General features: G+C 64.9%; 110 protein-coding genes and 1 tRNA gene (1 of these 111 only partly in view). 57 read left to right on the top strand and 54 right to left on the bottom strand.

Going from position 1 to position 111742, the window contains the following annotated elements; genetic code table 11:
* Positions 1-417: 417 nt before the first annotated feature.
* Both SIN08_RS09180 and SIN08_RS09175 read right to left on the bottom strand, forming a co-directional pair.
* Positions 418-1323 carry an AraC family transcriptional regulator gene (locus SIN08_RS09180; RefSeq protein ID WP_322451260.1) on the bottom strand — a complete coding sequence of 302 codons (906 nt, stop codon included), beginning with the start codon at positions 1321-1323 and terminating at the stop codon, positions 418-420.
* 431 nt (positions 1324-1754) lie between these two features.
* Positions 1755-2516 (bottom strand): IclR family transcriptional regulator, encoded by a 762-nt coding sequence (locus SIN08_RS09175; protein WP_322451259.1) that lies wholly within the window; start codon positions 2514-2516, stop codon positions 1755-1757.
* A gap of 146 nt (positions 2517-2662) precedes the next feature.
* On the opposite strand from SIN08_RS09175, the gene SIN08_RS09170 reads away from it, so the two are divergent.
* From SIN08_RS09170 to SIN08_RS09150, 5 genes are all read left to right on the top strand, one after another.
* Positions 2663-3418: an ABC transporter ATP-binding protein gene (locus tag SIN08_RS09170; RefSeq protein WP_322451258.1), complete on the top strand. Its 756-nt coding sequence runs from the start codon at positions 2663-2665 to the stop codon at positions 3416-3418.
* Complete coding sequence (locus SIN08_RS09165) at positions 3411-4157, top strand: ABC transporter ATP-binding protein (RefSeq protein ID WP_322451257.1); 747 nt, start codon at positions 3411-3413, stop codon at positions 4155-4157. Before SIN08_RS09170 ends, SIN08_RS09165 begins: the two co-directional genes overlap by 8 nt.
* Before the next feature lie 48 nt (positions 4158-4205).
* Positions 4206-5405 carry an ABC transporter substrate-binding protein gene (locus SIN08_RS09160; protein ID WP_322451256.1) on the top strand — a complete coding sequence of 400 codons (1200 nt, stop codon included), beginning with the start codon at positions 4206-4208 and terminating at the stop codon, positions 5403-5405.
* Between the two features lie 69 nt (positions 5406-5474).
* Positions 5475-6362 carry a branched-chain amino acid ABC transporter permease gene (locus tag SIN08_RS09155; protein WP_322451255.1) on the top strand — a complete coding sequence of 296 codons (888 nt, stop codon included), beginning with the start codon at positions 5475-5477 and terminating at the stop codon, positions 6360-6362.
* Positions 6362-7345: a branched-chain amino acid ABC transporter permease gene (locus SIN08_RS09150; protein WP_416208043.1), complete on the top strand. Its 984-nt coding sequence runs from the start codon at positions 6362-6364 to the stop codon at positions 7343-7345. The genes SIN08_RS09155 and SIN08_RS09150 overlap by 1 nt, the downstream gene beginning before the upstream one ends.
* 196 nt (positions 7346-7541) lie before the next feature.
* On the opposite strand, the gene SIN08_RS09145 is transcribed toward SIN08_RS09150, so the two are convergent.
* On the bottom strand, positions 7542-8063 hold the full coding sequence (locus SIN08_RS09145) for an Lrp/AsnC family transcriptional regulator (RefSeq protein WP_322451254.1): 522 nt from the start codon (positions 8061-8063) through the stop codon (positions 7542-7544).
* The gene (locus tag SIN08_RS09140; protein ID WP_322451253.1) at positions 8060-8914 is read right to left on the bottom strand and encodes a VOC family protein; all 855 of its coding nucleotides are present in this window, start codon (positions 8912-8914) and stop codon (positions 8060-8062) included. The genes SIN08_RS09145 and SIN08_RS09140 overlap by 4 nt, the downstream gene beginning before the upstream one ends.
* 420 nt (positions 8915-9334) lie before the next feature.
* Here SIN08_RS09140 and SIN08_RS09135 point away from each other — a divergent pair, with 420 nt between their 5' ends.
* The 8 genes from SIN08_RS09135 to holA all read left to right on the top strand — a co-directional run bounded on the left by SIN08_RS09135 (position 9335) and on the right by holA (position 18895).
* Positions 9335-10936: an ABC transporter substrate-binding protein gene (locus SIN08_RS09135; protein ID WP_322451252.1), complete on the top strand. Its 1602-nt coding sequence runs from the start codon at positions 9335-9337 to the stop codon at positions 10934-10936.
* Between the two features lie 82 nt (positions 10937-11018).
* Entirely contained in the window at positions 11019-11987 is a 969-nt protein-coding gene (locus SIN08_RS09130; protein WP_322451251.1) for an ABC transporter permease, read from the top strand.
* Entirely contained in the window at positions 11984-12862 is an 879-nt protein-coding gene (locus SIN08_RS09125; RefSeq protein ID WP_322451250.1) for an ABC transporter permease, read from the top strand. The genes SIN08_RS09130 and SIN08_RS09125 overlap by 4 nt, the downstream gene beginning before the upstream one ends.
* Entirely contained in the window at positions 12859-14511 is a 1653-nt protein-coding gene (locus tag SIN08_RS09120; RefSeq protein WP_322451249.1) for an ABC transporter ATP-binding protein, read from the top strand. Before SIN08_RS09125 ends, SIN08_RS09120 begins: the two co-directional genes overlap by 4 nt.
* A 95-nt stretch (positions 14512-14606) precedes the next feature.
* Positions 14607-15917 (top strand): FAD-dependent oxidoreductase, encoded by a 1311-nt coding sequence (locus SIN08_RS09115; protein WP_322451248.1) that lies wholly within the window; start codon positions 14607-14609, stop codon positions 15915-15917.
* Positions 15918-15939: 22 nt separating this feature from the next.
* Positions 15940-16416, top strand: coding sequence for an L-2-amino-thiazoline-4-carboxylic acid hydrolase (locus tag SIN08_RS09110; RefSeq protein ID WP_322451247.1), 477 nt, complete (start codon positions 15940-15942; stop codon positions 16414-16416).
* A 10-nt stretch (positions 16417-16426) separates the two neighbouring features.
* Positions 16427-17593: a M20 aminoacylase family protein gene (locus tag SIN08_RS09105; RefSeq protein WP_322451246.1), complete on the top strand. Its 1167-nt coding sequence runs from the start codon at positions 16427-16429 to the stop codon at positions 17591-17593.
* A gap of 264 nt (positions 17594-17857) precedes the next feature.
* Complete coding sequence (holA, locus tag SIN08_RS09100) at positions 17858-18895, top strand: DNA polymerase III subunit delta (RefSeq protein ID WP_322451245.1); 1038 nt, start codon at positions 17858-17860, stop codon at positions 18893-18895.
* A 191-nt stretch (positions 18896-19086) separates the two neighbouring features.
* On the opposite strand, the gene SIN08_RS09095 is transcribed toward holA, so the two are convergent.
* The 5 genes from SIN08_RS09095 to mnmE form a co-directional block, all read right to left on the bottom strand.
* A complete protein-coding gene (locus SIN08_RS09095; RefSeq protein ID WP_322451244.1) occupies positions 19087-19959 on the bottom strand; it encodes a ParB/RepB/Spo0J family partition protein in 873 nt (290 codons plus the stop codon).
* 36 nt (positions 19960-19995) lie between these two features.
* Positions 19996-20790, bottom strand: coding sequence for a ParA family protein (locus SIN08_RS09090; protein ID WP_322451243.1), 795 nt, complete (start codon positions 20788-20790; stop codon positions 19996-19998).
* Positions 20791-20832: 42 nt separating this feature from the next.
* Positions 20833-21471 (bottom strand): 16S rRNA (guanine(527)-N(7))-methyltransferase RsmG, encoded by a 639-nt coding sequence (gene rsmG / locus SIN08_RS09085; protein ID WP_322451242.1) that lies wholly within the window; start codon positions 21469-21471, stop codon positions 20833-20835.
* The gene (mnmG, locus tag SIN08_RS09080; protein WP_322451241.1) at positions 21468-23333 is read right to left on the bottom strand and encodes a tRNA uridine-5-carboxymethylaminomethyl(34) synthesis enzyme MnmG; all 1866 of its coding nucleotides are present in this window, start codon (positions 23331-23333) and stop codon (positions 21468-21470) included. The genes rsmG and mnmG overlap by 4 nt, the downstream gene beginning before the upstream one ends.
* Before the next feature lie 444 nt (positions 23334-23777).
* Positions 23778-25088: a tRNA uridine-5-carboxymethylaminomethyl(34) synthesis GTPase MnmE gene (gene mnmE, locus SIN08_RS09075; RefSeq protein WP_322451287.1), complete on the bottom strand. Its 1311-nt coding sequence runs from the start codon at positions 25086-25088 to the stop codon at positions 23778-23780.
* Between the two features lie 56 nt (positions 25089-25144).
* Here mnmE and SIN08_RS09070 point away from each other — a divergent pair, with 56 nt between their 5' ends.
* A complete protein-coding gene (locus tag SIN08_RS09070) occupies positions 25145-27166 on the top strand; it encodes a thioredoxin domain-containing protein (RefSeq protein WP_322451240.1) in 2022 nt (673 codons plus the stop codon).
* 115 nt (positions 27167-27281) lie between these two features.
* Here SIN08_RS09070 and rho read toward each other — a convergent pair whose 3' ends face one another.
* The 3 genes from rho to hemE all read right to left on the bottom strand — a co-directional run bounded on the left by rho (position 27282) and on the right by hemE (position 30319).
* Complete coding sequence (gene rho / locus SIN08_RS09065; protein ID WP_322451286.1) at positions 27282-28547, bottom strand: transcription termination factor Rho; 1266 nt, start codon at positions 28545-28547, stop codon at positions 27282-27284.
* Positions 28548-28754: 207 nt separating this feature from the next.
* Positions 28755-29288 (bottom strand): protoporphyrinogen oxidase HemJ, encoded by a 534-nt coding sequence (hemJ, locus tag SIN08_RS09060; protein WP_322451239.1) that lies wholly within the window; start codon positions 29286-29288, stop codon positions 28755-28757.
* The gene (gene hemE, locus SIN08_RS09055; RefSeq protein WP_322451238.1) at positions 29285-30319 is read right to left on the bottom strand and encodes a uroporphyrinogen decarboxylase; all 1035 of its coding nucleotides are present in this window, start codon (positions 30317-30319) and stop codon (positions 29285-29287) included. The genes hemJ and hemE overlap by 4 nt, the downstream gene beginning before the upstream one ends.
* 306 nt (positions 30320-30625) lie before the next feature.
* On the opposite strand from hemE, the gene SIN08_RS09050 reads away from it, so the two are divergent.
* The 5 genes from SIN08_RS09050 to dnaQ all read left to right on the top strand — a co-directional run bounded on the left by SIN08_RS09050 (position 30626) and on the right by dnaQ (position 34384).
* On the top strand, positions 30626-31543 hold the full coding sequence (locus SIN08_RS09050) for a pyruvate, water dikinase regulatory protein (RefSeq protein WP_416208038.1): 918 nt from the start codon (positions 30626-30628) through the stop codon (positions 31541-31543).
* A gap of 14 nt (positions 31544-31557) precedes the next feature.
* On the top strand, positions 31558-32166 hold the full coding sequence (locus SIN08_RS09045; RefSeq protein ID WP_322451236.1) for a Maf-like protein: 609 nt from the start codon (positions 31558-31560) through the stop codon (positions 32164-32166).
* Positions 32159-32995, top strand: a complete 837-nt coding sequence (locus SIN08_RS09040; RefSeq protein WP_322451235.1) for a shikimate dehydrogenase — start codon at positions 32159-32161, stop codon at positions 32993-32995. The genes SIN08_RS09045 and SIN08_RS09040 overlap by 8 nt, the downstream gene beginning before the upstream one ends.
* Positions 32992-33576 (top strand): dephospho-CoA kinase, encoded by a 585-nt coding sequence (gene coaE / locus SIN08_RS09035; protein ID WP_322451234.1) that lies wholly within the window; start codon positions 32992-32994, stop codon positions 33574-33576. The genes SIN08_RS09040 and coaE overlap by 4 nt, the downstream gene beginning before the upstream one ends.
* A 70-nt stretch (positions 33577-33646) precedes the next feature.
* Positions 33647-34384 carry a DNA polymerase III subunit epsilon gene (gene dnaQ, locus SIN08_RS09030; RefSeq protein WP_322451233.1) on the top strand — a complete coding sequence of 246 codons (738 nt, stop codon included), beginning with the start codon at positions 33647-33649 and terminating at the stop codon, positions 34382-34384.
* A gap of 137 nt (positions 34385-34521) precedes the next feature.
* Here dnaQ and secB read toward each other — a convergent pair whose 3' ends face one another.
* Together secB and SIN08_RS09020 are read right to left on the bottom strand one after the other, a co-directional pair.
* Positions 34522-35037, bottom strand: a complete 516-nt coding sequence (gene secB, locus SIN08_RS09025) for a protein-export chaperone SecB (RefSeq protein WP_322451232.1) — start codon at positions 35035-35037, stop codon at positions 34522-34524.
* 96 nt (positions 35038-35133) lie between these two features.
* The gene (locus SIN08_RS09020; RefSeq protein WP_322451231.1) at positions 35134-35625 is read right to left on the bottom strand and encodes an FxsA family protein; all 492 of its coding nucleotides are present in this window, start codon (positions 35623-35625) and stop codon (positions 35134-35136) included.
* Between the two features lie 190 nt (positions 35626-35815).
* Here SIN08_RS09020 and SIN08_RS09015 point away from each other — a divergent pair, with 190 nt between their 5' ends.
* The 4 genes from SIN08_RS09015 to SIN08_RS09000 are packed head-to-tail and all read left to right on the top strand — an operon-like array spanning position 35816 to position 38589.
* A complete protein-coding gene (locus SIN08_RS09015) occupies positions 35816-36526 on the top strand; it encodes a Tim44/TimA family putative adaptor protein (RefSeq protein ID WP_322451230.1) in 711 nt (236 codons plus the stop codon).
* Between the two features lie 40 nt (positions 36527-36566).
* Positions 36567-37676, top strand: coding sequence for a murein transglycosylase A (locus SIN08_RS09010; RefSeq protein ID WP_322451229.1), 1110 nt, complete (start codon positions 36567-36569; stop codon positions 37674-37676).
* Positions 37673-38212: a Smr/MutS family protein gene (locus tag SIN08_RS09005; RefSeq protein ID WP_322451228.1), complete on the top strand. Its 540-nt coding sequence runs from the start codon at positions 37673-37675 to the stop codon at positions 38210-38212. Before SIN08_RS09010 ends, SIN08_RS09005 begins: the two co-directional genes overlap by 4 nt.
* The gene (locus tag SIN08_RS09000; protein WP_322451227.1) at positions 38209-38589 is read left to right on the top strand and encodes a helix-turn-helix transcriptional regulator; all 381 of its coding nucleotides are present in this window, start codon (positions 38209-38211) and stop codon (positions 38587-38589) included. The genes SIN08_RS09005 and SIN08_RS09000 overlap by 4 nt, the downstream gene beginning before the upstream one ends.
* A 19-nt stretch (positions 38590-38608) precedes the next feature.
* Here SIN08_RS09000 and SIN08_RS08995 read toward each other — a convergent pair whose 3' ends face one another.
* The 4 genes from SIN08_RS08995 to hslV form a co-directional block, all read right to left on the bottom strand.
* The gene (locus tag SIN08_RS08995; RefSeq protein ID WP_322451226.1) at positions 38609-39577 is read right to left on the bottom strand and encodes a DUF1402 family protein; all 969 of its coding nucleotides are present in this window, start codon (positions 39575-39577) and stop codon (positions 38609-38611) included.
* 116 nt (positions 39578-39693) lie between these two features.
* Positions 39694-41004, bottom strand: coding sequence for an ATP-dependent protease ATPase subunit HslU (gene hslU, locus SIN08_RS08990; protein WP_322451225.1), 1311 nt, complete (start codon positions 41002-41004; stop codon positions 39694-39696).
* Positions 41001-41543: a GNAT family N-acetyltransferase gene (locus tag SIN08_RS08985; protein WP_322451224.1), complete on the bottom strand. Its 543-nt coding sequence runs from the start codon at positions 41541-41543 to the stop codon at positions 41001-41003. Before SIN08_RS08985 ends, hslU begins: the two co-directional genes overlap by 4 nt.
* Entirely contained in the window at positions 41533-42081 is a 549-nt protein-coding gene (hslV, locus tag SIN08_RS08980; protein WP_322451223.1) for an ATP-dependent protease subunit HslV, read from the bottom strand. Before hslV ends, SIN08_RS08985 begins: the two co-directional genes overlap by 11 nt.
* 168 nt (positions 42082-42249) lie before the next feature.
* On the opposite strand from hslV, the gene hisB reads away from it, so the two are divergent.
* Genes hisB through coaA form a run of 7 tightly spaced genes read left to right on the top strand, consistent with a single transcriptional unit; the run spans position 42250 to position 46845 of the window.
* A complete protein-coding gene (gene hisB, locus SIN08_RS08975; RefSeq protein WP_322451222.1) occupies positions 42250-42858 on the top strand; it encodes an imidazoleglycerol-phosphate dehydratase HisB in 609 nt (202 codons plus the stop codon).
* Positions 42859-42866: 8 nt separating this feature from the next.
* Positions 42867-43349 (top strand): DUF2628 domain-containing protein, encoded by a 483-nt coding sequence (locus SIN08_RS08970; RefSeq protein ID WP_322451221.1) that lies wholly within the window; start codon positions 42867-42869, stop codon positions 43347-43349.
* A 2-nt stretch (positions 43350-43351) separates the two neighbouring features.
* Positions 43352-44002 (top strand): imidazole glycerol phosphate synthase subunit HisH, encoded by a 651-nt coding sequence (hisH, locus tag SIN08_RS08965; protein ID WP_322451220.1) that lies wholly within the window; start codon positions 43352-43354, stop codon positions 44000-44002.
* Positions 43999-44733, top strand: coding sequence for a 1-(5-phosphoribosyl)-5-[(5-phosphoribosylamino)methylideneamino]imidazole-4-carboxamide isomerase (gene hisA / locus SIN08_RS08960; protein WP_322451219.1), 735 nt, complete (start codon positions 43999-44001; stop codon positions 44731-44733). Before hisH ends, hisA begins: the two co-directional genes overlap by 4 nt.
* On the top strand, positions 44730-45527 hold the full coding sequence (hisF, locus tag SIN08_RS08955) for an imidazole glycerol phosphate synthase subunit HisF (RefSeq protein WP_322451218.1): 798 nt from the start codon (positions 44730-44732) through the stop codon (positions 45525-45527). The genes hisA and hisF overlap by 4 nt, the downstream gene beginning before the upstream one ends.
* Complete coding sequence (locus tag SIN08_RS08950) at positions 45524-45862, top strand: phosphoribosyl-ATP diphosphatase (RefSeq protein WP_322451217.1); 339 nt, start codon at positions 45524-45526, stop codon at positions 45860-45862. The genes hisF and SIN08_RS08950 overlap by 4 nt, the downstream gene beginning before the upstream one ends.
* 23 nt (positions 45863-45885) lie before the next feature.
* Positions 45886-46845 (top strand): type I pantothenate kinase, encoded by a 960-nt coding sequence (gene coaA, locus SIN08_RS08945; protein ID WP_322451216.1) that lies wholly within the window; start codon positions 45886-45888, stop codon positions 46843-46845.
* Positions 46846-46938: 93 nt separating this feature from the next.
* On the opposite strand, the gene SIN08_RS08940 is transcribed toward coaA, so the two are convergent.
* The 3 genes from SIN08_RS08940 to SIN08_RS08930 all read right to left on the bottom strand — a co-directional run bounded on the left by SIN08_RS08940 (position 46939) and on the right by SIN08_RS08930 (position 49772).
* Positions 46939-47562, bottom strand: coding sequence for an alpha-ketoglutarate-dependent dioxygenase AlkB (locus SIN08_RS08940; protein ID WP_322451215.1), 624 nt, complete (start codon positions 47560-47562; stop codon positions 46939-46941).
* 97 nt (positions 47563-47659) lie between these two features.
* Entirely contained in the window at positions 47660-48094 is a 435-nt protein-coding gene (gene arfB / locus SIN08_RS08935; protein WP_322451214.1) for an alternative ribosome rescue aminoacyl-tRNA hydrolase ArfB, read from the bottom strand.
* A gap of 67 nt (positions 48095-48161) precedes the next feature.
* Entirely contained in the window at positions 48162-49772 is a 1611-nt protein-coding gene (locus SIN08_RS08930) for a phosphoenolpyruvate carboxykinase (protein WP_322451213.1), read from the bottom strand.
* Between the two features lie 341 nt (positions 49773-50113).
* Between SIN08_RS08930 and SIN08_RS08925 the strand changes: the two genes are divergently transcribed.
* The 11 genes from SIN08_RS08925 (at position 50114) to trxA (ending at position 67567) form a co-directional block, all read left to right on the top strand.
* Positions 50114-50815, top strand: a complete 702-nt coding sequence (locus tag SIN08_RS08925) for a response regulator transcription factor (RefSeq protein WP_322451212.1) — start codon at positions 50114-50116, stop codon at positions 50813-50815.
* A gap of 18 nt (positions 50816-50833) precedes the next feature.
* Positions 50834-52606, top strand: a complete 1773-nt coding sequence (locus tag SIN08_RS08920) for a stimulus-sensing domain-containing protein (RefSeq protein WP_416208042.1) — start codon at positions 50834-50836, stop codon at positions 52604-52606.
* A 5-nt stretch (positions 52607-52611) separates the two neighbouring features.
* On the top strand, positions 52612-53058 hold the full coding sequence (locus SIN08_RS08915; RefSeq protein WP_322451211.1) for an HPr kinase/phosphorylase: 447 nt from the start codon (positions 52612-52614) through the stop codon (positions 53056-53058).
* 252 nt (positions 53059-53310) lie between these two features.
* The gene (locus SIN08_RS08910; protein ID WP_322451210.1) at positions 53311-53712 is read left to right on the top strand and encodes a PTS sugar transporter subunit IIA; all 402 of its coding nucleotides are present in this window, start codon (positions 53311-53313) and stop codon (positions 53710-53712) included.
* Positions 53709-54014 (top strand): HPr family phosphocarrier protein, encoded by a 306-nt coding sequence (locus SIN08_RS08905; RefSeq protein ID WP_322451209.1) that lies wholly within the window; start codon positions 53709-53711, stop codon positions 54012-54014. The genes SIN08_RS08910 and SIN08_RS08905 overlap by 4 nt, the downstream gene beginning before the upstream one ends.
* Positions 54015-54159: 145 nt before the next feature.
* Positions 54160-55557: an adenosylhomocysteinase gene (ahcY, locus tag SIN08_RS08900; RefSeq protein ID WP_322451208.1), complete on the top strand. Its 1398-nt coding sequence runs from the start codon at positions 54160-54162 to the stop codon at positions 55555-55557.
* A 192-nt stretch (positions 55558-55749) separates the two neighbouring features.
* On the top strand, positions 55750-58281 hold the full coding sequence (locus SIN08_RS08895; protein WP_322451207.1) for an ATP-binding protein: 2532 nt from the start codon (positions 55750-55752) through the stop codon (positions 58279-58281).
* Positions 58282-58291: 10 nt separating this feature from the next.
* Positions 58292-60526: a tRNA (adenosine(37)-N6)-threonylcarbamoyltransferase complex ATPase subunit type 1 TsaE gene (gene tsaE / locus SIN08_RS08890; protein WP_322451206.1), complete on the top strand. Its 2235-nt coding sequence runs from the start codon at positions 58292-58294 to the stop codon at positions 60524-60526.
* Positions 60523-63651 (top strand): double-strand break repair protein AddB, encoded by a 3129-nt coding sequence (gene addB, locus SIN08_RS08885; protein ID WP_416208037.1) that lies wholly within the window; start codon positions 60523-60525, stop codon positions 63649-63651. The genes tsaE and addB overlap by 4 nt, the downstream gene beginning before the upstream one ends.
* Positions 63648-67169, top strand: a complete 3522-nt coding sequence (gene addA, locus SIN08_RS08880; protein ID WP_322451205.1) for a double-strand break repair helicase AddA — start codon at positions 63648-63650, stop codon at positions 67167-67169. Before addB ends, addA begins: the two co-directional genes overlap by 4 nt.
* A gap of 74 nt (positions 67170-67243) precedes the next feature.
* Positions 67244-67567: a thioredoxin gene (trxA, locus tag SIN08_RS08875; protein WP_322451204.1), complete on the top strand. Its 324-nt coding sequence runs from the start codon at positions 67244-67246 to the stop codon at positions 67565-67567.
* Positions 67568-67684: 117 nt separating this feature from the next.
* Here the strand turns inward: trxA and SIN08_RS08870 are convergent, their stop codons facing one another.
* The 9 genes from SIN08_RS08870 to SIN08_RS08830 form a co-directional block, all read right to left on the bottom strand.
* Positions 67685-69013 (bottom strand): folylpolyglutamate synthase/dihydrofolate synthase family protein, encoded by a 1329-nt coding sequence (locus SIN08_RS08870; protein WP_322451203.1) that lies wholly within the window; start codon positions 69011-69013, stop codon positions 67685-67687.
* A gap of 31 nt (positions 69014-69044) precedes the next feature.
* Complete coding sequence (gene accD / locus SIN08_RS08865; protein WP_322451202.1) at positions 69045-69983, bottom strand: acetyl-CoA carboxylase, carboxyltransferase subunit beta; 939 nt, start codon at positions 69981-69983, stop codon at positions 69045-69047.
* A 57-nt stretch (positions 69984-70040) separates the two neighbouring features.
* Positions 70041-70883 carry a tryptophan synthase subunit alpha gene (gene trpA / locus SIN08_RS08860; RefSeq protein ID WP_322451201.1) on the bottom strand — a complete coding sequence of 281 codons (843 nt, stop codon included), beginning with the start codon at positions 70881-70883 and terminating at the stop codon, positions 70041-70043.
* Positions 70880-71209 carry a divalent-cation tolerance protein CutA gene (gene cutA / locus SIN08_RS08855; RefSeq protein ID WP_322451200.1) on the bottom strand — a complete coding sequence of 110 codons (330 nt, stop codon included), beginning with the start codon at positions 71207-71209 and terminating at the stop codon, positions 70880-70882. The genes trpA and cutA overlap by 4 nt, the downstream gene beginning before the upstream one ends.
* A 2-nt stretch (positions 71210-71211) precedes the next feature.
* On the bottom strand, positions 71212-72432 hold the full coding sequence (gene trpB, locus SIN08_RS08850) for a tryptophan synthase subunit beta (RefSeq protein ID WP_322451199.1): 1221 nt from the start codon (positions 72430-72432) through the stop codon (positions 71212-71214).
* A 9-nt stretch (positions 72433-72441) separates the two neighbouring features.
* Positions 72442-73098, bottom strand: coding sequence for a phosphoribosylanthranilate isomerase (locus SIN08_RS08845; protein ID WP_322451283.1), 657 nt, complete (start codon positions 73096-73098; stop codon positions 72442-72444).
* 110 nt (positions 73099-73208) lie between these two features.
* The gene (locus SIN08_RS08840) at positions 73209-73967 is read right to left on the bottom strand and encodes a M48 family metallopeptidase (protein WP_322451198.1); all 759 of its coding nucleotides are present in this window, start codon (positions 73965-73967) and stop codon (positions 73209-73211) included.
* Between the two features lie 127 nt (positions 73968-74094).
* A complete protein-coding gene (locus SIN08_RS08835) occupies positions 74095-74508 on the bottom strand; it encodes a DUF2852 domain-containing protein (protein WP_322451197.1) in 414 nt (137 codons plus the stop codon).
* A gap of 115 nt (positions 74509-74623) precedes the next feature.
* Complete coding sequence (locus SIN08_RS08830) at positions 74624-75397, bottom strand: alpha/beta hydrolase (RefSeq protein WP_322451196.1); 774 nt, start codon at positions 75395-75397, stop codon at positions 74624-74626.
* 187 nt (positions 75398-75584) lie between these two features.
* Here SIN08_RS08830 and infC point away from each other — a divergent pair, with 187 nt between their 5' ends.
* The 10 genes from infC (at position 75585) to SIN08_RS08780 (ending at position 83957) form a co-directional block, all read left to right on the top strand.
* On the top strand, positions 75585-76121 hold the full coding sequence (infC, locus tag SIN08_RS08825) for a translation initiation factor IF-3 (RefSeq protein ID WP_322451282.1): 537 nt from the start codon (positions 75585-75587) through the stop codon (positions 76119-76121).
* 3 nt (positions 76122-76124) lie between these two features.
* On the top strand, positions 76125-76763 hold the full coding sequence (locus tag SIN08_RS08820) for an isoprenylcysteine carboxylmethyltransferase family protein (protein WP_322451195.1): 639 nt from the start codon (positions 76125-76127) through the stop codon (positions 76761-76763).
* A 143-nt stretch (positions 76764-76906) separates the two neighbouring features.
* On the top strand, positions 76907-77107 hold the full coding sequence (gene rpmI, locus SIN08_RS08815) for a 50S ribosomal protein L35 (protein ID WP_322451194.1): 201 nt from the start codon (positions 76907-76909) through the stop codon (positions 77105-77107).
* Between the two features lie 33 nt (positions 77108-77140).
* Positions 77141-77542 (top strand): 50S ribosomal protein L20, encoded by a 402-nt coding sequence (rplT, locus tag SIN08_RS08810; RefSeq protein WP_322451193.1) that lies wholly within the window; start codon positions 77141-77143, stop codon positions 77540-77542.
* 164 nt (positions 77543-77706) lie between these two features.
* On the top strand, positions 77707-78792 hold the full coding sequence (pheS, locus tag SIN08_RS08805; protein ID WP_322451192.1) for a phenylalanine--tRNA ligase subunit alpha: 1086 nt from the start codon (positions 77707-77709) through the stop codon (positions 78790-78792).
* Positions 78792-79187, top strand: coding sequence for a GFA family protein (locus tag SIN08_RS08800; RefSeq protein WP_322451191.1), 396 nt, complete (start codon positions 78792-78794; stop codon positions 79185-79187). Before pheS ends, SIN08_RS08800 begins: the two co-directional genes overlap by 1 nt.
* Positions 79188-79212: 25 nt before the next feature.
* Positions 79213-81618: a phenylalanine--tRNA ligase subunit beta gene (gene pheT / locus SIN08_RS08795; RefSeq protein WP_322451190.1), complete on the top strand. Its 2406-nt coding sequence runs from the start codon at positions 79213-79215 to the stop codon at positions 81616-81618.
* Positions 81619-81732: 114 nt separating this feature from the next.
* Positions 81733-82311 (top strand): cytochrome b, encoded by a 579-nt coding sequence (locus tag SIN08_RS08790; protein ID WP_322451189.1) that lies wholly within the window; start codon positions 81733-81735, stop codon positions 82309-82311.
* 52 nt (positions 82312-82363) lie between these two features.
* Positions 82364-82942, top strand: coding sequence for a YceI family protein (locus SIN08_RS08785; protein ID WP_322451188.1), 579 nt, complete (start codon positions 82364-82366; stop codon positions 82940-82942).
* A 28-nt stretch (positions 82943-82970) separates the two neighbouring features.
* Positions 82971-83957, top strand: a complete 987-nt coding sequence (locus tag SIN08_RS08780) for a Gfo/Idh/MocA family oxidoreductase (RefSeq protein WP_322451187.1) — start codon at positions 82971-82973, stop codon at positions 83955-83957.
* Positions 83958-83959: 2 nt separating this feature from the next.
* Here the strand turns inward: SIN08_RS08780 and SIN08_RS08775 are convergent, their stop codons facing one another.
* Positions 83960-84517: a cell wall hydrolase gene (locus SIN08_RS08775; protein WP_322451186.1), complete on the bottom strand. Its 558-nt coding sequence runs from the start codon at positions 84515-84517 to the stop codon at positions 83960-83962.
* A gap of 422 nt (positions 84518-84939) precedes the next feature.
* Here SIN08_RS08775 and dnaK point away from each other — a divergent pair, with 422 nt between their 5' ends.
* Positions 84940-86868 (top strand): molecular chaperone DnaK, encoded by a 1929-nt coding sequence (gene dnaK / locus SIN08_RS08770; protein WP_322451185.1) that lies wholly within the window; start codon positions 84940-84942, stop codon positions 86866-86868.
* An 86-nt stretch (positions 86869-86954) separates the two neighbouring features.
* On the opposite strand, the gene SIN08_RS08765 is transcribed toward dnaK, so the two are convergent.
* Positions 86955-87791 carry a universal stress protein gene (locus SIN08_RS08765; protein ID WP_322451184.1) on the bottom strand — a complete coding sequence of 279 codons (837 nt, stop codon included), beginning with the start codon at positions 87789-87791 and terminating at the stop codon, positions 86955-86957.
* A 101-nt stretch (positions 87792-87892) separates the two neighbouring features.
* Here SIN08_RS08765 and SIN08_RS08760 point away from each other — a divergent pair, with 101 nt between their 5' ends.
* On the top strand, positions 87893-88579 hold the full coding sequence (locus SIN08_RS08760; RefSeq protein ID WP_322451183.1) for a hypothetical protein: 687 nt from the start codon (positions 87893-87895) through the stop codon (positions 88577-88579).
* Positions 88580-88674: 95 nt separating this feature from the next.
* Here SIN08_RS08760 and SIN08_RS08755 read toward each other — a convergent pair whose 3' ends face one another.
* The 10 genes from SIN08_RS08755 to SIN08_RS08710 form a co-directional block, all read right to left on the bottom strand.
* Positions 88675-89289 carry a transglutaminase-like cysteine peptidase gene (locus SIN08_RS08755; RefSeq protein ID WP_416208036.1) on the bottom strand — a complete coding sequence of 205 codons (615 nt, stop codon included), beginning with the start codon at positions 89287-89289 and terminating at the stop codon, positions 88675-88677.
* A 260-nt stretch (positions 89290-89549) separates the two neighbouring features.
* A complete protein-coding gene (locus SIN08_RS08750) occupies positions 89550-90824 on the bottom strand; it encodes a polyhydroxyalkanoate depolymerase (RefSeq protein WP_322451182.1) in 1275 nt (424 codons plus the stop codon).
* A 152-nt stretch (positions 90825-90976) separates the two neighbouring features.
* On the bottom strand, positions 90977-91564 hold the full coding sequence (locus SIN08_RS08745; protein ID WP_322451181.1) for a GNAT family N-acetyltransferase: 588 nt from the start codon (positions 91562-91564) through the stop codon (positions 90977-90979).
* Positions 91565-91566: 2 nt separating this feature from the next.
* Positions 91567-91860 carry a DUF1330 domain-containing protein gene (locus SIN08_RS08740; protein WP_322451180.1) on the bottom strand — a complete coding sequence of 98 codons (294 nt, stop codon included), beginning with the start codon at positions 91858-91860 and terminating at the stop codon, positions 91567-91569.
* Positions 91861-91883: 23 nt separating this feature from the next.
* The gene (gene pyrF, locus SIN08_RS08735; RefSeq protein ID WP_416208035.1) at positions 91884-92582 is read right to left on the bottom strand and encodes an orotidine-5'-phosphate decarboxylase; all 699 of its coding nucleotides are present in this window, start codon (positions 92580-92582) and stop codon (positions 91884-91886) included.
* A gap of 5 nt (positions 92583-92587) precedes the next feature.
* Positions 92588-93181, bottom strand: coding sequence for an NAD(P)H-dependent oxidoreductase (locus tag SIN08_RS08730; protein WP_322451178.1), 594 nt, complete (start codon positions 93179-93181; stop codon positions 92588-92590).
* A gap of 54 nt (positions 93182-93235) precedes the next feature.
* Positions 93236-93844 carry a phospholipid N-methyltransferase PmtA gene (gene pmtA, locus SIN08_RS08725; RefSeq protein WP_322451177.1) on the bottom strand — a complete coding sequence of 203 codons (609 nt, stop codon included), beginning with the start codon at positions 93842-93844 and terminating at the stop codon, positions 93236-93238.
* 163 nt (positions 93845-94007) lie between these two features.
* Entirely contained in the window at positions 94008-95138 is a 1131-nt protein-coding gene (dnaJ, locus tag SIN08_RS08720; protein WP_322451176.1) for a molecular chaperone DnaJ, read from the bottom strand.
* A 151-nt stretch (positions 95139-95289) separates the two neighbouring features.
* The gene (locus SIN08_RS08715; protein ID WP_322451175.1) at positions 95290-95754 is read right to left on the bottom strand and encodes a hypothetical protein; all 465 of its coding nucleotides are present in this window, start codon (positions 95752-95754) and stop codon (positions 95290-95292) included.
* Positions 95755-95885: 131 nt separating this feature from the next.
* A complete protein-coding gene (locus SIN08_RS08710) occupies positions 95886-96716 on the bottom strand; it encodes a class I SAM-dependent methyltransferase (protein ID WP_322451174.1) in 831 nt (276 codons plus the stop codon).
* A gap of 184 nt (positions 96717-96900) precedes the next feature.
* On the opposite strand from SIN08_RS08710, the gene SIN08_RS08705 reads away from it, so the two are divergent.
* A complete protein-coding gene (locus SIN08_RS08705) occupies positions 96901-97629 on the top strand; it encodes a helix-turn-helix domain-containing protein (RefSeq protein WP_322451173.1) in 729 nt (242 codons plus the stop codon).
* 412 nt (positions 97630-98041) lie between these two features.
* Here SIN08_RS08705 and SIN08_RS08700 read toward each other — a convergent pair whose 3' ends face one another.
* Both SIN08_RS08700 and gshB read right to left on the bottom strand, forming a co-directional pair.
* Entirely contained in the window at positions 98042-99574 is a 1533-nt protein-coding gene (locus SIN08_RS08700) for a YifB family Mg chelatase-like AAA ATPase (RefSeq protein ID WP_322451172.1), read from the bottom strand.
* A gap of 113 nt (positions 99575-99687) precedes the next feature.
* Positions 99688-100638, bottom strand: a complete 951-nt coding sequence (gene gshB, locus SIN08_RS08695) for a glutathione synthase (RefSeq protein ID WP_322451171.1) — start codon at positions 100636-100638, stop codon at positions 99688-99690.
* 172 nt (positions 100639-100810) lie between these two features.
* On the opposite strand from gshB, the gene SIN08_RS08690 reads away from it, so the two are divergent.
* The 3 genes from SIN08_RS08690 to SIN08_RS08680 all read left to right on the top strand — a co-directional run bounded on the left by SIN08_RS08690 (position 100811) and on the right by SIN08_RS08680 (position 103970).
* Positions 100811-102154, top strand: a complete 1344-nt coding sequence (locus tag SIN08_RS08690; protein ID WP_322451170.1) for a putative bifunctional diguanylate cyclase/phosphodiesterase — start codon at positions 100811-100813, stop codon at positions 102152-102154.
* Between the two features lie 173 nt (positions 102155-102327).
* Positions 102328-103095: an SDR family oxidoreductase gene (locus SIN08_RS08685; protein ID WP_322451169.1), complete on the top strand. Its 768-nt coding sequence runs from the start codon at positions 102328-102330 to the stop codon at positions 103093-103095.
* On the top strand, positions 103092-103970 hold the full coding sequence (locus tag SIN08_RS08680) for an SMP-30/gluconolactonase/LRE family protein (RefSeq protein WP_322451168.1): 879 nt from the start codon (positions 103092-103094) through the stop codon (positions 103968-103970). Before SIN08_RS08685 ends, SIN08_RS08680 begins: the two co-directional genes overlap by 4 nt.
* Positions 103971-103973: 3 nt before the next feature.
* On the opposite strand, the gene SIN08_RS08675 is transcribed toward SIN08_RS08680, so the two are convergent.
* The 10 genes from SIN08_RS08675 to queG form a co-directional block, all read right to left on the bottom strand.
* Entirely contained in the window at positions 103974-104333 is a 360-nt protein-coding gene (locus SIN08_RS08675; protein ID WP_322451167.1) for a septal ring lytic transglycosylase RlpA family protein, read from the bottom strand.
* 116 nt (positions 104334-104449) lie between these two features.
* A tRNA-Leu gene (locus tag SIN08_RS08670) sits at positions 104450-104534 on the bottom strand.
* A 95-nt stretch (positions 104535-104629) separates the two neighbouring features.
* Positions 104630-105250, bottom strand: coding sequence for a 2,3-bisphosphoglycerate-dependent phosphoglycerate mutase (locus SIN08_RS08665; RefSeq protein WP_322451166.1), 621 nt, complete (start codon positions 105248-105250; stop codon positions 104630-104632).
* Between the two features lie 29 nt (positions 105251-105279).
* A complete protein-coding gene (gene dapB, locus SIN08_RS08660; protein WP_322451165.1) occupies positions 105280-106092 on the bottom strand; it encodes a 4-hydroxy-tetrahydrodipicolinate reductase in 813 nt (270 codons plus the stop codon).
* A complete protein-coding gene (locus SIN08_RS08655; RefSeq protein WP_322451164.1) occupies positions 106092-107948 on the bottom strand; it encodes an ABC transporter ATP-binding protein in 1857 nt (618 codons plus the stop codon). The genes dapB and SIN08_RS08655 overlap by 1 nt, the downstream gene beginning before the upstream one ends.
* 121 nt (positions 107949-108069) lie before the next feature.
* On the bottom strand, positions 108070-109098 hold the full coding sequence (locus tag SIN08_RS08650) for a glucokinase (RefSeq protein WP_322451163.1): 1029 nt from the start codon (positions 109096-109098) through the stop codon (positions 108070-108072).
* Between the two features lie 22 nt (positions 109099-109120).
* Positions 109121-109519 carry a methylglyoxal synthase gene (locus SIN08_RS08645; protein WP_322451162.1) on the bottom strand — a complete coding sequence of 133 codons (399 nt, stop codon included), beginning with the start codon at positions 109517-109519 and terminating at the stop codon, positions 109121-109123.
* Between the two features lie 87 nt (positions 109520-109606).
* Positions 109607-110629: a penicillin-insensitive murein endopeptidase gene (mepA, locus tag SIN08_RS08640; protein WP_322451161.1), complete on the bottom strand. Its 1023-nt coding sequence runs from the start codon at positions 110627-110629 to the stop codon at positions 109607-109609.
* 34 nt (positions 110630-110663) lie between these two features.
* Entirely contained in the window at positions 110664-111563 is a 900-nt protein-coding gene (locus SIN08_RS08635) for an SDR family oxidoreductase (protein WP_322451160.1), read from the bottom strand.
* Positions 111560-111742, bottom strand: the final stretch of a protein-coding gene (queG, locus tag SIN08_RS08630; RefSeq protein ID WP_322451159.1) for a tRNA epoxyqueuosine(34) reductase QueG. It continues 978 nt past the right edge of the window; 183 of the gene's 1161 nt are visible here — the last part of the coding sequence; its start codon lies beyond the right edge, outside the window; it ends in the stop codon at positions 111560-111562. Before queG ends, SIN08_RS08635 begins: the two co-directional genes overlap by 4 nt.

Here is a 111742-nt window from a genome sequence, read left to right as displayed (position 1 = left end):
AGGGCGAAGGCGCCGAGCCCCGCCGCAACGCATGTGAGCCGAGCACCGATACGGCCAAGGCTTGCACCGGCGCCGCGCACTGCTGCTGAAAGCAAAGGAAGATAGCGCATAAATGACCCCTCGCATGTGGATCGTCCGCTGGTGGGCGGCCTTGCGCTGACACTCGTCGCCCCGCCTCGGCGTCGCATTGGAATCCCCCTCGGATTCCGTATGCCGCATCAACGCCTCGGCAGGGTGCGCCCAACATCGGAGATCACCGACGGGTGCATTGTGCATAACAGTTCACGGATGTATTTCAGATCTACACAGAGATTTCATAGTCCTACGAACTGCACAAAAATAGCGACGTCACTGTTGCAGAACCGCCACAACGTAAATTCTACCTGAAGTGGAATAAAAATTGAGAGGATATAGGGTTTACTTGCTCTTGCGAACCTTCGCTGGAGTCATGCCCCTCAACCTGCTCAACGTGCTCGTCAGGTGACTCTGGCTCGAAAAACCGCTGAGAAAAGCCACCTCGCCGAAGGTGTAATCCGTTTCGACGAGCAGACGCTCGGCAAAATCGAGCCGCATGTTGGTGAGGAACTTGTAAGGCGGCTGTCCGAACGTCTTCGTAAATGCCTGGATGAAGTGATTGGGTGAATGGTTGCAGAGCGCCGCAAGTTCGCCGACGGACAGTTTGCGGGTAAAGTTTTCGGCCAGGTATTCCTGCACCCTTTTCGCTTCCCGCTGCGGGAGTCCGCCGCTGACGCTGGGCTCCTTCCTGACGCGGACGTAATTGCGCAGGAGGTGGACGGCCAGAAGGGTTACAACCGAATCCAGGTAAAGCTCGTTGAGCGGGCCGCCTTGCTTGAGTTCCAGCTTTATCCTTTCTGCAAGTTGCAACGCCCACGGGTCCACCACGGGAGCAGCCGGCGCGCGCAACTCCAGGTCGTCGGTGTCGAATTCATTCTCCGCAAGTTCCTGGAATGCATGCCGGTCGATTGACACCAGCGTTTTTTCGATGGTCGACGACCAACTCAACGTGCTTTCCCAGCCGATGGGGCGGACCACCGTTGTGCCGACGGGCGCGTCAAACTCCGGTGGCTCGTCGGCGCCGAACTTCGCTGCAAAGCCGCGGCAAGGTGCAAGAATGACGGCAACGAAATGACTACTGTCCAGATTAAACGTCTGCGAGCCTGGCGGCCGCAGGGAATAGACAACGCCTCCCATCACCAGTGCCGCCCTTGGCCCTGCCTCCTCGGGGACAATCTTCAATGCCTCGTTGTTTATCTGACGCCGCTGTTCCTCGAAACGGCGCAACGCGTCCGGCTTGTTCAGCATTCCGCTGCCCTGGCGCGGGCGCGGCAGAAATCCGCTCCGATAAAAAGGAACCTACATTGATGAAGCAGTTCGGTACTGCCGCCCCTCGACATGCGCCTGAACAGTCCCCCCAGTGCCCCACCTCCGACTTTCGCGAATATCTTGATAAACCGGCCAGATGTGATAACAATATACACAGAGTATGCTCCTGGTAAAGATTGCGTAATAAACGAGTTGCCGGCCCGGAAACCCTGATGCGCCCTCGTTGAGGGCCACCCCGCACAGGCCCAGCACCGAGCACCGGATGTGTCGAACGATGTCATCCGTCGGATGCAAGCGCAACTCACGAAAAAAGCAGCCGGAACTGCACCGCCGTTCCGATGACAGGCGCGTGCCCGGCGGGCCGGGCCGGGCCCCTGCAGTCGGCCGACTTGATTAGCCGGAAAAGCGCTCTACCCGGCTTGCACGAACGTGCCGCGCCCCATGATCCGCTGAATCCGCTCCCTGGCCGCACGCAGCATGGCGGCGATGTCGGCGCGCCTTCCCAAAAGGCGATAGAGCGGTCCGGCAACGGCAAGGCCGAAGCGCCTTTCCCCGTCGAAGATGGGTATGCCGAGGCCCATCACGTCCGGCGTGAACTCGGCATGATCCTCGCACCAGCCGCGCGCTATGGCCTCCTCGAGCCGCTGCTCCAGTTCCCGGGCGTTCCTTACGGTCGTTTCCTGGTGGGGGACATAGGTGAGCGCCGACAGGATGCGCTCCCGCTCCGCCGGCGGATAGGTGGTGAGAATGGCCTTGCCGCTGGAGGTCGTATAGATCGGGCGGCGGTCCCCCACCTTCGCGAAATAGCGGATGTGGGCCTGCGATTCCACGACATCCACATAGACGACGTCGGCATGGTCGCGCACGGCCAGGAGCGTGGTCTCGCCCGTCTCTTCGGCGAGCGCCTCCAATTCCCCGTGGATGCGCTGGAGGAGCGTGTCGCCTTCCGTCATGGCCCGGGCCAGATCGAGCAGGCGCCCCGTCGGATAGAAGCCGCCGCGCGGCCGCGTCTCGTACAGAAAGCCGCGCGCAAGCAGCGTCTCGATGAGGTTGAAGGTGCTGGACTTGGGTATGTCCAGCGCATTCGACAAGGCCGTCAGCGTCAGCGGCGTCTTCTGCCGCGCATAGACTTCCAGAAGATCGAGAAGGTTTTCGATTTGTCTTACCCGCATGCGCTCCTCCCTTGGTCGCATGCTTTGTTCATACATATGAACACTTTTACTCGCCAATGAAAAATATTGACTCCGCCGGAAAGGCCCTATAGCGTCTGAGGTCCAACCTGGACGCCAAGATCCGGGGAAGAGGAGATCGGGAGGAAATGGCTGGGGAGGTGATCCTTTCAGCGGCCGGCTTGACCAAGGAATTCAAAGGGTTCCTGGCGGTCAACGGCGTCGACCTTGAGGTCGCGCGCGGCACGATTCACGCGCTGATCGGGCCCAACGGCGCCGGCAAGACCACCTGCTTCAACCTGCTCACAAAGTTCCTGCAGCCGACCCGCGGAAAGATCGTCTATAACGGACGCGACATCACCCGCATGGCGCCGGCCGACATCGCGCGCCTCGGTCTCGTCCGCTCGTTCCAGATCTCCGCCGTCTTCCCGCATATGACGGCACTCGAAAATGTGCGCATTGCCCTGCAGAGCCGGCGCGGCGGCAGCTTCGATTTCTGGCGCTCGGAGCGCGTTCTGGGCCACCTCAACGGCGAGGCCGGCACACTGCTCGAGGAGGTGGGCTTGTCGAACTTCGCCGACACGCTCGCCACCGAGCTTCCGTATGGCCGCAAGCGGGCACTGGAGATCGCCACCACGCTGGCGCTCGATCCCGAGATGCTGCTTCTGGACGAGCCGACGGCCGGCATGGCGCAAGAGGACATCGAGCGCATCTCCACGCTCATCAAGCGCATTTCGGCCGACCGCACCATCCTCATGGTGGAGCATAACCTTTCCGTCGTGGCTTCGCTGTCCGACCGGATCACGGTACTGTCACGCGGCAGAGTGCTTGCGGAAGGCGACTATGCCACCGTGTCGTCCAACCCACAGGTGATCGAAGCCTATATCGGAGTCGAACATGCCTGAGGCCGCCCTTGCCGACCGCCCGGCTCCGGCCGAGGCCGCAGCGCCGCTCTTGTCGATCGACGGACTTCAGGGCTGGTACGGCGAGAGCCATGTGTTGCACGGAGTCACCTTCGACGTGCGCCGCGGCGAGGTCGTCACGCTCCTGGGGCGCAACGGCGCAGGCAAGACCACCACGCTGAAGGCGATCATGGGCATCCTCGGCAAACGCGCCGGCTCAGTGAAGTTCGACGGGCGCGAGACCATCGGCCTGCCCGCCCGCGCCATTGCCCGGCTCGGCATCGGCTACGTGCCTGAGGAACGGGGGATCTTCTCCAGCCTCACCGTGGAGGAAAACCTGATGCTGCCGCCGCAGGTACGCCCCGGCGGGCTCCCGGTGGAGCGCATCTTCCAGCTCTTCCCCAATCTCCAGGAGCGGCTTTCCAGTCAGGGAACCAAGCTGTCGGGCGGCGAGCAGCAGATGCTGTCCATCGCCCGCATCCTGCGCACCGGAGCCAAGCTCCTGCTGCTCGACGAGCCCACCGAGGGGCTCGCGCCGGTGATCGTGCAGCAGATCGGCGCCACCATCGCCAGGCTGAAGCAGGAGGGCTTCACGATGATTCTGGTGGAGCAGAACTTCCGCTTCGCTTCTTCCGTGGCGGACCGGCATTTCATCGTCGAGCAGGGGAAGGTCGCAGACATGATCCCCAATGAGGAACTCGACGCCAATATCGACAAGCTGCACGCCTATCTGGGCGTCTGAGGAACGAGGAAAGGCGCGAAAGGCGTCGAAAAAGAGGAGGAGACTGGCATGAAGAAGGCATCGTTCATTCTCGCGTCGCTCGCCGCGGCCCTGACGGCGGGATCCGCGCTGGCGCAGGACATCTCGGTCAAGATCGGCGTGCTCAACGACCGCTCCGGCACCTACGCGGACCTCTCCGGCGAGGGCTCGGTGGTGGCCGCCCGCATGGCGGTCGAGGATTTTGGCGCCGAGGAAAAGGGCATCGGTGTCGAGATCGTTTCCGCCGACCACCAGAACAAGCCGGATGTCGGCTCCAATATCGCCCGCCAGTGGTATGACGAGGAGAATGTCGACGTCATCGCCGACGTGCCCACCTCCTCGGTGGCGCTGGCCGTCAATCAGATCACCCGTGAAAAGAACAAGATTTTCCTGGTCTCCGGCGCGGCCGCCTCCGAGCTGACGGGAGAGCAGTGCTCGCCCAACACCATCCACTGGACCTACGACACCTGGGCGCTCGCCCACGGTACGGGCCGAGCCATGGTGCAGGAAGGCGGCGACACCTGGTTCTTCCTGACCGCCGACTATGCCTTCGGGCACGCACTGGAGCGCGACACCGCGGCTGTGGTCGAGGAATCCGGCGGCGAAGTTCTGGGCACTGTGCGCCATCCCTTCCCGGCCCAGGACTTTTCCTCCTTCCTGCTTCAGGCACAGGCCTCGGGCGCCGAGGTGATCGGACTGGCCAATGCCGGCGCGGACACCACCAACGCCATCAAGCAGGCGGCCGAGTTCGGCATCATGCAGGGCGGCCAGGACCTTGCCGGCCTTCTCATCTTCATCACCGACGTCCATGCGCTCGGGCTCGAGACCGCGCAGGGGCTTATGCTGACCGAATCCTTCTACTGGGACGTCAATGACGAGACACGGGAGTGGTCGCAGCGCTTCAACGAGAGGCACGGCGGCATGCCGACCATGGTGCATGCCGGTGTCTATTCGTCGATCCTGCACTACCTCAAGGCCGTCGAGGCGGCGGGCACGAAGGATTCCGAGGCCGTCATGGCCAAGATGAAGGAAACGCCCACGGACGACCCGCTGTTCGGGCAGGGTGAGGTGCGCCAGGACGGCCGCAAGATCCACGACCTCTATCTCCTCCAGGTGAAGAGCCCCGAGGAATCGGAGGGCCCGTGGGACTACTACAACGTCGTCCGCACCATTCCGGCCGATCAGGCGTTCAGGCCGATGGAAGAAGGTGGCTGCGAACTGGTCCAGTAATCCGCGCCGACACGGGCGGCATGCCGCTGCGTCGGCATGCCGTCTTCGTGAAGGCCGATGGGAGGCTTCATGTTCGAGCTCCTCGGAATTGCGCCGCAGGCTCTGTTCGGGCAGCTTCTGCTCGGGCTGATCAACGGCTCGTTCTATGCCATGCTCAGTCTGGGGCTCGCCGTCATCTTCGGCATGCTCAACATCATCAATTTCACGCACGGCGCGCAGTATATGATGGGCGCGTTCGTGGCCTGGATGCTGCTCCACTATCTCGGCGTCGGCTATTGGTGGGCGCTCGCCCTTGCACCCGTGATCGTCGGGATCACCGGGGTCGTTGTCGAGCGCCTGCTCATCTCGAGACTCTACCACCTCGACCACCTTTACGGGCTCCTGCTGACGTTCGGCCTCGCCCTCATCATCCAGGGCCTGTTCCGAAACTACTACGGCGTCTCCGGCCTGCCCTACTCCATTCCCGCAATCCTGACGGGCGGCTACAATCTCGGTTTCATGTTCCTGCCGGTCTATCGCGCCTGGGTGGTGGTTGCTTCCCTCATCGTATGCCTCGCCACCTGGCTCGTCATCGAGAAGACCCGGCTCGGCGCCTATCTGCGCGCCGCGGTCGAAAACCCGACGCTCGTCGGTGCCTTCGGTGTCAACGTTCCGCGCATGATCACGCTGACCTACGGCTTCGGCGTCGGTCTGGCCGCCCTCGCCGGCGTGCTGGCCGCTCCGATCTACACCGTTAATCCCAACATGGGCGCCGACCTCATCATCGTCGTCTTCGCCGTCGTGGTCATCGGCGGCATGGGATCCATCCTCGGCTCCATCCTCACCGGCTTCGGCCTGGGCATCGTCGAGGGCCTGACCAAGGTCTTCTATCCGGAAGGCTCGGCGGTGGTCATTTTCGTCATCATGGCAATCGTGCTTCTCGTCAAGCCGGCCGGCCTGTTCGGGAGGACCGCGTGATGGTCACGACAACCGAGACCGGGGAGAATGCGGTCCGGCCGCAAAACGCCGCGGCCGGCATGCCGCGCCTCCACGCGGCAATCTTCCTGGCGCTTCTCGCCGTCTCGCTGGTCGCTCCCTTCGTGCTCTACCCCGTCTTCCTGATGAAGGTGCTGTGCTTCGCGCTCTTCGCCTGCGCCTTCAACCTGTTGCTCGGTTTCGGCGGGCTGCTTTCCTTCGGCCACGCCGCCTATTTCGGCGCCGCCAGCTATCTGTCCGCGCACGCGGCCAAGGTGTGGGGCTTCACCCCGGAACTCGCGATCCTGACGGGAACGCTGACCGCCGCCCTGCTCGGAGTTGTCTTCGGCGCGCTCGCCATCCGCCGGCAGGGCATCTATTTCGCAATGGTGACACTCGCCTTTGCACAGATGGTCTATTTCTTTTCGCTGCAGGCACCCTTCACCGGTGGCGAGGACGGTATCCAGGCCGTGCCGCGCGGCCATCTCTTCGGGCTCATCAGCCTGCGCTCCGACCTGACGCTCTATTTCGTCGTGCTGGCGATCGTCTTCGGCGGGTTGCTCGTCATCTACCGCATCATCCATTCGCCCTTCGGGCAGGTGCTGAAGGCGGTGCGCGAGAACGAGCCGCGCGCGGTTTCGCTCGGCTATCGGGTGGACCGCTACAAGCTGGCGGTCTTCACGCTTTCGGCGACCCTTGCCGGGCTTGCCGGCGCCACCAAGGCGATCGTCTTCCAGCTCGCTTCGCTCACCGATGTGCATTGGACCATGTCGGGGGAGGTGGTTCTGATGACGTTGCTCGGCGGCATGGGCACGGTCTTCGGCCCGATCGCCGGCGCAGCGGTGATCGTCACCATGCAGAACTATCTCGCCACCTTCGGCGCATGGGTGACAGTCATCCAGGGCGCGATCTTCGTCGTCGCCGTGCTCCTGTTCCGCGAGGGGCTCGTCGGTGTCATCTCGAAATGGGTTAGAAAGCCGCTTTAGATCGAACGATTTGATCTGCGCAACTCCAGACGGAAAACCGGTTTCCACTTTTCCTGGAATTGCTTTAAAGCGGCTCTATCGAGATTCGCCCCGCACATCGGTGAATGGCTGACGGCTGCGGCGCCTACGGAATATTCGACATGACTTGACAGCTGTCATTCAAGGCGCGAGTCGAATCCAGAAGCCGCATCGTCCGTCAGGCGTAGCGCGTCGGCACCGCCGTGGTGAACTTCAACTCCTCCATGCTGATGGAGGAGTTGATCTCGGAAAACTCCAGCGTGGAAATCATTTTCTTATACACCGCGTCGTAGGTCTCGATGTCCGGCACCACCACCTTGACGATGTAATCGGTGTCCCCCGTCAGGCGGTAGGCCTCGACGATCTCGGGCACGTCCTCGATCAACGCGCGAAAGGCCTCGAGCCACCGCATCTCGTGGCGCGGTGCTTTGACGCCGATGAAGATCGTCATGGCGACGTTGAGCAACCGCCGGTCGACGAGGGCCACGCGCCGCTTGACGATCCCGCTCTCCTCGAGCCGGCGGATACGCCGCCAACAGGGCGTGGAGGAAAGCTTGACCTCTTCGGCGATCTCGCTCACGGCGCGGTCGCTATCGCGCTGGAGGGCCTCCAGGATCTTGCGATCGATATCGTCGAGCGCGCGCGTGCCGGGCGCGCTCCGGGCGCCGCTTCTGACGTTGTCGCGGGCACTGTCGGTCATGGCGCGCAGAACTCGATCGCCGCGCCGCTGGCATCCGCGGGCGCCACCGCGATCCCCCGTTCGGTCTCGTGTCCCGTTACGCCAGCCTCGTCGAGCACCCCCCGCGCCCTCTTCAGATCATCGACAAGGATCTGGAGGACGGCGAAGCCGCTTTTCGGCGTAGCGGATAGATCAATGTCCGCATAGCGCGCACGCAACGCCTCGTCCTTGAGGAACGTCAGCGGAGCCGATCCGGTCTCGACCTTCCATCCGCCCGGAACCGGCGTGACGGTGCCGGCGGCGAACAGCCGTGCATAGGCTTGCGCCGCCTGTTCGGGATCATCCGGCGCCGCCACCGCCCCGGCCAGGCCCCTGGCGCCGTTGCGGTGGTCCAAAAGCTCCGGCAGCCACACCGTCTCCGGCGTATGATGCTGACACATGAAGGCAAGCCCTACCGGCACCTCGTGCGGCGCAAAGGGCAGCACGGAGAAAGCCGCTCTCCCCTCGCCGCCGCCCGGCAAGGGAACCGGACGTTCGAAATCGCGCCGCTCACCCGTCGCGATGGCGAGCGCGGCGAGCTGCGTTTCGGCAAGCCGTAGATCGCCGGCGCGGCAGGCGATCGCGTAGAGGCCTTCCCCGTCCCGGCTGAGGAGATCTCGCCTGTCTGCATTGACCGCAGTTTCGGCAACCATCCCCAGGAGCTCGAAGTAATCTTCCGGAAACATGATGGTGTGGTTGGCCGAGCCCATCGCCGGGCTGTGCATTCCGCGCGGAGAAACGGTGAAGCCCAGCCGCTCGAATTGCGCCTGGCTGCGGTCGAGGTCCTCGACAAGGAGATAACAATGGTCGATGCCGGTGACGGGGTGGGTCATGCGGTCTCCTTTGCCTCATCTTTCAGCCGGTCGTGACGATCTCGTTGATACGGCCTTCCCGGGCTGGATCATGCGCCCCACATCGGGCGCGCGGCGCGCATGCCAGAGCGTGACAACGGCAGAGCCGCCGGTCTGCTTCATCTCCCCGCCATCCTTCCAAGGCCCTCTGCGCGCCGTCTCCGGTTTCCACTAAGGTGAGCGCCATCGCGAGGCCCGTACCGGTCGCTTAGACCAGCCATCCTGCAATCTCATACTGCATCGTTTGGCCTTTCAACAGATATTGTGCTCACATATTGAGCAAAAAGAGCATCAATATCTCATCCACCTCAATAGTGAGAAAATTTTCTGTTGACTTCAATCGAAAAGCATTGCGACGATAATAGGGGATAACGGGTTTCTCGGGCCAACAAAGAGGAAAAAATGTTCAAGACATTGCGATGGCTTGCGCCGTCACTCACCGGTGCTCTGGTATTTGCTGCCGTCTCGACGCCGGCATTCGCCCAGGACGAAGAAGTGCAGCGCGGGGGCACCGTCATTGTTCACATGGTTTCCGAGCAGCGCGTGCTCAACCCGGCCCTGCGCGCCTCCACGGGCGTCTACGAGATTTCCGGCAAGATCGTCGAGCCGCTCATCGATCTGACCTACGATGGCTATGTGGGCGTTCTCGCCACCGACTGGTCCTCCTCGGACGACGGCCTGGAAATCACCTTCAAGCTGCGCGAGGGCGTGCAGTGGCATGACGGGGAGCCATTCACTTGCGAGGACGTCTCCTTCACGGCGATGAACTTCTGGAAGGAGCTCCTCAATTACAGCTCCACCCTGCAGGCGGATCTGGAGGCGGTCGATTGCCCCGATCCGCACACGGCCGTCTTCCACTATGCGCGCCCGATGCCGCTGGAGCTCATGGTGGCGGCGATGCCCGACCTTGGACACCCACTCCCGAAGCATCTCTATGAAGGCACGGACTTCCTGCGCAACGAACTGAATGCCGCCCCGATCGGCACCGGGCCGTTCAAGTTCGTGGAGTATGAACGCGGCCAGTATGTGATCGCGGAACGAAACGAGGATTACTGGCGCGGCGAGGAATATCCCTATCTCGACCGCATCGTGTGGCGGTTCATCACCGACCGCTCGGCCGCCGCCGCGGCGCTGGAGGCCGGCGAGGTGCAGGAATCCGGGTTCATCGGCGTTTCCATGGCCGACATCGTGCGGTTGTCCGAAAACCCGAACTTCGACGTCGGCACCAAGGGCTACGAGAACAACGTCGCCCACAGCACGATCGAGTTCAATCACCGCAACGAAGCGCTGGCGGATGTGCGCGTGCGCCAGGCGATCTATCATGGGCTGGATATAGATCGCGCCATCGAGACGATCATGCGCGGCTATGCCAAGCCGGGGCGCGGCCCGATTCCTTCGACCGGCGGGGCCAACTACACCGACGACGTACCCACCTATGAATACGACCCGGAGAAGGCCAGGGCCCTGCTCGACGAAGCCGGATATCCGGAAGGCGAGGACGGAGTGCGCCTCCGCCTCAGGCACCGGCCGGCGCCCTGGGGCGAATACACCCAGCTCTGGGGCGAGTTCTTCGCCCAGTCCATGCGCGAGATCGGCATCGAGGTGGAAATCCTCACCAATGATGCGCCGGGCTTTCTCAACGGCGTCTACCGCGATCACGACTTCGACACCGCCAATGGCTGGCACCAGTTCCGGGCCGACCCCGCCGTCTCCACCATGGTTTGGCTGCGCAGCGGTGCCCCGGCGGGCACACCGTGGTCGAACCAGTTCGGCTACGAGAACCCGGAACTCGACCGGATGATCGACGAGGCCGCCTCCGAGCTCGACCCGGACAGGCGCGCCGAGATGTATCACGAGATCCAGCGTCTCGCGATGGAGGAGCTGCCGGTGATCTTCGCTATCGAGCACCCCTTCATCTCGGTGACCAGCAAAAAGCTGAAGAACCATCACAACACGCCGCGGTGGAATTCGTCCTCGTGGTACGATCTGTGGCTCGAGCAGTAGCAACAAGGGCGGACGACGGAGTTCCGGTCACCGGCAGGGCCGTGCCCGGACTCCGTCACCGCAGTGGGACGGCGGCAAGTCCATGTTGAGTTACGCGCTGAGACGGCTCGTCCAGTCTGTGCCGGTCATCCTGATCATCATGATCGGGACTTTCCTGCTCCTGAAACTGGCCCCGGGCGATACGGTCGACGCATTGGTGGGCGACATGGGCGGGGCCGATGCGCAGGTGATCGCACGGCTGCGGGCCGAATACGGCCTCGACCAGCCGGTCTGGACACAGCTGTGGATCTACATGACCAAGCTGGCGCGTTTCGATTTCGGCTGGTCCTTCGTCCATGAGCAGCCCGTTGCCACGGTGCTTTTGGACCGGCTCGGCACCACCCTCCTGCTGATGGTCTCATCCCTCTTCTTCGCCGTCACCATCGGCACGGTGCTCGGCGCCATTGCCGCGCGCCGCGCCTATTCTCTGACCGACAACATCATCAGCACGCTTGGGCTGATCTTTTACGCCACCCCAAGCTTTTTCCTCGGCCTGATGATGATCGTCCTGTTCTCGGTGAAGCTTGGCTGGCTGCCGGTCGGCGGCATCCAGACGATTCCGAGTTTCTACACCGGATGGGAATATGTGAAGGACGTGGCGCTTCACCTGATCATGCCGACGGCCTCGCTGTCGCTGATCTATCTGGCGCTCTACATGCGGCTGATGCGCACCAGCGTGATCGAGGTCGCCGAGCTCGACTATGTGCGCACGGCCCGCGCCAAGGGCGCCGGCGAAGCGCGGCTGATGCTCCATCACATCACCCGCAACGCGCTTCTGCCCGTCGTCACGCTGCTCGGCGTCCAGTTTTCCACCATCCTCGGCGGCTCGGTGGTGGTGGAGACGGTCTTTACGCTCCCCGGCCTCGGCCAACTCGCCTACCAGGCGGTGATCCAGCGCGACATGAACATGCTGATGGGTATCGTTTTCCTGAGTGCCGTGGTCGTGATCGTGGTCAATTTCCTGATCGATCTGCTCTATGCGCGTCTCGATTCGAGGATCGAACTCTCATGAGCATCCTCGAAAGCAGTGTCGCGGTATCGGCGCCTTCCGGCTGGCGCGTTCTGTGGCGCCGCTATCGGCGCAACCGCGCCGCCGTTCTGGGCCTTATCCTTTTGGGGCTGGTCCTGTTCATGGCGGCGACCGCCGGTTTCGTGGAGCCCACCGACCCGCTGCGGCGCGCCGGCGAGCCGCTGGTCCCTCCCTTTACCGACTGGGCGACGCCGCTCGGCACGGACCAGCTCGGCCGCGACATCCTCGCCGGTATTTTCCACGGTGCCCGCACCTCGCTCCTGATAGGCATAATCTCTACCGTACTTGCTATTTCCATCGGCACGGTGGTCGGTGCGGTCGCCGGCTATTTCGGCGGCTGGGTCGATGATGTGCTGATGCGTATCACCGAAGCCTTCCAGACGATCCCGAATTTCGTTCTCCTGCTCGCCCTGGTCGCCATTCTCGGCTCCTCGCTTGAAAACATGATCCTTGCCATCGGCATCGTTTCGTGGACGGCTCCGGCGCGGCTCGTGCGCGCGGAGTTCCTGTCGCTGCGCGGCCGCGAATTCGTGGAAGCGGCCCGCAATCTCGGCGTCGGCGACATCTCCATCATCTTCCGCGAGATCCTGCCCAACGCCCTGCCGCCAGTCATCGTCTTCGCCTCCGTCATCATGGCAATCGCCATCCTGCTCGAATCGGCCCTCGCGTTTCTCGGGCTCGGCGACCCCAATTTCGCAAGCTGGGGCAACATGATCGGCGCCGGGCGCGCGGTGCTGCGCACCGCCTGGTACTGTGCCGCCATTCCCGGCCTCGCCATCATCGTCACCGTGCTCGCCTTCAGCCTCATCGGCGAGGGGCTGAACGAAGCCGTCAACCCGAGGCAGAAGAAGGCATGACCGCCGAGACCGCGACCGATCCCATTCTCCAGATCGATGGCTTGCGCGTGGCACTGCCGGAGGGGGCCGATCGCCCCTTCGCACTCGACGGCCTGGACCTGACGGTGAAGGCCGGCGAGATCGTCTGCCTCGTCGGCGAGAGCGGATCGGGAAAATCAATGGCCGCAGGCGCCGTGATGCGGCTTCTACCCGAACCGCGCGTGCACATCGCCGGCGGCAGGATCCGTTTCGAAGGAGAGGACCTGTCGCAGCTTTCGCCAGCCGGGATGCGCAGCCTGCGCGGCCGGCGCATGGCCATGATCTTCCAGGAGCCGATGACGGCACTGAACCCGCAGAAGACGGTCGGCTGGCAGATCGAGGAGGTCTTGCGCATTCACACCGCCCTTTCGGCGAAGGAGCGCCGGGCGCGCGTGCACGAAATGCTGGAGCAGGTGCATATCCCGGACCCGGACTCCGCCATCAATGCCTATCCGCATCAGATCTCCGGCGGGCAGCGTCAGCGCGTCATGATCGCCATGGCGTTGGTGCTCGAGCCGAAGCTGATCATCGCCGACGAGCCGACCACCGCGCTCGACGTGACGACACAACTGCAGGTTCTGAAGCTTATCCGCGAGTTGCAGGCGCGGCTCGGCACGGGCGTCCTCTTCATCACCCACGATTTCGGCGTCGTCGCCGAGATCGCCGATCGGGTCGCCGTTCTGAAGGAGGGGGAACTGGTCGAGCAGGGCCCGGCAAGAGAGGTTTTGAACCATCCGCGCCATCCCTACACGCAGGCGCTGATCGCGGCGGTCCCGGCCCTGCGCCCACCACCATCCCGCAGCTTCGACGACGCGCCAGCGATCCTGCGCGTTGACCGCCTGAAGAAGACATTCGAGGCGAAAGGCGGCCTGTTCGGCCGCAAGCGCAATGCCGTTGCCGCGGTCGACGACGTCTCCTTCACGCTCAAAAAGGGCGAAACGCTGGGCGTGGTGGGCGAAAGCGGATCCGGCAAGACGACCGTTTCGCGCTGTGTGACCAGGCTGCTGAATGCCGACGGCGGCGCCATCATGCTCGGCGACACCGATCTGGTGGCCGCAGGGCGTGGCACATTGCGGGCGCTGCGACGCGACATCCAGATGGTCTTCCAGGACCCGATGGCGTCCCTCAACCCGCGCAAGCGCGTCGTCGATATCATCGCACAGGGCCCGATCACGCACGGGGAAAACCCGCGCAAGGCACACGAGCGGACCCGTGAGCTGCTGTCCCTTGTCGAACTCAGCCCAGCAGCGGCCGAGCGCTACCCGCACGAATTTTCCGGCGGCCAGCGCCAGCGCATCGGCATCGCCCGGGCGCTTGCCATGGATCCCAAGGTCATTGTCGCCGACGAACCGGTCTCCGCTCTCGACGTCTCCGTGCAGGCACAGGTGCTGCGGCTTCTGGCCGACCTGCGCGAGCGGTTGTCGCTCTCGCTCCTCTTCGTTACACACGACCTCAGGGTGGCAGCCCAGCTCTGCGACCGGGTGGCAGTGATGGAGAAGGGACGCATCGTCGAGATCGGTCCCACCGCCACCGTTTTCGCCGAGCCCCGTCATGCCTATACCCGCAAGCTTCTCGATTCGATCCCCGGCCGGGACTGGGTGCCTCCGGTTTTTGCCGGAAACGCGGCATGAATGATGGCTGAAAGGATCAACCGGTCGCTGCTGAAAGCCGGCGCGGCGAGCGGCCTGCCGGGCGGATCGACTTTTTTCTTCACCGGAACCTGCGCATGACCGACACCAACATCGAATGGCCGCCGTCGCTCTGGGCCGCTGTGACTCCGGCGCCGGACCCCGCACCCGCTTTGAAAGACGACGCGGAAGTGGATGTCCTGGTAATCGGTGGCGGCTTCTCCGGCCTGTCGACGGCGCTGCATCTCGCCAAAAGAGGTCGGCAGGTAATACTCGTGGAAGCTCGGGCAATCGGTTGGGGCGCCTCCGGACGCAACAACGGCCAGGTCATCCCCACCATGTCGGCCGTGGAGCCGGATGCGTTCGTCCAACGTTTCGGAGAGACCGGCGAACGCTTCGCCCGCCTGATCGGACAGAGTGCCGAGACCCTGTTCCGCCTGGCCGAGACGGAGGGAATCGACTGCGAGGCCGAGCAGACGGGCTGGTTCCAGCCGGCCCACTCACCGGGCAGGCTCCGCCTCAGCGAGAAACGCGTTAAGGCCTGGCAGCGCTTCGGCGCGCCCGCCGAGCTTCTCGATGCACAAGCCTCAGCAAAGCTGCTCGGCTCCCGATACTGGTTCGGCGGCATGTTCAACCCGACGGGCGGCCATATCAACCCTCTGGCGCTGGTCCGCGGTCTGGCCGCTGCCTGTCGGCGTCATGGCGTGGCGATTTACGAGCGATCGCCCGTCATCGACTACAAGCGGGAAGGTGACGGCTGGCGTGCTCGGTGTCCGAAAGGATCGGTGTGCGCGCGTGCCGTCGTCCTCGCCACCAACGCCTATACCGATGCGCTGGAAAGCACCCTCGAACCGCGCATTTCGCACAGCGTGGTCCCCATTCTTTCCTGGCAGATGGCGACCGAACCGATTGGCGACAACCTGCGTGCCGAGATTCTGCCGGGGCGACAGGCTGTTTCCGACACCCGTGCTGATCTCCGCTTTTTCCGCTATGATGCGCGTAGCCGGCTAATCACTGGCGGCTCCGTTCTCGGCAACCGCAATGCTGCGGCCCGCGTGACGGCGCGGACACGCGAAAACCTGGCCGCGGCTTTCCCGCAGCTCGCCGGCATCAACTTCACCCATGTCTGGAGCGGCCGCGTCGGCATGACACGCGACCGCTTCCCCCATTTCCATCGCCTTGGCCCTGATCTGTGGAGCTGGACGGGATGCAACGGACGGGGCGTCGCCCTTTCGGTCGCGCTCGGGCGCGAACTGGCGAGTATAGTTGACGGTAAGCCGGCAAATGAAAGTGCGCTGCCGCTCACCGAGCCGGAGGCTATTCCCTTCCACTCCATCGCCAGGCGGATCGCACCGCTGATCCACGCCTGGTACAAGCGCCGCGACCACGCGGAACTGAAGCTCGACTGAACCGGGAACAGGAGAATTCGCCATGCGGAAAATGCCGATCTTGGAGCGCCGCCGCATCGAGGCGATGCTCATGAAACATGTCTACGAGGTTATCCGCGAGCGTTCCGGCGAGGAGGAGGCGCGCGCCGTGATCGGCCAGGCCATATCCAACGCGGCCATCGAGCACGGCAAGGGCTTCGCCGAAGAACTCGGGCGCACACCGAATCTCGAGGACTTCCTCGCCATCATGCCGAACTGGACTAGGGAGGATGCACTCCGGATCGAGGTACTCGCGGCGGACAAGGAGGAGTTGGCGTTCAACGTCACGCGCTGCCGCTATGCCGAGATGTACAAGGAGATGGGTCTCGGCCACATCGGAGATCTCCTATCCTGCAACCGGGACGGCGATTTCTGCATAGGCTACAATCCCGATATGGAGTTGACGCGCACCCAGACCATCATGAAGGGCGCGAGCCATTGCGACTTCCGCTACCGTATGAAGCCGAAAGCCCGAGCATAGGGGACGAACCATGGCCATCGAAAACTGGATTGCCCGCCAACTCGACGATCTGACGGAATTCCGCCGCGACCTGCACCGTCATCCCGAGCTGCTCTACGAAGTCGACCGCACCGCCTCCCGGGTCGCAGACGCCCTGCGCGCGGCTGGAGTCGATGAAGTCGTCACCGGCCTCGGCCGCACGGGCGTCGTCGGAGTCATCCGCGGCAACACCGATACAAAGGGGCGTATGATCGGCCTGCGCGCCGACATGGATGCCCTGCCGATCGAGGAGGCCAGCGGGGCGCCCTGGGCCTCCACCACAGCGGGTCGCATGCATGCCTGCGGCCATGACGGCCACACCACCATGCTGCTGGGCGCCGCGCGCCAGCTAGCGGAGAGCCGCGCCTTCGACGGCACCGTCGTCGTGATTTTCCAGCCGGCCGAGGAAGGCGGCGCCGGCGCCAAGGCCATGATCGAGGATGGCCTTTTGAAGCGATTTCCCCTCGACGAGATTTACGGTTTGCACAACAAGCCCAACCTGCCGCTCGGCCAGTTCGCCATCGCATCCGGCCCGGTGATGGGATCGGTCGACGAGATCCGCATCCGGGTTGAGGGCGTGGGCGGCCACGCGGCCTTTCCCCACCAGACGGTGGACCCCCTCACGGTCACGGCATCGCTGATCCAGGCGGTGCAGACGATCGTTTCCCGCAACATCGATCCGCTGAAGTCGGCGGTGGTTTCCATCACCACCATTCACGGCGGTGACGCCTTCAACGTCATTCCGCAATCGGTCATGCTGACCGGCACCGTGCGCACGCTCGACCCGGCCGTCCGCGACGAGGTGGAGCAACGGCTGTCAAAAGCGGTCGCCGGCATTGCCGCCGCCTTCGACGCCAAGGCCCATCTGGATTACATCCGCAGCTATCCCGTGACTATCAACGATGCGGAAAAGACCACACTTGCCGCCGCCGCGGCCGCCGAGGTCGCCGGACAAGCGAATGTCCAGACGGATCTCGCCCCGGTCATGGGCGGCGAGGATTTCGCCTTCATGCTGGAGGAAGTCCCCGGCGCAATGATCTTTGCCGGCCACGGCCCTTCGGCCGGGCTGCACCACCCCGAGTACGATTTCAACGACGAACTCATCCCATGGGGGTGTTCCTATTGGACCACACTGGTCCGGCAGCGGCTGAGCGCCTGAACATCGCCATTATGCGGCTTTGCCGCAAGCCGGTGCGCCGACACCGCGGATGTCAAGCTCCGGCGGACATGCCAGGGCCGCAATGGTGCGGCCTGCAGATCGACGGTTCAGTGCCACTACATGGCAACGGGTGCCGGCGCTGTTTTCCACGCATCCTCGAAGCAGTAGGATGTGCTTGCGCCGCCACCTTAACCCATCTTCTTTGTCGCCTTGTGCAATTCCGGGTGATTCCACCCGGCTGCAAAATGCTTTAACGTCCGGCCCATGGCACAGAAGAAGGCACATGAAGTCGACGGCTGGCTCGCCCGGCCCGATCCCGCCACGTCCGTCGTCCTCGTCTACGGGCCGGACCGGGGCCTTGTCTCGGAGCGCGCGGCAGCGTTTGCGCGCGGGAGCGGCCTGCCCCTGGATGATCCCTTCACCGTGGTCAGGATCGACGCCGCGGAAGCGGAAGCGGCCGGCCGGTTGCTGGACGAGGCCCGCACGGTGCCGATGTTCGCGGACCGCCGGCTGGTCTGGCTGCGTGGCGCAGCCAACAATGCAGCACTCACATCCGCCATCTCCGCCCTTATCGCCGATCCGCCCGAGGGATGCCTCATCCTGGTGGAAGCCGGCGACCTGAAGAAGGGCACTGCCCTGCGCAGTGCCGCGGAGAGCGGGAAATCGGCCATCGCCCTGCCCTGCTATACCGACGACGCGCGTGGTGTCGACGCGGTCATCGACGAGGTTCTGGGTGCCGCGGGGCTTTCCATCGCGCTCGATGCGCGGCAGCTTTTAAAGGCCAATCTCGGCGGGGACCGGCTGGCGACACGCTCCGAACTGGAGAAGCTTGCGCTCTACTGCGCGGGAATGAGCGAGGTCCGCGCCGAAGACGTTCGTGCATCGATCGGCGATGCCTCGAAGCTTAGCGCTGACGATGCCGTCGATGCCGTGATGTGCGGGCGTATTGCCGAGTTCGACACCTTGTTTGCCCGCCATCTGGCCAGCGGCAGCCCTCCCTTCCTCGTGCTTTCCGCCGCCTTACGCCACGTGCAGACGCTTCAGCTCATGCGCGCACAGATGGAGGCTCAGGGAAAGACGCCCGCCGCCGCGGTGGCAAGTGCCAGACCGCCGGTCTTCTTTGCGCGCAGGCGCATGGTGGAGCAGGCACTTCAGCACTGGAACCGGAAGATGCTTGAGGCGGCGGCAGATCGCCTGCACCGGGCAATCCTGAAATCCCGCCAACACCAGGCGGTAGCCGAGCCCGTCAGCCGGCAGGCGCTGCTGGCGCTGGCGATCGAAGGCGCCCGCGCCGCGCGTTGAGACCTTATGGGAGGATAAGACAGACGCGCTCCGCCTGATCGATGGAAGTCAGGTTCCCGAACGGTTTTCGTTCGGAGCGACAACGGCTGACCGTCCCCGGCACACAAGCTGGAATCCTAGAGGAGCGGGCATAATCCGATCCTGCAGCTTGCGGAAGAAGACGAGCCGTTCTTGGCAATGGCTATGCCGCTTTATCGCTGCAGCAGGCGGCAAAGCTCGTCGAGCTGCTCCAGGGTGCGATAGGCGATGCGCAGTTCACCGCCTTTTTCCTTGTGATTGATGGTCACCTTCAGACCGGTGTGGTCGCTCAGCAGCCTTTCCAGGGAAAGCGTGTCGGCGTCCTTCTCCTTCCGGCCGCTCGACCCGCCGCCCTTTTCGGCCTGCTCCGGCGCGCCGGCCAGCGATTCCGCCTGGCGCACCGACAAGCCTTGCTCGACGATGCGCTTGGCAAGCCCGGCGGGATCTTCGACATTGACCAATGTGCGCGCATGGCCGGCCGTGAGCGAACCGTCGACGATGAGATCGCTGACCGCCGGCGGCAGCCTCAGGAGGCGCAGCGTATTGGCAACGTGACTGCGGCTCTTGCCGATCACTTGCCCGAGGTCGGCCTGAGTATAGTTGTGGTCGTCCATCAACTGCTGATAGCCGCGCGCTTCCTCGAGCGGGTTCAGATCCGATCGCTGGACGTTCTCGACAATGGCGAGTTCGAGCGCGGCCTTGTCGTCGACGTCGCGGACGATGACCGGGATCTCGGTCAGCCCGGCCCTTTGGGCGGCACGCCAGCGGCGCTCACCCGCGATGATCTCGAAACGTCCTTCCGCGGGGGACGGCCGCACCACGACGGGCTGCACGATGCCGTGCTCGCGAATGGATTGCGCCAGATCGGCCAAATCCGTCTCGGCAAAATTGCGTCGCGGATTGCGCGGGTTCGGGGAGATGAACTCGATCGGCACGAAGCGATCGGCACGAACGGTTTCCTGCTCCTCGGAAGCGGGTTTGTCCATTTCACCGATGAGGGCGGCCAGGCCCCGGCCGAGACGTTTACGCGAAGGATCTTCGTTCATGGCGATTCCACTGGTCTAGAGGCGGGCGGAGAGACTTCATGCCGCCCGCAGGCGGCGTTCCCGCCGGATCACTTCGGAGGCGAGTTGCAGATAGGCTTGGCTGCCGGAGCATTTCAGATCGTAGAGGATGGCGGGCTTGCCATAGGACGGCGCCTCGGAAACACGGACATTGCGCGGGATCACTGTCTCGTACACCGCCTCGCCCATATGCGCGCGAACATCCTCGACCACCTGATTGGCGAGGTTGTTGCGGCGGTCGAACATCGTCAGAACGATGCCCTGTATGGTTAAACGCGGGTTAATGGATGTGCGGATCTGCTCGACCGTCTCGAGAAGCTGGCTCAGACCCTCCAGGGCGAAGAACTCGCACTGCAGCGGCACGAGGATCGAATCGGCCGCCGCCATGGCGTTCAAAGTCAGGAGATTAAGCGAAGGCGGGCAGTCCACGAGCACATAGGAATAGGGGATCGCCTCCGGCGCCTCGCGCAGCGCGCGGCGCAGCTTGAGAACACGGTCCGCCGCCTCCGAGATTTCCATCTCAATTCCGAGCAGGTCGAGCGTGGAGGGGATGACGGAGAGCCCCGGAACGGCGGTCTCCATGGCTGCCTCTGCGATTCCGGCTGCCCCCGTCAGCACGTCATAGGAGGAAATCATGCGCGCCTGTCGGTCGATGCCCAACCCGGTGCTCGCATTGCCTTGCGGGTCTATGTCGACAATCAGCGCCCTTTCGCCGATTGCGGCGAGCGCGGTGGCCAGATTGATGGCCGTGGTCGTCTTCCCGACGCCGCCCTTCTGGTTTGCCACAGTGATGATGCGCGGTCGCGTGCTCATAAGCTCCTGCCGGCAGTGATTTTCCCGTTGCCGCGCCAGTGGCTAGCGAGCACGTCGGAGATTGTTGATCTCCAGGATGACGCCGTCACCACCGAGCGACTCGCCGTGTTTTACCAGATCGAATTGCCAGACGTTATAGCTTTCTTCGATTTCCCTCTGGTAATCCCGGCCTTTATGAAAGAGCGCCCGGGCACCTTTCGACAGCCAGGGCTCAGCCAGTTCGAGGAGGCGCGGCAGCGGTGCGAGTGCGCGCGCGGTAATGATTTCCGGCTGCGCCACAAGATCATAGCTCTCCTCGATCCGCCGGGAATGGACTCGCGCCGGAGCCTTCAGGCCGGCCAGGACCGTTTGTAGAAATGCCGCTTTCTTGCGGTTGCTTTCGATCAGATCGACATGACTGCCCGGCCTTTCGGTCAGCAAAATGGCGACAACGGCGCCGGGAAACCCGCCGCCGGAGCCCAGATCCACCCACAGGGTGGCCTCCGGTGCGAGCCGGATCAGCTGTGCGCTATCGAGAATGTGCCGCTCCCATAGATGCGGCAGGGTCGAAGGCGCGGCCAGATTGATGCGTACGGCCCAGCGATTGAACTCCCGCTCGAAACTCTGCAACCGCGCAAATGTTTCACGTGAAACCGGCCCGGCAGCTTTCTGCAGGGCGTCGAAAGCCACGGCGTCGCTCACGCGGCCCTCCGCCTTTCGCCTTGACGCAAGGAGACGAGGATCAGTGCCAGCGCGGCGGGGGTCATCCCGTCGATTCTTTGCGCCTCTGCCAGCGAGCGTGGCCTGTGCCTTCGCAGCTTGTCCTTCAGCTCGTTGGACAGACCCGCCACCGCGCCAAAATCGGTGTCCACCGGAATGATGGTTTCCTCGTCCTTGCGCAGGCGCTCAGCGTCGGCTGCCTGTCGCTCGAGATAGACGGAATATCGTGCCTCGGTTTCGAGGCATTCGGCCGTCTTGGCCGTAATGGCGCCAAGCTCCGGCCAAATCCCAACCAGTCGAGCCATCGTCACATCCGGATAGGCCAGCAGATCATAGGCAGATCTACGCGCCCCATCGTGGTTGAGCGCGATCCCGTGCCGACCCGCCTCGTTTGGCGTCAGCATCAATGCCTGGGCACACGAACGGGCAGCACTAAGCTCTTGTTCCCACGACTCAAACCGCTCCCGCCGCGGTGAGGATGCAATACCCCAGTCGATCGCAAGCGGCGTCAGGCGTGCGTCGGCGTTGTCAGCGCGCAATGACAGGCGAAACTCCGCCCGCGACGTGAACATGCGATAGGGTTCACTCACCCCCCGCGTCACCAGGTCGTCCACCATCACGCCAATATAAGCGTCGGCGCGCCCAAGGGTGATCGTCTGACCACCGGAGGCAGTTCGGGCTGCATTGATGCCAGCAAGGATTCCCTGCCCCGCTGCCTCCTCATAGCCGGTCGTCCCATTGATCTGTCCGGCCAGAAAGAGACCACGCACGCGCCGCGCCTCAAGGGAGAGCTCGAGTTCCCGTGGGTCTACGTGATCATACTCGATCGCGTAGCCCGGTTGCAGAACACGAACATTGGCAAGTCCTGGGATGGTCCTGAGAAACGCATCTTGAACGGCTTCCGGCAGAGAGGTCGAAATGCCATTGGGATAGACCGTATCGTCGTCCAACCCTTCCGGTTCCAAGAAAATCTGATGCCCGTCGCGCTCGCCAAACTTCACGATCTTGTCTTCGATCGACGGACAGTAGCGCGGCCCGACACCACCGATCGCGCCGGAATACATGGCCGAACGGGAAAGGTTTGCCTCGATGATCGCGTGCGTGGCCGGCGTGGTACGGGTGATCCCGCACGCGACCTGCGGATTGGCAATCTGGTCCGTCATCAATGAAAACGGCACGGGATGCGGATCCGCCGTCTGCTGGCCCAGCGCCGACCAATCGATTGTCCGGCCGTCAAGACGCGGCGGTGTGCCCGTCTTCAGCCGGCCCAGGGCGAAGCCGGCCTGTTCCATGGATGCCGAAAGGCGCTTGGCGGCCGGTTCGTTCATCCGACCGGCAGGAATTGTGCGCTCGCCAATATGGATCAGGCCCCGCAAGAATGTGCCCGTGGTCAGGACAACGGCACCGCACGTGATGCGGCGTTCGCCGGAAAGAACCAAGTGATCGATATGACCGTCGTGAATGCCGAGCGCAAGGGCTTCGGCCTCGATGACGTGCAGGCCGGGCTGCGCCTCGATTGCCGCCCGCATTGCCTTGCGGTAGAGCTTTCGGTCCGCTTGCGTCCGCGGACCGCGCACTGCCGGCCCCTTGCGGCGATTGAGAAGACGGAACTGAATGCCCGCGGCATCGGCCACACGGCCCATCAGACCGTCCAGGGCGTCGACCTCCCGCACGAGTTGGCCTTTGCCGATGCCGCCGATGGCCGGGTTGCAGGACATGACGCCGATGGCATCCGCGCGCAACGTCACTAGTGCCGTCTTGGCCCCCGCGCGTGCGGCAGCAGCAGCAGCTTCGCACCCGGCGTGACCACCGCCGATCACAACGACATCGAACGCTTCCGACATAGCAACTCCTCTGATTGACCTCAGATGCGCATATCGCGTCCACTAGTCAAGTGCGCAAGAATGTTTCACGTGAAACGGGTTCGAGTACCTCCGGTCCGCCTAGAGAGATCGCTGCCGCACAGACTTTGGATGTTTCACGTGAATCATCAGGCAGCGCAGGGCTGGCGAGGTGAAAGCGCTTTGCGGCGGCGTGGGCAATCGGCTGGCACCGGCTTTTCCCTGCACCCACCGAGCACGTGATGTGCGGGCGATGGTGAGCACGAAAAGTGAAGAAGACTTCGAGGTGCAAGGATGCTCGCCATTGTAGTTCGGCTGGGTGGCGGGGCGCAAAGCCTCTCCGCCTTGGCCGTCACTTCGAGCCATGGTTAACCGGTGGCGGGGAGGGCGCGTGCAGCGGAACGCAGGCTGAACCATTCGCACTCCACCGACCATGTTTCACGTGAATCACTTGCCGATGCAGAACGATGAGAAGATCGTGTCAAGGAGATCCTCCACATCGATATCGCCACAGACCCGACCGAGGGCGGCGGACGCCACGCGAAGATTCTCCGCCCGCAGCTCAAGATCCTCCGGAACGCCGTGTAAGGCGGCGTCGAGGCTCTCCACAGCCTCATTCAAGAGCGCGACATGGCGCGCGCGGAAGGGCAGGATTTCACCCGCGCGCTCCCGATATCCCGCTGATCTTTCGCGCAGGAGATCGAGCAAGCGTTCCAGCCCGTCGCCCGAGGCCGTCGAAATCAGGCAGTCATAGTCCGGCGATTGACCGACAAGCAGGTCACTCTTGTTTCCAACCCGCAGAAAAGGGCGGTCCGGAAGTCCGCGAAAGGGCACCGGGGCCGCAGCGTCCTCGAGCAGGAGAACCAGATCCGCGCGCTCGGCGCGCTCCAGGGAGCGTTCGATCCCGATCGCCTCGACCCGCCCGCGCGCTTCGCGAATTCCCGCGGTATCGGTCAGCACCACCTTCATTCCGCCGATGTCGAGATTCACCTCCAGAATGTCGCGCGTCGTCCCGGGCTCGTCGGTGACGATGGCGACATCGCGCCGCGCCAACGCGTTCAGAAGGCTCGACTTGCCGGCATTTGGCGCACCCAGGATCACCACCTGATAACCGTCCCGGAGGATCTCCGCGTCCCGATAGGTGGCGGCATGAGCGGAGATGGCCGCCCGCAAGTCCGTGACCTCTGCCCAAACCGTCTCGGCAACGGATCCCGGTACGTCCGATTCATCGGCAAAATCGAGCTCCGCCTCGATCATCGCCCGTGCATGGATGAGCTGCTGCCGCCAGCCTTCATAGAGCATCCGGTGCTGCTCGCTGCTGTTGGCGAGCGCGAAACGCCGTTGCGCCTCCGTCTCCGCGGCGATCAGGTCCGAGAGCGCCTCCGCGCCCGTCAGGTCGACCTTTCCGTGGAGAAAGGCACGCTTGGTGAATTCACCCGCTTCGGCCGCCCGCATGCCGGGAAGGGATCCGAGCGTGTCGAGCACGGCCGCTACCACCGCGCGACCACCATGAAGATGCAGCTCGCCGCAATCCTCGCCCGTAAAGCTTGTGGGCCCCGGAAAGAAAAGGCACAAGCCGCGGTCCAGGACATCCTCGCCATTCGCGATCGCCGTCAGCTTTGCGCGGCGCGGCGGGGGAACGCTTCCGGTCATCCGCTCGAGCACGCCGGCGGTCGCCGGACCGGAAAGCCGCACGACCGCGACGCCGGAGGGCAGGGCGCCGCTCGAAAGTGCGAAGATCGTGTCTCGCGCAATGATTTGATCCGCCATGGCACTCGCTCTACCTTCCACCGTATCAGGAAGCCTCAGGAGATATGACCGTGCCCCTTCCGCAGCGCAACCTGCTCGACGAGCAGACCAGCCCCTATCTTTTGCAGCACAAGAACAATCCCGTCCACTGGCGTGCCTGGTCAGCCGAGGCGTTGGCGGAAGCGCAGGCCCTCGGTAAGCCGATACTGCTTTCCGTCGGTTACGCCGCTTGCCACTGGTGTCACGTCATGGCCCACGAAAGCTTCGAGGATCCCGATGTTGCCTACGTGATGAACCGCCTTTTCGTGAATATCAAGGTGGACCGCGAGGAGCGCCCCGACATCGACCAGATATACATGACCGCCCTGCAGGCCACGGGAGAGCAGGGAGGCTGGCCGCTGACCATGTTCCTTACACCCGACGCAAAGCCGTTCTGGGGAGGAACCTACTTTCCGAGGACGACCCGCTTCGGGCGGCCCGGCTTCGTCCAGGTGCTGGAAGCGATTCATTCCGCCTGGCGGGAAAAGAAGGACGAATTGCAGCGCAGCGCCGAAGTCCTTTCGGACCATGTCCAGAAGAATCTCGCGGCCCCCGCGTCGGGGGCGGACACGGCGTTCGAACCGCCATTACGCGCGCTCGCCCAGCGGATCGGGTCCGTCACGGATCCCCTGTATGGCGGGCTCAAGGGCGCGCCGAAGTTCCCCAACGCCCCGTTCCTCGACGTGCTGTGGCTCGATTGGCTGGAACACCGTACCGCCGAACATCGCGAGGCGGTCGTGCGCACCCTGCGCTATATTTTCTCCGGCGGGATCTACGATCACGTCGGAGGTGGTCTCGCGCGCTACGCCACCGACCCGCAATGGCTCGTGCCGCATTTCGAGAAGATGCTCTATGACAATGCGCAGATGGTGCGCCTTGCATGCTATGCCCATGCCGAGACCGGCGACCCACTTTTCAAGAAGCGCATTGACGAGACGCTGACCTGGATGCTGCGCGAGATGCGTGTGGAAGGTGGGGCCTTTGCCTCAAGCCTCGATGCGGATTCGGAAGGCGAGGAGGGAAAATTCTATCTCTGGACCCGCAGCGAGATCGAAGCGGTCCTCGGTTCCGAAACCGAACGGCTTCTGGCCACCTACAGTCTTTCCCAACCGGAAGGTTGGGAAGGCGATCCCATACTGCACCGTCTGGACCGGCCGTCGCTGGAATCACCATCCGACGAAGACCCGCTGAAAGACCTGCTCGACCAACTCAGGGAAGCGCGGGAGAAGCGCCCGCGGCCGGGACGCGACGACAAGGTGCTCGTCGACTGGAACGGGCTGGCCATCGAGGCACTTGCGACGGCCGGCCGGCAGTTTGCGCACGATGCATGGATTGAAGCTGCCCGTAACGCCTACCATTTCGTGTGCGAATCGATGCAGGGGGGGCGTCTGCCCCACAGCATCAGAGCCGCCAAGCGGCTCTTTCCCGCGCTCGCCAGCGATTATGCCGCGATGATCTCGGCTGCCATCAGCCTCCACGGCGCTTTGCAGGACGAGGTGTTCCTGCAGCAGGCGCGCGAGTGGGCGGATAAGCTCGAAGAATGGCATGCCGACGGGTCCGGCACCGGCTATTTCCTGACAGCGGCCGACAATGACGACCTGCCGATGCGTATCCGCGGGGATGTCGACGAAGCCGTGCCCTCCGCAACCGCTCAGACCATCCGTGCGCTGGTGCAGCTTTCGTCCGCCACCGGCGACCATGCGACCTACGAGAAAGCCGTACGGGCGGCCGAAGCCGCGCTCGACCGGACCCAGGGCCAGATGCACGGCCAGGCCGGCATCGTCCATACGGCATCGTTGGCCCAGCGGCCGATGAAGCTGCTCATCAGCGATCATCCGCGCTTCGTTCCGGTATCGAATCGAATCCCGGATCCGCGCCGTGTCGATATCCTTCTTGGTGAAAGGGAGACCGCTGCCGAAAGGATGGCCGGGATCAACGTTGATCGGCAGATCCCGGGTGCCTGGCTGTGCATCGGCCAGAGCTGTCTGCCCCCGTTGCGCGATACGAGTACGCTTGAGGCGGCGCTGCGGGCCGCCGCGCGCGACTAGAGCAGGTGCGCTCACATTCGTTCGCTCGCCTGCTCTATCTGTTTGTTTTCGCCGCATTTGTGCCACGCCAAGTGATTCCACTTGGCTGCAAAATGCTCCAGCCCGCCTCTCCGCCTTAGGTGTTCATGGAGTCGAAGAATTCTGCGTTGTTCTTGGTCTGCCTGAGTTTGTCGTTCAGGAACTCGATTGCATCGGTGGTCCCCATCGGCGACAGAATACGGCGTAGGACGAAAATCTTCTGCAGGTCCTGGCGCGGCACGAGCAGGTCCTCCTTGCGCGTGCCGGACTTCAGAATGTCCATGGCCGGGTAGATGCGCTTGTCGGCCACCTTGCGGTCGAGCACGATCTCGGAATTACCCGTTCCCTTGAACTCCTCGAAGATCACCTCGTCCATGCGGCTGCCCGTATCGATGAGCGCAGTCGCGATGATCGTCAGCGAGCCGCCTTCCTCGATATTGCGCGCGGCACCGAAGAAGCGCTTCGGACGCTGCAGGGCGTTGGCGTCGACACCGCCGGTCAGCACCTTGCCGGAAGACGGCACCACAGTGTTATAGGCCCGTCCGAGACGGGTGATCGAATCAAGCAGGATGACGACATCGCGCCCGTGCTCAACGAGGCGCTTGGCTTTCTCGATCACCATTTCGGCGACCTGCACATGGCGCGAGGCGGGCTCGTCGAAGGTCGAGGACACCACCTCGCCATTGACCGAGCGCTGCATGTCGGTCACCTCTTCCGGCCGCTCGTCGATCAAAAGCACGATCAGGTAGCATTCGGGGTGATTGGTGGTGATCGAATAGGCGATGTTCTGCAGAAGCACCGTCTTACCGGTCCGCGGCGGCGCCACGATGAGCCCGCGTTGCCCCTTGCCGAGTGGCGCGACCAGATCGATCACGCGTGCGGAAAGGTCCTTCGAGGTCGGGTTCTCCACTTCCATCCGCAGCCGCTCGTCCGGATAGAGCGGCGTCAGATTGTCGAAATGGATCTTGTGCCGGATCTTCTCGGGATCCTCGAAATTGATCGAGTTGACCTTCAGAAGAGCGAAATAACGCTCGCCCTCCTTCGGACTGCGGATCGGCCCCTCCACCGTGTCGCCCGTCTTGAGCGAGAAACGCCGGATCTGCGACGGCGAGATGTAGATATCGTCCGGGCCCGGCAGATAGTTGGCGGAGGCTGAGCGCAGAAAGCCGAAACCGTCCTGGAGAACCTCCACGACACCATCGCCGATGATCTCGATGTCCTGCGTCGAGAGCTTCTTCAAAATCGCGAACATCAGCTCCTGCTTGCGCATGATGCTGGCGTTCTCGACCTCAAGCGATTCGGCAAACGCGATCAGATCGGTCGGCGTCTTGCTCTTCAGCTCCTGTAACTTCATTTCCTGCATGGTGGCGGACTCTGAATGCATTTTGGAAGCCTGGAGAATGGCCGGGGTGCCTGCGGCACCGGCGGCGTCCGGGATCGTCGGAGAAAAGGCACCGGACGAGGAGGGAAGGAACCGTCCTTTTATCGCCCCGACGGATAAAGAGCAAGGCGCCTTTTCATTCCCGTCGGAGAAAAAATCGGGCCGCCGGAAGCTTGCCGGTCGGCCTGGTCAGAACGGCTTCACGATCACCAGGATGACGATCACGATCATCAACAGCGTTGGCACTTCGTTAACCATACGCCAGTGGCGTGTGCTCCTGATGTTGCGGTCCTCGCTAAAGAGCCGCACCGTCCGCGCGAAATAGCCGTGCAGCGCCGACAGAGCGATCACCGCCGCGATCTTGGCGTGCAGCCATCCGCCGGAAAAGCCGAACCCCCGCCATGCCAGCCACAGGCCCAATACCCATGTTGCGATCATGGCCGGGTTGATGATGGCGCGCAGCAGACGCCGCTCCATCACCTTGAACGTCTCGCTCTCCGTGGAACCGGGCCGTGCGTTCGTATGGTAGACGAACAGCCGCGGCAGATAGAGCATACCCGCCATCCAGGCGATGATGGCGATGACGTGGAAGGCCTTCACCCACTGGTAAAAGTCCTCGCCGACGAACAGGAAGAAAAGCACCGCCGATACCGCGAAGACAAGCAGCGAGACCATGGCGCGCAGCGCCGCTTTTCGACCACTGCTCTGAATCTCGGCCATCATCGGCTCGCCTCCCGCACGCGGCTTACCATTCTCTCCACATGGGCGATCGGCGTCTGCGGCGTCACGCCATGGCCGAGGTTGAAAATCAGCGGCCCGCCGCCCAGCGCCTCCAGGATCGCATCGACCCCCTCATCCAGTGCCCGCCCCCCTGCACACAAGCGCATCGGATCGAGATTGCCCTGCACGGCACCCCGTTTTTGCAACGCGCGCGCCTGGCCGAGCGGCACGGTCCAGTCCAGCCCCAGCACCGTCACGCCGGTTGCCACGCGGTAATCGCCGTAGAACACGCCGGCGCCCTTCGGAAAGCCGATGATCGGCACATGCGGATGGCGCGCGCGCACCCGCCGGACGATTTCCGCCACAGGCCGCACGCACCAGGCCTGGAAGCTTTCCTCATCCAGCACACCCGCCCAGGAATCGAATATCTGCAGCGCATCGGCGCCGGCATCCGCCTGGCGGATCAGGTATTCAGCCGAGCGCACGGCAATGACGTCGAGCAGCCGCGCAAAGGCTTCCGGAGACGAATAGCCGAACAGCCGTGCCGGCGCCTGATCCGGCGTTCCGCGCCCGGCGATCATATAGGTCGCCACCGTCCAGGGCGCACCGCAGAAGCCGATCAGGGCCGTTTCCGGATCCAACGTGCTTCTTAGCCTGCCCACCGTCTCGTAGATGGGCGCCAGCCGGTTGTGAAAGTCGCCCCCTTCCCGAGCCAGATCATCGATCTCGGCTTCAGCCAGCGGTTCCATCCTCGGCCCCACCCCTTCCTCAAAGCGCAGGTCCCGGCCGAGCGCATGCGGCACAACCAGGATATCGGAGAACAGGATGGCAGCGTCGAATCCGAAACGCCGGATGGGCTGAAGCGTCACCTCGACCGCGAAATCGGGGTTGTAGCACAGATCCAGGAAACTGCCGGCCTTCTGCCGCATCGAACGATACTCCGGCAGATAGCGTCCCGCCTGACGCATCATCCAGATGGGCGGTGGGAAGACCGACTGACCGTTTACCGCCTCGATGAAATTCCGTGCCGTCACGCCGGAGGCCTCCAGGAGATTCAAAAAATAAAGAATCCAATAAAGGGGATTCTTCTGATTCTACGAGTCTGTTTGGAGTGTGGATTAAAATCTGTCCACGGCTCTCCCACATCCGCGGCTGCGCATATTGCCGCGCAGGCCACGGATACATGCTGGACAAACCTGGGGATGGTCGTCAAATGGAAATCCTATTCAAGGACTTGCAAGGGTCCTTCTCAAAGGTTCCGGCGCTCGCGCATGTGAATGGCATCTTCTTTTCACGAAGTTTTCGACAAGCCGAGAACGATCTCCGCATCGTCGTGAATTGTGGATGATGCGCGACTTTTTCCCGCGGCGGTGCCTCGCCTTCATCGACGCACCGCGCTATCAACATCTCTCCACAGAGCCGGAGCGCACGGTGTGCAAAAAACCCAGAGCTTCTTCCATCTGCACCTGATCTCCGACGCCACGGGCGAAACGCTTCTGGCCGCCGGGCGGGCCGCGGCGTCGCAATACAAGAACGCCCGCGCGATCGAGCATATCTATCCGCTCGTCCGCACCGAGAAGCAGATCGCCAAGGTCTTTGCCGAGATCGACGAGGAGCCGGGCATTGTTCTCTACACCATGGTCGACCAGACCCTGGCGCGGCAGATCGACGAGCGCTGCACGGCGATGGGTTTGCCCAGCGTTTCGGTGCTGGAGCCCGTCCTCACGGTGTTCCAGTCCTATCTCGGCACGCCCGCCGGGCGCCGGGTCGGGGCGCAACATGTGCTCGATGCAGAATACTTTCGCCGCATTGACGCGCTCAACTTCACCATGGAGCACGACGACGGCCAGCTGCCCCACGACGTCAACGAGGCTGACATTGTTCTCGTCGGTGTCTCGCGAACCTCGAAGACGCCCACCAGCATCTATCTGGCCAACCGCGGGATCAAGACCGCGAATGTACCGATTGTCCTCGATGCGCCGCTGCCCGACAGCGTGGCACAGGCACACCACCCCCTGGTGGTCGGGCTGGTGGCTTCGGTCGAACGGATCTCGCAGGTGCGGCAGAACCGGCTTCTGACCAATGCGGCGTCGGCCAGCGACTTCGACACCTATGCCGACCGCACCACCATCGCCCGCGAGCTGGCCTATGCGCGCCAGATGTGCAGCCGTCACGGCTGGCCGGTGATCGACGTCACCCGCCGCTCGATCGAAGAAACCGCAGCCGCCATTCTGGCGTTACGCGGCAAACCCTGGTGAAAAGGCGAAGACCCATGCCGAGAGAGCCGGAAACCATTATTCTCGCTTCGACCAGCCCTTTCCGCAGGCGGCTTCTGGAAGATGCCGGCCTGCGCATCGAGGCGATCGCCCCGGAAGTGGACGAACGGGCCGCGGAAAAACCGCTCGAAGAGACTGGCGCCAGTGCCGAGGACATCGCGCTGGTGCTTGCCGAAGCCAAGGCCGTGGACGTGTCCGAACGCCATCCGGAACGCTGGGTCGTCGCCGGCGACCAGACCCTGTCTCTCGGCGACCGGACCTTTCATAAGCCGGCGGATATGGAAGGCGCGCGCCGCCATCTCCTGGCACTTTCCGGGCAAACGCACCAACTCAACAGCGCTGTCGTCCTGGCGCGCGGCGGAGGGGCCGTGTGGCGGCACGTTTCCCTCGCGCATATGACGATGCGGCGGCTGGACCCCGGTTTCATCGGCCGCCACCTCTCACGCGTCGGCGAAAAGGCGCTGACGAGCGTGGGCGCCTACCAGATCGAGGGTGAAGGAATCCAGCTCTTCGAAAAGATCGACGGGGATTACTTCACCATTGTCGGCGTGCCCCTGTTGCCGCTTCTGGAAAAGCTGCGCGTGCTGGGGGTGATCGATGGCTGACAAACTGCGCGCCTTCGTCTGCGGCCATCCCGTCGCCCACTCGCGCTCGCCGCTCATCCACGGAAATTGGCTGAAGGAGCATGGCATCGAGGGCAGCTATGAGCCGCGCGACGTCGCGCCAGGGGACTTCGAAGCGTTCATCGGCGGCCTTGCGGGCGGCCTCTATGCGGGCGGGAATGTGACCATACCGCACAAGGAGAGCGCTTTCCGGCTGGTCGACCGGCATGACGCGGCGGCCGAGGCGATCGGCGCGGTGAACACGCTTTGGATCGAGGACGGCCGGCTTTACGGCGGCAATACGGACGCTTACGGCTTCGCCGCAAACCTCGACGCTTCGGCTCCAGGCTGGGATAGGGAGAAAACCGCCACCGTCCTCGGCGCCGGAGGCGCAGCCCGGGCGGTCGTGCATGCGTTGAAAAGCCGGAACATGGGCGAAATCCGCATCGTCAACCGCACCCTGGCCCGCGCGCAGGAACTGGCGGCAGGCGACGGTCGCATCAGCGCCCATCCCTGGGAGGCATTGCCGGAACTGCTCGCCGATACCACGCTGCTGGTCAACACCACGTCACTCGGGATGAAAGGCGGCGGAGAGTTGTCGATCGATCTTGATCCGCTCCCGTCCGCTGCCGTGGTGACAGACATCGTCTATGTGCCCCTGAGGACACCGCTCCTCGCCGCCGCGGCCAGACGCGGGCTCAAAACCGTGGATGGCCTCGGCATGCTCCTGCACCAGGCCGTTCCCGGGTTCGAGCGCTGGTTCGGCGTCCGTCCCGAGGTGACACCCCGCCTGCGCGAAATCGTCGTTGCCGATCTGGGAGCAGGGGCGTGATCGTCCTCGGCCTCACCGGCTCGATCGGCATGGGCAAATCGACGACGGCGCGCATGTTTGCCGAGGAAGGCGTGCCGGTGCATGACTCCGACGCGGCAGTACATCGTCTCTACGCCGGAGAAGCGGCGCCTGTGGTGGAGAAACTTTTCCCGGGGACCGTGGTCGACGGCGCGGTGGACCGTACCCGGCTGACGCGCGCCGTGGTCGGTAAGCCCGATGCGCTGAAGGCCCTGGAAGACCTCATCCATCCCATGGTGCGCCGGGATGCCGACCGTTTCGTCGCCGACCATCGGAGAAAAGGCACGCCGCTCGTCCTCCTCGACATCCCACTCCTTTTCGAGACGGGAGGAGAGAACCGGGTGGACAAGATCGTCGTCGTCACCGCGCCGCATGAGGTCCAGCGCGAACGCGTCCTGTCCCGCCCCGGCATGACGGAGGAGAAGTTCGCCGCCATCCTGAAGCGCCAGGTGCCCGACGAAGAGAAGCGAAGGCGTGCGGATTTCATTATCGACACCAGCCTCGGCATGTACGCAGCCCGCCTGGCCGTGCGCGATATCGTTGGACAACTGACTGCGCGCTGACACCAACCATTCTTAGCCGCCTTGCTCCAGCCACGGCTTCTGGTCCATCCTGCCGCGGGGAGCGAATCGGATGCGCGAGATCATTTTCGATACGGAGACGACCGGCCTCGACTCACGCGAGGATCGCGTCATCGAGCTTGGCTGCGTGGAACTGGACAACCGGTTTCCCACCGGCCGCACGCTGCATCTGTTCATCAATCCCGAAGGGCGCCCGGTCCATCCCGACGCCCACGCCGTTCACGGCATCTCCGATGCGGATCTCGCCGACAAGCCGACATTCGCCGAGATTCTGGAGGATTTCCTGGCGTTCATCGAGGATGCCAAGCTGATTGCCCACAATGCCAATTTCGACATAGGCTTTATCAACGCCGAATTCGACCGATTGGGACAGCCTTTCGTGGACCCGGCGCGCGTTGTCGACACGTTGGCCATTGCCCGCCGCAAGCATCCGATGGGACCGAACTCGCTGGATGCGCTCTGCCGCCGTTACGGGATCGACAATTCGCGGCGCACCAAGCACGGCGCACTTCTAGATGCCGAGCTCCTGGCGGAAGTCTATATCGAGCTTGCCGGCGGCAAGCAGGCGACCTTCGGTCTTGAGGTGGCGCCGGCCAAGCCTGCCGAGGGAGAACGGCAAGCGGGCGGTCCGGTCACACTCGGCAGCCGTGTCCGCCCGTTAGCACCGCGTCTCAGCCCCGCCGAGCGCCAGGCGCACGCGGCGATGGTCGCGGAAATCGGCGAAAACGCACTTTGGCTGAAGACCGGACACGGCATGTCCGAGGATGGAAAACAGGCCGAAAGCGCTTAGAGCGGGGTGAAATCGGCTGACCGTCCCCAAAGGGGCAACCGCAACCCGTCCGCATTTCATGCCGCCAGCCGGTTGCGCCCAAAGAAAAGCCAGGCTGAGCCGCCTGGCTTCGTGCGCCTCATCCCGGGAACAGAGGTTCAGGTCACTTGCACCTTGCTCTTTGTCTGCTCCTCGGCGATGCGCTGCTGGAACATGCGCGCGAAGTCGATCGGATCGATCATGAGCGGCGGGAACCCGCCGCCCCGCGTCGCGTCGGCGATCACCTGCCGCGCGAACGGGAAGAGAAGACGCGGGCACTCGATGAAGAGCAGGGGCAGCATGCGTTCCTGGGGCACGTTCTGGATGCGGAACACCCCGCCGTAGACCAGCTCGACATTGAACAGAACCGAATTGTCGGCCTCGGCTCGTGCGTTCAGCGTCAGAACAACGTCATACTCGGTGCCACCCAGCGGATTGGCGTTGACGTTGACGTTGATGTTGATCGCGGGTGCCTTGTCGCGTGCGCGTAGTGATTGCGGCGCGCCGGGGCTCTCGAAGGAAAGATCCTTGATATACTGGGTCAGCACGCTGAGGCTGGCCTGGGCGCCGTTGCCGTCCGTGCCCTTCGCCTCACCCTGCTTCGCCTGGGGGTTTTCCTGCGGTTTTTCAGCCATCCGCCTGCGTCCTCGTCACTCAAGCGCCTGTCCGGCGCGTCCCACTATCGCAGCGCTGCTAGCACGGGCTTCATGGCAAGACAAGCACACGGGGGGTCATTCGCCTCGCCCGCCCGGTCCCCGCCACGGCGATTGATCGGGATCGGTGCTGGAATAGTCGCTCATATCGAGATCGATCACCCGGTCCTGCGGACGCTGGCGCGGGTCGCCCTGCGGCCTGGAGCCGCCGATGATCACGATGCGCTTGCGCAGGAACGCCCACCCCGCTTCACGCAGCGCGGGGATGAACAAGAGGAATCCGAGTGTATCGGTCACGAAGCCGGGGGTCAGGAGAAGAATACCGGCGATCAGAATCATGAAGCCGTGCACCAGTTCCCGTCCCGGCATGCGGCCCTCGTCCATCGTCTTGCGAATCCGTGCCATGACCCCGAACCCCTGGACGCGCAGGAGAATGGATCCGCCGATGGCGGTCGCCAGCACCAGACCCAGCGTCGCCAGGACACCGATCTGTTGACCCACCAGCACGAAAACCGCGATTTCGAGCAGGGGAATCGCAAGCAGCAGGAATGGAATTATGGAGAATGGCACTTTTTTGGTTTAACCTCGTTTCGTGAAGAGGAGTGAAACCTCGTATGCGGTAAGATAGGAACGCACCGCGATCATTTGAATGATCAGTGTGTGCGTTCTATATGCCAATCAATGCGGCGGCACTGGGCCGCCGCCGGCGAGGGCGCCCCGCATATCGGGCGCAACGACAAAGCGGCTTTGGCTGGGCAAAATGGAATTTTTCGATTTCGGTACGATTTTCTTCCTGGTCGCGGCGGTCGTGATCTTCTTCCAGCTGCGCAACGTGCTCGGCCGCCGCACGGGGAACGAGCGCCCGCCCTTCGACCCCTACACCGCCGGGCGCACCCGCCAATCGGAGTCGCGCAAGGCGGACCAGTCCGACAATGTGGTCTCCCTGCCGCGACGCAAGGGCGGCGCCGAGAACGAGGAGAACTACACCGCCATCGATGCCGTCGCCGAGCCCGGCACGGAGCTCAACAAGGGCCTTCGCGCCATCAAGGACGCCGACCCCTCCTTCGACCCCGCGGGCTTCGTGGAGGGCGCGAAGCTGGCCTACGAGATGATCGTCATGGCATATGCCGACGGTGACCGGCGCACGCTCAAGAACCTTCTGTCGCGCGACGTCTATGAAGGGTTCGTCTCGGCCATCGACGAGCGCGAGAAGCGCTCGGAGAAGATCGAATCCTCTTTCGTGGGCATCGACAAGGCTGCAATCGTCGGCGCCGAGATGAAGGGCACGGAAGCGCACGTTACAATGCGCATCGTCAGCGAGTTGATTTCCGCCACGCGTGACAGCGCCGGCAGCATCATTGACGGTGATCCGGAAACCGTGGCCGAGGTGAAGGATGTCTGGACCTTCGCCCGCGACACCCGCGCCCGCGACCCCAACTGGAAGCTGGTGGCCACAGAAGCCGAGGAGTGATCTCCTTGCGGCCGGCCCGCGGCCAAGGGGAGGTGCCCCCTTGAGCCTGTCGACCCTATTCCGACCCATCTCCTATTCCGATCTGCCGGGATGGTCGACCGACACGGTTTCGGCCGCTTTCCCGACATTCCGGCGCTGTGCCTTTCAGGCCTCGCTGCGGCCCTACCGCACCGGTCGTCTGGGCGTTCGTGCGGAGGCATTCGCCGAGGCGTTCGCTGATGCCCGTGCGATAGTGGGCGCGGTTGCCGAAGAGACGGCACGCCGCTTCTTCGAGCGGCATTTCGTCCCCTTTAGGATCGAGGCGGAACAGGGGGCGGCAGGCTTCGTCACCGGCTATTACGAGCCCGAGGTCGAGGCTTCGCCGGTGGGTGAGGGGCGCTTCACCGTGCCGCTTTACCGCCGGCCCGACGATCTGGTTGACGTCGACGGACAGGACCTGCCGCGCGACCTCGACCCCTCCTTCGCCTTTGCCCGATGCGCCGGCGGGCGGCTCGTTGCCTATCACGACCGCCAGGCGATCGATCGCGGCGCACTCGCGGGCCGCGGTCTCGAGTTGTGCTGGCTGGCCGACCGGGTGGATGCCTTCTTTATCCATGTGCAGGGTGCCGCCCGCCTTTCCATGACGGACGGGACCACCCGGCGCATCACCTACGCGGCCAAGTCCGGCCACCCCTTCACCGGCATCGGTGGCGTGCTCGCCGAATTGGGCGAGATTCCGCGCGAGCGGGTCACCATGCAGGCGATCCGCGCATGGCTCGCCCGTAATCCGCACCGCGTGGACGAGATCCTCTGGCACAACAGATCCTATATCTTCTTCCGCGAAACTCCTGCGGGAGAGTCGGATCTCGGACCCGTCGCCGCAGCCAAGGTGCAGCTCGAGGCAGGGCGCTCGCTGGCTGTCGATCGCATTCTGCACACTTTCGCCACGCCGTTCTTCGTCGATGCACCCGATCTGTCGGTCGACGGACGGCCGTACCGCCGCCTGATGATCGCCCAGGACACGGGCTCGGCCATCACGGGGCCGGCGCGCGGCGATCTCTTCATGGGCACCGGCGGTGCCGCCGGCTCGGTCGCCGGCGTTATCCGGCACAAGGCCGTGTTTCATGCACTGCTCCCGCGCGCGCTGATGCGGGAGGGGAGGGGGCAGTGAGCCGCAAGCGCCTGTCGGCGGAGGATCGCGTGCTTTGGAGCCGCGTGGCGCGCACGGCGACGCCGCTGCCGGGAAAGACCCTCCCGGCGGAGGAGGAAGTACCGTCTCCGCCCGCGGCGACGCGGAAGCAGGACGACGCACCGGCAGGGTCGCTGTTCGACACGCAAACGCGCCCCGCCCCGCCGGAAAAGCCGCGCCCGCGCAAGCTCGATGCCCCGACGCGTGAAAAGCTCGCCCGCGGCCGTCTGGAGATCGCAGGGCGTGTCGACCTGCACGGCCTCACGCAGGAAGAGGCGCACATGCTCCTGCTCTCCTTCCTGCGCCGCGCCTATGAGGCCGAGCGGCGCTACGTGCTGGTCATCACCGGCAAGGGCACTTCGAGTGGCGGCAGGGGGGTTCTGCGCCGGGCGGTGCCCGAGTGGCTCTCGACGCCGCCATTCCGCGCCATCGTCGGTGGCTACGAGGAGGCGGCACGAAGCCATGGGGGCTCCGGAGCGCTGTATATCCGGCTGCGGCGTGCGGGAGGGCGGCGATGACGCCCTTTGCCAGGCGCGTACGCGAATTGCGACAGGCGCAGGGCGTCAGTCAGAAGGACATGGCCACTGCGCTCGGCGTCACCCCGGCCTATCTCTCCGCGCTGGAGCACGGCCGGCGAAGCCCGCCCAACTGGGCCATGGTCCAGAAGATAATCGGCTATTTCAACGTCATCTGGGATGAGGCGGACGATCTGCAACGCCTGGCGGAGCTGTCCCATCCGCGCGTTGTCGTCGACACCGCGGGCCTGCCGGAGAGGGCCACGGCGATCGCCAATCTGCTTGCCCGAAACATCGCCGATCTCGACGAGAAGGAACTTACGCGGCTCTACGAGACGCTATCCGCGATCCTGAACGATAGGCGCCGAGAAGAACCGTGAAGCCGAATGGCCGCCACGATCAGGAATCGGCCAGAAGCGCCTCGAGCTCTTCCTGCTTGTCGTTCACCAGCCAGCCGTAATAGTTCACCTTGGGCAGTTTCGGTGCCCGGCCCTGCTTGCGGCGCAGCCGGTTCTCCGTGGCAAGCCGGGCAGCGCGTGTTTCCGGATTGCCGACATTGTAGAGCGTCGCCGTCAGCCCCGGATTGCTGCTGATGTCGAACCCCGCGATATCGGCATAGGCATCGATCGCTTTCTTGAGCGTCGCGGCGACATAGTAGAGCGTGATGTCCGGATTCATGATAGTGCGGTAGACCTGCTGCGCATCGCCGTAATCGAGCTTTTCCAGCCCGGTGACCTCATGCACCATATCCGTCACCTGAAGGGCCGTCAGCGGATTCAACTGCCCGATCCCGAAGGTCTGGCCGGCATAGAAGGGTTGAAAGAAGACGGCGCTGAAGCGGTCGTCAGGGAAGCGCTTGCCCTCGACGGTCCTGCCGCGAAAGGCCTTGTCCCAGACCGCTTCGCGGCAGCTCCACACTTCATGGCTGCCTGCCTCCTCATCGCATAGATCGAATTGCGGACGTTCGAGGAAAGATGCCAGGCTTTCGCCGCCATGGGAGAAGGAAAAGGAGCTTTCCAGATAGGAAACGGCCTTCACATAATAGGTCTGAAGGTGGTCGTAGGCGTCCACGTTGTAGGTGTGTTCGCCGACGATCGCGCCAATGACGTGGATCGGTGCGATGCCGAACAGCGCCGCCGCCTTCCTGATCTTGGTCCTGAGCGCGGCATCGCTTTCGAGGAGCCCATAGATCTTCGCATATTTGGCGTCGAACGTGGTCCCGCCCGCACTGGTGCGCCGTGACGAGGCTCCGGGGACGGGTGGTTGCTCGGCACCGTGATTTCCAGCCGCAACGAGCTCCAACGCTTCTGCCGAGAACGCTGCCACGCTCAAGGAGAAGCCCAAGACCATGCAGTGTCTCAGCGCCATCCGCCCAACCCGACGATTATGCTTTTAGAATCCGGATGCAACCTATGGAAGGCGGCCGCGCGAGTCGAGGAGATTCGATGCGGCCGGTGCTTTTGTTGCCGAATGTGACCGTAAGCTCACAGAATGAAGCGCGACAGATCGGTGTTCTTGGCGAGATCCCCGACATTTTCATCCACATAGGCGGCATCGATCTGGACCGTCGCCCCGGAGCGGTCGGGCGCGTTGTAGGAAATGTCGTCCAGGACGCGCTCCATCACCGTCTGCAGCCGCCGCGCGCCGATGTTCTCGACGCTCGCGTTGAGATCCACGGCGATCGCCGCCAGCCGGTCGATCGCGTCGTCGGTGAATTCGAGCTCGACACCTTCCGTCTGCATGAGAGCCACATATTGCTTGATGAGGCTGGCCTCCGTCTCCGTCAGGATGCGGCGGAAATCCTCTTTCTCGAGGGCCCTGAGCTCGACCCGGATGGGCAGGCGGCCCTGCAGTTCGGGCAGAAGGTCCGAAGGCTTCGACACATGGAAGGCGCCGGAGGCGATGAAGAGAATGTGGTCGGTCTTCACGGGCCCGTATTTGGTCGCCACGGTCGTGCCCTCGACCAGCGGCAGGAGATCGCGCTGCACGCCTTCGCGCGAGACGCCCGCCCCCGTGCCGCCCTCGCGGGTAGCGATCTTGTCGACCTCGTCCAGGAAGACGATGCCGTCGTTTTGTGCCGATTCCAGAGCGCGCTGTGCGACCTCGTCCTCGTCGAGCAACTTGTCCGATTCGTCGTTGATCAGGTGCTTGTAGGAGTCCTTGACCGTCGTCTTGACGGTCTTGGTGCGCCCGCCGCCCATGGCCTTCTGCAGCATGTCGTTGATGTTCAGCACACCGACGTTGGCCCCCGGCATACCGGGGATCTCGAAGCCGCCCATGCCGCCGCCGGTGTCTGCCACCTCGATATCGATCTCCTTGTCGTCCATCTCGCCGGCCCGGAGCTTCTGGCGGAAGCTGTCACGCGTGGCAGGGCTTGCCGTTTTGCCCACTAGCGCCTCCAGAACCCGCTCCTCCGCGTTCATATGCGCGCGTGCCTTGACGTTCTCACGCATCTTCTCGCGGGTGAGCCCGATCGAGACCTCGACGAGGTCGCGGATGATCTGCTCCACGTCGCGGCCGACATAGCCGACCTCGGTGAACTTAGTCGCCTCCACCTTCATGAAAGGCGCACCCGCCAGCTTCGCGAGGCGGCGTGAAATCTCCGTCTTGCCGACGCCGGTGGGGCCGATCATCAGGATATTTTTCGGCATCACTTCCTCGCGCAGCCCCTCTTCGAGCTGCTGCCGGCGCCAGCGGTTTCTCAGCGCGATCGCCACCGCGCGCTTGGCGTCCTTCTGGCCGATAATGTAGCGGTCGAGCTCGGAGACGATCTCGCGGGGGGAAAAGTTGGTCATGACAGGGTCTCGTTTGCGTATTCGTGGTGTTGCATGATCAGGACCTTCCCCGTGCGCCCCTCAAGCTCGGGAACGGGTCTGAAGCCGGCCTTTTCATAGGCGCGGACGGCGCGCAGGTTTTCGCGGTCGGGATCGATGATAACGGTGTCGAAACCGTCTCTCCTGAGTTTGGCGACAAAAACCGACAGCGCCGCAGAACCGACTCCCCTGGACAGCCAGGCCGCCTCGCCGATGGTCAGGTCGACGCCGACGGCATCCGCCGGCAGCGTCTTCAGCCATGGATTTTTCTCGGTCCACGCGTCGTTCTGGTGATGGCCGACGAACCAGTACTGGATATAGCCTACCGGCTCCTCGTCGAGCATGATGAGGAAAGGCCGTGTCGTGTCGCGCCCTTCCACCATGTCGCGGATGAAGCCCAGCTCCTCTTCGACCTCGCCCCACCATTCGCGCACGTGCGGCGCTCTCAGCCACTGCCTCAAGAGGGGATAGTGGCCCGGTTCCACGGGCGTGAAGCCGATTTGTCCCGGGCTATTCGGCATCAAGCGTTTCGACCATGATAGAGTCGTTGGTGTAGATGCAGATGCTGGCGGCGATCTCCATGGCGCGCCGGGCGATCTCCTCGGCGCTTTTGTCCGTGTCGAGAAGCGCGCGCGCGGCGGCAAGCGCGTAGTTGCCGCCCGAGCCGATGGCCATGACGCCCTGTTCGGGTTCCAGCACGTCGCCGTTTCCGGTCAGGGCCAGCGTCACGTTCCGGTCGGCCACCAGCATCATCGCCTCCAGCCGGCGCAGATAGCGGTCCGTGCGCCAGTCCTTGGCGAGTTCGACGCAGGCGCGCATGAGTTGCTCCGGATATTGCTCCAGCTTGTTCTCGAGCCGCTCCAGCAGCGTAAACGCATCCGCAGTGGCGCCGGCGAAACCGGCGATCACGTTGCCCTTGCCGAGGCGACGCACCTTGCGCGCATTGCCCTTCATCACGGTCTGGCCGAAGCTCACCTGCCCGTCACCGGCAATCACCACCTTGCCGCCCTTGCGGACGGTGACGATGGTCGTGGCATGCATGGAATTGTCTTCGCTCATCGCAAACTCCGTCGGTGCGCCCGGCAGCGGCGGGCCCGTCAGACGGCATATGTAAGTCCCTCGTTCCAGAATGCAAACGCGCCCCGGAAGGGGCCGGGTCGAGTGTCTGGCATTCCACGGAACATGCTGGTAGAAGGCGGACCTTCTGGGTGTGCAAAGGAAAGATTCATGGCCGCCAGCACAGAACGCCGGGCGGAGGTCAGCCGCAAGACGGGCGAGACGGATGTAATGGTTTCCGTCGATCTCGACGGCGAGGGCCGCTATGAAATCGCCACCGGCGTGGGTTTTTTCGACCATATGCTGGAGCAGCTCGCGCGCCATTCCCTCGTCGATATGACGGTGAAGGCGAGCGGCGACTTGCATGTCGACGACCATCACACGGTCGAGGATTGCGGCATCGCCATCGGCCAGGCGATCGCCAAAGCACTTGGCGAGCGGCGCGGCATTGTGCGCTACGCCTCGCTCGACCTGGCAATGGACGAGACGCTGACGCGCGCGGCGGTGGACGTCTCCGGCCGGCCGTTCCTCGTATGGCAGGTTGCCTTCCCCGCGCCGAAGATCGGTACCTTCGACACCGAGCTCGTGCGCGAGTTCTTCCATGCCCTGGCCCAGAATGCCGGCATCACGCTTCATGTGACGAACCTCTACGGCGCCAACAGCCACCATATCGCCGAAACCTGCTTCAAGGCGGTGGCGCGGGTGCTTCGGGCGGCGCTTTCGGCCGACCCCCGGCAGTCCGGCGTCGTGCCGTCCACCAAGGGAACATTGAGCGGCTGAGGACTGAGATGGCGAGCTATATGGTTCTCGAGCCCGGGATCGGGCCTTCGGAGCGAACGGAAAAGGCGGTTCTGATCCGCGACGGCTTCGCCGTGCTCGCCTTCATCGTCCCCTTCCTCTGGTTTCTGTTCCATCGCATGTGGCTGGAGGCTTTCGCCGTGCTCGCCCTCAGCCTGTCGATTGCCGCGCTCGGTATGCAGCCCGGCTTCGCGGTTCTCACGCCGATCCTTTCGCTGCTCCTGTCGTTCCTCATCGGCCTCGAGGCGCAGGCGCTGCGCGCGGCCGCCCTGCGCAGGCGCGGCTGGGTGGACTGGGGCCTCGTCGAGGCGGGAAACCGCAACGAGGCGGAGGCGCGCTATGTGGCCGAAGCGGCAGCGCGCATCGAACGCGCAGCCCCGCCCCCCGTTCCGCTCGCACCGGTGGCCGGCAAGCCCCGGCCGAGGACCGCCACTCCCGCCTTCGGCCTTCTGGACTACCCGCGAAGGACATGACGATGCGCGTTGCCCTCATAGACTACGGTTCCGGCAATCTGCGCTCCGCCGTCAAGGCTTTCGAGCGCGCCGCGCGTGAAGCGGGCGTGACCGCCGAGATCGACCTCACCGACAGTGCCGATCGGGTGCGCACCGCCGACCGCATCGTCCTGCCGGGCGTCGGCGCCTATGCGCATTGCCGTGCCGGGCTGGACGCGGTGCCCGGCATGGTGGAGGCCATCGAGGAGGTCGCAATCCGCAACGCGCGCCCGTTCCTCGGCATTTGTGTGGGCATGCAGCTCATGTCCGGGCGGGGTCTGGAAAAGACCGTCACGAAGGGCTTCGGCTGGATCGCCGGCGACGTGAAGGAAATGGAGCGCTCCGACCCCGCGCTGAAGATCCCGCAGATCGGCTGGAACACGATTCACGTGAAACATTCCCACCCGCTCTTCGACGGCATTCAGACGGGGGAGAAGGGCTTGCACGCCTATTTCGTGCACTCCTACCACCTCGCCGCCGAGCGCCCGGAGGATGTCCTGGCGGTGACGGACTACGCCGGCGAGGTTACCGCCGCCGTGGCCCGCGACAACCTCGCCGGCACCCAGTTCCATCCCGAAAAGAGCCAGGCGCTCGGCCTCGCGCTGATCGCGAACTTCCTGACGTGGAAACCATGATCCTCTTCCCCGCCATCGACCTCAAAGACGGCGAATGCGTGCGGCTCAGGCTCGGCGAGATGAGCGAGGCCACCGTCTACAACCGCAATCCCGCCGCCCAGGCGAAGGTTTTCGAGGACGAAGGCTTCGAATGGCTGCACGTGGTCGATCTGAACGGCGCCTTTGCCGGGGAAAGCCGCAACGGCGTGGCCGTGGAGGCGATCCTGCGCGCCACGAAGAACCCGGTGCAGCTCGGCGGCGGCATCCGCTCGCTGGCCCAGATTGAAGCGTGGCTCGACAAGGGGCTGGCTCGCGTCATCCTCGGCACGGTGGCCGTGCGCGATCCCGCCCTGGTGTACGAGGCCTGCCGGAAATTCCCCGGCCGGATCGCCGTCGGCATCGACGCGCGCGGCGGCAAGGTGGCCGTCGAGGGTTGGGCCGAGACATCCGACCTGTCGGCGACCGAACTCGCAAGGCGTTTCGAGGGCGCGGGCGTGGCAGCCATCATCTATACCGATATCGACCGCGACGGTGTTCTGACCGGCATCAACTGGGAGGCGACCATCGCGCTGGCCGAGGCGGTCTCCATCCCCGTCATCGCCTCCGGCGGTCTTGCTTCCATGGTCGACATCGAACGCATGACGCGGCCCGACGCGGCAAAGCTCAAAGGCGCCATCTCAGGCCGCGCGCTCTATGACGGGCGGATCCACGCGCGGGAGGCGCTCAAGATGCTCAAAGAGGCGCGTGCATGACCCTCAAGGCCCGCGTCATCCCCTGCCTCGACGTGCATAACGGCCGCGTCGTCAAGGGCGTCAATTTCGTCGATCTGGTCGACGCCGGCGATCCGGTGGAGGCGGCGAAGGCCTATGACGCGGCGGGGGCGGACGAGCTCTGCTTCCTGGATATCACGGCGAGCCACGAGAACCGGGAAACCATTTTCGACGTGGTCGCGCGCACGGCCGAGCAGTGCTTCATGCCGCTGACGGTCGGCGGCGGCGTGCGCCAGGTCTCCGACATCCGCAAGCTGCTTTTGGCCGGCGCCGACAAGGTGTCCATCAACACCGCCGCCGTGAAGGATCCGGAGTTCGTCGCCCGTGCCGCCGACAAGTTCGGCGATCAGTGCATCGTCGTCGCCATCGACGCCAAGCGCGTCTCCGCCGAGGGCGCGTCGGCGCGCTGGGAGATCTTCACCCACGGCGGGCGCAACGCGACCGGCATCGATGCTGTGGCCTTCGCCGAGCGTGTGGTCTCGCTGGGCGCGGGCGAAATTCTGCTCACCTCGATGGACCGCGACGGCACCAAGGCCGGTTACGATGTGGCGCTCACGCGTGCCGTGGCGGACGCCGTGCGTGCGCCGGTGATCGCCTCGGGCGGCGTCGGAAACCTCGATCATCTGGTGGACGGCATTCGGGAGGGGCGTGCGGCGGCCGTCCTCGCCGCCTCGATTTTCCATTTCGGAACCTATACGATCGGTGAGGCAAAGAAGCACATGGCCGCGGCGGGCATTCCCATGCGGCTCGATCAGGCGGAGGCGGGGCGCGGATGAGCGGGTTTGATTTTTCCAGGCTCGAAACCATCATCGCCGAGCGGGCCCATTCGGGCGACGAGCAGTCCTGGACAGCGCGGCTGGTCGCCGCCGGCATGCCGAAGGCCGCCCAGAAGCTCGGAGAGGAAGGCGTGGAGGCGGTCATCGCAGCCGTCTCGGGCGACCGCGATGCCCTCGTCTCGGAAAGCGCGGACCTTATCTATCACTGGCTTGTTGTGCTCCACATCGCCGGCGTCCGGCTCGACGAGGTGGTCGCCGAGCTCGAGCGGCGCACCAGTCGCTCAGGGGTCGCCGAAAAAGCCGCACGGGGCACTTCCGCCGGGTCGGAGCGCTGACAGGACCGCAGGAAAATTCGCTGATGGACCAGCTTGTTCCCACCGAGCGTTACTCTCCATACCGCATCTTCACGGCAGAGCGGTGGGCGCAGTTTCGCCACGACACCCCGCTCACGCTGACCGAAGACGAGGTGCGCCGGCTGCGCTCGCTGAACGACCCGGTGGACCTCGAGGAGGTGCGCCGCATCTACCTGTCGATGTCGCGGCTGCTTTCGGCCCATGTCGAGGCGATGCAGCTTCTGTTCCGCCAGAGGCAGGTGTTTTTCGATGCCAACGATGCGGTCAAGGCCCCGTTCATCATCGGCATCGCCGGATCGGTGGCGGTTGGAAAGTCCACCACCGCGCGTGTGCTGAAGGAGCTTCTGGCCCGCTGGCCGTCGAGCCCCAAGGTCGATCTGGTCACCACCGACGGTTTTCTCTATCCGAACGCGATCCTCCGCCAGGAAGGCCTGATGGACCGCAAGGGCTTTCCCGACAGCTACGACGTCGGCGCCATCCTGCGCTTTCTGTCCGGCATCAAAGCCAGCTTGCCCAATGTGCGGGCGCCCGTCTATTCGCACCTCACCTATGACGTGGTTCCCGGCGATTTCGTCACCATCGACCGGCCCGACATCCTCATCTTCGAGGGCATCAACGTGCTGCAGACCCGCGACCTGCCGCAGGACGGCAAGGCGGTGCCCTTCGTGTCGGACTTCTTCGATTTCTCCATCTACATCGATGCGCCGGAAGATCTGGTCCACGACTGGTATGTCGAGCGCTTCATGCGCCTGCGCGACACCGCCTTCCGCGATCCGAAGTCCTTCTTCCACCGCTATTCCAAGCTGGCGCCGAGCGCCGCCAAGGCGATCGCCGAGCAGCTCTGGCACAACATCAACCTCAAGAACCTGCGCGAGAACATCCTGCCCACCCGACCGCGCGCCGATCTCATATTGCGCAAGGGCACGAACCATCTCGTCGAAGAGGTCGCGCTCAGGAAACTGTAGCGCCCTCTCTGCCGTCATCCCGCGCAAGCCTTCGATCCACCGAGATTTTCAGAGGACGAGGCGGCAGTGTGAAGCGCCTCCGGTCCCGTGATCTCACCCCGGGTTGGGCGGATTGACCCGCCGGAGCGTCAGGTTGATGCGGCCGCCGTTCCTGAGCAGCGTTGAGGAGCCCGGATAGATCCTGTCCACGCCATGAAAGGACATCCGTCCCTCCCCGCCGAGCACGACGACATCGCCGCTTTCGAGCCGGAAGGAGACCGTCTTGCCTGAACGGCTTCTGCCGCCAACTCGGAACAGGCAGGCATCGCCCAGCGATACGGAAACCACGGGTGCGGCGAATTCCCGCTCGTCCCGGTCCTGATGCAGGCCCATCTTTGCGGTATGGTCGTAGTAGTTGACGAGACAGGCCTCCGGCGGATGCGGATAGCCGGCGAACTTTTCCCACACGGCCAGCAGCGCAGGCGGTATCGCGGGCCATGGCCGTCCCGTTTCGGGATGGGTTGCCTGATAGCGATAGCCGCCTTCCTTGTCAGTCAGCCAGCCGAGCGGACCGCAATTGGTCATGCGCACGCTCATCGGCTTGCCCGTGCGCGGCATGGTCGGGACGAAGAGCGGCGCTTCGGACACCATGGCGCGGATCGCCTCGAGCAGCGCTTCCTGCGCATCCTGGTCCAAGGCACCGGGAATATGGTGCACGCCGTTGGGCAGAGTGTTCATGAATACCGTCCGAAACGCTGTCGTCATCCGGTTTTCAGGGCAAGCCGTTCCCGTCACCATAGGGGCGCCTTGAGGCTTGGCAACCCGGTTCAGGCGCCTATTCCGGCGAAACCTTGCCGCGCAGCTTCTTGATCTGTCCGCGCCCTGATTTCGCCTTCAAACGCCTTTCGACCGCGCCCTTGGACGGCTTGGTCTTCTTGCGCGGCTTGGGCGGCGGCTCCGCTGCCCGCCTCAGGAGCTCGGCGAGGCGCGCGCGTGCGTCGGCGCGGTTCTGCTCCTGTGTTCTGAAGCGCGCGGCTTCGATGACGATTTGACCGTCCTTCGTCGCCCGGCTGCCGGCGAGCTTCAGCGCCCGCGCGCGCACGCGCTCGGGCAGATGCCGCGCATTGGCGGCGTCGAAGCGCAACTGCACCGCGGTCGCCACCTTGTTGACGTTCTGTCCGCCAGGGCCGGAGGCGCGGATGAACTGCTCCTCCAGCTCGTCTGCGGCGACAAGGATGCCGGGCTGAATATGAAGGTCGCCGTCGGCCATTATCCCTTTCCTGGTTCGTGCCCGTTGCCCGAACCAGGATGTGGCAGGATGGTGCCGCGCGGCAAGCCTATTCGGCCGCTTGCCGCATCTGCGGCGAAGCCTTCAGGACATCTGTGTCCACGTGCGATTCGAATTTCGCGAAGTTCTCGATAAACATCCCGATCAGCCGTTCCGCCTGGGCATCGAAGGCGGCCTTGTCCGGCCAGGTGCCGCGCGGATCGAGAATGCCGCTGTCGATCCCCGGCACCGCGACGGGCACGGCGAAGCCGAAATGCTCGTCGGTGCGGAATTCGGCCTGGTTCAGCGAACCGTTGAGGGCGGCTGTCAGGAGCCTCCGCGTCACCTGGATGGGCATGCGCTCGCCCGTGCCGAAGGCACCGCCGGTCCAGCCGGTGTTCACCAGCCAGCAATTGACCCCATGTCCAGCGATCAGGTCGCGCAGGAGATTGCCATAAATGGAGGGATGGCGCGGCATGAAGGGGGCGCCGAAACAGGTGGAGAAGGTGGCTTCCGGTTCCGTCACGCCCTTCTCCGTCCCGGCCACCTTGGCCGTGTAGCCGGACAGGAAGTGATACATTGCCTGCGCCGGCGAAAGCCGCGCGATCGGCGGCATCACGCCGAAGGCATCGCATGTCAGCATGATGATGTTCTTGGGATGGCCGGCCCGCCCTGTCGCGCTGGCATTGGGGATGAAATCCAGCGGATAGGCGCAGCGCGCGTTCTCCGTCAGGCTGCCGTCGTCGAAGTCCGGCACCCCGTCGGCATCGAGCACGACGTTTTCCATGAGCGTGCCGAAACGCCGCGTCGTGGCATAGATCTCCGGCTCGGCCTCCTCGGAGAGGCGGATCGTCTTGGCATAGCATCCGCCTTCGAAATTGAAGACCCCGTGTGCCCCCCAGCCGTGCTCGTCGTCGCCGAGAAGCGTGCGCGCCGGATCGGCCGAAAGCGTGGTCTTGCCCGTGCCCGACAGGCCGAAGAAGAGGGCGGCGTCGCCGTCGGGACCGACATTGGCCGAGCAATGCATCGGCATCACGCCGCGCGGCGGCAGGATATAGTTGAGCGTGGTGAAGACGGACTTCTTCATCTCGCCCGCATAGGAGGAGCCGCCGACGAGCACGATCTTGCGCGTCAGATCGACGGCGATCACCGTCTCCCCGCGACAGCCGTGCCGCGCCGGATCGCCCTTGAAGGAGGGGAAATCGATGACTGTCATCTCCGGCACGAAATCCGCCAGCTCCGCCTGTTCCGGGCGGATGAGCATGGTGCGGATGAAGAGCGAGTGCCACGCATATTCCGTGATCACGCGCGTCGGCAGGGCGTTCTCGCGGTCCGCGCCGCCGATCAGGTCCTGGACGAACAGGTCGAGACCTTCCGCATGGCGCCGGAAATCCTCGAACAACGTGTCGAATTGCGCGCGCGAGATCGCCTTGTTGTTGTCCCACCACACGACGTTTTCCGTGTCGGCATCGCGCACGATGAATCGGTCCTTGGGCGAACGGCCGGTGTGCTGGCCGGTTTCTGCCGCCAGGGCACCGTGCACGGTGAGCCGCGCCTCGCGGCGCCGGATCGCTTCCTCGTACAGATCCCGCGTCGGGAGATTGTAAAAGACGGTGCCCTTGGTCTTCAGATTGCTTTTTTCGATCCCGCTGGCGGGATTGCGATGGCCGGTCTCATCCATGTTTCGCTACCAGATTTGCGTTGATCCTCCGCCGCCAGCAAACCGGGCAAAACCCCTCCGGCAGGCGAAGATTGTCTCAACCAGAAAAGCGCAGCGATTTCAAATCATTAATCGATTTAAAGATTTTAAGCGCGATTTAAATCGGTTATAGGGGTTCAATTCACCTGTCCCCCGTCCTACCTGCCGCCGGGATTTCACGTAGCGCGTGCACAAACTGTCGCAGGCCGGGCGGTGAAGTGACTCTGCCCGCAGAATGTGCCACATTTTGTACCCAATTTGTCCTGCATCTGCGCACGATTGCAGCAGGAAGGGACACCCGCATGACGAGGGAGCCGCACGACATGGCAACAATCGCGCTCGTTGATGACGACCGCAATATTCTGACGTCGGTCTCGATCGCGCTGGAATCGGAGGGCTACCGCGTGGAGACCTATACCGACGGAGCTTCGGCGCTGGAGGGGCTGAGCGCCCGCCCGCCCTCGCTCGCAATACTGGACATCAAGATGCCGCGCATGGATGGGATGGAGCTCTTGCGCCGGCTCCGGCAGAAGAGCGACATTCCCGTGATCTTCCTCACTTCGAAGGACGACGAGATCGACGAGCTCTTCGGGCTCAAGATGGGCGCGGACGATTTCGTCCGCAAACCCTTTTCGCAGAGGCTTCTGGTGGAGCGGGTACGGGCCGTCCTGCGCCGCGCGAGCGCGCGCGAGGCCACGGCGAAGGTCGCCGACAAGCAGTCACGTTCCCTGGAGCGCGGCCATCTCGTCATGGACCAGGAACGCCACACCTGCACCTGGCGGGGCGAGCCCGTCACGCTGACCGTCACCGAATTTCTCATCCTGCATGCCTTGGCGCAGCGCCCCGGCGTGGTGAAAAGCCGTGACGCACTGATGGACTCGGCCTATGACGAGCAGGTCTATGTCGACGACAGAACCATCGACAGCCACATCAAGCGGCTGCGCAAGAAGTTCAAGTCCGTCGACGGCACTTTCGATATGATCGAAACCCTTTACGGTGTCGGATACCGTTTCCGGGAAGCCTAACGATTGTCGCTGGAGGTCATGGAGGCACGGGAAAAGAGAAGCTCCGCGACGGCGGAAAGGGCAGAGCGCTCTTCCTCCTGGCTGCTGAGCCGTCTGGCCGTGCCGGTCAGGCGGATGCTGGGCCATTACATGTTCTCCAGCCTGACCCGCCGCATCCTCATCCTCAATTTCGGCGCCATCGGCGTTCTGGTCGTCGGCATCCTCTACATCAACCAGTTCCGTGAAGCCCTCATCGACGCCCAGATCGAAAGCCTCCGGACGCAGGGCAGCATCATCGCCGGCGCTGTTGCCAGCTCGGCCACGGTCGAAACGGATTCGATCCTCATCGATCCCGACAAGCTGCTGGAGTTGCAGGCGGGCGAAAGTCTGCCACCGCGGACCGAGCAGCTCGAGAACCTCGATTTCCCGATCAATCCGGAGATCGTCGCCCCGCTTTTGCGCCGGGTGATCTCGCCGGCCAAGACGCGCGCGCGCATTTACGACCGTGACGCGAACCTGCTGCTCGATTCGCGCACGCTCTATTCGCGGGGACAGATCCTGCGCTACAACCTGCCGGCGGTGGAAGAGGAGGAGACCGGATTTCTCGACTGGCTCAAGGCCCGCTTCAAGGTGCTGTTCCAGCGCAACGAGTACCCGCTCGACAAGGAGCAGCCCGGCGGTAGCGGTGTCGCCTATGAGGAGGTGATGACCGCACTGACGGACGGCGTGCCGAGAGCCCTGGTGCGGCGCAGCGAGCAGGGCGAGCACATCATTTCGGTCGCTGTGCCCATCCAGCGTTTCCGGGCGGTGCTGGGCGTTCTTCAGCTTTCCACGCAGGGAGACGTCGACCGCATTCTCGCCGAGGAACGGCTTGCCATCCTGCGCGTCTTCGGCGTCGCCGCGCTGGTCACGGCGGTCCTGTCGCTCCTTCTGGCCTCGACCATTGCCAATCCGCTGCGTCGCCTGTCGGCGGCGGCGATCCGCGTACGCCGCGGCGTGCGCAAGAGGGAGGAGATTCCCGACTTTTCCCATCGTCAGGACGAGATCGGCAATCTGTCGATCGCGCTGCGCGACATGACCAAGGCGCTTTATGCCCGGATGGACGCCATCGAGAGCTTCGCCGCCGATGTCGCGCATGAATTGAAGAACCCGCTCACCTCGCTCGGCAGCGCGGTGGAGACGCTGCCTCTGGCGAAGGACGAGCGCTCGCGCGAACGGCTGCTGGAGATCATTCAGCACGACGTGCGCCGGCTCGACCGGCTGATCACGGATATCTCGGACGCGTCGCGTCTCGACGCCGAGCTCGTGCGCGAGGACGCCGAGCCCATCGATCTCAAGCAGTTCGTCGGCGACCTGGTGGCCGCCACCCGCGATATCGGGGGCAAGAAGAAGCCGGTGGACATCCGTTTCGAAGTCGAGGGCGCTCCGGGACGGAAGTTCACCGCGGCAGGGCACGACCTGCGGCTCGGCCAGGTGATCACCAACCTCATCGAGAACGCCCGTTCCTTCGTGTCCAGCGAGGACGGTCGCATCACCCTCACCCTCTCGCGCAGCGCCCGACGCATTCTCTTGACGGTCGAGGACAACGGACCGGGTATTCGCGCCGAGAACATCGAACGCATCTTCGAGCGCTTCTACACCGATCGCCCCTCGGGCGAGGCCTTCGGTCAGAACTCCGGCCTCGGTCTCTCCATCAGCCGGCAGATCATCGAAGCCCATGGCGGAACGCTGACTGCAGAGAATATCCCCGGGGCCAAGCCGGGGGAGATACGCGGCGCCCGCTTCGTCATCACGCTGCCTGCCGAGGACTGAGAGCCGTGGCCGGAAACAACCACCACGGCAGCCTGGTCGTCGTCGGCGAAACCGGCGTCTTCGTCACAGGGCCGTCCGGTGCCGGCAAGACGGCGTTGGCGCTCGCCCTCCTTCGTCATGGCGCGGCCTGCGGGTTCTTTGCGCGAATGGTCGGTGACGACCAGCTTTTCCTGTCGGCCGAAAACGGGCGCCTCGTCGGTCGCGCGGCGGAAACGATCGGCGGTCTCGCCGAGGCCCGAGGCTTCGGTCCCGCCCCCATCGCGCACGAGAATTGCGCCGTGATCGACCTGGTGGTCCAGCTGGTGCCGGCCGCGGTCGCACCCCGCGTGGACGAACATATGCAAGTCGTCCTGGCGGGTGTTCCCCTACCCTGCCTGAAACTTGCCGAGCGCGATCTCCAGGGCGCGGTTCTGGCCGTCGCGGCGCGCCTTGGGTTGCCGCCCTTCGCCTAGGCTGCGTCAAAAATCCGTCAAATGATGTCCATTTTGGGCTTGTCAACGCATTATCCGTTGACAAGATATCGCTTTTGCCGTGAGGCAGTCAGACGGAATCCCGGATATCCGGCGAAAGATAGCGCATCTTGCGTACCGAAATTGGCAAGCCAGTGGGCGGAGTGACAGATTGACGGCCTCGAAGCGCATGGACAGGGCGTCGGCGAGCCCGTGGGAATCCGCGACGGGGCACCGGGGGAGAGCGACCATCCGATGATTGGCATTGTTCTCGTCACCCATGGGCATCTGGCGGAGGAATTCCGCCATGCCGTGGAGCACGTCGTGGGCCCGCAGAACAATCTGGAGACCGTCTCCATCGGCGCCGAGGACGACATGGAGCAGCGCCGGCGCGACATCGTGGAGGCCGTCGCAAGCGCCGATACCGGTGCCGGCGTGATCATCCTCACAGACATGTTCGGCGGGACGCCGTCCAATCTGGCGATCTCGGTCATGGATCCCGGACGGGTGGAAGTGGTCGCCGGCATGAACCTGCCGATGCTGATCAAGCTGTCCAGCGTACGGTCCGGCAACGATATGGCGCTTGCGCTCGAGGAGGCACAGACGGCCGGCCGCAAATACATCAACGTGGCAAGCCAGGTGCTCAACGGCAAATGAGCGTGTCGCCGAGCGGATCCACCGAGAAGGATGTCATTACCCGCAACTTCTCCATCGTCAATCAGCGTGGCCTGCACGCGCGCGCTTCCGCCAAGTTCGTGCAGCTCGTTGCTGGCTATGACGCCAGGGTGACGGTCGAGCGTGACGGCATTTCGGTGGGCGGCACCTCGATCATGGGCCTGATGATGCTGGCCGCGAGCCCGGGCTGCACCATCACGGTCACCGCGCGCGGCCGCGAGGCGGCTGACGTGATGGCGGCACTCGAAAAGCTGATCGCCAGCCGCTTCGGCGAGGAGACCTGAGGCTTCACCCTACAACTCACATAGCCACATAAACATTTCTTTATATTTTTATTCGATTGTCGCCCGTGGCCCGATCTGCTAGGCAAATACGGGTACCGCGCCGCTTGTGCGCTGCTGAAAACCATGCCGAGCTGGAGCTGAGCCGATGCCTGACAAAGATTACGTCGTGGCCGACATTTCCCTTTCCGACTGGGGCCGCAAGGAAATCGAGATTGCCGAAACCGAGATGCCCGGCCTGATGGCCTGCCGCGCCGAATTCGGTTCCGACAAACCCCTCAGGGGCGCGCGCATTTCCGGCTCGCTCCACATGACGATCCAGACGGCTGTGCTGATCGAGACCCTGCAGGCGCTGGGCGCGGAGGTGCGCTGGGCCTCCTGCAACATCTTTTCCACCCAGGACCATGCCGCCGCGGCGATCGCCGAAACCGGCACCCCGGTCTTCGCTGTCAAGGGCGAGACGCTGGAGGAGTACTGGACCTATACCGACCGCGTCTTTCAGTGGCCGGACGGTGAACCGTCCAACATGATTCTGGACGACGGTGGCGACGCCACCATGTACATCCTGCTCGGCGCGCGTGCCGAGGCCGGCGAGGACGTTCTGTCCAATCCCGGTAGCGAGGAGGAAGAGGTGCTCTTCGCCCAGATCAAGAAACGCATGGCCGCGACGCCCGGCTTTTTCGCCCGCCAGCGTGACGCCATCCGCGGTGTCACGGAAGAGACCACCACCGGCGTCAACCGGCTCTACCAGCTCCAGAAGAAGGGTCTTCTGCCCTTCCCCGCGATCAACGTGAACGATTCCGTCACCAAGTCGAAATTCGACAACAAGTACGGCTGCAAGGAATCCCTGGTGGACGGCATCCGCCGCGCCACCGACGTGATGATGGCCGGCAAGGTGGCTATCGTCTGCGGCTACGGTGATGTCGGCAAGGGGTCGGCGCAGTCGCTTGCGGGCGCCGGCGCCCGCGTCAAGGTCACGGAGGCCGATCCGATCTGCGCCCTGCAGGCGGCCATGGACGGCTTCGAGGTCGTCACACTTGAGGACGCCGTGCCCACGGCCGACATCATCATCACCGCCACGGGAAACAAGGACGTCGTCTCCCTCGACCAGATGCGCCGGATGAAGGACATGGCGATCCTCGGCAATATCGGCCATTTCGACAACGAGATTCAGGTCTCGGCCCTGCGCAATTTCAAATGGACGAACATCAAGCCGCAGGTCGACCAGATCGAGTTTTCCGACGGCAAGCGCATCATCCTCTTGTCGGAAGGACGTCTGCTCAACCTCGGAAACGCCACCGGCCATCCCAGCTTCGTGATGTCCGCTTCCTTCACCAACCAGGTGCTGGCGCAGATCGAGTTGTGGGCCCGCGCCGGCCAGTACGAAAACCGCGTTTATGTGCTTCCCAAGCACCTCGACGAAAAGGTGGCGGGGCTGCATCTGGGCAAGCTCGGCGCGAAGCTGACCCAGCTCTCGGCCGAGCAGGCCGCCTATATCGGCGTCAGCCCGGAAGGTCCGTTCAAGCCGGATCACTACAGGTACTAATTTTTTCACGCTGTACCACAAGATATTGATGCCGGGCTCTTGACTTTCAGCCCGGCATTTCTTTTGCGCCGCTTTCCTTCTTCACCCGGATTCGCTGACCGGGTACAGTGCGGTGATTCGAGGCGCCGATTTGTTTGTGTACGGCGCTGATCGGGGCGGTCTTGATTATCATGCGGCGGAGAGGAACAAGACATGCCGGGGCTGAACCCGCTTTCCGGCGGGATTTCGGGGCCTCAGGCCCGTAGGAAAAGACGGGATCGCTTGTCCGCGCGGCTTGCCCGCGCGCCGTTGCCGGCGGTCGCTCTGGCGGCGACAGCTATCGGCGCCGCTGCGGCCGAGCACGAGATCGGCCTGCCGCTCGGCGGCAGCCTCTCGGTCGGCACGCTGGAGGTGATCCAGCTCGCCAGCTTCGCGGGCGTCATGGGGGCAGCCCTTCTGTCGGCGATCTGGCTCATTCGCCAGCGCGCCCGCATCTCGGCGGAAAATATCGACCTCAGGACCCGGATCGCCGAGCTCTCCGGCGCACTCTCCCGCTCCGAGGCGCTTCTCAATCTCCGTGACCAGCGCATCGTCGTGTGGCCGGGAGACGGCGGCCGTCCTTCCGTCGTCGGCGAGCTGCCGATCGACAGCGGCGCGCCCCGCGAGCGCAGCACCTTTCTCGCCTTCGGCCGCTGGCTGATGCCGAAATCCGCTTCCGCGCTTGATCGTGCCGCCGAGGCGCTGCGGGACAGGGGGGAGGGGTTCGACCTCGTGGCCGAGACGCGCGCCGGGATTCTGCTCGAGGTGCAGGGCCGCAAGTCCGCCCTGCACGCGGTCATTCGCTTCTCGTCGCTTTCCGCCGCGCAGGCCGAGCACGCCAGACTCAAGCTCGCCCATGAACGCCTGAAGGAAGATCACGCCAATCTGCTGGGCCTCGTCAACGCCCTCGACATGCCCTTCTGGCTGCGCGACGAGGAGGGCCGGCTGAAATGGGTGAACGCGGCCTATGCGCGGGCGGTCGAGGCCGATCCGGAGCAGGCGGTCCGCGAGGTCCGCGATCTCCTGCCCACCCCGGTGCGGACCGCGCTTCAAGAGCATCACCGGCATGACGGGGTCTATCGTGATTCCGTCTCGACGGTGGTGGGCGGCGACCGATGCGTCTACACGGTGACCGATTTCGCCACCGGCAAGGGCAGCGCCGGGATTGCGGTGGATACGAGCGAGGCGGACGCGCTCAAGCGCGAGTTCGAGCGCACCGTGCGCAGCCACGCCGACACGCTGGACCAACTCACCACGGCCGTTGCCATCTTCGACGAGCACCAGAAGCTGAAGTTCTTCAACCAGGCTTTCCAGAAATTGTGGGATCTGGAACCCGGCTTTCTCGACGGCGGCCCGGAGAACGCGCTCGTGCTCGACCGGCTGCGCAGCGACGGCAAGCTGGCCGAACAGCCGGAATGGCGCCGCTGGAAGGAGCAGCTCCTTTCCGCCTATCGCGCCGTTGAGCCGGAGGAGCACTGGTGGCATCTGCCCGACGGCCGCACGATACGCGTCATCGCCAACCCGCAGCCCAAGGGCGGCGTCACCTGGGTTTTCGAGAACCTGACGGAAAAGTTCGACTTGGAATCGCGCTACAACGCCGTCGTCCAGGTGCAGAGCGAGACCCTGGACAATCTCGCCGAAGGGGTCGCCGTCTTCGGTCCCGATGGCCGCCTGCGCCTGTCGAATCCCGCTTTCCGCAGGCTGTGGGAGCTTCCCGAGAAACTGATCGACGGGGACGTCCACATCTCGCTCTTGAAGGCGGCCTGCGACGCGGTGGCCGCCCCCAGTCCCTGGAGCGACTTCGTTGCTGCGGCGACCGGCTTCGACGACGAGCGGCGCGACAGCCACGGCCGCACCGAACTCGTCAACGGCACGATCCTGAGCTACGCCATCATCCACCTGCCGAACGGGCAGGTCATGATGACCTTCGTCGACGTCACCGACAGCGTCAATGTCGAGCGCGCGCTGAAGGAGAAGAACGAGGCGCTGGAAAAGGCCGACAAGCTGAAGAACGATTTCGTCCAGCACGTCTCCTACGAGCTGCGCTCGCCGCTCACCAACATCATCGGCTTTACCGAGCTTCTGGCGCTCGAGACCACCGGGCCGCTCGGCAAGCGCCAGCGCGAATATGTGGATCATATCGGCTCGTCCTCATCGCTCCTCCTGACGGTCGTCAACGATATCCTCGATCTGGCCACCGTCGATGCCGGCATCATGGAGCTGGAGTTCGCGGAAGTGCCGATCCGGCCCACGGTGGAGGCGGCGGCCGACCTCGTCTCCGACCGTCTGCGCGAGCACGGCATCACCCTGGACCTCGATCTCGACGCTGCGCCCGCCGCTTTCCACGCCGATGAAAACCGCATCCGGCAGGTCCTCTACAATCTGCTGAGCAATGCCGCGAATTATGCGCCGGAGGGAGGCAGGGTATCGCTCACCGTCACGGAGGCCGGCGAGGCCGTCGCCTTCAGGGTGCACGACAACGGGCCCGGCATGTCGCCGGAGGTGCTGCAGACCATTTTCCGCCGCTTCGAGCCACGCAGCAATGGCGGGCGCCGGCGCGGGGCCGGGCTCGGGCTGTCCATCGTCAAGAGCTTCGTGGAGCTGCATGGTGGCACGGTGGAGATCGACACCGGCGAGGGGCGCGGCACCGCCGTCACATGCCGTTTCCCGCTCGCCCCGACAGGTGTCCGCGAAGCGGCGGAATAGACCGGAATTGATGGCGGCGCCTCAGCCTTTTTTGCGCTTTCTGCCCGACGAGCAGGCGACGGACCGCCTGGGCGACGACCTGGCCGCGGCGCTGCGGCCAGGCGACGTGGTGGCGCTGCACGGCGACCTCGGCATGGGCAAGACGGCGCTGGCGCGCGCCATTCTCCGGGCGATTGCCGGTGATCCGCAGCTCGAGGTGCCGAGTCCCACCTTCACCCTCGTGCAGAGCTATGATCTGCGCATCCCCGTCCACCATTTCGATCTCTACCGCCTGTCCGACCCGGAGGAGCTGGAAGAACTCGGCTTCGGCGAAGCCACGGCGGGGGGCGTGGCGCTGGTGGAATGGCCCGAGCGTGCGCCAGATGCCTTGGCCGGGGCGATCCACCTTTTCCTGCGCGAGCACGACGGCGGCCGCGAAGCCGAGATCCAGGCACCAGCCGATGCCGCCGCGCGCATCGCCCGCTCCCTCGCCATTCGCGGGTTTCTCGACGCCGGCGGATATGGCGGCGCCCGCCGTACCTTCCTGCTCGGCGATGCGTCGATCCGCGCCTACGAGACCGTAACTCCCGGGAAGGGGGAACGCCTCATTCTCATGGACGCGCCGCAAAGGCACGACGAGCCGATCGTCCGCGACGGTCTGCCCTACAGCCGGATCGCCCGCCTCGCCCAGTCCGTGACCGCCTTCGTCGGCGTGGCCAACGGCCTGCGTGAAGCCGGCTTCGCCGCACCGCGCATCTACGCTCAGGATCTCGACGCCGGGTTGCTTCTGATCGAGCATCTGGGCGAAACACAGTTCCCGGCTGCCGACGGCACGCCCGTGAAGGCGCGCTACGAAGCGGCCGCCGGCCTCCTGGCCGCCCTCCACGATCGTGACTGGCCGCAAAGCTTCCCGGTCGCCGAAGGTGTCGACCACACCCCACCCCCCTATGACCATGCCGCGCTCGCCATCGAAACCGAGTTGCTCGTCGACTGGTACCTGCCCCATGTAAAGGGGCGCGCGGCAAGCAAGGCAGAGCTGACGGAATTCAGGCGCTTGTGGTCCTCCCTCTTCGACCGGCTCGACCACAGCGAGCAGAGCCTCGTCCTGCGCGACTTCCATTCGCCCAACATCATCTGGCGGGAGAAGAAGAAGGGCCTCGACAGGCTCGGCCTGATCGACATCCAGGACGCTGTCTTCGGCCCCGCCGCCTATGACGTGGCGGCGCTGGCGCTGGATTCGCGCATCACGATACCGCCCTCCCTGGAACAGGCGGTCGTCGAAGCCTATTGCGCCGCCCGGCGCAAGCCGGATTTCAACCGCGAGGCCTTCGCCGAGGCCTATGCAATCGCCGCCGCCCAGCGCAACACCAAGCTTCTGGGCACCTTCGTCCGCCTCGCACGGCGCGACGGCAAGCCCGGCTACCTGCGGCACCTGCCGCGCATCCGCACCTATCTCGAGCGGGTGCTTGCCCACCCCGTGCTTGCCGATTTGAGCGCTTTCTATCGCGCGCATCGGCTTTTTGGAGGGAGACACAGCGTGAGCGTGCCGATCCCCGAAAAGGCGATGGTGCTTTCAGCCGGTCTCGGCACGCGCATGCGCCCGCTGACGGAAACCGTGCCCAAGCCGCTGGTGCCGGTGGGCGGAAAACCGCTGGTCGACTGGGGTCTCGACGCGCTGGAACGTGCCGGTGTGGCCGAGGCCGTGGTCAACATCCATCATCTGCCCGAGCTGATGCTGGCGCATCTTGCCGGCCGCAAAAGGCCGCACGTGACGATTTCCGATGAGCGGGAGAGACTGCTCGATTCGGGCGGCGGCATCGTGAAGGCGCTGCCGCTGCTCGGGGCGGCCCCTTTTCTCGTCCTCAACGCCGACACCTTGTGGATCGACCGCTCCACGTCCAATCTGGTGCGACTTGCCCTTGCGTGGGACCCCGCCCGCATGGATATACTCCTCCTGCTGGCGGATCCAAAAACCGCCACGGGACACACCGGGAAAGTGGATTTCACGATGGACGCGGATGGGCGGCTGAAGCGCGCGCACGAAAGCGCCGACGGCTTCATCTATGCAGGAAGCGGCATTCTCCGTCCGCAGCTGTTCGAAGTGGCGCCGGCGGAGCCGCATTCCCTTAACCGCTATTTCGATCGCGCCATTGCTGCCGGGCGCCTCTTCGGCCTGCCGCTCGACGGCCACTGGCTGACCGTCGGCACGCCCGAGGCGATCGCCCCGGCCGAGGCGGTGCTGCGGCGGTTCGGCCGGGCGCCGTGACGGGTTTGCGCACCGCACCGCAGGTCTTTTCCATTCCGCCCGGCGTGCCGTTTCTGCCGGCCCTTGCCGACGCGCTGCTTTCGGGCCGGCTGGTGCCCGGCTTCCGCTATGACGGCGATCCGCTGGCGCTGGCCGACGTCACCATCTATCTGCCCACCCGCCGTGCGGCGCGCGCGTTGAGAAGCGTTTTCCTGGATCGTCTGGGCGGCCGCGCAACCATCCTGCCCGCCATCCGCCCGCTGGGTGAGTTCGAGGCCGAACGCGCGGACATCGAGGGGGAAGGCGGTGCGGCCGCTCTCGACCATGCGCCCCCCATCGGCGCGCTCGAGCGCACGCTCCTTCTCGCTCCGCTGGTCCGGGCCTGGAAGGCGCGCGTGCCGGCGCATGTGGCGGCGCTCTTCGAAGAAGGCGTGGTCGTGCCGGCCTCGCTGAGCGACAGCCTCTGGCTTGCCCGTGACCTCGCCGCGCTCATGGATGAGGTGGAGACGGAAAATGCCGACTGGCGCAAGCTGACCGAACTGGTCCCGCGTGAACTCGCCGGCTGGTGGCAGGTCACGCTCGAGTTCCTGAACATCGTTACCGGCATCTGGCCCGATGTTCTGGCAGCGCACGACCGCTCGAACCCTGCCGCCCACCGCAACGCCATGCTGGCGGCGGAGGCGGAGAGGCTCAAGGGCAATCCCGGCAGCGGCCCGGTGATCGCCGCCGGCTCCACGGGCTCCATTCCCGCCACCGCCGAGCTCCTGCGTACCATCGCACGCCTCGAAAACGGCGCCGTCGTCCTGCCCGGGCTCGATCTCTCCCTCGACGAGGAGTCGTGGCGGGCCGTCGGCGCCAGCGAGGAGCCGTCCGCCTGCGGCCATCCGCAGTTCGGCCTGAAGAAGCTGGTCACCGCCCTTGATATCGAGCGCCCGGACGTGGCGGAAATCGCTACGCCCGGGCCCGCCCTTGCTGCCCGGCGCCGGCTGATCAGCGAAGCCTTGCGCCCGGCGGAAACCACCGATCTCTGGGCCGGCGGCAGAGAGGCCGTGGACCGTGCGCTGGCCGAAGGCGCACTCGCGGGGTCCAGCCTCATCGAAGCGGCGAACGAGCGCGAGGAGGCTTCCGCCATTGCCGTTGCCCTGCGCCACGCCGTCGCCCGTGAAGGCGCCACGGCGGCGCTGGTCACCCCGGACCGGGCACTCGCCCGCCGTGTGGCGGCGGAGTTGCGCCGCTTCGACCTCCATGCCGACGATTCCGGCGGCACGCCGCTTGCCGACAGCGTGCCCGTCACCTTGATGCGGCTAATGTTGCAGGCGGTCTGCCGCCCCGAGGAGCCCGTCGCCATCATCGGCCTCCTGAAACATCCGTACATGCAGCTCGGTCTCCCGCGGATGCAGGTCCGCGCCGGCGCGGAGATCATCGAACTTGTCGCCCTGCGCGGCGGTACCGGCCGGCCGGACGTCATGGCCCTCGCCGATCTCTTCGAGCAGCGCTACGCGGCGCTGGTCGGATCGCGGCGCAGGCCCAACTGGTTCGGCCGGCTCGGCGAAGAGGATTTGCGGGCCACGCGACAAGTCCTGTCGGCGCTTCACGCGGCGCTCGCACCGCTTTCCGCCTTGCGCGGGGACCGCGCGGCCACGCTCGGCGCCGTCGCCCGTGCATCCGTCGAGGCGCTTGAGGCGCTGGCCCGCGATGCCGAGGGCGCGCTGACGCTGCTCTACGATGGTGAAAGCGGCGAGGCGCTCGCCCGCTTTCTGCGCGATCTGGTCGAAACACGGACGGATCTTGCAATCGATCTCGTGGAATGGCCGGACGTCTTCGACGCACTCATTGCCGGACAGGTGGTCAAACCGGCCCCCGGCGCGGACCATCGCGTGGCGATCTGGGGCACGCTCGAAGCACGGCTGCAGAACGTGGACACGCTGGTGCTCGGCGGGCTCAACGAGGGCACCTGGCCGCAGGTGCCGCCGTCTGACCGTTTCATGTCACGCCTGATGAAGGCCGAGCTTGCGCTGGAGCCGCCGGAACGGCGCATCGGGCTTGCCGCCCATGACTTCATGATGGCCATGGGCGCGCCGGAAATCGTGCTCTCCCGTTCCGCCCGCACCGGGGATGCGCCCGCCGTCGCCTCGCGCTGGCTGCAGAGGCTCGTCGCCTGCGCCGGACCGGCCGAGGCCGACGCCATGCGCCAGCGCGGACGGCGCTTCGTCGGCTGGGCGCGCGCGCTGGAAGCGGTGGCGGACCAGAATTTCGCCCCCCGCCCCTGCCCGAAGCCGCCGCTCGAGGCACGGCCCGTGCACTTCTCCGTCACCGAGATCGAGTTGCTGCGGCGCGATCCCTACGCGGTCTATGCAAAGCGCATTCTCGGCCTTGCGCCGCTGGAGCCGTTCATCCGCGACCCCGGCGCGGCCGAGCGCGGCAGCCTCTTCCACGATATCCTGCAGGAATTCACCCGGTTGCAGGCCGATCCTCGCGCCCCCGATGCGCTCGAACGGCTCCTTCAGGCCGGCCGAGCGGTCTTCGCCGAGACCGGCCTTCCCTCGGACGTCGAGGCGGTCTGGTGGCCGCGATTCGAGCGCACGGCCCATGGCGTCATCGCTTGGGAGCGGGCGCGGGCGGAAGGTATCGCCACCCGCCATGCCGAAATCCGTGCCGCGCCAATTGCCGTCGGCGCGACGGGCAATACGCTTTCCGGCCGGGCCGACCGCATCGACCTGCGGCGCGATGGCACCGCAGACATCATCGACTACAAGACAGGCGCCCTGCCCTCCAAGCCGCAGGCGCACCGTCTGCTGGCGCCGCAGCTCGCGCTGGAGGCCGCCCTTCTCGCCCGCGGCGCCTTCGCTGAGCTGGGCAATCCGCCACCTGCGGATCTTTGCTATGTGCGCCTGCGCGCAAACGGCACGGTGGAGCCCGAATCCATCCTGAAGATCAGGGACAGCGAGAAGTCGGGAAGCGCGCTCGCCGAAGAGGCGTGGGAGCGGCTCCAAAAGCTGCTCGCCCACTACCAGTCGCCGGACGCCGGCTATCTTTCCCGTGCTCTGCCGTTCAAGGAAGGTGACACGGAAGGCGATTACGACCATCTGGCCCGCGTTCTGGAGTGGTCGGCGGGCGGCGATGCGGGTGCGGGGGACGGCGAATGAACAAGCGCCTGCGCATCCCCGAGGATACCGCGGAAACCCAGGCGCTCGCTTCCGATCCCGCGCTTTCGGCCTGGGTGTCCGCCAATGCCGGCTCGGGCAAGACCCATGTGCTGGCGAGCCGCGTCATCCGCCTCCTGCTCAAGGGAACCGACCCCGCCAAGATCCTCTGCCTCACCTATACGCGCGCCGCCGCCGCCAACATGGCCAACCGCGTCTTCGATATCCTGGCGAAGTGGAGCCTCCTGCCCGACGAGGCCCTGGCCGGCGAGATCGTAGCACTCGAAGGGCGCCGGCCGGGCGCGGAGAAGCTGCGCCGCGCGCGCCGGCTTTTCGCCCGCGCGCTCGAGACGCCGGGCGGCTTGAAGATCCAGACGATCCACGCCTTCTGCGAGGCGATCCTGCATCAGTTCCCGCTCGAGGCGAATATTGCCGGCCATTTCGAACTGCTCGATGCACAGATGGAGGAAGCGCTTTTCGCCGAAGCGCGGCGCGACTTGCTTACCAGCATCGCCGCCGAACGCGACGGTCCGCTGGCCGAAGCCTTCGCGCAGGTGCTGGAGCGTGGCGGCGAAAGCGGCCTGCAGGCCCTGCTCGGCGAGATCGTCGCCCGGCGCGAGGGCCTGCGCCTCTTCATCGACGGCGCGACCGACGGGAACACGCCGCTGCCCGCCCTCCTGGCCGAATTCGGCTTCGGCGAAGGCGAGACCGCGCAAAGCCTCGCTGCCGAGGCCTGGCCGGTGCCTGGCTTTGGGCCCGTCGAATACGATCATTTCGTGAGCGCCGCGCAGGAGGCGGGGGCGAGCCTTGTATTGAAGAACATCGTGCCCGATGCATCGGCCGCCTTCGCGGAAACCGATCCGGTGCGCCGCCTCGATCTTCTGGCGCACGGTTTCCTGAAGGCCGACGGCGAGCTCTATGGCGAGAAGACGTTCAAGGCTGCGCTCAAGGATCGCCTGCCCGGCATCTATGAGCGCTATCTGGAAGCGGCCGCCTTTCTCTCCCGCATTGCCGACCGGCTGGCGCTCCTGCGCATGCTGGAGGCCACCGCAGCCGCGGTGACGATCGCTGATGCGCTGATCGCCCGTTACGAGCGCCTGAAGCGCGCCCGCGGCTTTCTCGATTTCAACGACCTCATCATGCGCACCGTGCGTCTGCTGGCGCGTCAGGACGTCGGCCCGTGGGTCCAGTACAAGCTCGACCGCGGCATCGACCATATCCTCATCGATGAGGCGCAGGACACGAGCCCCCACCAATGGGAGATCGTGCGTCAGCTGGCGGAAGAATTCTTTGCTGGCGAAGGTGCGCGCGAGGGTGTGGAGCGGACCATCTTCGCCGTCGGCGACGAGAAGCAGTCGATCTATTCCTTCCAGGGCGCGGAGCCTGCCGCCTTCGCCGAGAGCGGCACCGTCTTCGCAAAGCGCGTCCCGGCGAGCGGCAGCCGCTTCGAGAAGGTGCGGCTGACACGATCCTTCCGGTCGACCGAGGATGTGCTGCGCGCCGTCGATCTGGTGTTCGCGCGCGAGGAAGTTCGCGAGGGCCTGACGCTCTATCGCGAGCCGATCGAGCATAAGGCCATTCGCGAGAACGCGCCGGGTTACGTGGAGGTCTGGTCGCCGCTCAGCCCGCAGGTGGTGGAGGAGCCGGATGACTGGACCCAGGCCGTCGACCACGCCTCCGCGCCGGCCGCCCGGCTGGCCGAGGTGATCGCCGCCGAGATCGAGCGCTGGCTGAAGAGCGGCGAGGTTCTCGAGGGCAAGGGGCGCCGCCTCCGCCCGGGCGACGTCATGGTGCTGGTGCGCAAGCGCGACCGCTTCGTGCATGCCCTGTCGCGCAGCCTGAAAAACCGGCAGATATCGGTCGCCGGCGCTGACCGCTTGCGGCTCACCGGTCACATCGCCGTTAAGGATCTGATGGCGCTCGGCCGTTTTCTCCTGCAGTCGAATGACGATCTGTCGCTTGCCGCGATCCTGAAAAGCCCTCTCTTCGGGTTGAACGAAGATGCGCTATTCCGGCTTGCCTGGCCCCGCGAAGGCGGGATGTCGCTCTTCGGCGCCATGCGGCGCAAGGCACACGAGGATGCGCGCCTGAAGGAAATTCTCGACACGTTGCTGGCCTGGCAGAACGAGGCCGCCTTCAAGCCCGTCTACGAGTTCTATGCCGGGATTCTCGCCGGCACGCCCGAGCGCCCGGGCGCGCGCGGCCGTTTTGTTGCCCGGTTAGGGCACGAGGCGCACGACATTCTGGACGAATTCCTGTCCTTTTGTCTCGCCGGCGAGAAGACGGGCCTGATCGGGCTGGAAGCGCTTCTGGCCACCCTTGAAGGCGCGGCCCCCGAGGTCAAGCGCGAGATGGACCAGTCGCGCGACGAGATTCGTATCATGACCGTTCACGCGGCGAAGGGTCTGGAGGCGCCGGTGGTCTTCCTGGTCGACCCCGGCAGCGCCCCGGTCAGCAGCAATCATATGCCGTGCCTGATGCCTTTCGCGATGAAAGGGCTCGGCCGTCGGTTAACGGGCTATCTCTGGCGTCAGGGCAAGGACCTTGCCAATTCCGCCGCCCGCCAGTTCGAGGCGGAGGTGCGCCGCAAGGCCGAGGAGGAGTACCGGCGCCTGCTCTACGTGGGCATGACGCGTGCCGAAGATCGTCTCATCGTCTGCGGCTATCACGGCGCGCGGCGCGCGCCCGATACGTGGCATACGTTGGTGCGCGAGGCTTTCGCCGCCGCGCCCGGAACAGAGGAGCGCGACACGCCGGAGGCTTGCGCACCGGTTCTGCGTTTCCGGGTCACACCGCTCACGGAGACCGCGCCGGTCCAGTCCGACGGCGCGGCAGAAGCCGAGGTGGCACCGCTGCCGGCAGGGCTGGCGCAGCCGCTTCCCCCGCCCCCGGCGCTTCCACGGCCCCTGTCGCCTTCGGGCGCGGCGGCCCTGATCGACGGCGGCTACGAGGCGGCTGCCTCGTCCCGTTCGCCGGTCCTGGCGGCGGCGGTACCCGCCCTTGCCCTCGAGCGCGGCAATGCGGTCCACCGGCTGCTTCAGGTCCTGCCGGAGGTGCCGGCACACGCGCGCGAGACCGCCGCGCGCCGCTATCTGGCGCGCATCGCCGCCGGGTGGCCGGAAGGCGAGGCGGAAAGCGCCTGCCGCTCTGTGCTGGCGATCCTGAACGAATCCCGTTTTGCGCCCCTTTTCGCGCCCGCCTCGCGCGCCGAGGTTTCCGTCATGGGCGAGCTGACTGTCGGCGGCGTGCGTCGCGCGGTCGCCGGCAAGGTGGATCGGCTGGCGGTGACGGAGGATCGCGTCCTGATCGTCGACTACAAGACCAACCGCCCCGCCCCCGCCACCCTTTCCGAAGCGCCGCTGCCCTATGTCGCTCAGCTCGCCCTTTACGCGGAGCTGTTGAAGCCGCTCTATCCCGGCAAGGCCGTCGAGGCCGCCCTGCTCTTCACCGAGGCACCGCGCCTTCTCCCCGTGCCGGACGAGGCGCTGGCGACCGCCCTTGCCCGGCTCACGAGAGCGTGAGAAAAGGGCGCTTGAACTCTTATACGCCGCTTCCCACATCCCGGAGCGACTCTTGTTTTCTCAAGGAGAGGCTGATGGCCACCGTCACTGTCGACAACAACAACTTCCAGTCCGATGTGCTGCAGGCAAGCGAACCCGTGGTGGTGGACTTCTGGGCGGAATGGTGCGGACCGTGCAAGATGATCGCCCCCGCGCTCGAGGAAATCTCCGCCGAGATGAACGGCAAGATCAAGGTCGCCAAGCTCAACATCGACGAGAATCCGGAGCTCGCCGCACAGTATGGCGTGCGCTCGATTCCGACATTGATGATCTTCAAGGACGGTGAAGTGGCCGACATGAAAGTGGGCGCCGCACCCAAGACGGCCCTTTCGGCCTGGATCGGCGGCGCGGTCGCGTAAGACGCCGTCCCGTTTCCATGAACTTCAGACAAAAGGCCCGGCTGACGCCGGGCCTTTTTGTTGCTGCGGTTCGGAATTTTGCCTTTTACCGTCGGCGGCGTTCGGGGAGCGCTGGTATTACTCCGGCGGCGTGCCGTTTTCGGCAAGCACCTCGCCGACGAGGTATAGCGAACCGCCGATCAGGATCCGGGGCGGTGTCTCGCCTTCCCAGGTATCGGCAAGCAGCTTCAACGCATTGGCGACCGAGTTGACCGGTTCCGCGGACAATCCGGCCTCGCCGGCGCGGGCGGCCAGTTCGCTGTTGGGCACGCCCGCCTCGCTGCTTCTCACCGGAACCGTGTAGACATGCCGCGCCATCCCCTGGAAGGCATGGAAATAGCCGGTCTGGTCCTTGGTGCTCAGCATCCCGGCGATGAGGATAAGCGGGCGCGGCCGCCGTTCCTCCGATTCCGCCAGCGCCTCGGCGATCACGGCGCCCGCGCCCGGATTGTGCCCGCCATCAATCCAGATCTCCGCGCCTTCAGGCGCCAGCGCCGAAAGCCGGCCCTCGGGCATGGCCTGCAGGCGTCCTGGCCATGAGACCGCCGTCATGGCGCGCTCGGCCGTCCGGTCGGCGACCGGAAAGCCCGCCGTCTTGACGGCGGCGATCGCCGCAGCGGCATTGGCGATCTGGTGCCGGCCGGCCAGCCGCGGCAGCGGCAGGTCAAACAGACCGCCCTCGTCCTGATAGACCATGCGGCCGCCTTCCTCGACGGCGATGAAGTTCTCCCCGTAGGCCTGCAGCGGGCAGTTGAGCCGCTCGGCCGTCTCGATGAGCACGTCGCGCGCGGCGTCCCATTCCTGCTGGCCGACGACGACGGGGACGCCGCGCTTGATGATGCCTGCCTTCTCGGCCGCGATCAGCTCCACCCGGTCGCCGAGATAGGCCTCATGGTCGAGCGAGATCGGCATGATGAGACTGACGGCGGGACGGGGAATGACATTGGTCGCGTCGAAGCGTCCGCCGAGTCCCACCTCGACGACCGCCGCATCCGCCGGGTGCTCGGAAAAGAGCACGAACATGACGGCCGTCAGGATCTCGAAGACGGTCACCTGTTCGCCGCGATTGGCTTCGGCCACGCGCTCCACCGCCTCGGCCAGCACGGCATCCTCTACCAGGCGCCCGCCACCCGCCGCCCCAAGCCGATAGCGCTCGTGCCAGCGTACCAGATGCGGCGAGGTGTGCACATGCACGGTTCTGCCGGATGCTTCGATGAGCGCCTGGGCGAAGGCGGCGGCCGAGCCCTTGCCGTTGGTGCCGGCGATGTGGATCACCGGCGGCAGCCGCTCATGGGGATTGCCGAGCCGCTCGAGCAGGCGGGCAATCCGCTCGAGCGACAGGTCGAACCCCTTCGGGTGGAGCGACATGAGCCGCTCGATGGCGCGCTCGGCGGTTTCCACGGTCATCAATGGCCTCGATCGGGAGAGGGCGACTGGCTTATGCCTGTTGCGCTTCGCTTTCGGCCGGTTCCTCTTCGGCCTCGGCCGGAGTCTCTTCCGCCGCTTCTTCGGTTTGCGTAAGCTCCGCGGGTGTCTTGAGCAGGATCTTCAGAAGCCGCGCGACCGTCTCCTTCATCTCCAGCCTTGAGACGACCATGTCCAGCATGCCGTGTTCCATCAGGTACTCGGCACGCTGAAAGCCCTCGGGCAGCTTCTCGCGGATCGTCTGCTCGATGACGCGCGGGCCGGCGAAGCCGATCAGCGCGCCCGGTTCGGCGATATGCACGTCGCCCAGCATGGCGTAGGAGGCCGTCACACCGCCGGTCGTCGGATGGGTGAGGACGACGATATAGGGCAGGCCGGCCTCCTTGAGACGGTCGACGGCGACCGTGGTGCGCGGAAGCTGCATCAGGGAAAAAATGCCTTCCTGCATACGCGCGCCGCCGGAGGCCGCGAACAGAACCAGCGGCAGCCGCCGCTCCACGGCGGTCTCGAAGCCGCGTACGATGGCCTCGCCCGCCGCCATGCCGAGCGAGCCGCCGATGAAGGCGAAATCCTGGACCGTGGCCAGCACCTCGAGGCCCTCGATGCGTCCGACGGCGTTCAGCACCGCGTCCTCGAGGCCCGTCTTTGCCCTGGCGTCGCGCAGGCGGTCGCTGTAGCGCCGCTCGTCGCGGAACTTCAGCGGGTCGGTGGGCGCCTTGGGGTTTTCCAGCGTCTCGTAGGCGCCCTCGTCAAAGAAGAACCTGAGCCGGTCCCTGGCCTTGATCTTCATGTGGTGGCCGGAGGAGGGGATGACCCACTGGTTCTCCTCCAGATCCTTGTGGAAGACCATTTCTCCGGTCTCCGGATCCTTGATCCAGAGGTTTTCCGGCATCTCGCGGCGACCGAACATGGAGTTGATCTTCGGCCGCACGTAATTGGTGATCCAGTTCATGGCCCAAGCCTTTCCCTTTTCCGCTCCGCGCGAGGCTCGCCGCGGATGATGCGCTTCCTATCCGGCAGCCGCAAGGCGCGCCTCGCGCACGCCGTCGGCGAGGCCGCGCACCAGTGTCGCCACCGCCTCGGCCGGATCGGCAGTGGTCTTGCCGTCGGGACCGAGCACATTGGCGACCGCATTGACGATCGCCGTGCCCACCACCACGCCGTCGGCGGCCGCACCGATGGCGCGCGCCTGGTTCGCCGTCTTCACGCCGAAGCCGACGCAGACGGGCAGGTCCGTGTGTCCCTTGATCCGGTTGACGGCGGCGCTCACCTTGGATGTATCGCTCAACGCCGATCCGGTAATGCCCGTCATCGACACGTAATAGACGAAACCCGACGTGTTCTCGAGCACCTTCGGCAGGCGCCTGTCGTCGGTGGTCGGGGTCGCCAGTCGGATGAAGTTGATGCCGGCGTCAAGGGCGGGCAGGCACAACTCCTCGTCCATCTCCGGCGGCAGGTCGACGACGATCAGCCCGTCGATACCGGCCTGCCTGGCGTCGGTCAGGAAGCGCTCGACCCCGTAGATATAGATGGGGTTGTAGTAGCCCATCATGACGATCGGGGTGCCGTCGTTCTCTTTGCGGAAGCTGCGCGCCATCTCAAGCGTCTTGGCCAGCGTCTGGCCGCCCTTGAGCGCGCGCAGGCCGGCCGCCTGGATCGCCGGGCCGTCGGCCATCGGATCGGAGAACGGCATGCCGAGCTCGATGATGTCGCTGCCGGCCTCGGGCAGTGCCTTCATCACCGAAAGCGAGGTCTCGTAGTCCGGGTCGCCGCCCATGAAATAGGTCACCAGCGCCGGCCGGTTCTCGGCCTTGAGCCGGGCAAAAAGCGTGTCGATGCGCGTGGCGGTCATGCCGGCTCCCTCGTCTCCTTGCGCAGCCAGTCGGCGTATTCCTGGTCGACATCCGTGATCGCCGTCGCCGTGATGGACGGCACCTCATAGGGGTGCAGCGGCCTGACCGCTGCGCAAACGGCATCGAAATGCTCGGCCCGCGTTTTCAAAAGCAGCGGCACTTCTTCGCCCTGCTCCACCACGCCCTGCCACCGATAGAGGCTCTGGATGGGCGCGAAGATGTTGGCGCAGGCAGCGAGCTTGTCGCCGATTACGGCTTCGGCGATCTTCACCGCCGTCTCGCGGTCGGGGCAGTTCACCCAGATATCGATGAAGTGCATCGTCATGGTCAGATATCCATGTTCAGATGCTTGGCGACGGAGAAGATGTCCTTGTCCCCCCGCCCGCACAGGTTCATGACGATGATCTGGTCCTTGCGCATCTTCGGCGCGCGCTTGATGACCTCGGCCAACGCATGGCTGGGTTCGAGCGCCGGGATGATGCCCTCGAGCCGGGTGAGAAGCTGGAACGCCTCCAGCGCCTCCGTATCCATGATCGGCACATATTCGACCCGGCCCGACTCCTTGAGCCACGAGTGCTCCGGCCCGATGCCCGGATAGTCGAGCCCGGCCGAAATCGAATGCCCGTCCTTGATCTGCCCGTCTTCGTTCTGCAGCAGATAGGTGCGGTTGCCGTGCAGCACGCCGGGCCTGCCGGCCGTCAGCGAGGCGCAGTGCTCCTCGCCCTCGAGCCCCCTGCCGCCCGCCTCCACGCCGACGATGGAGACCTCCTTGTCGTCGAGAAAGGGATGGAACAGGCCGATGGCGTTCGATCCGCCGCCGACGGCGGCCACCAGCATGTCCGGCAGCTTGCCCTCGGCTTCCAGAAGCTGCGCCTTCGCCTCTTCTCCGATCACCGACTGGAAAACGCGCACCAGCTCCGGATAGGGATGCGGGCCGGCGGCGGTGCCGATGAGATAGTAGGTATCTTCGACATTGGTCACCCAGTCGCGCAGCGCCTCGTTCATGGCGTCCTTGAGCGTGCCGTGGCCGGCGCTGACAGGCTTCACCTCCGCGCCCAGGAGCTTCATGCGGAAGACGTTCGGCGCCTGCCGCTCGACGTCCGTCGCACCCATATAGACCACACAGGGCAGGCCGAAGCGTGCCGCCACCGTTGCCGTCGCCACGCCGTGCTGGCCCGCGCCCGTCTCGGCGATGATGCGCGTCTTGCCCATGCGCTGCGCAAGCAGGATCTGGCCCAGGCAGTTGTTGATCTTGTGGCTGCCCGTATGGTTCAGCTCATCGCGCTTGAAATAGATCTTTGCTCCGCCGAGATGCTCCGTCAGCCGCTCGGCGAAATAAAGCGGCGACGGCCGGCCCGTGTAATGCGCCCCCAGATGGTCGAGCTCGGCCTTGAAGGCCGGGTCGTCCTTGGCCGCGTTCCAGTGGCGCTCCAGCTCCAGGATCAGCGGCATCAGCGTTTCGGCGACGAAACGACCGCCGAAGATGCCGAACATCCCCTGCTCGTCGGGTCCGGTGCGGAATGAGTTTGGTTGAGCGGGCTTGTTCATGCCGCCTCCTTAGACGCGCTCCGGCCGTGCCGCGTGCACGGCCTGGAAGAAGGCACGTATCAGTTCCGGATCCTTCTCGCCCGGCGCGCCTTCCACGCCGGAGGAGACGTCGATGCCGCGCGGCTGACAGGCCGAGAGCGCCTGGCCGATATTGGCAGCGTTCAGGCCTCCGGAAAGCATGTAATCCACTTCGCCGTCAAGGGAAGCCAGGAGGGACCAGTCGAAGGGAATTCCGTTGCCGCCGGGAAGCTCCGCCCCCGCGGGCGGCTTGGCGTCCAGCAGGAACCGGTCGGCGATGCCCCGATAGGCGTCGATCGCGGTGAGATCGGCGGCCTCGCGCACGGGGATCGCCTTCATGACCGGCAGGCCGTAACGCGCCTTCAGCGCGCGGACGCGTTGCGGACTTTCCTTCCCGTGAAGCTGCAGCATATCCGGCTGCATGCTTTTGACGATGTGCTCCAGCGCTTCGTCATCGGCATCGACCGTCACGGCGACTGCCTGCGCCTTGCCTTCCGCCGCCCGCCGCAGCCGCGCGGCCGTTTCAGCCACCACGTTGCGCGGGCTTTTGGGAAAGAAGATGAAGCCGATATAGCGCGCACCGCCTGCGAGCGCGGCATCCACCGCCTCGTCCGTCTTCAGGCCGCACATCTTGATGTCGAGTTCCATAAGGGTGGGAAGTGGCATGAAATAGCGGCGAAGTCGAGGTGAAAGGCGCGGCAACGTATGTGCGTTGCCTTCGGCCCTCATCCTGAGCCTGTCGAAGGATGCAGCGGCTTTCAGCCGAACTGTATCGCCTGCAAGGCCGACCCGTTGCGCTTCAGCCAGTCCTTGCACCGTTCCGTGTCGGGGCACAGCTCCTTGCACAGCTTCCAGAACCGGGGACCGTGGTTCATCTCCTTCAGATGCGCCACCTCATGGGCGACGAGGTAATTTATGACCGCGGGCGGGGCCATCATGATGCGCCAGGAGAAGGAGAGCGTGCCGTCTGAGGTGCAGGAGCCCCAACGGCTCGTCGTGTCCTTGTAGCGGATGGCCTTGGCGCGGCGGCCCACGCTTGCCGTATGCCGGGCCACCAGCATCTCGATATCGCGCTTCGCCTCCCGCTTCAGGAATTCCGCCACCCGGCGCGGCAGGTGTACGCGTGCCCCGCGCACCACGAGCAGCGGCTGTCCATCACGCGTTACGGCCTCGACCGTGCCGCGCAGGGCGGGCTCGTGGACGATGAGGTGCGGCACGCCGCGCAGCGGGATTTTGATGCCGTGCCGCACCAGCGGCCGCTCCGGCAGCTTTCTCAGCCGCTCTTCGAGCCAGCCTTCGTGGCGGGAGAGAAAGTGGTCGATCTCTCGCGCCGGCAACCCCGGAGGTACGGTGACCCGCAGGCCCGCACCCCCCGGCGCAATGCGCAGCGTCATGCGTCGCGCGCGGGCGTTCTCGACGATGCGCAGCGGCAGTTCACGGCCGGCCACCCGGTGGGTTCGCTCTACGGGCGGCGCGCTCGTTCTCAGGCGGGCGGTCTTGAGGAAGCTGGACGGCATCGGTGCAGCATAGATGATTCGCCCGTCCGCATGCGCCTGAAATCGCGCGTCCGGAAAGGAAACGGCGCCCGCAAGGGGGCGCCGCATGTAGCAGGAGGCGATCGGGAGACCTGAGAATGCCGCGTTCTCAGCCTTCGCTGGTGGGCGCCTCCGGACCGCGTCCGGCCTTGCGCTCGTTCATGAAGCGGTCGAACTCCTCGCGGTCGCGCGCGCGGCGCAGTTCGCGCACATACTCATCGAACTCCTCGCGCATGGCTTCAAGCTTACGGCGCTCTTCGGCCAGGCGCTCCAGCTCCTTCTCGCGCCAGTCGTCGAAGGCCACGTTGCCCGTGCGCACTTGGGTGCGGGCGGCCCTGCGGCAGTTGGAAAACATGCCGTCGGTCGCGCGGTTGACCTCGTGCTTGAAGTCGCCGAGCCTGTCGCCCCACAGGATGTAGGCGAGCATGGCAAGGCCGAGCGGCCAGAAGAGCCAGAAACCGATCACCATCAGGGCAATCGTCGCCGGCGTCCAGGCCGGGCGGATCAGTGCAGAATTGGTCATCGTCACCAGGTCCTCATCGTTGGAACAGGGGCTGCGGCCGCATTGAGCGAGATGGGGAGTGCTTGATGGCGATTCAAGATTTGCCGCGCCAAAAGATGCGGCGGAATGCGGCGCCTCAGCCCGCCCGCTCCACGAGCGCGGCGGCCACCCGCAGCATCAGCCCGATGTCCTGCGGACGCGAGAGGCGATGGTCGCCGTCGCGGATGAGCGACAGGGTGACGTCGTCGGCCGGCAAGTGCTCCACCAGGCGCATGGCGTGGCTGTAGGGCACGTCCGGATCGGCCATGCCCTGCAGGATATGGACCGGGCAGTGCGTCTCGATGATGCCTTCGAGGACGCGGTTCTCGCGCCCGTCTTCGAGCAGCGCCCTTGTATAGACCGTCGGCTCCGGCGAATATTCCGACGGCTCCTCGATATAGCCTTGGGATTGAAGCACCTTGCGCTGCTCGGCGCTGAGCCCCGGCTCCACCAGGTCGATGGTGAAGTCGGGTGCCGGCGCCAGAAGGAGAAGCCCGCCCACGCGTGCCCCCTCGCCGGCCTTCTGCAGTTCCTGGATCAGGCGCAGGGCGATCCACGCGCCCATGGAAGAGCCGACGAGCACCTGCTTGCCTTCGGTGAAGCGGCGGAAGACGGCAAGGCTTTCCGCCAGCCAGCGGGAGATGGTGCCGTCTTTGAAGGCGCCGCCCGATTCCCCGTGGCCGGAATAGTCGTGCCGCGTCACCGCAATGCCGATCTCGCGCCCCCATGCGTCCAGCGCCTCGGCCTTGGTGCCGCGCATGTCGGAGAGATAGCCGCCCAGCCACATCACTCCCGGTGTGCGCCCTTGTCTCCGGCGCACGGCGATCTTAGTTCCGTCGACATCGAAGTGGATCGGCTCGCTGTGGCTCATCGCTTTCTCCTGCAGGCGGCCATGTTGTGTCATCCGGTTCGCCGCGGCGAAAGGGGGGCGCTTGCGCTTCCGGCGTGATTCTTTTGCGTGATTGTGTTATTGACAGCAAGCCCGCAAACCGCACATAGCCGCGGCTCGCCGATGCGGGCATGATCCGTTCCGTCAACGACTTGAGGAGACAACGACCATTCGCAGACCGTTCAAAGCGCCGCCTCCGGTAAAGGAAGGCCCCCGCGCCAATCGCGAGATCCGGGTTCCCCGGGTGCAGCTCATCGACGACGAGGGAAACAACCGAGGCATCGTGGCAACCGACGAGGCCCTGCGCACGGCGGAAGATGCCGGCCTGGACCTTGTCGAGGTTTCGCCCAATGCCGACCCGCCCGTCTGCAAGATCACCGATCTCGGCAAGCTGAAGTACCAGAGCCAGAAGAAGGCCGCGGAGGCCCGCAAGAAGCAGAAGACCGTCGAGATCAAGGAAATCAAGATGCGGCCCAACATCGACACTCATGATTATGAGACGAAGATGAAGGCCGTGCGCCGGTTTTTCGAGGAAGGCGACAAGGTGAAGCTGACCTTGCGCTTCCGTGGCCGCGAAATGGCGCATCTCGAGCTTGGCATGCAGCTTCTCAACCGCGTGCGCGAGGAGGTCGAACCGATCGCCAAGGTCGAGGCCGAGCCGAAGCTGGAAGGCCGGCAGATGATGATGGTCCTGGCGCCGCGTTAGAACATGGAAAGCGAAGGCGTTCGTCCCCTGCCGAGCCGTTCGCTGGACCGGTTCCAGCGAACGCGGCGGTTGGCCATTCTGCTGATGCTGGTCGCCGCGGGCGCCTTCCTGCTTTTCTGCAGTGCGCCGCCGCCCGGTGGCGCCTTGCACGAAACAGTGGAGATCACGGGCCTGATGCTGATCGCCATCGCGATCCTCGGGCGGCTCTGGTGCACGCTTTATATCGGCGGCCGAAAGAACACGGAGATCGTTGCGCGTGGTCCCTATTCGCTGACGCGCAACCCCCTTTATGTTTTTTCGGCGATCGGTGCCACCGGCGTGGGCGCGCAGACGGGCAGTGTCACTGTCGCCCTCCTTTTCGGGATGGTGACAACCCTGGCATTCCTTGTCGTGATCCGGCGCGAGGAAGGGTTCTTGGAGGCGACCTTCGGGTCGGCCTATGATGCCTATCGCGCCCGCGTGCCGCGCTTCGTGCCGCGCTTTTCCGGCTACGAGGGCGCCGGACTCGTTACGGTGGACCCGTCGCGGCTCTACGCGACGCTCTTCGACGGGCTGGTTTTTCTCGCTGCCATTCCCGTTTTCGAGGGAATCGAGTGGCTTCAGGAAAGCGGCGCTCTACCGGTCCTGGTGCGCCTCGTCTAAAGACGGTTGCGCTTTATGAGCGCCGTCGCTATAAGGCCGCGTTTCATGAACCGTCCGGCAGGGCATGCCGTGGCGGTTCGTAATGCTTCGGGCATTCGCCCGGAAAAGAACAAGCGCCCCTGGCGCACATACGGAGAAGCAAAATGCCCAAGATGAAGACCAAGTCCGCTGTCAAGAAGCGGTTCAAGGTGACCGCCACCGGCAAGGTGAAGGTGCAGGCCGCCGGCAAGCGCCACGGCATGATCAAGCGTTCCAACAAGTTCATCCGCAACGCGCGGGGCACGATGGTGCTTTCCGATCCCGATACGAAGATCGTGAAGCAGTTCATGCCCTACAGCCGCTGAGACGGACCCGGAACAGTTTAAGGAGATCATGCCATGGCACGTGTGAAGAGGGGCGTTGCCGCCCACGCCAAGCACAAGAAGGTCCTGAAGTCCGCAAAGGGTTTCTATGGCCGTCGCAAGAACACGATCCGCATCGCCAAGCAGGCGGTCGAGAAGTCGCTGCAATATGCCTATCGCGACCGCAAGAACCGCAAGCGCAATTTCCGGGCGCTGTGGATCCAGCGCATCAACGCCGCCGCGCGCGAGCATGGGCTGACCTACGGTCGCCTCATCGACGGGCTCAACAAGGCGGGCATCGAGATCGACCGCAAGGTGCTGGCCGACATGGCCGTGCACGAGCCGCAGGCATTCGCAGCGGTGGTGGGCCAGGCCAAGACGGCGCTCGAGTATCTCAAGAACACCACACCCAACGCTTTTGAGAGCGCTGTCGGCTAGCCAGCGCTCCCGAAGCAGGAAGAGTTTTTTTCGGGAACCCGCGCTGGCAGGGCTGGCGCGGGTTTTTTCGTGGTCGAAACGGACGTAAAGGCAGGACGATGCAGGACGGAGGCGACGTGGATACGGGCGGTGCCGAAGTGGCCGGACCCGGCAAAGGAAGCACGATGGACGATCTGGATCAGCTCGAAAAGGCGATACGGGAGGAGATCGCGGCCGCGCGCGACGAGCAGGCGCTCGAGGCCGTGCGCGTCGCCGCCCTGGGCAAGAAGGGCACCATCTCGGAGAAGCTGAAGACGCTGGGCGCAATGTCGCCGGAAGAGCGGCAGGTCATGGGGCCGGCGATCAACGGCCTGAAGAACCGTGTCGCGGACGCGCTTGCCGTCCGCCGGGCGGAACTGCACGAAGCCGCGCTTGCAGCGAAGCTGGAGCGGGAGAAGGTGGACGTGACCCTCCCCGTCCCCCGCCCGCCGGCGGAGCGCGGGCGCATCCATCCCATCACCCAGGTCATCGACGAGATCACCGCCATCTTCGGCGATCTAGGCTTCGCGATCGCCGAGGGGCCGGACATCGAGACGGACTATTACAACTTCACTGCGCTCAATTTCCCCGAGGGCCATCCCGCCCGCGAGATGCACGACACCTTCTTCTTCGAGCCGGACGGGAAAGGCGAGCGCAAGCTTTTGCGCACCCATACCTCGCCCGTGCAGATCCGCACCATGGAGGCACAGAAGCCGCCAATCCGCATTGTCATTCCCGGCAAGACCTACCGGGCGGATTCGGACGCCACCCACACGCCCATGTTCCACCAGCTCGAAGGGCTGGTGATCGACAGGACGGCCAACGTCGCCAACATGAAGTGGGTGCTGACCGAGTTCTGCAAGGCCTATTTCGAGGTGCCGCAGCTCAACATGCGCTTCCGGCCGAGCTTCTTCCCCTTCACGGAGCCGAGCCTGGAGGTCGACATTCAATGCGACCGCTCGACCCCCGGCGAGATCCGCTTCGGCCAGGGCGACGACTGGCTGGAGATCCTCGGCTGCGGCATGGTGCATCCCAACGTGCTGCGCCATGGCGGGCTCGACCCCGACGAATACCAGGGCTTCGCCTGGGGCATGGGCATCGACCGCATTGCCATGCTGAAATACGGCATGCCGGACCTGCGCGCCTTCTTCGACGCCGATGTGCGCTGGCTCCAGCACTACGGTTTCCGCCCGCTCGACCTGCCGACATTGTTCGGAGGGTTGAGTTCTTGATGTACGAGGGCGGTTGCCGCTGCGGGGCGGTTCGGCTCACCGCGCGCGCCGAGCCGATCTGGCGCTCCTATTGCCACTGCGAAGACTGTCGCAAGGCAACCGGCGCGCCGGTCACGGCATTCGTGGGCTTTGCGCGAGAGGCTCTCGCCTTCGAAGGCGAGGCGCGCTGCGCTTTCCGTTCCGGATCGGCCGAGCGCGGCTTTTGCGGCCGTTGCGGCAGCCCGCTGGATTATCGGGACGCAGAATTGCCGGGCCAGATCTACGTCTATCTCGGCGTGATGGACGAGCCCGAGCTTTTCGCGCCGACGCTGCATGCCTTCGAAAGCGAACGCCTGCCCTTCCTGCATATCAAAGACGATCTGCCGCGCTTCGAGCGCTTTAGCGTCAAGCGCTGACCGGAATTCCTGAGGAACGATTGCGATGAAATTCACACTCTCCTGGCTCAAGGACCATCTCGAGACCGAAGCGACGCTCGACCAGATCGTGGAAACCCTCACCATGATCGGGCTCGAGGTGGAGTCCGTCGATGACAAGGCGGCGCTGAAGCCCTTCGTGATCGCCAGGGTGCTGACGGCGGAACAGCATCCCGACGCCGACCGGCTCAAGGTGCTGACGGTGGATGCCGGCTCCGGCGCGCCGGTGCAGGTGGTCTGCGGCGCGCCCAACGCGCGCGCCGGGTTGATCGGCGCCTTCGCTGCGCCGGGCACCTACATTCCGGGTATCGACACGACGCTTTCCGTGGGCAAGATCCGCGGCGTGGAAAGTCGCGGCATGATGTGCTCCGAACGCGAGCTCCAGCTTTCTGACGAGCATACCGGCATCATCGATCTGCCCGAGGATGCGCCCGTGGGTGAGCCCTTCGCGCATTGGGCGAGGCTCGACGATCCGGTGATCGAAATCGGCCTGACGCCGAACCGCCCCGACTGCACGGGCGTCTACGGCATCGCGCGCGACCTTGCCGCGGCGGGACTGGGCACGTTGAAGAGCGGTGCCGTGACGCCGGTGGAAGGCAGCGGCGCGTGTCCCGTCAAGGTGCAGATCGAGGCGCCCGACCTTTGCCACGGCTTTGCCCTGCGGCGGGTCGTCGGCGTAAGGAACGGCCCATCACCCAAATGGATGCAGCAGCGCCTGATGGCCATCGGCCTGCGCCCGATCAACGCGCTGGTGGACATCACCAACTACATCACCTTCGACCGTGGCCGGCCGCTGCACGTCTTCGACGCGGCAAAGGTTGCAGGCAACCTCACCGTCCGCCGCGCGCGTGAGGGCGAGACGGTGCTGGCCCTCGACGAGCGCGAATATGCGCTCACGCCGGAGGTCTGCGTGATCGCCGACGAGAAGGGCGTGGAATCCATCGCCGGCATCATGGGCGGCGAGCACTCGGGCTGCGACGAGAACACGACCGACGTGCTGATCGAATCGGCCCTGTGGGAGCCGGCCAACATCGCTCGCACGGGCCGCGATCTCGGCATTGTCACCGACGCGCGCTACCGCTTCGAGCGCGGCGTTGATCCAGAATTCATGGTCGGCGGCACGGAGCTTGCCACCCGGCTGGTGCTGGAGATCTGCGGCGGGGAAGCCTCCGAACCCCGTGTCGAGGGCTATCAGGGCCACACGCCGAAAACCGTTTCCTTCCCGCCGGCCGAGGTCAGGCGCCTCACCGGCCTCAACGTACCCGCCGCCGAAAGCATCGACATCCTCGCCCGCCTGGGTTTTGGTGCGCAAGGCTCCGGCGAGACGATCGCGGTGACGGTGCCCTCCTGGCGGCCCGATGTCGACGGCAAGGCCGACCTCGTGGAGGAGGTCATGCGCATTCACGGCGTCAACGAGATCGCGCCGCAGCCGATGCAGGCCGATGGCGCCGTCGGCGTGCGCATCCTGACCACCCCGCAGCTGCGCATGCGGGCCGCCAAGCGAGCGCTTGCCGTGCGCGGCATGATGGAAGCGGTTACTTGGTCCTTCATTCCTGAGGCACATGCGCGGCTGTTCGCCGACAATCGCCGGCTCATGGCGCTCGCCAATCCGATCGCCGCCGACATGTCCACCATGCGCCCGTCGCTCCTGCCGGGTCTCATCGCCGCCGCCCAGCGCAATGCCGACCGCGGATTTGCCGACATCGCCCTGTTCGAGGTGGCGGGCAGCTATGAGGGAGACCGGCCGGAGGATCAGCGGCGCGTTGCGGCCGGCCTCCGCCGCGGCACGGCCCATCTCGGGGGCCAAGGTCGCCACTGGTCCGGCAATACGCCCCCGGTCGACGTCTTTGAGGCCAAGGCCGACGCGCTCGCCGTGCTGGAGGCCTGCGGCGCGCCGGTTGACAAGCTGCAGGTCGAGGCCGGCGGTCCGCATTGGTACCATCCGGGCCGCTCGGGCACGATCAAGCTCGGGCCGAAGAACATTCTCGGCACCTTCGGCGAGTTCCATCCGAACACTCTCGATGAGATGGACGTTTCCGGCCCGCTTTGCGGCTTCGAGGTCTTCATCGACGCGATCCCGGAGCCCAAGGCGCGCGCCACGCGCACCCGCCCGCGGCTTGATCTCTCGCCCTTCCAGGCCGTCCGCCGCGACTTCGCCTTCGTGGTCGACAAGGCGGTGGAGGCGGCCGCGCTCACGCGTGCCGCCGCCGCCGCCGACAAGAAGCTGATCTCGGACGTCAACGTCTTCGACGTCTTCGAGGGCGAAGCGCTCGGGCCGGACAAGAAATCGGTCGCCATCGAGGTGACCATCCAGCCCATCGAACGAACCCTGACGGAGGAGGACTTCGAGGCACTCGCCGGCCGCGTGGTCGAGAATGTCGGCAAGCAGACGGGCGGTGTTTTGCGTGGCTGATCCGCGAGCTTTCTGGTCGGACGGGGCGTCGCCTGCATGTACCCGGGAGCGCCCGACCGTTCGCCGTCGCATTCACGGCATGACGGCGGCGGGGCGGCGGATTAAGCTTGCGGCGTGAGCAAGCTCGCGTTTCGCAACACCAGGGATGGCTACGGCCTCGTCGCGATCGTCTTTCACTGGGCGCTTGCCGTTCTGATCCTCGGGCAGATCGGGCTCGGCCTCGTCATGATGCGCATCGCCGACCAGCGCCTCGCCTTCGATCTCATCCAGTGGCACAAGTCGCTCGGCCTGCTGCTCCTCTTGCTGATCGCGCTCAGGCTGACCTGGCGTCTGCTCAACCCGCAGCCTCGGCCTCCGGCCTCTCTGCGCCGCTGGGAAAGATGCGCGTCCGCGAGCGTCCACCTCCTGCTCTACGCCGTCTTCCTCGCGCTGCCTTTCACCGGCTGGGCGCTGGTTTCGGCCTCCGTGCTCGGCATTCCGACGCTCGTCTTCGGCCTCTTCCTGCTGCCGCACCTGCCGGTCGGCGTCTCGGAGGCCGGCGAGTCGTTCTGGCGCATCCTTCACCACCTTCTCGCCTATACAGCGATCGTCCTGGTTGCCGGTCATGCGCTGGCCGCGCTGCGCCATCACCTGATTCTCAAGGACGGCGTTCTGAAGCGGATGCTCCGGCCGGCGCGGCGCACAAAACCGTGACTGGACCGTGCGCGCACCGTGGCGGATGCTATCGGCACAGGGATGGTCGAAGATGAAGATGCGGACAGCGTTCGTTGCGGCCCTGCTTCTTTTCCTGGCATCGCCGCGGGCGGTCGCCGCGCCGTCCCTGTCCGAAGCGGCGGGCAGCTACGTCATCGTGCCGTCGCAGTCGGTTCTCGCATTCGCGGTGCCGGCGGTGAGCGGGCCGGGCATCAAGGGGCGATTCGCCCGGTTCGAGGGCACGGTCGACATTCCGGCCGACAGCGTCGAGGCGGCCCGCCTGACGATCACCATCTATCCCGAGAGTGTCACGACCGGCCAGAAGCGGGTCGACGATTTCCTTAAATCCGATGCCGTCTTCGATACGCGAAACGAGCGGGCGATCGTCTTCCGTTCCGCGCGCGTGCACCGCACCGGCGAGGACGTGGCGACCATTGAAGGCAATCTGACGGCCCGCGGGCGCACCTTCCGCGAGACCTTTCGCGCAAGGCTTGCCGATTCCCGGCGGGGAAGCCTGCGCTTTCATGTGCAGGGGAAGGTCTTCCGATCCCGCTACGGCATGGATGTGGGCACGCCTATCTACTCGAACGTCGTCGATTTCGATATGGACCTCTCCGTCCGGCGCCGATAGTCTCGCGGCATTGTTTTCGGGAGGCATCATGTTCCGTTGGGGTATTCTGTCGACGGCCAAGATCGGCCGGGAGTTCGTCATTCCGCAGCTTCAGGATGCGGAAAACGGGGTGGTGACGGCCATCGCCAGCCGTGACGAGTCGCGCGCGAAGGCGGTCGCGGCGCGTTTCGGCATTCCGCATGCCTTTGCCTCTTACGAGGCGCTTCTTGCCTCGTCCGAGGTCGACGGGGTCTATATACCGCTGCCCACCTCCCAGCACGTCGAGTGGGCGGTGAAGGCGGCGGATGCGGGCAAGCATGTGCTCGTGGAAAAGCCGCTGGCGCTCGACGCCGGCGATATCCGGCAGGTCATCGAGGCGCGAGATCGCAATGGTGTTCTGGTTTGCGAAGCCTTCATGGTCACCTATCACCCGCAATGGCTGAAGGTGCGCGAACTCGTCGCCGAGGGCGCCATCGGCCGCCTGCGACATGTGCAGGGCGCCTTCTCCTACCACAACGTCGACCCGCAGAACATGCGCAACCGCCCGGAGCTCGGCGGCGGCGGTCTGCCCGACATCGGCGTCTACCCGACCGTGACCGCCCGCTTCGTCACCGGGCGCGAGCCGCAGCGCATCCAGGCGGTCGTGGAGCGCGATCCCAGCTTCGGCACGGATATCTACGCCAGCGTCAAGGCCGATTTCGGCGATTTCGAAATGAGCTTTTACATCTCGACCCAGATGGCGGCCCGGCAGACGATGGTCTTCCACGGCGACAAGGGCTATGTCGAGGTGGAAACGCCCTTCAACTCCCGCGTCTACGGCGACGACCGGGTTCTCCTGCACAGTGCCGACCACGCCACGACCACCGTCCACCGCTTCGGCGACGTCCGCCAGTACAGGCTGCAGGCGGAAGCCTTCGCCCGGGCGGTTGCCGGCGAGGACGTGCCCGTCTTCCCGCTGGAGGATTCGATCCGGAACCAGAAGGTCATCGACGCGATTTTCCGCGCCTCCGAGCACGACGGCTGGGAACCGGTCTAGCCCTACGGGTCCGGGACGGTTGCAGTCAGGCGCAGGACGTCGGATGGCGGCTCCATGCGCGAGATCGTGTTTTCGCACGTATAGAAGATGTGCCCGCCGATCCGGTCGATCCGGCGCAGGCGCTTGGCCCAGCCTGGGCTGACGGAGAGGGCATGGTAGTGGGTTGCATGCGCCACGGGCGGTAGGCCCGTGGTATCCTTCACCGCTTCTTCCGTGCGGCAGTCGCGGCACATGAGTTCCCCGGCGATGGCTTGTGCCTTCTGCCAGGCCGCCTTTTCGCGGGGGTGGTCGGAGCGATTGTCACAGGCAAAGGAGAACTGGCAGCGGTTTCGTCGGCGGGCGTTCTGGTAGACGACGCCGCAGATGCTGGCCGGAAAAGCGCGCGAGCGTTTCCGGTTGAGAACCACCTGCGCCACCGCACGCTGGCCGTCCGGCTCCTCGCCGCGCGCTTCGTGATAGACGGCAAGCGCGAGGCAGTGCCGCTCGAAGCGTTCGTGCACCCGGTCCGACAGTGAGCGAACCGATGGCATTGCCGGCCATGCCGCTGCCGTGCCCGCCATGGCAGCCCCCTGCGGGAGCAGGCCGGGAAAGGGCAGCACCGCAAAAAGGGGGGAAGCGGGACAATGGTTCGTCGCCAGTAGAACAAGAAGTCCTGAAAACAGAATATTTTTAAACAAGTTGTAATTCCGTAAAATATACAACCATTAAGAGCATACATTATGTTTGCCGTCAATATTCCCTAGATATGCGCCCCGCATTTGCGGAGGCCTCAAAATACGGAGGTATGGCATGTGGAGGTGGCGGAACGAGGCGGCAGATCGGGCTCACAAGCCGCCTTGCGCGACAAAAATGAGCTTCTTATATACGCGCCGATGCCGCGCTCGCCTCATAGGGCGGTGCGTCGCGGCTGTTTCTAGTGAACAGGGGCTGTTGCCTGGAACGCCGGAATGGGTCCTGACAGTCTGCTTAGCGGAGAGAATAAATGGCAAAAGTAATCGGTATCGACCTCGGAACCACCAATTCCTGTGTCGCCGTCATGGACGGCAAGGACGCGAAGGTGATCGAGAACGCGGAAGGCGCGCGCACGACGCCGTCGATCGTGGCATTCACCGATTCCGACGAGCGTCTGGTTGGCCAGCCGGCCAAGCGCCAGGCCGTCACCAATCCGGAGAACACTTTTTTTGCGATCAAGCGCCTGATCGGCCGGCGCTTTGAAGATCCCACCGTCGAGAAGGACAAGAAGCTTGTCCCCTATCATATCGTGAAGGCGGAGAACGGGGATGCCTGGGTCGAGGCCCAGGGCAAGAACCACTCCCCATCGCAGATCTCGGCGATGATCCTTCAGAAGATGAAGGAGACGGCTGAATCCTATCTTGGCGAGAAGGTGGAGAAGGCGGTCATCACGGTTCCCGCCTACTTCAACGACGCCCAGCGCCAGGCCACCAAGGATGCTGGCAAGATCGCCGGCCTGGAGGTCCTGCGCATCATCAACGAGCCGACGGCGGCAGCGCTTGCCTATGGTCTCGACAAGAAGGAAGGCAAGACGATCGCCGTCTACGACCTAGGCGGTGGCACCTTCGACATTTCGATCCTCGAGATCGGCGACGGCGTGTTCGAGGTGAAGTCGACCAACGGCGACACCTTCCTCGGAGGCGAGGACTTCGACATGCGCCTCGTCAACTATCTCGCCGAGGAGTTCAAGAAGGAGCAGGGCATCGATCTGAAGGCTGACAAGCTCGCGCTGCAGCGGCTGAAGGAAGCCGCTGAGAAAGCCAAGATCGAGCTGTCGTCCGCCGCGCAGACCGAGATCAACCTGCCCTTCATCACGGCCGACCAGTCCGGGCCGAAACACCTGGCGATGAAGCTGACGCGCGCCAAGTTCGAGAGCCTGGTGGAAGATCTCATCACGCGCACCATCGAGCCCTGCAAGTCGGCGCTCAAGGATGCCGGCATCAATGCAGGCGAGATCGACGAGGTGGTGCTCGTCGGCGGCATGACCCGCATGCCCAAGGTGCAGGAAGCCGTGAAGAACTTCTTCGGCAAGGAGCCGCACAAGGGCGTGAACCCGGATGAGGTCGTCGCCATGGGCGCGGCCATTCAGGCCGGCGTGCTGCAGGGCGACGTGAAGGACGTGCTGCTGCTCGACGTCACCCCGCTGTCGCTCGGCATCGAGACGCTTGGCGGCGTGTTCACGCGGCTGATCGACCGCAACACGACCATCCCGACCAAGAAGAGCCAGGTTTTCTCGACGGCGGAAGACAACCAGAACGCAGTGACGATCCGCGTCTTCCAGGGTGAGCGCGAGATGGCGGCCGACAACAAGATGCTCGGCCAGTTCGATCTCGTCGGCATCCCGCCGGCACCGCGCGGCGTGCCGCAGATCGAGGTGACCTTCGACATCGACGCAAACGGCATCGTCAACGTTTCGGCCAAGGACAAGGGCACCGGCAAGGAACAGCAGATCCGTATCCAGGCCTCCGGCGGTCTTACCGATGACGAGATCGAGAAGATGGTCAAGGATGCCGAGTCCAACGCCGAGGCTGACAAGAAGCGCCGCGAGACGGTCGAGGTGAAGAACCAGGCCGAGGCCCTCATCCACTCTTCGGAGAAATCGCTCAAGGACTATGGCGAGAAGGTCTCCGAGGAGGATCGTACGGCCATCGAAAACGCGATCGCCGAGCTGAAGACGGCCACGGAGGGCGACGACCTGGACGCCATCAAGGCCAAGACCACGGCCCTTGCCGAGGTGTCGATGAAGCTCGGCCAGGCCATGTACGAGGCCAATCAGGCCGCCGGTGAGGAGGCTTCCGGTGCGGAGGGCTCGTCCGGTGAAGGCGGTGAAGCCAAGAACGATGACGTGGTCGACGCTGACTTCGAGGAGATCGACGAGGACGACAAGAAGTCGGCCTGACGAATCATCGTCTCTCGTGAAAAACGGAGCCCGGGCCTCGTGCCCGGGCTTTTTTATGAAGCCTGGGGCCAAGCGGTGTGGCGGGCTCAATGTGCCATGAAGACCGGCAGTGTGCTTTCGGTGATGATTTGCCGAGTCGCCCCGCCGAAGATCATCTGCCGGATTCGGCTCTGCGTGAAGGCGCCCTTGATCAGCAGGTCGCACCCGCATTCGGCGGCTTCGTCGAGAATGGTCTTGCCTGCCGAGCGGCTGCCCGGCGCCACGGAGCGCATTTCGCAATTGATGCCGTTGTACCGCAGGTAGCGGCCGACCTCCTCGCCGGTGGGGCCGGGCACGCTGCTGCCTTCCACGGTCAGGACGATCGCACGGCGCGCGTGTTGCAGGAGGGGCATGGCAAAACCGATCGTGCGTGCCGTCTCCGTACTGCCGTTCCAGGCGATCATGATGGTCTCACCCATCCGCGAGGGCGCACGCGGCGGCGCGATGAGGACCGGTCTGCCGCTCTCGAACAATGCCGCTTCCAGGGTACTGGCACGCGGCTGGCCGGCCTTGCTGCCTGGCCGGCCCACGACCGTGACGTCGAAGACACGGCCATAACTGCCGACGAAATTGTCCCCCTGCGGCTCCCCGCGCCAGCCGAAGCGCAGCGCCCCGCTCTCTGCCTCGGCAGCCGGCACACCATGGGCGTGCATGGTCCGTTCGAACATGCGGCGCGCCTCGTCCGGCGCCGTATCGTCATACCTGAAATCCGAGTCGTAGACGATGGTCGCGCCCATCGCGTCGGCTGCCAGGAAGGGGCTGAGGGCGGGGCTTAGCGGGAACCCTTCGAGATAGCTCCCGAACGTCTTGCCGAAAAACGCGGCCGCCTCAAGCGTCGTGCTGGCAAGGTCGTGCATTTCCACGGGAACGAGAATCGTTTTCATGGGCATGACCGCGAATAAAGTTGCGCCGATAAGCTGTTTCCGACCAGCGTGGTCGACACCGCATTATAGTTGCAGAACCGATAGCGGGGAAAGCCTTGTTATTGAAGCCCGGACCGCCGCGGCCGCCTGCCGATACCACCCCGCAAGCTCCTACACCGGTCCAGTTTCTCACGCTCTTTCCTTCCATCATGCTGCCGATGTTCCTGGCCGTGGTCGACCAGACGATCGTCGCTGCGGCCCTGCCGGCCATTGCCGGACGCACCGACAGCCGCACGGGGCACACGGCCGTCTTTCCCTCGTGCGGTCTCGTCGTGGTGGTGCTGATGCTGGGCTCGCTGGCGATCTTCGCGCCGCGATTGAGCGAGGAGGAGATTTCCTGGGTGCTCGGCTTCACGGCCATCTTCATGGGCACGGTGATGGGCGTTGTGCAGGTGACGGTCCAGACCGCGGCCGGCGCCGCGCGGCTCGGCACCGCCGCCGCAACGGTGCAGTTTTCCCGCTCGCTCGGCGCGGCGCTCGGCACGGCGATCGTCGGCACGGTCCTGTTCGCGGCGCTCGCCTCGACCGATGCCGAAGCCGCCCGGCTCTTCGGATCGATCCTGCAGAAAGGGCCGGAGGTTCTTGGCTCCTTGCCCGCCCCGCGCCGCGCAATTGTCCAGGAGGAGATTGCCGACGCCTTCCGGCTGCGTTCTTCGCCATCACGGGCTTTGCGGTCGCGGCCATGCTGCTGGCCTGGTCCATGCCCCTGCGGCGGGTGTGACCGATCCCTCGGCAGACCTGCCCTATAGAAAAATACGCGATGCGGAATCACGCATTCTTCTCTCAGCTAGTTGTTTTTCACGCTCGATTATTCCGAATCGGGGACCGAACTTCGGATATCGCGCTACCGCCCCACGGCACCGACCAGCAGGTTGTTCTCCGCCCGCAGGCTCACCCAGCGCCCGGTATGCGTGCTGGCCTGGCGCTTGAGGTATTCGTAGCCGGTCTCGTTCCACAACTTCACCTCATCATTGAGGTTGTCGAGGATGAGATCGCCGTCGCTGCTGCGCAGGGTCAGGACGGCATGCCCCTCGCCGTCGGGCTTGCGCACAACGGTAATGGGGAGATTCGCGAGCGACACGCCGGCCTCGTGGAGGCGCCGGCGCTTTTCAAGCACGTAGTCCTCGCAATCGCCGATACCTCTGTCGGGATAGGTCCAGACCTCCTCCCGGCCGTAGATGTCGACGTCGTTCATCGGCTTCACTGCCTTGTTGACCGCCAGGTTGATCGCCACGATCTTCTTCCTGAGGGCGTCTGTCATCCGTACCGGACCCGTATCGCGCGGATGGATGGCGCATTCATGCGGCATCCTCTTGCAAAACTCATAATGGCCGATCGGCTGCGAAGTCAGCCCGCCGGTGGCCATGAGCGACGCCGCCTCGGCCGAGTTATCGACCGGGCCGATCGCAGTCGCGCAAAATCCGATTGCGGTGAACAATACCGCCCACTTCGCAGCCATAAGCCGCACCCCATGTTCCAATCTTTAATTTCTTTAATGGAAAATTAACGGGTTTTGGGTAGGGACTGTCAATTGTGAATCCGGCGTTTATCCCCGTATGGTTACCGTGCGACGATCCGCGCACCCCCTTTTGCTGATCAGTGTTGCGCAAATGCCAAGGTGCTGAGCCGCTGCAAGAGCGGGCTCATTTTGGGGGGAACGCCTGGCAGCCAGGGGTGCTCCGGTCGGTCTTAATCGTATCTTGAAATGATCGCGCGGCGCTAACGGCTGCGCTTGCGCGGCTTTGCACGTCCCGGAGCGCGGGCGGACTTGCCGTGGGCGGCGATGAAGCCGGTGATCCGCGGCACGATCTCAGCTCGGAACCGCGATCCGTTGAACACGCCGTAATGTCCGACCGTCGGCTGCAGGTGATGCTCGCGCATGTGATCGGGAATATTGGTGCACAGGTCATGCGCGGCTTGGGTCTGGCCGACGCCGGAAATGTCGTCGTTCTCGCCTTCGATGGTCAGAAGCGCGACCGACCGGATCGCGCTCGGGTCAACGCGCTCTCCGCGATGCGTCATCTCGCCTTTCGGCAGCGCGTGACGCACGAAGATGGTTTCGACCGTCTGCAGGTAGAACTCCGCCGTCAGGTCCATCACGGCCAGGTATTCGTCGTAGAAGTCGCGGTGCTTCTCGGCCGAGTCGCCATCATCCTTCACCAGATGCATGAAGAAGTCCTTGTGGGCCGTGATGTGCCGGTCGAGATTCATGCTCATGAAGCCGGAAAGCTGCAGGAAGCCGGGATAGACCTGACGCATGAAGCCGGGATTGGGCCACGGCACCTCCATGATCACGTTCTCGCGGAACCAGTCCGTGCCACGCTCTTCGGCCAGCCGGTTGACCCCGGTGGGGTTGCGTCTCGTGTCCACCGGGCCGCCCATCAACGTCATGGTCGCCGGAAGATCCGGAATGCCGCGCGCTTCCATCAACGCGACGGCGGCGAGCACGGGCACGGACGGCTGGCACACGGCCATAACGTTCGCGCCGGGGCCGAGGGCAGCGAACATCTCGATGACGTAATCGATATAATCGTCGAGATCGAAGCGGCCCTCCACCAGGGGCACCATCCGTGCGTCCGTCCAGTCGGTGATGTAGACATCCGCATGCGGCAGCATCGCCTCCACCGTGCCGCGCAGAAGCGTCGCATAGTGGCCGGACATCGGCGCGACCATCAGGAGCTTCTGGTCCGGCTTGCGTCCGGCCGGCAGATCGCGCGCGAAGCGGATGAGCCGGCAGAAGGGCTTCGTCCACACCACCTCTTCCCGCACCACCACTTCCTTGCCGTTCACCGTGGTGGCGGTGATACCGAACGCCGGTTTGCCGTAGCGGCGGGTCGTGCGTTCGAACATTTCGGCCGCCGCGGCCACCGAACGACCCCACGGCGTGGCGGCGGCGGGATTGAACGGATTGGAATAGAACAGCCGGATCGCGTCGGCATAGGCGCGCGCGGGCTGCAGGGCCGCGTGGTTGAACTCGTAAAGCTGGTAATACATCTCGAAGACCTTTCGGGCGGGGAGGCGCGCGCGGGAGCAGCGGATCGGCGTTACGCCAGCGATCTCAACCCGGCCTAAGCAATGGTCGATAAATCATTCTTATAGAGTAGCGATGATTTGATGCATTGCAATAGAACGGAGGTTCTTCTCGGCTAACTGATTGGTTTTAAACAACATGGAGAAGGAGAATCAGAGCGGTTTCCGTTGCGGCGCAACATCAGGAGTCGCGTTTCGGGCGGAATTCCCGGCGGCACTTCGGCCGCGAACTGTTCGGCCAGGCGGGCGGGCGCTGTGTTGAGGGGGCAGGCGAGGAATCCATGCCGCGCGTAGAAACCTTCATTGAAAGACAGGGCACGAAAGGTCGAGAGCGAAACCCCGTCGAGTTTCCGCTCGGCGCTCACGGCGATGACCTTCATCAGGAGGGCCCTGCCCACGCCACGGCGGCCATGGGCCGGATCGACCGCTAGCTCCCGGAGGTGCAGGAAGCCCGCTATCTGGCGAGTAACGGCATATCCCACAGGGTTGCCGCTGCGTTCAATCGCTACAAGCGTTTCGCCTTCCGTGGCAAGCGCATGAAATTCGGCCGCTTCCATCGGCGAGTCCGGCACCAGCGAGGGGAAGCCGAACCGGCCGAAGAGAACGGAGGCGCGCGCTTCAACTTCTGCCAGAACAGCCGCGTCGGTCCAGGCATAGGCACGGATGCGGTAGCCCGCCGGTAGAGACAACGCGTGTTCCGCCAAAACTAGCCGTCATAGCCGTCGGCGATAATCAGCTCGCCATCGGAAACCGATTGCCGAATGGCTTTCGCTTCCTGGTATTCCGGCGAGTTGTAGCAATCCTTCGCCGCCTGGAAGGAGGGGAATTCGATGACGACGTTGCGCTGGCGTGCGGCGCCTTCCATTGCCTCGAAGGGCCCGCCGCGCACCACGAACCTGGCGCCGTGGCGCTCGAAAGCCGGTCTGGCGGCCGCGATATAGTCCTTGTAGCGCTCGCCGTCGTGCACGTCGACACGCGCGATCCAGTAGGCTTTGGCCATTTCTCCCTCCCGTGTCGGCGCGCTCAGGCGGCCGATTGCATTTCTTCCAGGATCGCCGCGGCGGCGGCGCGGCGGTCCCGTGCCGCGATAACCGGCCGGCCGACCACCAGATGGCTGGCGCCTGCGCGGATCGCATCGGCCGGCGTCATGATGCGCTTCTGGTCGCCGAGCGCGGCACCCTCCGGACGGATGCCGGGGGTGACCACCGCCAGGTCCCGCCCGACGATCCCGCGCACGGCCTGTGCCTCGGCTGCCGAGCAGACGACGCCGCCCATGCCGGCATCGCGCGCCTGGCGGGCGCGGCGCAGGACAAGCGTCTGGGGATCGTCCGCATAGCCCGCCTCCCGCAGGTCCGCCTCGTCCATCGAGGTGAGCACCGATACGCCAAGAAGGCAGAGACCGGAGCCTTCCGCCGCGGCGACGGCCGCGCGCATCGCTTTCGGATAGGCATGGAGCGTCAGCATGGTGACGCCCATGCGGGCGACGTTCTCCACGCCCCTGGCCACCGTATTGTCGATGTCCAGAAGCTTCATGTCCAGGAAGACACGTTTGCCCGACCGCACCAGCGTGGCGGCGAAATCCAGCCCGCCGGCAAAGGCGAGCTGATAGCCGATCTTGTAGAAGCTCACCCCGTCGCCGAGCTCCGCCACCGCCTTTTCCGCCTCGGCGAGGCTTGGCAGATCAAGGCCGACGATCAGCCGCTCGCGCATGTCTTCGCTCATGTCGTTCATGCCTCCAAACGGGTCGAGAGCATGCGCGCCCGCTCGATCAGCGTGCGGCAGACCTTTGTCATCGCCTTCTGCAGCCGCTCTTCCAGCAGATCGCCGTTGTCGTCGAATGCTTCCCTAGCCCGCGGCACAGAGCATTGCGGAGTGATGATCTCGGCCTGGCAGTGCACGAGTACGGCACGCAGGTGGTTTAGCGCGCGCACGCCGGCAAAAATGCCTCCCGATGAGGAGCAGAGCGCCACCGGCTTGCCACTGAAGGCGCGAAAAGGGCGGCCGTCGCTGTCCGCATTGACGCGGCTGATCCAGTCGATCGTGTTTTTCAGGAGCGGCGGAACGGAGGCGTTGTACTCCGGGCTGGCGATCAGCGCGCCGTCGTGCGCGCCGAGCATGTAAGCCAGCTTCAGGGCGTTCTCCGGCACACCTTTTTCACGCTCCAGGTCCTGGTTGAGGATGGGCAGGGGGTAGTCGTCGAGGGAGATGCGCGTGACCTCCGCGCCTTGCAGCGCCAACTCCTTTACCGCCGCGTCGGCCGTCTTGCCGCTGAAGGCGCCGGTGCGCGTAGAGCCGGGAAAAACCAGGATTCGCGGCGTCATTCGGGTCTCCGTTTGCGTTCCTGCCCTGTAGGCCATCGGCGCTTATAACCCGATTCAGGCGTGCGTGGCGCGGCGGTAGATCCAAAGGTGTGCCGGTGGGATGTTTCGCATCACGAAGTCGAAGCGCTCGACCGAGTAGCTGCCGCGCCCGGACGGAAGCGGCGACAGCGCGCCGTAGGTGATCTGCATGATGGGCCGGCCGGCCGGCAGGAGATCGAGCAGCCGCTCGACGAGGTCTATGCGTTGCGGCATCGGGAAATTGAGCAGGGGGATGGCGGACACGACGCAGTCGAAGGTGCGTCCCTTCCAGGGCGCGAGCACCTTGTCGAGTTCGAAGGCACTGCCGTGGACGACGTTGACGTCTGGCAGGTCGCGCCTGAGGCATTCGACGAATTCGCTCGAATATTCGATAGACACGAGGTTTTCCGGCTTTACACCGCGGGCAAGAATGGCGCGGGTGATGACACCCGTGCCCGGCCCCAGTTCCAGCACCAGATCGCCAGTTTCGGGACGCACGACCGATGCCATGCGCCGTGCGGTCACCGAGCTTGTGGGGGCGATGGCGCCGACGGCCTTCGGCTTGTCCATCCAGCCACGAAAGAAACGCAGCTCATCGCCGAACCGGGCGGCTATGGCCTTGCGTACGTCCAAACCTTTTCCCATTCCTCACTCACTTCCTCGTGGCGCGGAACGACGACACTTCGCTCGTCCTCCCTTGCCGCCCTCAGGCGGCGTATCAGCATACACCGGCCCGCCAAAGGTCACGACCTTCCTTACCGCGCGAAACGGCGCGGTTCAAACGATGTTCCACCGCCCGAAGGCCATCTCAGTCGCTGAGCGACTCGAAAAAGTCCTTCATGCGGGCAAAGAAGCCGGTCGACTGCGGACTGTTGTCGCCCGAGGAGATCTTCTCGAACTCTTCCAGCAATTCACGCTGCTTCTTCGTCAGGTTCTGCGGCGTCTCGACGGCGACCTGGATATAGAGATCACCCGTCTGGGGCTGCCGCAGGACCGGCATGCCCTTGCCGCGCAGGCGGAACTGGCGCCCGTTCTGTGTGCCTTCGGGAACCTTCACGCGCGTCTGGGTGCCGTCGAGCGTGGCCACCTCGAAGGCGCCGCCGAGCGCGGCGGTAGTCATCGAAATGGGCACCTTGCAATAAAGATCCGCGCCGTCGCGCTGGAAGAACTCGTGCGGCTTCACCGAAAGGAAGATGTAGAGGTCGCCCGCCGGCCCGCCGCGCAAGCCCGCCTCGCCCTCGCCCGCCAGCCGGATACGGGTGCCGTCCTCGATGCCGGAGGGGATGTTGACCGAAAGCGAGCGCTCCTGCATCACGCGGCCCTGGCCGGCGCAGCTCGGGCACGGGTCCTGGATGATCTCGCCGCGGCCGTGGCATTGCGGGCAGGTGCGCTCGATGGAGAAGAAGCCCTGGGCGGCGCGCACGCGGCCGGCCCCGTGGCACATGGAGCACTGGACGGGCGAGGATCCCGGCTTGGCGCCGCTGCCGGCGCATTCCTCGCAGCTCACCGAGGACGGCACATGGATATGCGCCGTCTTGCCGGTAAAGGCCTCCTCGAGCGTGATTTCCATGTTGTAGCGCAGGTCCGCGCCGCGGTTGCGCCCGCCGGTGCGTCGGCGGCCACCGCCCATCATGTCGCCGAAAATATCCTCGAAAATATCGGCAAAGCCGCCGGCGCCGAAACCGGCCCCGGCGCCGTGTCCGCCCATGCCCCCGTTCTCGAAGGCGGCATGGCCGAAGCGGTCGTAGGCGGCGCGCTTTTGCGGGTCGCGCAGCGTCTCGTAGGCTTCGTTGATTTCCTTGAACTTGCGCTCGGCTTCCGTGTCGCCCGGATTGCGGTCCGGATGGTACTTCATGGCCAGTTTGCGGAAGGCGCTCTTTAGTTCTTTCTCGTCGGCGTTTCTCGACACGCTGAGCGTCTCGTAAAAATCTGCCTTCATGAATTAAAGATCCCGCATGTTGTTCAGGCCGGACACGAGCGTCCCCGATCCGTGCCCGCTATTTAGGTGCTCGGCGCAGCGAATGCCATAGTTTGCCGGATTTGGCCAGAGTCGGCGAATGCGCGTCTGCGCTGCGGTGGATGTGAGGCAATTATCGTCTCTTCAAAGGAGCGGAAACAGGCGACCGGGCCTCGACCACCCGGAAGAGCTGCCACGGCTCGGAAAGCTCAGGCACCACGTGCTCGCCGAAATCATCACCGACGAAGGAAAGGTGATCGTCGCCCGGATATTCCACCAGCGGGGCGCCTGGTATGTACCGTGCAAGCTCGCGCCCGCCCTCGATATCGATGAGCACGTCACCGGTGCGATGCAGCACCAGCGTCGGCGCCTGGATCGCGGGCAGGATCTCCGAGATGACGATCTTGCTCTTCATGCGCATCAGCGCGATGGCCGTGCCGGGCGTGGCCCCCAGCCGCTCGAACTTGCCCCACCATTGCTGCAGCGCCGGGTCGTCGGCCGCGCTTGGGGCAAAGCGGGGCAGGCTCTTGCCCGTGCCCAGTCCGGGATGAGGCCAGCATTCCCAATGGCTCGCCCGAAGGTTCGAAATGCGATCCACAACACGAGTTGGCGGTGAGCCGACCCATTCAGTTGCGGGCGCGTGCCCGCCTTCGTTGAGGGTTGAGTGCAACTCGAACCAGCGGCGCTGCATTCTGTGCATCGAAGGCGGGCAAAGAGACGTCGTACAATCTACGTGCGCCGACAGATCATCTCGATCGGGGCAATTAGCCCGCGTTCCAGGTTCTCGATCATGTTGGCAATCTTCTCCGATGCGGCTGGTCCCATATGAATGTGTATCCCGAGTGGCGGCGGCCCGCTTTCGACCATGCGCGCTCGTATCCGACGGAAGAAATCGAGAGCGAAGTCTCGCCGATTTTCTTCCGCCACCACAACGAAGCCGCCCCGTTCGAGAGCTTGGCGGAAAGTAGCGGGGGTGGCGAGAAAGGAGAGTGCTGCCGTTTCGGCCCAGGGGACCGGGTACGACAGATCGCCGTCGCCGGTCTGCATCACCTCGTAGACCCCAAAGACCCCGTCGGTCTTGAGCACGCGGGCGACTTCGGCGCAGAGCCCCTCCTTGTCCGCAATATTCATCGCGACATGGATCAACATGGCCGCATCGAAGCTCTCGGCATCGAAGGGGAGCGCCGTGGCGCTGGCGATCTTGAACGCCACCTGCCCGGTGAGCCCCACCATACCTGTCAAGCTGTCGGCAACCTTGACATATTCGGGTGTCACATCGACCCCGACGACGCGGCAGCCATAGCGGCCGGCAAGGAAGCGGGCGGGCCCGCCAATACCGGATCCGATGTCAAGGACGGTCACGTCGGCTTTCAGGTCGATCTTTTCCGCAAGATGAACCGTGGCTTCGCGCCCGCCCATGTGGAACTCATCAACCGGAGCAAGATCATCCGGCTGCAGCTTGTCGAGACTGTGCCCTGAAGCGATCAGCCCGTTGCGGATCGCCTCTTCGAGTGAACCGTGGGTCCAGTGCTGAACCACCTCCTGTTCGATCGTCGTCATCTTTGCCCTCCTCTTGGGCCCCGGGCGAATATCCCTCGTCTGTTACGCTCCTGCTTCGCCATGGAACGGCGGAGCAAGTCACATTACCGCGTTCCTCCTTCCAAGGCTCGCATCGAGAAGCATGCGCGAAGAGGGAAATATCTCCAGTCCGGAAGTTGAATCGGTCGGACTGGAGTTTTCGGTTATGATCAGCTTCGATGTGGAGGCTGTCATGGAACACGGTCAGCTTTGTCCTCTCGCCAAAGCCACGGAGATCCTTGCCGAGCGCTGGACGTTTCTGGTGATACGGCAACTGCTCTCCGGCGCGGCCCGGTTCAACGAGATCCGCCGCGGCGTGCCGCTGATGTCGCCGTCGCTACTGTCCCAGCGCCTGCGGCGATTGGAACGGGAGGGTCTGGTCAGGCGGGAGGGGCTGGCTTCCGGCCACCTTTATCGCCTGACCGAAGCCGGCCAGGAGCTTGCGCCCATCGTGCACGGATTGAGCCGCTGGGGCGAACGCTGGGTGCTGGGCCATATCGACCCACGAAAGTCTGATGTTACCGCGCTGATGTGGGCGATGCGGAGGCGTGTCGACCCGTCGGTGTTCGGGCAAGGGCGGGTCACGGTTCAGTTCGAATTCACCGATCAGCCGCGGTCGAAGCGTTTCTGGTGGCTGGTCAATGAGGGCGGCAATGTCGATCTGTGCCCGAAGGACCCCGGTTTCGAGGTGGGCCTTTACGTGCTCACCGATCTGGAGACGATGGCGCAGATCTGGGTGGGCAAGCTGCAACTCTCCACCGCGATCAATGCAGGCCACCTGGAGTGCTCCGGAGACCACGGCTTGCGCCAGGCTTTTCGCTCATGGTTGCTTCTGAGCCCGTTCGCGCAAAAGCGCGTGGCTGAACCGGGCTACCGGTCAAAGGCGCCGGCGTAGCGGTTGAGCCAAACGCCCGCACGAAAAGAAGTCTGGACTCCGCAATGGAGCCAGCCTCTCGACCCCACCTCACTAGGAGTAATTCCAGGAAAGTGGAAGCCGGTTTTCCGTCCGAAGTTGTGCAGAATCAAATGGTTAGATCAGTTCACCGTTTCCGTGAGACGGTGAACTGATCTAGGTTCGCTCCTGCAGTACCGAGCCATTCTCAATTTTTGAGCGAACGGCAAAGTCCCATCCACCCGCGACATTCCAGTGGTGTGGCTACTGTACTTGTCTTTGAGTGCTGCACTTCACTTTCAGATTTGACCCCGGTATGCAGCGGGCGCCGCCTGCCGAAGTACCATAGTGCCTGTCCTCTCACGGCCACCTGCTCTGCTTCGTCCGCGGCCCGCTGCCGGCACGCCGCGACCTTTCACGCGGCATGCGCCAGGCGGTTGCCCGCCACGCGATAGGAGATCGCCTCGGCAAGGTGAATGCGGCCCACCTGTTCCTGCCCGTCGAGATCGGCAAGGGTGCGCGCCACCTTGAGCACACGGTGATAGGCGCGCGCCGACAGTCCCATCTTCTCGCTCGCATCCTGGAGCAGCGACAAGCCTGCCGGGTCGGGCGCGGCGACCTCCTCGACGAGGGCGGCCGAGCAGCGCGCATTGGTGGTCCAGTCCGGCATGCCCAGGCGGATGAAGCGCGCCTGCTGCGCCTCGCGGGCGCGGGCCACACGGGCGGCCACGCTGGCGCTGTCCTCGGCCTTGGCCGGCCGGATGAGGTCGCTGGCCGAGACCGCCGGCACGTCAACGCGCAAATCGATGCGGTCGAGCAAAGGTCCGGAAATGCGTGCCTGGTAGTCCGCCTGGCAGCGCGGGCCCCGCGCGCAGCGATGACCGGGCTCGCCCGCCATGCCGCAGCGGCACGGGTTCATGGCTGCCACGAGCTGGATCTGCGCGGGGTAGCTCACCCGGTGGTTGGCCCGGGCGATCACGCAGGCACCGCTCTCCAGCGGTTGACGCAGCGAATCCAGCACTTGCGGCGTGAACTCGGGGAACTCGTCGAGGAAGAGCACGCCGTGATGGGCGAGCGACACCTCGCCCGGCCGGGCGCGCAAGCCGCCCCCCACCATGGCGGCCATGGAGGCCGAATGGTGCGGCGCGCGGAAGGGACGGCGATCGGAAAGCCGCCCGTTGGCCAGTTCGCCGGCAACCGAGGCGATCATGGAGACTTCCAGAAGCTCCTTGGGCGACAGCGGTGGCAGGATCGAGGGCAGCCTCTGCGCCAGCATGGACTTGCCGGCACCGGGCGGGCCGACCATCAGGAGATTGTGCCCGCCGGCCGCCGCCACCTCCAGCGCTCGCTTGGCGCTTTCCTGGCCCTTGATGTCGGCGAGGTCCGGCAGCGCCGGCGGGGGCGGCCCCATGCCCGCTTCCAGCCGGCTCATCACCTGCGTGCCGCGGAAATGATTGGCAAGCGCGATCAGGCTGCGCGGTGCCAGGATGTCTATCTCGGAGCCGGCCCAGGCGGCCTCCGCCCCGCATTCGTGCGGGCAGATGAGGCCCTTTCCCATGGCGTTGGCGCCGATCGCCGCCGGCAGGGCGCCGTTCACCCGCGCCACCGAGCCGTCGAGCGCCAACTCGCCGAGCACGACATAGCCGCCCAAGGAATCTCCCGGGATCGCTCCGAGCGCGGCCATCAGGCCGAGCGCGATCGGCAGGTCGTAGTGGCTGCCCTCCTTGGGCAGGTCCGCCGGGGCCAGATTGACCGTCACCTTCTTCGGCGGCATGGAGAGGCCGGAAGCGTGAAGCGCCGCCTGCACCCGCTCGCGGCTTTCGGCCACCGCCTTATCCCCCAGGCCGACGATCTGCATCCCCATCTTGCCGGGCGCGACCATCACCTGCACATCGACCGGAACGGTCTCGATCCCCTCGAAGGCGATCGTGCGCACATGCGAAACCATGCAATCCCCCCGCCATAACGGCGCCCGCGATGGTTGAACGAACTCACGATCCGCACACAAGCACAGATTGCGATCCCGTTCAAGAACATTTCACGAACAGGCTCTGCCCGGGATCAGCTTTTCCGGGCGCGCCGCTCCTCCACCGCGTCCCAGAAGAGGGCGGCGATGTCGGCGCCGCCGAACCTCTGCACCTCGCGCACGCCCGTCGGCGAAGTGACGTTGATCTCGGTCAGCAGTCCGCCGATGACGTCGATGCCCACGAGGACGAAGCCGCGTTCCTTGAGGGCCGGGCCGATGCGGGCGCAGATCTCGCGCTCCCGATCGGTGATCTCGGTCGGCTCGGCGCGGCCGCCCGCATGCATGTTGGAGCGCGAATCGTGCTCGGCCGGCACCCGGTTGATGGCGCCCACGGGCTCGCCTTCGATAAGGATGATGCGCTTGTCGCCGCCGCGCACCTCGTTCAGATAGCGCTGCACGATAAAGGGCTCGCGGAAGGTCTGGGTGAACAGTTCGAGCAGCGAGCCGAGGTTGCGGTCGGCCTCCAGCATGTGGAAAATGCCGGCACCGCCGTTGCCGTAGAGCGGCTTGATGATGATGTCGCCGTGCTCCTCGCGAAAGGTGTCGACCGCGGCCGGATCGCGCGTGATCAGCGTGTCGGGCATCAGATCGGCGAACTCGGTGACGAAGATCTTTTCCGGGCTGTTGCGCACCCAGGCCGGGTCGTTGACGACCAGCGTCTGCGGGTGGACACGCTCCAGCATGTGGGTGGTGGTGATGTAGTGCATGTCGAAGGGCGGGTCCTGGCGCAACAGCACCACGTCCATCTGCGCAAGCTCCGTGCGCACGGGCGTGCCGAGCGTGAAGTGATCGCCCTGGCGCTCGCGCACCGTCATTTCCTCGAGCCCGGCGAAGATCTCGCCGCCCCACTGCGACAGGCGGTCCGGCGTGTAGTGGAAGAGCCTGTGGCCGCGGCGCTGCGCCTCCAGCGCCAGCGCGAAGGTGGTGTCGCCGGTGATCGAGACCGTGGAGACGTGGTCCATCTGGAAAGCGACGTCGAGGGGCATCGTGCGGGTCACTCCTTGAACTCTGGCGGCAGATGACGTCGCCCGGCTTCGGCTGTCAAGCCGCCGGTGACGGCCGAACAGGTTGCGCGACAAATAGTACTGTATGTTACCATTCCTAAAGACTTTGAAGGGCATTCTCGCCTAAACCTTTGCCACAAAAAGGAAAAGAATTATGTCGTCCGGGCCGTTTACGAGGCATCGTCTCAACGGGTGCGAGGAGGATGGCGCCTTCACCGACCCGCTGACGGGGCTGGGCAACGCGCGCCGTTTCGTCGACAAGGTCAACCGGCTCATCTCCGACCGGGCCGACGACCCGGCGCCCTTCGCCGTCGGTGTACTCGACCTTGACGGGTTCAAGCCGATCAACGATCTGTTCGGGCGCAAGGCGGGCGACGAGATTCTGCAACAGGTTGCCATGCGCCTGCGCGCCGCCATGGACGAGCATGCCGTCGTCACCCGCATCGGCGCGGACGAGTTCGCCTTCCTCTGCCCGATGATCTTCAACGAGCAGGCGGCCATCGAAAAGGCGAAGATGCTGATCGAGGTTCTTTCGGCGCCCTACGGGGTGGACCACCGGACGGCGCGTCTTTCGGCATCCGCCGGCTGCTCGCTTTTTTACTCGGAGGAAGACACGACCGATCTCCTGTTGAGCAAGGCGGAGACGGCTCTTTATCAGGCCAAGCGCGCCGGCCGCGGCAAGGTGATGGCATACACGCGCGAAATGGAGGAGGCGGCCAAGCGTGTCACCCGCATCGAGCAGGCCCTGCGCCGCGCCGTTGCCGCCGGCGAGGTGGAGCCGCATTTCCAGCCGATCGTCGATCTCGCCACGCGCCGCACCGTCGGCTTCGAGACCCTGGCACGGTGGCATGACGGCGATCTCGGCCTGGTCTCGCCCGAGGTCTTCATTCCGATCGCCGAGGAACGCGGCATCATCGGGCAGCTTTCCCAGCTCGTGCTGCGCAAGGCGACCGAGGCGGCGCGCGATTGGCCGGACGATCTGTTCCTGTCCTTCAACCTTTCGCCCTCGCAACTGGTCGATCACAACACCGGACTGCAGATCCTGGCCATCCTGGAATGCACCGGATTCGACCCGCGCCGCCTGGAGATCGAGATCACCGAGACCGGCCTGATGTCCGACCCGGCTTCGGCGGAAAAGATCATCGGCGACCTGCGGCGCGTGGGAATCCGCGTCTCCCTCGACGATTTCGGCACCGGCCAGTCGAGTCTCGGGCGGCTGCGCGACTTTCCTTTCGACAAGCTCAAGATCGACCGCGGCTTCGTCGCGTCGATTCTCGAGGACCGCCCCTCCGAGCACATTATCCGCGCCATCCTGGCCATGTGCGAAGGGCTCGGCATGGATGTGGTCGCCGAAGGCATCGAAGACGAGGCTCAGGCGCTGCGACTCGTCGAATTCGGCTGCACGGGCGGCCAGGGCTATCTCTTCGGCAGGCCGCGCGACGCCGAGGAGACGCTCGACATTCTTCGCAGTTTCGATCAGCCCGCCAGAACCCAGTAAACTGCAACCAGGCGGGCCCGGCCGCGTTTCGAGCAATTCCAGGAAAAGTGGAAGCCGGTTTTCCGTCCGGAATTGCGTGGAATCTGATCTGGAGCCGAGCCGCCGGCCGTGCTGACGGCCCTTGGCCGCTGTCGCCGGTTGCGGCTATGCTCCGCCGAAAAGGAGCATATCCTATGATGCCCATCCAAGGTCTCCCCGACCTCGAAGACGCGTCCGTCCTGATCACCGGTGGCGGCTCCGGGATCGGCGCCGCCCTGACAGAGGGCTTTCTGCGCCAGGGCGCGCGCGTGGCCTTTATCGACATCGCCGTGGAGGCGAGCCGCGCGCTGTGCGACCGCCTGGAAGAGGATCTGGAACGCCGGCCGCTTTTCCTTCACGCCGACCTGCGTGACATTGGAGCCTTGCGTGCGGCGGTGTCGGAAGCGGAGAGGGCGCACGGCTCCGTTGCGGTGCTCGTCAACAATGCCGCCTGGGACGACCGCCATGCGATCGAGGACGTCACGCCGGAATACTGGGACGACAACCAGGCGATCAACCTGCGTCCGCAATTCTTCGCCGTGCAGGCGGTGGTGCCGGCCATGAAGGCGGCCGGGCGCGGGGCAATCGTCAATTTCACCTCCATCTCCTACATGATCAACCAGGGCGGGATGCCGGCCTATTCGGCCGCCAAGGGCGGCATCGTCGGACTTACGAAGGGCCTGGCGGGCGCCCTCGGCCCGCACGGCATTCGCGTCAATGCGATCGCGCCTGGCTGGGTGGTGACGGAGCGGCAGAAGACGCTCTGGGTGACCGAAGACGCCCTCGAGAGCCACATCGAACGGCAATGCCTCAAAAAGACGCTTCAGCCCGAAGACATGGTGGGGCCGTGCCTCTTTCTTGCCTCCGGCCTTTCGCGCATGATGACGGCACAGACGATCATCGTCGATGGAGGGCTGTTATGAGCGATGTTCCGGTCTCGATCCTTTCGGACGTGGCCTGCCATCTGGGCGAGGGCCCGACCTACGATCCGCACGCCGATACGCTGTTCTGGTTCGACATTCTCGAACGCAAGCTCCTGGAGCTGCCCTATCCCGGCGGCCAAACCCGCATTCACGACCTTCCCGTCATGGCGAGCGCCCTTGCCGCGGTGGACGAGAAGCGACAGCTCCTGGTGACGGAGACCGGCCTTCAGCTTCGCGAGCGCGATTCAGGAGCGCTCACCATGCATGTCGAGGTGGAGGCGGACCGCGAGAACACCCGTTCCAACGATGCCCGCGTGCATCCCGCCGGGGCCCTGTGGTTCGGCACCATGGGCAAGGCGGCTCAGGAGCAGGCCGGCGCCATATACTGGTTCTTCAAGGGCGAGGTGCGCCGGCTGTTCTCCCACATCACCATCCCCAATTCGATCTGCTTTTCGCCCGACGGGGCGATCGGCTATTTCGCCGACACGCACGAGAACCGCCTCTATCGCGTGGCTTGCGATCCGGAGACCGGCCTGCCCGTGGACGACCCGGTGCTCACCCTGGAAGGAAACGAGATACCCGGCGGCATCGACGGCTCCGTGGTGGACGCCACGGGCACCCTGTGGAATGCGCGCTGGGGCGGTGGGCGGCTCGATGCGCTGACCTCCCGCGGCGAGCTCATTCGCAGCATCCAGCTGCCGGCGCGGCGCGCCACCTGCCCGGTGTTTGTCGGCCCGGGGGCCGACCGCCTCGCGGTCACCTCTGCCTACGAAGGCCTCGATGAGGATGCCCGCCGGGCCGATCCCGACGCCGGCAAGACCTTCCTGGTCGAGCTTGAGGTGGAAGGCCGGTTCGATCCGCCCGTGCTTCTGTGACGGTCAGTCGAGCTGCTCCAGGCAGATCTTGGTGTGGCCGGCCCTGAGAAAGCCCAGCTTGGCAGCCGCCGCCTTGGAAAGATCGAGAATGCGCCCGCCGACGAATGGGCCGCGGTCGTTGATGCGCACGGTCGCGGCCCGGCCGTTGCGCCTGTTCACCACCCGCACCTTCGTGCCGAAGGGCAGCTTGCGATGCGCGGCGGTCATGGCGGCGGGGTTCATGCGCTCGCCCGAGGCGGTCTTGGAGGTCAGCGCATACCAGGAAGCGCTGCCGCACTGGGCGTGAGTTGTCGCGGGAAGGAGGGTGAAAAAGGTAAAAGCGATCGCTGCCGGCGCGGCGCGCCGTCCGGCGTTTTTCCTCATCGGTCTGACGTCCCTTGCTATTGTTGTATGGGAGCAGCGTAGCCGCGAAATGGGGCAGGGGGACGGCAGGAGCGCGGCGTTCCGGCGGCCCTGCAATCAGTTCTGACGGGAAAGGATGGTGCCCAGGAGAGGACTCGAACCTCCACGCCTCGCGGCACACGGACCTGAACCGTGCGCGTCTACCAATTCCGCCACCTGGGCTAGGTGCGCAGCCGATGTAAGCGGCTCGGCCTGCCGTGTCAACGCGGTTTCGCGATTTTCGCGACAGGCGAGGCCGAACGCCGTGGCTCTGCGCCTCAGTCCTCCAGCACTTCCTTCGAGGCGACGGTGGAGTCGGCGTTGAGGCAATAGACAATGGGCACGCCGGTGGCGATCTCGTTTCTGACGATCTCCTCGCCCGAAAGCCCGTCGAGCACCATGACGAGGGCGCGCAGCGAGTTGCCGTGGGCGCTCACCAGCACCGTCTCCCCGCGCAGGACATGCGGCTGGATGACGCGCATATAGTAGGGCCAGACCCGGGCACCGGTGTCCTTCAGGCTTTCGCCGCCGGGCGGTTGCACGTCGTAGGAACGTCGCCAGACGTGCACCTGCTCCTCGCCCCATTTTTGGCGCGCGTCGTCCTTGTTGAGGCCGGAGAGGTCGCCGTAATCGCGCTCGTTCAACGCCTGGTCGCGGATGGTCTCGAGCCCCTCCTGCCCAAGCTCGACGAGGATATGGTCGTTGGTCACCTGGGCGCGGGAAAGGACCGAGGTGAAGGCGATATCCGGCTTCAGCCCGCGTGCCTTGATCCTGCGGCCGGCAGCCTTCGCCTCCTCATGCCCCTTCTCCGTCAGCCCCGGGTCGCGCCAGCCGGTGAAAAGGTTCTTCAGGTTCCATTCGCTCTGGCCGTGTCGGACGAGTATCAGCGTTCCGGACATGATGTTTCCTCTGTGGTGGATGAAAGGGATCAGGCGAGGCCGAGGACGTCGCGCATGGAGTAGAGTCCGGGTTTTTGCCCTCGTCCCCACAGCGCGGCCTTGACCCCGCCGCGGGCGAATATGGCGCGGTCGTCGGCGTGGTGGGACAGAACGATGCGCTCGCCCGTGCCGGCGAGGATTACCGAATGCTCGCCCACCACCGAGCCGCCGCGCAGCGTGGCAAAGCCGATCGATCCTTCAGCACGCGGCCCGGTATGCCCGTCGCGCACGCGGACACTCTCCCTGGAGAGATCCACGCCGCGTCCGCTGGCGGCCGCCTCGCCCAGAAGCAGTGCGGTGCCGGAGGGCGCATCCACCTTGTGGCGGTGGTGCATTTCCAGGATTTCGATATCGAAATCGTCCGCCTCCAGCGCCTTCGCCGCCTGTTCGACGAGGATGGACAGAAGATTGACCCCAAGACTCATATTGCCCGACTTGATGATGGTGGCGTGGCGTGCGGCGACCGCGATCGCCCTTTCCTCCTCATCGGAGAAGCCCGTGGTGCCGATCACGTGGACGATCCGCGCCTGTGCGGCGTAGCCGGCAAACGCGACCGTCGCTTTCGGCGCGGTGAAGTCGAGCACGCCGTCGGCCTTTGCGAAGACCGGCAGGGGATCGTCGCTGATCTCCACATTGACGATGCCGATGCCGGCCAGCTCGCCGGCGTCCTTGCCGAGGTGGGGCGAATCGGGGCGCTCGATGGCGCCGGCCAGCCGCACCCCGTCCATCGTATGGACGGCGCGGATGAGTGTCTGGCCCATGCGCCCGCCGGCGCCGACCACCACAAGACCCATTTCCTGCATCAGCGGCTCTCCTCGCTCGTCGCTTCGTCGGTGGCTTTCCTCATGCGCCCCTCGTCGACTGGCGCGTCGCCCAAAAGGTCGTCCGTCTTCTGCGTCTGCATCCGGTAGAACCGTGCATAGACGCCGTGCGGCTTCCTGATGAGCGTACGGTGCGTGCCCTGCTCGACCAGCCGGCCCTCTTCGAGCACGATGATCCGATCCGCGTTGATGACGGTCGACAGGCGGTGCGCGATGACCAGCGTGGTGCGGGTCTTCATAACCCGCTCCAGCGCCTGCTGCACCTTGGCCTCCGATTCGTTGTCGAGGGCCGAGGTGGCTTCGTCGAGGAGCAGGATGGGCGCGTTGCGCACGATGGCGCGGGCGATGGAGAGGCGCTGGCGCTGTCCGCCGGAAAGCGTGGCCCCGTTCTCGCCCACCGGCGTGTCGTAGCCGTCGGCCTGCTGGAGGATGAACTCCTCCGCATTGGCAAGCTTCGCCGCCTCCTCGATCTCGGCGTCCGTCGCATCGGGACGGCCGTAGCGGATGTTGTCACGAATGGTCCCTTCGAAGAGGTAGGGATGCTGCGAGACATAGGCGATCGCCGAGCGCAGCGACCGTTTGGTGACCCGGGAAATGTCCTGTCCGTCGATGGTGATTGTGCCGTCTTCCAGGTCGTAGAAGCGCTGCAACAAGGAAAACAGCGTCGACTTGCCCGCGCCCGAGGGGCCGACGATGGCCGTGGTCTTGCCCGCCTTCGCCTCGAAGCTCACCCCCTGCAACACGGGCATATGCTCGGCATAGGAAAAGCGGACCTTGTCGAAGAGGATGTCGCCCTGCTTCACGTTGAGCAGTTCCGCCCCGCGGGCATCCCCCTGCCGCGGCTCGAGGTCGAGGATTTCATAAATCATGCGCGCGTTCACCAGCGCGCGCTCTATGCTCACCTGCACGCGGGCGAGCTTGCGCGCCGGGTCGTAGGCCAGAAGCAGCGCCGTGATGAACGCGAAGACCGATCCGGGCGGCTCCGCGGACGTGGCCGCGCGCCAGCCGGCGTAGGCGATGACGGCGGCGATCGCGAAACCCGCCAGAATCTCGGTGATCGGCCCCAGCCGCTCCGAAACGCGGGCAATCTTGTTGGAGCGTGCCTCCGCACGCTGAATGAGCCCGCCCATCTTGTCCGCCAGCACCTCCTCCATGGTGAACGCCTTGACGATGGCGATCCCCTGTACGGATTCCTGCATGGCCCCGAGCAACCGGGAGTTGATCTCCACCGCCTCGCGCGTGATGCGCCTGAGCCGGCGCATCAGGTAATTGACGGTGTAGACGAGGGGTGGGCCGATGATGAGCGCGATCAGCGAAAGCAGCGGATCCATCCATACCATCACCGCGACGAGGCCGATCAGCGAGACGACATCGCGGGCGACGGCGGCGAGCGTCATGTTGAGCAGGTCACGGATGCCGGTGACGTTCTGACTGATCTGCGCCGCCAGTTGGCCGGAGCGGGTCGCGGTGAAGAACCCGATGTCGAGCCGCATGAGCTGTTCGAAGATGCGGCGCTGATAGCGGGCGACCAGATTGTTGCCCACTTTCGCCAGAAGCACTGCCTGGCCATAGGTGGCGAAGCCGCGTATGGTAAAGGCGAGGATGATCGCCCCGGAGATCCAGCCGACCAGTCCCCAGCGCTGTTCGTAAAAGACCTCGTCGATGATGTCGCGCATGATCCATGCGCTGAAGGCGGTGGTCCCGGCGATCGCCAGCATGCATACGGCCGCCAGGCTGTATTGCGGGATGAAATCCCGCCCGTTTTCCGCCAGGACACGGCGGATGACCGCAATCACCTCGCCGGGTTCGGGTGGAGTTTTGCTTTGCTTGCCGAGCAATTGACATCCGTCGTGGCTGCGGCGGCCGGCGGCCGCCCGTTATCGGGTGAGGCTATGCCTTATCGGCCGGACGCATGCAATCCACAATGAGGCGGCGCGGGTTGCCGCGCGGGGCCTGGAGTTATCGCGCCTTCCAGCGCCGTCCCGCCGTCTCCACGCCGAAGCGCCCCGGCGTGCGGGCATAGGCGGCCAGGCCGGCCAGCGCGGCCATTGGGTGGGTGATGACGAAGACGGGCATCGTCTCCATCAGTTCCCCATGCGGCGCCTTGTCCTCGAAGGCGGTGCGGAACTTGCCGTTGTGCAGGGCCGGCAGGATCTTCTGGGCAATGCCGCCGGTCAGATACACCCCGCCCCGGCCCATGAAGACGAGCGCCAGATCGCCGGCCACGCGGCCGAGATAGGTGAGGAAGAGGTCCAGTGTCTCGACCGCCGTCGGGTCGCTGCTCTCGAGGGCCGCGCTGGTGATCTCCGCCGGGTCCGAGAAACGGGCCTCCTTGCCGTCCGCCGCGGCAACCGCGCGGTACAGGTTGACGAGACCGCGGCCGCACAGGATCTGCTCGGCCGAGACGCGCCCCTCGATCTTCTCCAGATGCGGGAAAACCTCCCCGTCTCGGGCGGAGCGCGGGCCGAGATCGACATGCCCGCCCTCGCCAGGGATGGGAATCCAGGTGCGCCGGGCATGCACGAGCCCCGCAACGCCGAGTCCGGTGCCCGGCCCGAGCACCACACGGCTGCCCACGGTCTCGGCCTCGCCGCCGCCGACCTTTTCCATATGCGCCTCGCCGAGCGCCACCACGGCCAGCGCCTGCGCCTCGAAATCGTTGAGCACGACGATCTCGCTGAAGCCCAGCCCCGCCATCATCTCGCGCGGCCGCACCACCCAGTCGCAGTTGGTCAGGTCGATCTCGTCGCCGTCCACGGGTCCTGCCACCGCGAGCACGGCCGAGCGCGGCAGGAGATGCGTCTGGTCGAGGATGGCGGCCTGGATCGCCTCGTCAATGGTGGCGTAGTCGGCGGTCTGCACCACGGGGAACTCCCGCGGTTCGGCATAGGAATCGACGACGATGGCAAAGCGCGCGTTGGTCCCGCCGATATCGCCGACAAGGATGGGAAAGTCGAGGACCGTCTCGGGCTGGTTCAGATTGGGCATTTGGCTACGCTAAGCTCCTCGCTTAAGTCTCTCGTGCGGGAGTGCCCGCCTCTTCCTGTTGCAATATGATCCCGGCCGTCGCCCGGTTGAGCGCCATTGCGATATCATACACGATCGCGAGCCGCATCAGAGCCTTGACATCCACGTCATGTGGCATCGGCGTCAGCGGATCGACGAAGAAGATGAGGAGATCGACGGCGCGCTCGGCGATCAGTGCGCCGATCTGCTGGTCGCCACCGAGCGGTCCGCTCTTCAGGCGTCGCACCTTCAGTTCCGGACAGGCCTCGACGATGCGCCCACCGGTCGTGCCCGTGGCCACCAGTTCGCAACCGGCCAGATGCGTCCGGTGGTCCAGGACGAAGGCCACGAGATCGTCTTTCTTCTGGTCATGCGCGATCAGTGCAACGCGTCGGCGGGTCACGGCTGTCACCAGGCGGATCGTTAAATCGATTGAGGCTATAAGCGAGCCGGGCGGATATGAAAAGCGTCCCGGCGCGCTTTCTCGCTGTCAGGGACGCGGTGAGGGCAGGGGGATGTCCGCCGGCTGCAGTGAAAGCAGGAGCGATTTGGGATCCGACGCCCCGGCGGCCGGCATCGCCCCGCCCGACGGCAGCCCTTCGGGACCGGCCAAGGTCACGGTCGCCTCGGAAGCCGGCGCCGGCGCGTCCAGAACGCTGCGACAAGCCGCCGGTAACGCCGTCATCGTCATGATATCGCGCGCCTTGGGCTTCTGCGGGCCTTCCGCCGGCTTCCACGGCTCTTCCGTGAACCACCAGGCGAGGCTCTTGCCGCAGCCCTCGCCCGGTGTGGTGGGCCGTTGGGACTTGCACCCGGTCGAGCCTTTCGGGCAGCCTATCCGCACATGGAAGTGATAGTGATGGCCCCAGAAGGGACGGATCTTCTGCAGCCAGCTCCGGTCGCCGGTCACCGTGTCGCAGAGCTTCTTCTTGATGCCCGGATGCACCAGGATGCGCTCCACCTGAGGATAGCTCGCCGCCCGGCGCAACACCGCCTCGTGCGCCGGCGTCCATTTGCGGTCGTCGACGTAGAGCGAATCCTTCTTCAGCATGGAGACGGCGCTCACCTTCTCGCGCTCGGCCACGCTCATGCGCCTGTCCGCCATGGGGGTGAACCAGATGTCGGCGTCGAGCCCGATCTGGTGCGAGGCGTGCCCGGAAAGCATCGGCCCGCCGCGCGGCTGCGAGATGTCGCCCACCAGGAGCCCCGGCCAGCCGTCGCGCGCGGCCTCCCGCGAAAGTCGCTCGATGAGGCCGATGAGCTCGGGATGTCCCCAGCGCCGGTTGCGCGAAAGGCGCATGGCCTGCCAGTGCGGGCCGTCCGGCGCGATGGCGATACCACCTGCAAGGCACCCCTTGGAATAAAAGCCGTAGGAAGAGGGCGCCGTCGCCGCGGGCAGGTCCTTGGCGCCGAAAAGTTCCTTTGCCAAAGGCTCGGCCCTGGCGGCAAACACGCCCGCAAGGGCAAAGGTCAGGCTGGCGGCAGCCAGCCGCAAGAAACGAGATCGCCGCATCGAATCCCCTCCTGACGGTCAGGATCGCCACGAATCATAGCAGATTTGCGGCAGCCTCGCCTTTCCAAACGCCCGATTCCCACATTGTCTCCAGCGCCTGACGATAGTCGGGATAGCGCAAGCGATAGCCGGAGGCCTTGAGCTTTCCGTTCGCCGCCCGTTTGCACTCGGAATAGAAGGAGCGTGCCATCGGCGTCATGTCCGCCTCGTCGAAGGCGATTTCCGGCGGCGGTGCGACATCCATCAGGTGGGCCGCATAGACGATCACGTCCTGCGGCGGTGCCGGTTCGTCGTCGGTGACGTTGTAGATGCCGTCGGCCCGCATGCGCATCAGGTGCCGCAGCGCGCCGGCGATGTCCTCGACATGCACGCGGTTGAACACCTGGCCGGGCTTGACGATGCGCCTGGCCCTGCCCTCGGCGAGGTTCACGAAGGCGTTGCGGCCCGGCCCGTAGATGCCGGAAAGCCGCAGGATCGAGAGCGGCGCTTGCGCCCGCCGCGCGAAGCCCCGCCAGGCCTGTTCCGTCTCCAGTCGCCGGCGCGAGCGGCGCGAGCGGGGGCGGCATTCGGCCGTCTCGTCCACCCAGGCGCCGCCATGGTCGCCGTAAACTCCCACCGTGGAGAGATAGCCGATCCACGCCAGCGCCGGCGGCGGGTCGATGGCTGCCGACTGCAGGTCGTCCAGCACGGGGTCGCCGTTTTCGCCCGGCGCGATGGAGACGAGGAGGTGTGTCGCCCTGCGCACCACGTCCAGGATATCGCCTTTGAAGCCTTCGCCCTTATAGAGGAATGGCCGGATGCCTTTCCGTGCCAGCGTCTCCGCCTGTTGAACGCTGCGCGTCGTCCCGCCGACGATCTCTGCTTCCCCGGCAATGCCGGCCGCGAAGGCCTGCGCCGAGTAACCCGCGCCGAAGATGAAGACACGCGCGCTCATGGAACCAATTCGCCGATAAAGGCCAATGCGCTGTCCCATTCCTCCACCACCTGGGGATCCGCCTCGCCGGGACGGTATCGGCGCGCCAGCGCCTCGAAACGGTCCCGGTTCAAAAGCCGCGACAGCGCCCACACTGCCGCGCCGCGCACCAGTGCGGCTTCGTCCTCCAGGAGCCGCGT

This window comes from Chelativorans sp. M5D2P16 (assembly GCF_034427935.1).
In the GTDB taxonomy this organism is placed as follows: Bacteria; Pseudomonadota; Alphaproteobacteria; order Rhizobiales; family Rhizobiaceae; genus Chelativorans.
The sequence above is the reverse complement of the archived record's forward strand: the minus strand, read 5'-3'. Positions and strand labels throughout refer to the sequence as shown.

Bases quoted from the DNA above. Each gene is read 5' to 3' on its own strand.
- SIN08_RS09180 (WP_322451260.1), bottom strand. From the start codon at position 1,323: ATGCTGAACAAGCCGGACGCGTTGCGCCGTTTCGAGGAACAGCGGCGT.
- SIN08_RS09175 (WP_322451259.1), bottom strand. From the start codon at position 2,516: ATGCGGGTAAGACAAATCGAAAACCTTCTCGATCTTCTGGAAGTCTAT.
- SIN08_RS09170 (WP_322451258.1), top strand. From the start codon at position 2,663: ATGGCTGGGGAGGTGATCCTTTCAGCGGCCGGCTTGACCAAGGAATTC.
- SIN08_RS09165 (WP_322451257.1), top strand. From the start codon at position 3,411: ATGCCTGAGGCCGCCCTTGCCGACCGCCCGGCTCCGGCCGAGGCCGCA.
- SIN08_RS09160 (WP_322451256.1), top strand. From the start codon at position 4,206: ATGAAGAAGGCATCGTTCATTCTCGCGTCGCTCGCCGCGGCCCTGACG.
- SIN08_RS09155 (WP_322451255.1), top strand. From the start codon at position 5,475: ATGTTCGAGCTCCTCGGAATTGCGCCGCAGGCTCTGTTCGGGCAGCTT.
- SIN08_RS09150 (WP_416208043.1), top strand. From the start codon at position 6,362: ATGGTCACGACAACCGAGACCGGGGAGAATGCGGTCCGGCCGCAAAAC.
- SIN08_RS09145 (WP_322451254.1), bottom strand. From the start codon at position 8,063: ATGACCGACAGTGCCCGCGACAACGTCAGAAGCGGCGCCCGGAGCGCG.
- SIN08_RS09140 (WP_322451253.1), bottom strand. From the start codon at position 8,914: ATGACCCACCCCGTCACCGGCATCGACCATTGTTATCTCCTTGTCGAG.
- SIN08_RS09135 (WP_322451252.1), top strand. From the start codon at position 9,335: ATGTTCAAGACATTGCGATGGCTTGCGCCGTCACTCACCGGTGCTCTG.
- SIN08_RS09130 (WP_322451251.1), top strand. From the start codon at position 11,019: ATGTTGAGTTACGCGCTGAGACGGCTCGTCCAGTCTGTGCCGGTCATC.
- SIN08_RS09125 (WP_322451250.1), top strand. From the start codon at position 11,984: ATGAGCATCCTCGAAAGCAGTGTCGCGGTATCGGCGCCTTCCGGCTGG.
- SIN08_RS09120 (WP_322451249.1), top strand. From the start codon at position 12,859: ATGACCGCCGAGACCGCGACCGATCCCATTCTCCAGATCGATGGCTTG.
- SIN08_RS09115 (WP_322451248.1), top strand. From the start codon at position 14,607: ATGACCGACACCAACATCGAATGGCCGCCGTCGCTCTGGGCCGCTGTG.
- SIN08_RS09110 (WP_322451247.1), top strand. From the start codon at position 15,940: ATGCGGAAAATGCCGATCTTGGAGCGCCGCCGCATCGAGGCGATGCTC.
- SIN08_RS09105 (WP_322451246.1), top strand. From the start codon at position 16,427: ATGGCCATCGAAAACTGGATTGCCCGCCAACTCGACGATCTGACGGAA.
- holA (WP_322451245.1), top strand. From the start codon at position 17,858: ATGGCACAGAAGAAGGCACATGAAGTCGACGGCTGGCTCGCCCGGCCC.
- SIN08_RS09095 (WP_322451244.1), bottom strand. From the start codon at position 19,959: ATGAACGAAGATCCTTCGCGTAAACGTCTCGGCCGGGGCCTGGCCGCC.
- SIN08_RS09090 (WP_322451243.1), bottom strand. From the start codon at position 20,790: ATGAGCACGCGACCGCGCATCATCACTGTGGCAAACCAGAAGGGCGGC.
- mnmG (WP_322451241.1), bottom strand. From the start codon at position 23,333: ATGTCGGAAGCGTTCGATGTCGTTGTGATCGGCGGTGGTCACGCCGGG.
- SIN08_RS09070 (WP_322451240.1), top strand. From the start codon at position 25,145: ATGACCGTGCCCCTTCCGCAGCGCAACCTGCTCGACGAGCAGACCAGC.
- rho (WP_322451286.1), bottom strand. From the start codon at position 28,547: ATGCAGGAAATGAAGTTACAGGAGCTGAAGAGCAAGACGCCGACCGAT.
- hemJ (WP_322451239.1), bottom strand. From the start codon at position 29,288: ATGATGGCCGAGATTCAGAGCAGTGGTCGAAAAGCGGCGCTGCGCGCC.
- SIN08_RS09045 (WP_322451236.1), top strand. From the start codon at position 31,558: ATGCCGAGAGAGCCGGAAACCATTATTCTCGCTTCGACCAGCCCTTTC.
- SIN08_RS09040 (WP_322451235.1), top strand. From the start codon at position 32,159: ATGGCTGACAAACTGCGCGCCTTCGTCTGCGGCCATCCCGTCGCCCAC.
- dnaQ (WP_322451233.1), top strand. From the start codon at position 33,647: ATGCGCGAGATCATTTTCGATACGGAGACGACCGGCCTCGACTCACGC.
- secB (WP_322451232.1), bottom strand. From the start codon at position 35,037: ATGGCTGAAAAACCGCAGGAAAACCCCCAGGCGAAGCAGGGTGAGGCG.
- SIN08_RS09015 (WP_322451230.1), top strand. From the start codon at position 35,816: ATGGAATTTTTCGATTTCGGTACGATTTTCTTCCTGGTCGCGGCGGTC.
- SIN08_RS09000 (WP_322451227.1), top strand. From the start codon at position 38,209: ATGACGCCCTTTGCCAGGCGCGTACGCGAATTGCGACAGGCGCAGGGC.
- SIN08_RS08995 (WP_322451226.1), bottom strand. From the start codon at position 39,577: ATGGCGCTGAGACACTGCATGGTCTTGGGCTTCTCCTTGAGCGTGGCA.
- hslU (WP_322451225.1), bottom strand. From the start codon at position 41,004: ATGACCAACTTTTCCCCCCGCGAGATCGTCTCCGAGCTCGACCGCTAC.
- SIN08_RS08985 (WP_322451224.1), bottom strand. From the start codon at position 41,543: ATGCCGAATAGCCCGGGACAAATCGGCTTCACGCCCGTGGAACCGGGC.
- hslV (WP_322451223.1), bottom strand. From the start codon at position 42,081: ATGAGCGAAGACAATTCCATGCATGCCACGACCATCGTCACCGTCCGC.
- hisB (WP_322451222.1), top strand. From the start codon at position 42,250: ATGGCCGCCAGCACAGAACGCCGGGCGGAGGTCAGCCGCAAGACGGGC.
- SIN08_RS08970 (WP_322451221.1), top strand. From the start codon at position 42,867: ATGGCGAGCTATATGGTTCTCGAGCCCGGGATCGGGCCTTCGGAGCGA.
- hisH (WP_322451220.1), top strand. From the start codon at position 43,352: ATGCGCGTTGCCCTCATAGACTACGGTTCCGGCAATCTGCGCTCCGCC.
- hisA (WP_322451219.1), top strand. From the start codon at position 43,999: ATGATCCTCTTCCCCGCCATCGACCTCAAAGACGGCGAATGCGTGCGG.
- hisF (WP_322451218.1), top strand. From the start codon at position 44,730: ATGACCCTCAAGGCCCGCGTCATCCCCTGCCTCGACGTGCATAACGGC.
- SIN08_RS08950 (WP_322451217.1), top strand. From the start codon at position 45,524: ATGAGCGGGTTTGATTTTTCCAGGCTCGAAACCATCATCGCCGAGCGG.
- coaA (WP_322451216.1), top strand. From the start codon at position 45,886: ATGGACCAGCTTGTTCCCACCGAGCGTTACTCTCCATACCGCATCTTC.
- SIN08_RS08940 (WP_322451215.1), bottom strand. From the start codon at position 47,562: ATGAACACTCTGCCCAACGGCGTGCACCATATTCCCGGTGCCTTGGAC.
- arfB (WP_322451214.1), bottom strand. From the start codon at position 48,094: ATGGCCGACGGCGACCTTCATATTCAGCCCGGCATCCTTGTCGCCGCA.
- SIN08_RS08930 (WP_322451213.1), bottom strand. From the start codon at position 49,772: ATGGATGAGACCGGCCATCGCAATCCCGCCAGCGGGATCGAAAAAAGC.
- SIN08_RS08925 (WP_322451212.1), top strand. From the start codon at position 50,114: ATGGCAACAATCGCGCTCGTTGATGACGACCGCAATATTCTGACGTCG.
- SIN08_RS08920 (WP_416208042.1), top strand. From the start codon at position 50,834: ATGGAGGCACGGGAAAAGAGAAGCTCCGCGACGGCGGAAAGGGCAGAG.
- SIN08_RS08910 (WP_322451210.1), top strand. From the start codon at position 53,311: ATGATTGGCATTGTTCTCGTCACCCATGGGCATCTGGCGGAGGAATTC.
- SIN08_RS08905 (WP_322451209.1), top strand. From the start codon at position 53,709: ATGAGCGTGTCGCCGAGCGGATCCACCGAGAAGGATGTCATTACCCGC.
- ahcY (WP_322451208.1), top strand. From the start codon at position 54,160: ATGCCTGACAAAGATTACGTCGTGGCCGACATTTCCCTTTCCGACTGG.
- SIN08_RS08895 (WP_322451207.1), top strand. From the start codon at position 55,750: ATGCCGGGGCTGAACCCGCTTTCCGGCGGGATTTCGGGGCCTCAGGCC.
- tsaE (WP_322451206.1), top strand. From the start codon at position 58,292: ATGGCGGCGCCTCAGCCTTTTTTGCGCTTTCTGCCCGACGAGCAGGCG.
- addA (WP_322451205.1), top strand. From the start codon at position 63,648: ATGAACAAGCGCCTGCGCATCCCCGAGGATACCGCGGAAACCCAGGCG.
- trxA (WP_322451204.1), top strand. From the start codon at position 67,244: ATGGCCACCGTCACTGTCGACAACAACAACTTCCAGTCCGATGTGCTG.
- SIN08_RS08870 (WP_322451203.1), bottom strand. From the start codon at position 69,013: ATGACCGTGGAAACCGCCGAGCGCGCCATCGAGCGGCTCATGTCGCTC.
- accD (WP_322451202.1), bottom strand. From the start codon at position 69,983: ATGAACTGGATCACCAATTACGTGCGGCCGAAGATCAACTCCATGTTC.
- trpA (WP_322451201.1), bottom strand. From the start codon at position 70,883: ATGACCGCCACGCGCATCGACACGCTTTTTGCCCGGCTCAAGGCCGAG.
- cutA (WP_322451200.1), bottom strand. From the start codon at position 71,209: ATGACGATGCACTTCATCGATATCTGGGTGAACTGCCCCGACCGCGAG.
- trpB (WP_322451199.1), bottom strand. From the start codon at position 72,432: ATGAACAAGCCCGCTCAACCAAACTCATTCCGCACCGGACCCGACGAG.
- SIN08_RS08845 (WP_322451283.1), bottom strand. From the start codon at position 73,098: ATGGAACTCGACATCAAGATGTGCGGCCTGAAGACGGACGAGGCGGTG.
- SIN08_RS08840 (WP_322451198.1), bottom strand. From the start codon at position 73,967: ATGCCGTCCAGCTTCCTCAAGACCGCCCGCCTGAGAACGAGCGCGCCG.
- SIN08_RS08835 (WP_322451197.1), bottom strand. From the start codon at position 74,508: ATGACCAATTCTGCACTGATCCGCCCGGCCTGGACGCCGGCGACGATT.
- SIN08_RS08830 (WP_322451196.1), bottom strand. From the start codon at position 75,397: ATGAGCCACAGCGAGCCGATCCACTTCGATGTCGACGGAACTAAGATC.
- SIN08_RS08820 (WP_322451195.1), top strand. From the start codon at position 76,125: ATGGAAAGCGAAGGCGTTCGTCCCCTGCCGAGCCGTTCGCTGGACCGG.
- rpmI (WP_322451194.1), top strand. From the start codon at position 76,907: ATGCCCAAGATGAAGACCAAGTCCGCTGTCAAGAAGCGGTTCAAGGTG.
- rplT (WP_322451193.1), top strand. From the start codon at position 77,141: ATGGCACGTGTGAAGAGGGGCGTTGCCGCCCACGCCAAGCACAAGAAG.
- pheS (WP_322451192.1), top strand. From the start codon at position 77,707: ATGGACGATCTGGATCAGCTCGAAAAGGCGATACGGGAGGAGATCGCG.
- SIN08_RS08800 (WP_322451191.1), top strand. From the start codon at position 78,792: ATGTACGAGGGCGGTTGCCGCTGCGGGGCGGTTCGGCTCACCGCGCGC.
- pheT (WP_322451190.1), top strand. From the start codon at position 79,213: ATGAAATTCACACTCTCCTGGCTCAAGGACCATCTCGAGACCGAAGCG.
- SIN08_RS08785 (WP_322451188.1), top strand. From the start codon at position 82,364: ATGAAGATGCGGACAGCGTTCGTTGCGGCCCTGCTTCTTTTCCTGGCA.
- SIN08_RS08780 (WP_322451187.1), top strand. From the start codon at position 82,971: ATGTTCCGTTGGGGTATTCTGTCGACGGCCAAGATCGGCCGGGAGTTC.
- SIN08_RS08775 (WP_322451186.1), bottom strand. From the start codon at position 84,517: ATGGCGGGCACGGCAGCGGCATGGCCGGCAATGCCATCGGTTCGCTCA.
- dnaK (WP_322451185.1), top strand. From the start codon at position 84,940: ATGGCAAAAGTAATCGGTATCGACCTCGGAACCACCAATTCCTGTGTC.
- SIN08_RS08765 (WP_322451184.1), bottom strand. From the start codon at position 87,791: ATGAAAACGATTCTCGTTCCCGTGGAAATGCACGACCTTGCCAGCACG.
- SIN08_RS08755 (WP_416208036.1), bottom strand. From the start codon at position 89,289: ATGGCTGCGAAGTGGGCGGTATTGTTCACCGCAATCGGATTTTGCGCG.
- SIN08_RS08750 (WP_322451182.1), bottom strand. From the start codon at position 90,824: ATGTATTACCAGCTTTACGAGTTCAACCACGCGGCCCTGCAGCCCGCG.
- SIN08_RS08740 (WP_322451180.1), bottom strand. From the start codon at position 91,860: ATGGCCAAAGCCTACTGGATCGCGCGTGTCGACGTGCACGACGGCGAG.
- pyrF (WP_416208035.1), bottom strand. From the start codon at position 92,582: ATGAGCGAAGACATGCGCGAGCGGCTGATCGTCGGCCTTGATCTGCCA.
- SIN08_RS08730 (WP_322451178.1), bottom strand. From the start codon at position 93,181: ATGACGCCGCGAATCCTGGTTTTTCCCGGCTCTACGCGCACCGGCGCC.
- pmtA (WP_322451177.1), bottom strand. From the start codon at position 93,844: ATGGGAAAAGGTTTGGACGTACGCAAGGCCATAGCCGCCCGGTTCGGC.
- dnaJ (WP_322451176.1), bottom strand. From the start codon at position 95,138: ATGAAGGCAGATTTTTACGAGACGCTCAGCGTGTCGAGAAACGCCGAC.
- SIN08_RS08710 (WP_322451174.1), bottom strand. From the start codon at position 96,716: ATGACGACGATCGAACAGGAGGTGGTTCAGCACTGGACCCACGGTTCA.
- SIN08_RS08705 (WP_322451173.1), top strand. From the start codon at position 96,901: ATGATCAGCTTCGATGTGGAGGCTGTCATGGAACACGGTCAGCTTTGT.
- SIN08_RS08700 (WP_322451172.1), bottom strand. From the start codon at position 99,574: ATGGTTTCGCATGTGCGCACGATCGCCTTCGAGGGGATCGAGACCGTT.
- gshB (WP_322451171.1), bottom strand. From the start codon at position 100,638: ATGCCCCTCGACGTCGCTTTCCAGATGGACCACGTCTCCACGGTCTCG.
- SIN08_RS08690 (WP_322451170.1), top strand. From the start codon at position 100,811: ATGTCGTCCGGGCCGTTTACGAGGCATCGTCTCAACGGGTGCGAGGAG.
- SIN08_RS08685 (WP_322451169.1), top strand. From the start codon at position 102,328: ATGATGCCCATCCAAGGTCTCCCCGACCTCGAAGACGCGTCCGTCCTG.
- SIN08_RS08680 (WP_322451168.1), top strand. From the start codon at position 103,092: ATGAGCGATGTTCCGGTCTCGATCCTTTCGGACGTGGCCTGCCATCTG.
- SIN08_RS08675 (WP_322451167.1), bottom strand. From the start codon at position 104,333: ATGAGGAAAAACGCCGGACGGCGCGCCGCGCCGGCAGCGATCGCTTTT.
- SIN08_RS08665 (WP_322451166.1), bottom strand. From the start codon at position 105,250: ATGTCCGGAACGCTGATACTCGTCCGACACGGCCAGAGCGAATGGAAC.
- dapB (WP_322451165.1), bottom strand. From the start codon at position 106,092: ATGCAGGAAATGGGTCTTGTGGTGGTCGGCGCCGGCGGGCGCATGGGC.
- SIN08_RS08650 (WP_322451163.1), bottom strand. From the start codon at position 109,098: ATGCCCAATCTGAACCAGCCCGAGACGGTCCTCGACTTTCCCATCCTT.
- mepA (WP_322451161.1), bottom strand. From the start codon at position 110,629: ATGCGGCGATCTCGTTTCTTGCGGCTGGCTGCCGCCAGCCTGACCTTT.
- SIN08_RS08635 (WP_322451160.1), bottom strand. From the start codon at position 111,563: ATGAGCGCGCGTGTCTTCATCTTCGGCGCGGGTTACTCGGCGCAGGCC.